Raw genomic sequence first — 115,343 nt, forward strand, 5'->3', positions numbered from 1 at the left:
CAAGCTGCGCGTCGAGCGCGTCGGCGAGCAGTTGCCGCCAGCGCGCGTCGACGGAGCCGCCGCCCGCCAGCTTGAGCCTCGGCACGGCCTGCGCAGCGCCCGTGCTCTCGCCGCCGGTTTGCGCCATACCGCGCACGGCGTCCAGGCCCGCGCGCAACGCGAACGCCACGCCCTCGAACGCCGCGCGCATGAGCGTGCCGCGCGTATCGCCGAGCGACGCGCCGAGCCAGCCGCCGCGCGCCGCCGGGTCGAGCCATGGCGAGCGCTCGCCGCTCAGGTAGGGCAAAAATGCGAGCGTCTCCGAAGGCGGCGCGGCGAACGCGTCCACATACGCGCAGGCCCAATCGTAAGACAGCCAGCCGCGCGCGGCTTCGAGCGCCACGCCCACATTCTGCATGGCGGCCATGGTGTACCAGCCGCCGGTGGCCGAGCGGTAGCGATGCAGCCCGCGCCGCGCGGGGGGAATGCTGCGCGCGGTCACGATGATCTGGCCGCCGGTGCCCGTGGTGAGGAGCGCATCGCCGTCGTCGGCCAGGCCGCTGCCGAGCGCGGCGCAAGGCGTGTCGCCGGCGCCCGTTGCGAGCACGATGCCCGCAGGCATGCCGAGCGCCTGGGCGGCCGCGCCGCTCAGCGTGCCGCTCGCTTCACTCGAACCGGCCAGCGGCGCGAACCAGCGCACGGGCAAGCCAAGGCGTTCGATCAGCGCGAAATCCCACGCGCCATCGGGCGCGGCGAGCGCGGTCGCGCACGCATCCGAGGGATCGGCGACGAACGCGCCGCCCAGCGCCACGCGCAGCCAGTCCTTCGGTTGCAGCGCCCAACGCGCGGCCTGCGCGATCGGCGGCTCGTTTTGCAGCACCCAGCGCAGCAGCGGGCCGGCCATGCCGGGCGCAGCGGGGTTGGGCTGGGCATGTTCGGCGTCGTCGGGCCACGCATCGAGCAGCGCATGCGCGCGCGTGTCGGGCCACAGCATCGCGGGGCGCAATGCGCGGCCGGCTTCGTCGGTGAGCACGACGCCATGCATCTGCCCGGAAAAGCCGATGGCGCGCACTGCCGCGCGCTCGCTTTCGGGCAGCCGCGAGCACGCCTCGACCAGTGCCTCCCACCAGCGATCGACGGCGATCTCGGCCCAGCCGGGCTGCGGCGTTTCGAGCGCATAGGCAACACTCGCCGAAGCGCGCTCGACGCCCTCGCCATCGACGATGCCAAGCTTGAGCGAACCGGTGCCGAGGTCGATGCCGAGAAAACGCGTTTGCGATGAGCTCATGGGAGGCCGTGCGAGAGATGTGAGGCAGCGGAAAAAAAGCCATGATACCGGCGCGCAGCGCGCGCCGATGAGCGACCCGAAAAGCGCGTGGCGAGCCGGTCACGAACATGCCGCGAACCCGCTCGCAACGCAGCCGATTTCGCTTCGAAAAATGCCCATTCACGGGTTAACCCGGTGGCTGTCCAAGCGATGCCAAATGGCTCACATTCGGCATCCGAAATAGAGATCATAAGGGCGCGGCCATATGTGACATTGCCCGTCCCCTATTGACGAGCCACCGCAACGGCAACGTGCGCACGTCAACGATTGCCACGCCGCAGCGAGACGCCCACCGCCGGACACGCGCCGCACAGGCCGTCGACTCCCTGAAACAGGGCCCTTCCCGCGTTGCGCCGCCGCATTCGCGCACGCGCGCAGCGCGCCTCGCAGCCCCAAACAGGCGCTCACACGCGGCGCGCCGACGCCGATCGCACCCTTATGTCGGCCATCCGTCGGCCTGCGCGCATATCGCCCCCGGAAAGCACGGAATAGTCCCCAGCGGTCTTGTTGCATATTTTCGTACCGCATACCTTGGAGGCCATATCCTTAAACAAACAGACGGAGACAGACGACATGCAAGCCAAGGGTCTTCAGGACCGGTCCGGCCAGGTCCACCCCTGCGACGAGCGCCTGCCGTTCGGCCAGTTGCTTACGCTCGGCATCCAGCACGTGCTCGTGATGTACGCAGGCGCGGTCGCCGTGCCGCTCATCGTCGGCGGGGCGATCGGGCTGCCCAAGGACCAGGTCGCCTTCCTCATCAGCGCCGACCTGTTCGCCTGCGGCATCGCCACGCTGATCCAGACACTCGGCCTGTGGATCTTCGGCATCCGCCTGCCCGTCATCATGGGCTGCACCTTCGCCTCGGTCGGCCCGATGATCGCCATCGGCACGAATCCGTCGCTCGGCATTCTCGACATCTTCGGCTCGACCATCGCCGCAGGCGCCATCGGCATCGTCATCGCCCCGATGATCGGCAAGCTGCTGCGCTTCTTCCCGCCCGTGGTGGTCGGCACCGTGATCGCGGTGATCGGCCTCTCGCTCATGGAAGTGGGCATCAACTGGGCCGCCGGCGGCGTGGGCAACCCCGAGTACGGCAGCCCCGTCTACCTCGGCCTCTCGCTGCTCGTGCTGATGCTGATCCTGCTCATCAACAAGTTCGGGCGCGGCTTCGTCGCCAATATCTCGGTGCTGCTCGGCATCGTCGCGGGCTTCGCCATTGCGCTGGCACTCGGCCGCGTGAATCTCGCGGGCATGGCGAGCGCGCCGTGGGTGGGCATCGTCATGCCGTTCCATTTCGGCATGCCGAAATTCCATATTCTGCCGATCGCGACGATGGTGATCGTGATGTTCGTGACCTTCATCGAATCGACGGGCATGTTCCTCGCCGTGGGCGACATGGTCGAGCGCCCGGTGGATCAGGCCACGCTCGTGCGCGGTCTGCGCGTGGACGGTCTGGGCACGCTGATCGGCGGCATCTTCAACTCGTTCCCGCATACGTCGTTTTCGCAGAACGTGGGCCTGATCGGCGTGACCGGCGTGAAGAGCCGCTATGTGTGCGCGATGGGCGGCGTGATTCTCGTGCTGCTCGGCCTCTTCCCGAAGATGGCGCAGATGGTCGCCTCGGTGCCCGCCTTCGTGCTGGGCGGCGCGGGCATCGTGATGTTCGGCATGGTGGCCGCGAACGGCATCAAGGTGCTCTCGCGCGTGGACTTCGTGAAGAACCAGCACAACCTCTTCATCGTGGCCGTGAGCGTGGGCTTCGGTCTCGTGCCGGTGGTGTCGCCGCACTTCTTCGCGAAGCTGCCGCCGGCGCTCTCGCCGCTGCTCCATAGCGGCATCCTGCTCGCTTCGGTGTCGGCCGTGGTGCTGAACCTGATCTTCAACGGCGCGAAGAGCGAGAAGGCCGCCGAGCGCGCCATCCGTCGCGCCGGGCACGATCTGGAAGGGCGCCCCGACGCGGACCAGGCGCCCGACGCGGGCCACGAAATGCCCCGCTCGGCAGCGCACTGAATATGAACGGTTTGAGTTGACGCGAGAGGTTCCCCGCTCGCCGGTGTCCATCTACACACACATGCGGGCGGGGTCTTTTGCTGGTTTGGCGCCATGGGAAACCGTGGCGCCTTTTTTTTGCCCCGCTTTTGCCCTCTTCTTTTTCGTTTTGGCACGCGCATAAAAAAACGCCACGGTCTCCCGTGGCGTTTTCGCTTCCTGCTGGCCAAGCCCTGACGGCGCGTTACCCCGCCGTAGCCGCCGAAGCCGCTGCCGGCGCGCTCGCCGCGCCGTAGTCGGCCGGCGCATCGGCCGGACGCGGCGTTTCGCCCGCGTTCGCGATCCAGCCGCCGCCCAGCGCACGATACAGATCGACGAGGTTGGTCAGCCGCGCAAGACGCGCCGTGACGAGCGACTGCTGTGCGGTGTAGAGGCTCGTCTGCGCGGCCAGCACCGGCAGATAGCTGTCCACGCCGTTCTTGTAGCGCAGCTCCGAAAGCGTGAGCGAGCGCTGGTTCGCAAACGTGCTGCGTTCGAGCGCTGCGATCTGCTCGTCGTAGGTACCGCGTGCAGCCAAACCGTCAGCCACTTCGCGGAACGCCGACTGGATCGACTTCTCGTAGTTGGCGATCTCGATGCGCTTCTCGACATTCGCGAGTTGCAGGTTCGCGATGTTCGAACCGCCTTCGAAGATCGGCAGCGTGATCTGCGGCACGAAACTCCACGCCGCCGTGCCCGCCTTGAAGAGGCCGCCGAGCGACAGGCTTTCGGAGCCGAACGCCGCCGTGAGCGAGATCTTCGGGAAGAAGGCCGCACGCGCCGCGCCGATATTGGCATTCGCCGCGAGCAGCGTTTCCTCGGCCTGCATGATGTCCGGACGCCGCGTGAGCAGATCCGAAGGCAGTCCCGCCGGGATGTCGTTGAGCAGGGCCTGGCCGTCGAGCGGCAGGCCTTGCGGCAAGTCCGCCGGCAGCGGCTCGCCAATCAGCAGCACGAGCGCGTTTTCGGCCTGGGCCCGCGCGCGCAGTTGCGCCTGCATGTTGGCCTGCGCGTTCTCGACCACGGTCTGCGCCTGGCGCAGATCGAGCTCGGTGCCGGTGCCCGTTTCGAACTGCGCCTTCGCGATGTTGTACGAGTCCTGCGCCGTCTTGAGCGTTTCCTGCGTGACCTTGAGCAGGTCGTCGTCGGAGAGCATGACCAGGTACTGGTCCGCGACTTCCGAAACCAGCGTGATCTCCGCCGCCTTGCGCGCATACGCCGTGGACAGGTACTGCGCCAGCGCCTGGTCCTTCAGGCTGCGGATACGCCCCCAGAAGTCGAGCTCCCACGACGCCTGCACGCCCACGTTGTAGACGCTGTACGGATTCGGACTGTTCGGATTGGTCAGCAGATCCTTCGGCGTGCGCGTGCGCGTGTCCGTGCCCACGCCGTTGATGGCGGGGAACAGATCGGCGCGCGCGATCTGATACTGCGCGCGCGCCGCTTCGACGTTGAGCACCGAAACGCGCAGGTCGCGGTTGTTCTTCAGCGCGATATCGACGAGCTGTTGCAGACGCGGATCGACGAAGAACTCGCGCCAGCCGATGTCGGTCGCCGCGGCGCCGTTGGCGCTCTTGGCGGGCTGGCCGTTCTCGCTCGCCGCGACGGGCTGCGTCGCGTAGACGCCGCCCTGCGGGAAGCTCTGCGACACCGGCGCCTCGGGACGGTGGTACCACGGCTCCATCGTGCAACCCGCGAGTAGCGCGGCGGCCACTGCAATTACGGATAGTTTATGCATCTCAATGTCCTTCCTTGCCCGGGCCGTTGCCGTTGCTTCCGCCGCCGCTGCCGCCGCTTCCGCCACCGTTGCCGCCCTGACCGCCGGCGCCATCACCATTCGCGCCGTTCTCGTCGTCGTGGTCGTGCGCGTGGTGCTCTTCGTAGTGCTGGAGCGCGACATCGGCGTCTTCCTTCTCGCCGGCAAACTTCGCGCGGATCACGACGAAGAACATCGGGATCATGAAGATCGCGAGGAACGTGGCCGTCAACATGCCGCCGATCACGCCCGTGCCGATCGCGTGCTGCGAAGCCGAACCCGCGCCGTTACTGATCGCGAGCGGCATCACGCCGAGAATGAACGCGAGCGACGTCATGAGAATCGGGCGCAAACGCAGTCGCGAAGCTTCGAGCGCGGCTTCGATCGGTCCCATCTTGCCTTCGGCTTGCAGGTCTCGCGCGAACTCCACGATCAGAATCGCGTTCTTCGCAGACAGACCCACGGTGGTCAACAGACCCACCTGGAAGAACACGTCGTTCTCGAGGCCGCGCAAGGTCACGGCGAGCAGCGCGCCGAGCACGCCGAGCGGCACCACCATGATGACCGCGAACGGAATCGACCAGCTTTCATACAGCGCCGCAAGACACAGGAACACGACGAGGATCGAGATGCCGTACAGAATCGGCGCCTGCGAACCCGACTGGCGTTCCTGATACGACAGACCCGTCCACTCGTAGCCGATGCCCGCGGGCAGCTTCGCCGCGATCTGCTCCATGGCCGTCATGGCCTGGCCCGTCGACTTGCCCTGACCCGCCTGACCCTGGATTTCCATCGCCGAGATACCGTTGTAGCGCTCGAGCTTGGGCGATCCGTAGGTCCAGTGGCCGGCCGCGAACGAGGTGAACGGCACCATCCCGCCCGAACTGTTGCGCACGTACCAGAGACCCATGTCTTCCGGCGTCATGCGGAACGGCGCGTCGGACATCGCGTACACCTTCTTGATACGGCCGTCGGTGTCGAGGAAGTTGTTCACGTACGACGATGCCCAGGCGATCGAGAACGTCTGGTCCACCGCCGCCGACGTGACGCCAAGCGCATTGGCCTTCTCGCGATCGATATCGATCTTGAACTGCGGCGTGTCGTTCAGGCCGTTCGGGCGCACGAGTGCGAGCGTCGGGTCCTTCGCGGCCATGCCGAGCAGCATGTTGCGCGCTTCCATCAGCTTGTCGTGACCGACGCCGCCGCGATCCTGCAATTCGAAGTCGAAGCCCGACGCCGTGCCGAGTTCGGGAATCGAAGGCGGATTCACCGGAATCACCATCGCGTCCTTGTAGCTCGCGTAGTGACCGAACATGCGGCGCACCAGCGCCTGGACCTTCTGGTCCGCGTGCTGACGCTCCTTGTAGTCCTTCAGGCGCACGAACACGAGACCCGAGTTCTGGCCACGGCCCGCGAAGCTGAAGCCGTTCACCGTGAACACCGACTCGACGATCGACTTCTCGTCCGTGAGCAGCCAGTTCTGGATGTTGGCGAGCGTGCGTGCCGTGGTTTCCTGGGTCGAGCCCGACGGCGTTTGCACGATCACGAACATCGTGCCCTGGTCCTCATCGGGCAGGAACGACTTCGGCAGGCGCACGAACAGCAGGCCAACCGCGACGATCACCGCGAGATAGATAATGAGCCAGCGGCCCGAACGCTTGATCACGTGGTAGACGCCGCTGTGATACTTGTCGCGGCTCTTCTCGAACGTGCGGTTGAACCAGCCGAAGAAGCCCTTCTTCTCTTCGTGATGGCCCTTCGGAATCGGCTTGAGGATGGTCGCGCACAGCGCCGGCGTGAGAATCAGCGCGACGAGCACGGACAGCACCATCGCCGCCACGATCGTGAGCGAGAACTGCCGGTAGATGGCGCCGACCGAGCCGCCCGAGAACGCCACCGGCACGAACACCGCGGAGAGCACGAGCGCCACGCCCACCAGCGCGCCGGTGATCTGGCCCATCGCCTTGCGGGTGGCTTCCTTCGGTCCTAAACCCTCCTCCACCATCACCCGCTCGACGTTCTCCACGACCACGATCGCGTCGTCCACCAGCAGGCCGATGGCGAGCACGAGGCCGAACATGGAGAGCGTGTTGATGGAGAAGCCCACCATCGCCATGATCGCGAACGTGCCCAGCAGCACCACCGGCACCGCGATCGTCGGAATCAACGTCGCGCGCAGGTTTTGCAGGAACAGGTACATCACGAGGAACACCAGCACGATGCCTTCCAGCAGCGTCTTGATCACTTCCTCGATCGACAGGCGCACGAACGGCGTCGTGTCGTACGGGTACTTCACGACGAGACCGTGCGGGAAGTACTTCGAGAGGTCGTCGATCTTCTGGCGCACCAGCTTCGCCGTTTGCAGCGCGTTGGCGCCCGTGGCGAGCTGGATACCGAGGCCTGCCGTCGGCGAACCGTTGTACTTCGTGTCGAAGTTGTAGTTTTCGCCGCCAAGACCAATGCGCGCCACGTCCTTCAGACGCACCTGCGAGCCGTCCTGGTTGACCTTCAGCAGAATGTTGCCGAACTGCTCAGGCGTCTGAAGCAGCGTCGATTCCGTGATGGTCGCCTGGAACGACTGCCCCGCCACCGATGGCGTGCCGCCAAGCTGGCCGCCCGCGATCTGCACGTTCTGCGCGGTGATCGCCGCTGTGACGTCGGTTGGCGTGAGCTGGAAGTTCGTGAGCTTGTTGGGATCGAGCCACACGCGCATCGCGTACTGCGAGCCGAACAGCGTGACCGTACCCACGCCGTCGATACGGCTGACCGGGTCCTTCACGTTCGACGCCACGTAGTTCGCGAGGTCGTACTTGGTCATGCTGCCGTCTTCGGACACGAACGCGAGCACCAGCAAGAAGCTGCTGCTCGACTTCGTCACGCTGATACCGAGCTGCTGCACCACCTGCGGCAGGATCGGCGTGGCGAGTTGCAGCTTGTTCTGCACCTGCACCTGCGCGATGTCCGGGTTGGTGCCCGCGGCGAAGGTCAGCGTAATGGTGGCCGTGCCCGAGTCATCGGACGTCGACGAGATGTACAGCAGATGGTCGAGACCGCTCATCTGCTGCTCGATCACCTGGGTGACCGTGTTTTCCACCGTCTTGGCCGACGCGCCCGGATAGTTGGCGCTGATCTGGATGGACGGCGGCGCGATGGTCGGATACTGCGCGACCGGCAGCGTGAACACCGACGCCACACCCGCCAGCATCAGGATGATGGCGATCACCCATGCAAAGATAGGGCGATCAATAAAGAACTTTGCCATGAAGCAGGCTCCCGGTTATTGCGCTGCGGAGGCGGCAGGCGCGGCCGAGGCGCTGTTTGCGCCACTTGCACCATTCGCACCCGAGGCCGCCGATGCCGCGCTCGCGCCGTTCGCATTGCCCGAAGCCGTCGCCATGTCGGCCGAAGGCGCGCCGGGCGCCGGCGGCGGCGGCAGTTGCGCGGGCACAGGCTTCACCTGCGCACCCGGCTTGACCTTGTCGGTGCCCTGCACGACCACGCGGTCGCCCGCGTTCAGGCCGGCCTGGACGACCCAGTCCTGGCCTTGCGTGCCCGACGTGGTAATCGGCTGGATCTTGACCTTGTCGTCCTGGCCCACGAGGTACACGGTCGCTTGCCCCTTCTGGTCATGCAGCACGCCAATCTGCGGCACGAGGAACGCGTTGTTGTTGATGCCTTCCTCGATGCGCGCGCGCACGAACATGCCCGGCAGCAGCACGCGGTCGGCGTTCGGGAAGAGCGCGCGAATCGTGACCGAGCCCGTGGTCTGGTCGACCGTGATGTCGGTGAACTGGAGCTTGCCCTTTTCCGAATAGACGCGGCCGTCTTCGAGGACCAGCGACACCTTCGCGGCGTTCGGGCCGGTCGTCTTCAGGCGCCCTTCCTGGATGTCGCGGCGCAGCTTCAGGCCTTCGAGGCTCGACTGCGTGACGTCGACGTACATCGGGTCGAACTGCTGGACCGTGGACATGAGCGTGGCCGCGCTCGCCTGGACGTAGGCGCCCGGCGTCACCTGCGAGATGCCCACCTGGCCCGTGACCGGCGAAACGACGTCGGTGTAGCCCAGGTTGATCTGCGCGGTGTCCACGGCGGCCTTGCCCGCGGCGACGTCAGCCGCCGCCTGGCCCTGCGCCGAGACCGCGTTGTCGTAGTCCTGCTTGCTCACCGCGTTGGCCTGCACCAGCACCTTGTAGCGCGCAACCAGCGCGTTCTGCGTGACGAGGTTGGCCTGCGCCTTGGCGAGCGTGGCCTTGGCGTTGTTGAGCGCGGCGATATAGGGCGCCGGATCGATCTTGTAGAGCCGCTGGCCGGCCTTCACGACGGCGCCTTCGGTGAACTCGCGGCGCAGCACGATGCCGTCCACCCGTGCGCGCACCTGCGCGACGAGGAAGGCACTGGTACGGCCGGGAAGCTCGGAGACGACCGGCACGGCGGTCGGCTGGACGGTGACGATACCCACTTCGGGAGTTTGCGGCGGCGGCGCCGACTGCTTTTGCCCGCAGGCTGCAAGCACGATGGCAGCCGTCGCGACACTGATTAGGCGGAATGGAACCCGTTCGACGCGCATGGAGCGACCTCTGTCTATAACTGACAATAAAAGCGTGCGGCGTCCTGCAACGAGGAGGACGACCACGCACGCCAGCATCTGGCAAATACCTGACGGACTAGCCCGGTACTTCTCTTAGATAGGCGCGATTCCGGTCAGCCCATCCGTCCTGGCGATACTGCTGCGCGCCACCGCGAAGGCGTCGCGCATTGGGGTTTCTACGACCACTTGGCCAGTGACGGATATTAACCGGACATCACCACTTGAGGCACCCAGGTGGTGGGGTGCTATTATAGATACATTCGCGAACGAATGTAAAAGGACGTTACGTAACCGTTGAGGGGTACTTCTGGAGTGATTTACGCGTCATTTCAATATTACAAATCAATACATTACCGTTCGCGCCCCAAAAAATAATTCCAGCCCATTAACTCGCAGCAATTATTTATTTCAACATGGCACGCCGTACGAAAGAGGAAGCGCTGGAGACGCGCAACCGGATCCTCGACGCCGCCGAACACGTCTTTTACGAGAAAGGCGTGTCGCGCACTTCGCTGGCGGATATCGCCCAGGCCGCGGGCGTCACGCGCGGCGCAATTTATTGGCATTTCGAAAACAAGGGCGACCTGTTCACGGCGATGTTCGACCGCGTGGTGCTGCCGCTCGACGAGCTGAAAGTGGCGTCGACGGACCCGGGCGAGCCCGACCCGCTCGCGCGCATGCGCGACCTCTGCGTGCTCTGCCTGCGCAACACGGCGACCGACGAGCGCCGCCGCCGCGTGTTCGAGATCCTGTTTCTGAAGTGTGAGTTCGTCGAGGAGATGGGGCCGGTGATGGCGCGCCATCAGACGAACATGTGCGAGGGCCTCGCGAGCATCGAGCAGGGCTTGCGCAATGCGATGTCGAAAGGCCAGCTACCCGCCGATCTCGACGCCACGCGCGCCTCGCGCGTGCTCCATTCGTTCATCAGCGGCGCGCTGCGCGACATGGCGATCCTGCCCGATGTCTTCGACGTGGCCAGCAACGCCGAGCGCCATGTCGAGGCGATGCTCGACGCGCTGCGCTACAGCCCGTCGCTGCGCACCGGCGCGGGCGAGCAGAAAGACGCCTGAGCGCGTCGCGCCCGCCCGGCGCGATCAGGCCGGCACGCGGCTCGCGCGGGCTCGCTGATTCGATGCGTAGATATTGTCGCGGGCGAGCGGCGCGCCCGCCTGCACGGCGGCGAGCCACGCGTCGGTGCTCACCACCGCCGCGAAACGCGTGTGCATCACCACGCTGAACGCGCGGTGGATCTCCTCCGCGCTCGCCGAACCCGCCTCGTTGGCGTACGGCACCGCGCCCGTCGCGTCAGCGAGAAACTCCACCGCCAGACCCGCATGGGTCGCCTCGAACACCGTCGAGGCGTCGCAGTTGTGCGTCATGTAGCCCGCCACCGCGATCGTGTCGATGCCGCGCTGCGCGAGCCATGCCTTGAGATCGTTGCCCGCGAAGGCGCTCGGCAGCGACTTCTCCACGTAGTGATCGTGCTCGCGCGAGGCGACCACGGGATGCAATTCGGCGGCCACGCTGCCGCGCGCGAACAGCGGCGAGTCCGCCGGCGCGAAGTTCTGCACGACCACGACCGGCACGCCCGCCGCGCGCGCGGCGTCCATGGCGCGGCCGATATTGGCGAGCGAGGTTTCGACGGGGGGAAATTCGATCGGCAGATCGCCGCTGACATATTCGTTCTGCACGTCGATGACGACGAGCGCGCGGCGCGGATTCGCGGACATGGCAATGCCTCCTGGTTTGGGTTCTCGGGCTGGAAACGTTCGACGGGCCGGTACGCCGTACAGCGGCGGGTCGATGGCGGGATTGTGGCGCGCCGCCCGCGCGCATGACAGTGGCCCGAACGACAACTTTCGCTAGAATCGGGCCATTCATTCCGGGAACGGCGCACGGCCCTTCCCGTCTGCGAGAACCGTCATGACCGCTTGCGCCCGCTCACCGCTCAAGTCGCGCGCCGCCGCGCCCGATACGCGCCCCGCCCCGGCGGCACCGGCCGCGCCGCTGCGCGTGGCCGTGATCGCCTTCGACCGCATGAGCCCGTTCCATCTTTCCGTACCCTGTGTCGTATTCGGCGAGGACCGCGGCGAAGGCGGCGTGCCGCCGTTCGAGCTCGTCGTGTGCTCCGCCCAGGACGGCGCGCTCGCGACCACGGCGGGCTTCACGATCGGCGCGCCGCATGGCCTCGAAGGGCTGCGGGGCGCCGACGTGGTCGTCGTGCCGAGTTGGCGCGACATGCACGAAGCGCCACCCGTCGCGCTTTGCGAGGCGCTGCGGCAAGCGCATGCAAGCGGCGCGATTCTCGTGGGGCTGTGCCTCGGCGCTTATGTGCTCGCGCACGCGGGCCTGCTCGACGGCCGTCCGGCCACCACGCACTGGGCCGCCGCCGACGATTTCGCGCAGCGCTTCCCGGCCGTGCGCTTCGATCCGGACGTGCTCTATATCGACGACGGCGACCTGCTCACCTCGGCCGGCACGGCGGCGGGGCTCGACTGCTGCCTGCATCTCATGCGCCGCCTGTGCGGCTCGAACGCCGCGAACTACGTGGCGCGCCGGCTCGTCGTGCCGCCGCATCGCCAGGGCAACCAGGCGCAGTTCGTGAAGCAGCCGCTCGCCGGGCCGGGGCGCGGCGACCGGCTCTCGGGCCTGCTCGACTGGATCCGGGCGCATCTCGACGCGCCGCATACGCTCGATTCGCTCGCCGGGCGCGCGCTCATGAGCCGGCGCACCTTCACGCGTCAGTTCCGCCTCACGACGGGGTCGACCGTGAGCGCCTGGCTGTTGGGCGAGCGCCTCGCCCGCGCGCAGCAATTGCTGGAGAGCAGCGATCAGCCGATCGACGCGATTGCCCAGCGCGCCGGCTTCGGCTCGGCGGCGTCGCTGCGGCAGCATTTCGTGGAGGCGTTCAGGACTTCGCCGTCGGCGTGGCGACGGGAATTCCGGGGATCGTGAGGAAAACCGGCGGCGGGCGCGTGTGCTGCCCGCCCTCGCTCAGTTCGCCGTGAACCAGCGCGCGGCGTACAACAGCAGCGCGACGAAGAAAATCATCGCGGCCCATGCCCAGTGCGGCATGGCGTGCGGCGCCGGCTCATGGTGCAGCGTGCTGGCCGCCCGGCCCGAGAGCGTGCCGCCCCCGTGCTGCGGCAGGATATGCGCGCGGCGCGCGAGGCCTGCGAGGTTGATCGGCCGCAGGAACACATGCTGGCGGCGCGGGTGCTCACCCGCCACGCGGTTCGGGGCCTGCCCGTGCTTGACGGCAACCACGGCGCAAAACTCCGTGAAGAAGTCGTCGGCCAGTTCGTGCAGCGCGTTCTCGATCTGGCGCGAGGGCAACTCGGAGAGCGGCCCGGTGAGCGTGGCCCACACCGAGTAATCGATGCGCGTGCTCACCCCGCCCACGCCCTTATCCGCGCCGTCGTCCTCCTTCGCCATGCCGCCGCGCTCTTCCTGGCGCAACGCCACGTCGATCTGCCCGCGCAGCGAGCCAATGCCGTCCGCTCGCGCGCGAAAGCTCAAGACGCGGCGCGGCGTGAGTGGCACCTGGGCGGCGTCACTCGCGATGTGAGCACGCACTTCGTAGCGCGCGCGCAGCGGCCCGAGCGGCACCGTGAGCGTGATTGCATACTCGCCGGGGCCGAGGCGCCGGAACGACTCGCAATGCTCCATGCTCGCGCGCACGAGCGTCACGTCCTGCAACGCCGTCCAGACAGCGGACGGTTCGAGCGGAATTCTCAGCGCATCGTTCAGTTCCATAGCGGCTCCCCGTTTGCACTCTATCGGGTGAATTCAGGAGGTCTGATCGATCCGGTCCACGCGGGTCGCGTAGAAAGCCAGATAGCCCTTGATGCCGTGCACGCCTTCGAGCGGCGCCTCGTAACTCCAGGCCGCCTCTTCGATGCGCCCGTCTTCAGTACGCAAATGGAAGTACGTCGCCTCGCCCTTGTGCGGGCAATGCGAGGTGCGCCCGGCGCGCTCGAGCCGCGCCATGTTCACGTCGGCGCGCGGGAAATACAGGACGTCGGGGTAGCCGGTCTCGCAGAGGGTGAGCGCGGCCAGCGTGTCGGCAATGGTGATGCCGCCGTGGATCACGCGCACACGGTGACGGTTCGCGACGATGTCGATGCGATGCGTCGCATCCGGTTCGACCGCCATGTTCGGCTCCCTGGTGGTGGGCAGCGCCTGTGACGCCCTGCCCCGGCCGGGCGGCGGCACGCCGCGCCGGTTCGCGTGGCGCGCAGCCGCAAGGCGCGCGTCCCGTGCAATTTGCGCGGGGTGGCCGCTTGTCGACGACAGCGAACACGATCGATCGCGGCCGACGTGGCGATCGCAGCCTCCCCTTCGGCTTCATTATCGGCCAAACTCCGCCGCCTTGCGCGGATCTTATGCGGGCCGCGTGTGCGGCGGCGCGCTCATGCTCACCGGTTCTCCGGCGCGGCCTACCAGATGAACGACGCGCGCGCGCTGCCGTTCGAGCCCACCGTCACGGCGCTGGTCTTGTCCACGCCCGCGTGGCTCACGTGCACGTTGTAGCGCCCCGGGCGCACCTTGACGAGCATGTAAGGTCCGCGCGAGGTCGTGTCCAGCACGCTCGCGCCATGCGAGTCGGTGATCTGCACGCGCACGTCGGCCACGTACTCGCCGCTGCGCTGGGTGAAACGCAGCGAAAGCGGCCAGTCGTGCTGCGCGCCCAATAGCGCCTTCGACTCGTCGAGGCCCACGCCGCCCGAGACGAACGACACGTCGCCCTGCTGCTGGACTTGCGGCATGCCGCCGCCGTTGGTGTTGCCGGCGCTCGTGTCGTCGGTGGTCGAGCCGCCGACGACGCCCGACGCATTGGCTTGCTGCGCCGCCGCGCCGCCCGTGTAGCCGAGCGCCAGCGCGGCCGCGAATATCGCCGCCCAGGCGGCGGAAGGGATGGGGCGCGAGTTATGGAACTTCTTCATCAATCGCTCCTTGCAGGTTGACTCCGACGCTACGGGTCCGCAAGGCGCATGCCTGATTCCTCCGATGAAGCATCGGCATTCAAGGAGGACAGGCGATCGGGAAGCGGGACGGCGTTTGCGTGCCCGAAAGCGGCCGCACGGGCCGGCAAGGCCCCGAAACGCCGCTGCCGCCGGGCGCGAGGCCAACGGCGGCAGCAAAAGAGACATCAGGACAACAGGAGAAACAACCTGCTCTGGCCGCGAGTCCGGCGCACGGAGCCGGACCCGCGGCAGCAGGGATCAGCCGAGATCGACGGGCACGAAAATCTGTGCGTCGTCTCGCTGGATCAGGAGCGCGATGCTGTTGCCAGCCTTCGAGATCATCTGTTTGAGCTGATCGGCGTTGGCCACCGCGCGGCCGTTCACGGCGAGGATCACGTCGCCGGGCTGCACGCCCGCGTTCGCGGCCGCCCCGCCCGCCTGCTCGACGAGCAAGCCGTGGTCGAGCGAGTCGTTGCTCTTTTCTTCGGGCGTGAGCGGACGCACCGCCACGCCGAGACGCCCTTGCATCTGCGATTGCGGCGCTTCGTCCGAGGCCACCTTCGCGTCACCGAGCGCGCCGATGGTCGCCGTGAGGCTCTTGGTGCCCTTGTCGCGCCACACCTGGATGTCCGCCTTCGTGCCCGGCTTCATGCCCGCGATGAGCGAAGGCAGATCGGACGAGTCGTCCACCGCCTCGCCGTTCACCGAAAGGATCACGTCGCCGGCCTTCAGGCCCGCCTTCGCTGCCGGCCCGCTCGCGTCCACCGAGCTCACCAGCGCACCGTGCGGCTTGTCCATGCCGAACGAGTTGGCGAGCGTCTGGTTCATCGACTGCACCGCGACGCCCAGGCGTCCGCGGCTCACGTGGCCGGTCTTGACGAGATCGTCCTTGACCTTGATCGCCTCATTGATCGGGATTGCGAACGAAAGGCCCTGGAAGCCGCCCGTCTGCGAATAGATCATCGAGTTGATGCCGATGACTTCGCCCTGCAAATTAAAGAGCGGGCCGCCCGAATTGCCGGGGTTGACCGGCACGTCGGTCTGGATGAACGGCGTGTAGTTTTCGTCAGGCAGCGAGCGCGACTTCGCGCTGATGATGCCCGAGGTCACCGTGTTGTCGAAGCCGTACGGCGAGCCGATCGCGACCACCCACTGGCCGACCTTGCTCTGGCGCGGGTCGCCGATCTTCACGGTCGGCAGATCCTTCGCGTCGATCTTGAGCACCGCAACGTCGGACTGCTTGTCCGCGCCCACGACCTTCGCCTTGAATTCGCGCTTGTCGGTGAGCTTCACCGTCACGACATTGGCGCCGTCCACGACGTGTGCGTTCGTGAGAATGTAGCCGTCCGCGCTGATGATGAAGCCCGAGCCCAGGCTCGCGCTGGGCGTGTCGGGCTGCATGCCGCCGCCGCTGCCGCCGTCGCCACCCATGCCGGGCGCGCCGCCGTAGAAGTGCTTGAAGAACTGGTAGAACGGATCGCTCGGGTCGATCGGCAGTTGCTGCGGACCGCTGCCGCCGCTGCGCATCGCCGTTTGCTTCACAACGTGCTTGGCGCTGATGTTGACCACGGCGGGCCCGTAGGTTTCAACGAGACCCGAGAAGTCGGGAATGCCGGTTTTGGCCGCGGCTTCGGCGGGCATCATCGCGGCTTGCGCCTGCGTGATCACCTGCGGGGGCGAAACGTCGCGGTGCCCGGCTACGTAGCCCGCCGACAATGCGACGACCACGGCGGCTGCCACGGCACTGCGGGAAAGAACTTTTGTATTCATTGCGGACTCCTTGCGCGGGATACTCATCACGACGTACCGAAGAGTAAGCCGTGTCGCTTAAAGGAATCTTAATTGCGCGTAAATCGCACAAATCGCGCAAACGCCCGCCCGGCGGGCGTTTGCAGGCATTTTTCAGATGCTTGCTCGCGCACCTGCGTCAGAAGCGCAGGTCCACGAGCAGGCCCCCGGCGGGCGAATCGCCGAGCGTGATGGTCGCGTCGTGCTGATCCGCAATGCGCCGCACGATCGCAAGTCCGAGCCCCGTGCCCGCGATATCGGTGCGCGCGCGGCTCACGCCCGCGCCCACGCGATAAAAGCGATCGAACACCCGCGCGCGCTCGTCCTTCGGGATGCCCGGCCCGCTGTCCGCGATGCGCACGCGCGGGTGGCCGTCCTCGACCACGAGGCTCACGTCCACACGGCCGCCCGCGGGCGTGTATTTCGTTGCGTTGTCGAGCAGGTTGTTGAACATCACGCGCAACGCGTCGGCGTCGCCGTGCACGCTCGCCGCCGTGCTTTCCTCGATGCCGAGATCGACGCCGCGCTGCTGGGCGAGCGGCGCATAGTTGAGCACGCAATCATCGAGCAGTGCGTGCAAGTCGACGGTTTGCTCGCGCGCGTGACCGTCGGGCTCCGAGCGCGCGAGCGCGAGCAGTTGCTCGGCCAGACGCGTGGCGCGCGTGACGCCCGCTTGCAGATCGTCGAGCGCTTCGCGGCGCGTTTCGTCATCCCTTGCGCGCGCAACGAGTTGCGCCTGGATCTGCACGGCCGCGAGCGGCGTGCGCAGTTCGTGCGCCGCGTCGGCAACGAAGGCCTTTTGCGTGTCGAGCGCCTGCGCGAGCCGTTCGAGCAGCGCGTTCAACGCATGCACGAGCGGCGTGACCTCGCGCGGCAAGCGTTCCTCGGGCAACGGATCGAGCGCTTCGGGATGGCGCGTGTCGAGCGCGCGCGCCACGCGCGAGAGCGGCTTGAGCCCGCGCCCCACCACCATCCACACGGCCAGCCCGAGAAACGGCAGCAGCACGATGAGCGGCCAGAGCGTGCGCAACGCGACATTGGCGGCAAGCCGGTTGCGCACGGAAACGGGCTGCGCGAGCTGCACGACGTTGTCGCCGACGATCGCGCCATACACGCGCCAGTCGCCGCGCTCGGTACGCTCCGTGGAAAAGCCGAGCTCCGCGCGCGGCGCGAGCGGCGCACGCGGATGCGAGTAGTACATGAGCACGCCGTTGCGATTCCAGATTTGCAGCACGATGCCTTCGTCGCCGGTATCGCGCGAACTGAGGATCTCGTTGAACGGCTCGGAGGGCAATGCCTCGGCGATTTCCTGCAACTGGTAGTCGAACAGCTCGTTGGCTTCGGCGAGCGCCTGGCGATAGATCAGCCAGCCCGCCAGCCCCACCCCCGCGACCACGATCGCGAGCAGCCAGAACAGCAGTTGTCGTCGGATGGAACTCATCGGCTGCGGGACTCTCCTGGGCGCGTCATGCGTCTTTGGCGATCATGTAGCCGAGGCCGCGCACGTTGCGGATCAGGTCGGCGCCGAGCTTCTTGCGCAGCGCGTGGATATAGACCTCGACGGTATTGCTGCCGATCTCCTCGCCCCAGCCGTACATCTTCTCTTCGAGCTGGGTTTTCGAGAGCACCGCGCCCGGCCGCGCGAGCAGCGCTTCGAGCAGGGCGAATTCGCGCGCCGAAAGCGCGACGGGCGAGCCGTCCTGCGTGACCTGGTGCGAGGCGGGATCGAGCGTGATCGAGCCGTGCCGGATGGTCGAGTCGCTGCGGCCCGACTGGCGGCGGATCAGCGCGCGCATGCGGGCGCCCAGTTCGTCGAGATCGAAGGGCTTGATGAGATAGTCGTCGGCGCCGGCGTCGAGTCCCTTCACGCGATCGGCCACCGCGTCGCGCGCGGTGAGGATCAGCACGGGCAAAGCCGCGCCGCGCGCGCGCAGCGTGCGCAGCACATCGAGGCCGTCGCGGCGCGGCAAACCGAGATCGAGCAGCATGAGATCGTAGGAATCGGCGCTCGCGGCAGAGAGGGCGGCGTCGCCGTCCTCGACCCAGTCGACCGCAAAGCCTTCGCCGCGCAGCGCCTTGCGCACGCCTTCGGCGATCATGCGGTCATCTTCGACTAGCAGTATGCGCATCGTAATGTTGGGCGGCGACATCGCGCCGCACTGCGTGAAATAGTGCGATGCGTGCATTCTAGCGCCTGAACAGGGGCGCCGCGCCGCAGGGGGTGCACGGCCGGTCGCGACGCGCGCCCCACATCCGAGGCAACCGGCACAACCCGCCGCAAGCCGGCGCAATCTCTGCTCACCGTTTTCTCACCGCTTTCTCACGGTTTTCTCGCACACGATGCGCGCGCGCCGCGCGAGGTCTTTACAATGTGCGCTTTTGCGGCGCGCAACGCCGCGATGCAAGCGCGCCACGTGCACGGCGAGCGCATCGCGCGCGAGACGCGCCGCCTGAATTTACGCGTCCGCGCGCAGCCCCGGCGAGTGTCCCGCCCGTGCGCCGCGCCCGGCCCCCAATGTCGAGCGCAGCCCGTGCCGAGCACGGGCTGCGCTCCCATCCTGCACTCGCCCGAACGCTTTTCATGCTGCCCGCTTCGCTGTCCCGCCTACGCTCCCTGTCCAGACTGCCCGCCGCGCGCGCCGACCGCGCTCACGCCGCCACCGCTCATCGCGCCCCCACTTCGCCTGGCCGCGCCCTGACCCTCGCACTCGCCTGCGCCGCGCTCGCCGCGAGCTTCGTGGCCGCGCCGGCGGCGTACGCACAGCCCGAAGGCGCGCGCATACCCACGGTCAACGTGACGACGGTGCTGCCGCCCACCGTGATGGCCGGTCTCGAGCGCGCACACGTGCCGCTTTCGTCGGTCAGCGTGGTGATCGAAAAGGTGGGCGACCGCCAGCCGAGCGTCGCGGTCAACGCCGGCCAGCCGATGATGCCCGCCTCGACGATGAAGCTCGTCACAACGTGGAGCGGCCTCGCGATGCTCGGCCCCGACTATCGATGGAAGACGAGCGCCTATACCGATGGCGAAGTCGATGCGAGCGGCACGCTGCACGGCAATCTCTATATCAAGGGCACAGGCGACCCGAAGCTCGTGCCTGAGGAACTGATCGATCTCGTGCAGAAGATTCGCGCGGCGGGCATCGCGCGCATCGACGGCGCGCTCGTGCTCGACAAGAGCGAGTTCGACGCGTCCACGCGCGACCTGCCCTCGTTCGACGGCGACGACAGCGCGCCCTACAACGTCGGCCCCGATCCGCTGATGTACGCGTACAAGTCGGTCTCGTTCACGTTCTCGCCCTCGCGCGAAGGTGTGTCGATCGACGTGGTGCCGCCCGTTGCGCAATGGCAGATCGACAACCAGATCCGCGAGCGCGCCGGCGCATGCGGCGGCATGCTGCCAAGCCCGCAAGTCACGCCGACCGGCAACGGCCTCGTGACCGCGAGCTTCGCGGGCAGCTACGCCATGCGCTGCGGCGATCGCACGCTGAACATGGCCGCGCCCGTGGATCACAGCACCTTCTTCGCCGACGGCTTTCTCGCCCTGTGGCAGCAAACGGGCGGGAGCCTCTTCGCGACGCCCGGTGGCGCGGTGCGCGAAGGCGTCGTGCCGCCGCGCGCGCGCCTGCTGGCCGTCCATCAGAGTCCGCCGCTCTCGGACGTCGTGCACGACATCAACAAGTTCAGCAACAACGTGATGGCGCGCAATCTGTTCCTCACGCTCGGCGCCGTCGAAGGCAAGCCGCCCGCGACCACGGCGAAGGCCGCCACGGCCGTCACCACGTTCCTGCGCCGCAGCGGCCTGAACATGCCCGAACTCGTGCTCGACAACGGCTGCGGTCTTTCGCGCGAAGAACACATCAGCGCGCTCTCGCTCGCGAATCTGCTGCAAAACGCGAACGCAAGCCCGGTCGCGCAGGTGTTCATCGACTCGCTGCCGGTGGCCGGCGTGGACGGCACGATGCGCAACCGCCTCACCAATGCGGGCGTGGGCGGCAACGCGCACATCAAGACCGGCACGCTGCGCGACGTGCGCGCCATCGCCGGCTACGTGGCGGCGGAAAACGGCGAAAGCTGGATCGTGGTGAGCCTCATCAATGATCCGCGCGCCGAAGCCGCGCGCGCCGCGCACGACGCGCTGCTTGAGTGGGTCTACAAGGGCATGCCCGAAGAAAAGCCGGTGTATGTCGAGCCGCATCCGAAGCGTGCAGCGAAGGTTGCGAAAGCTACGAAGGCCGAAAAGACTCCGCACAAGGCCGTCGTCAAGCGACGCGGCGCGCATTGAGCATGCGCTGATCCGCCCGCCCGGAAGCCCGCCGCCACGCGGCGGGCTCGAAGTTTTCCTCTAGCAAAGCCGCGCCCGACTTGCGTGCGAGGCGTGTACTCTGGCGGGCACAGGCTACAAACGCGTCAAATAAATCTGTCATACGCGCATGGCCTTCGCGCCGCGCGCAATGAAACCGCGCACCCACGCGGCCAATACGAGACGAAACAACGAGACAACAATCGGCGTGCTGCCCGCCAGCGCCGCCCACGGGACAAGGAGGACGACGTTCGTGCAGTTCGACGCGCAATGGCTGTTGCTCGCCCTCGCTCCCGTGTTTCTCGCCTGCATCGGCTGGGAGGCGTGGCACCTGTCCCGCACGCGCGGACACATCGCAGCAAACGGCGCTCCCGATAACGCACGCTACGCGTGGCCCGATACGCTGTGCAACACCGCGCTCGCGCTCATGCACCAGGGCGCCGACAAGCTCGCATGGCTCGTCGCCGTGCCCATCTATGCATACGTCTACCAGCACTTTCGGCTCACCTCGTGGCAACCGGGCTGGGCCGCATGGCTCGTGCTTTTCGTCGCGCAAGACCTGCTCTACTACGTTTTTCATCGCGCGAGCCACCGCGTGCGCTGGCTCTGGGCCGCGCATGTCGTTCATCATTCGTCGGAGCGCCTGAACTTCTCCACGGCGTTTCGCCAGAGCCTCATGTATCCCGTCGCGGGCATGTGGATGTTCTGGATTCCGCTCGCCATGCTGGGCTTCACGCCCACGCAGATCGTCTCGATCGTGCTCGTCAATCTCGCGTTCCAGTTCTTCGTGCATACCCAGGCCATCGGCAAGAAGCCAGGCTGGCTCGACTACGTGCTCAACACGCCGTCGATGCATCGCGTCCATCACGCACGCAACGCGCGCTACATCGATCGCAACTACGCGGGCGTGCTCGCGATCTGGGACCACCTGTTCGGCAGCTACGTCGCAGAAGATGCGCGCGAGCAGCCCGATTACGGCATCGTCAAGCCGCTCGGCTCGTGCAATCCGCTCAAGGCGACGTTTCACGAATGGTTCGCCATGGCGCGGGACTTCGCGCGCATGCCCGACTGGCGCTCGCGGCTCGCCGCGCTCTTCGCGCCGCCGGACTGGTGCGAGCGCCACGACGCAGTGCGCTTCGCACCCGCCATGGCGGGCACGCCGCACAGCGTGCCGGAAAACAACACCGAGGGTGAGTTCGGGTCGCGCAATCCCTGAGAGATTGCGTAGTCTGTCGGCCGTGGCCCCGGCCCGGGGGCCGCGTTGCATGCGGGGGAGATCACGCGCGGCCGACGAGCAGCATCGGAAACGACATCGATAACAGAACAGCAGTTCGCGGCACGAGCACCCGTAGCAGAGCATCAAGGCAAGGCATCACAGGCCACACACAGAGGAGATGAAGTGAACATGAAGCATCAAGGACCGAGACACCGTACGCTGTTGCGCGCCTCCCAGATCGCAGTCGCGAGCGCGGCTTTCGCGCTGCTCGCCGCGTGCGGCGGCGGCAGCAGCGGGAACAACAACGCCAGCACGCCGCCGCCGTCGGGCGTGAATTTGCAGGTGGTGGCGTTCGGCACGAGCCTCACCGACGCGGGCACGTATTCGGAGCAGATTCTGCCGGGCTTCGGTGGCGGCCGCTTCACGACCAACCCGGGCGAAGTGTGGGCGCAAAAGGTGTCCGAGTACTTCGGCAATACGCTTACGCCGGCCTTTGAAGGCGGTTTCGGTCTGCCGCTCACGGCAACCGGCGGCTTCGACTACGCGCAGGGCGGCGCGATGGTCTCCACGGGCGGCGTGGCCAATACGAGCGCCGTGATTCCGGCCGCGAGCCAGCAACCCATTACGTGGCAGTTGAGCCAGTACATCGCGCAGCACGGCAGCTTCAATGCGAACCAGCTCGTGCTCGTGGAAGGCGGCGCGAACGAAATCCTGGCGCTCCTGAGCAATAGCGGCGCGGGCCTGGCGGCGTTCGCCACGGCGCTCGCCAAAGCCAATTTCACGGCGCTCGCGAGCGACCCTGCAACCCAGCAAGCCACGGCTCAGGCCCTGGTTGCGAAGGGCTTCACAGCCGCACAGGCGCAGGCGCTCGTGCCCGCCGCCATCGCGCTCCAGATCGTCACGACGGATGCCAACGCGGCCACCGACTTCGCGTCGGTCTTGCCGATCATCACCGCCGCCGGCACGCTGGCCAACCTCGTGAACACGCAGATCGCCGGCACGGCCAAGGTCGCGGTCGTCACGGTGCCCGATATCGGCAAGACGCCGGCGGCGCAGGCCGCCGACAAGAGCGCGGGCGCGACGCCCGGCGCTGCGAACGCGCCCGACCAGGCGCTCACGCTGGTCTCGGCCATGTACAACCTCGCGCTGCTCGAAGGCTTGCAGCCCTCGCTGGCGGCCAAGAAGGTCGTGCCGGTCGACGTGTTCTCCTGGCTCGACCAGACGGTGCAGAACGCGGCGAGCCTCGGCTTCACGGTGACGAACACGGACACCGCCTGCAACCTCACGCAGATGGAAACCGACGCCACCAACTACGCGCTGGCCAATCCGAAGGCGACCTTGGGGCTGGACCCGGCGACGACGCCGCAGGCCACCCTCAACGCCTATGCGCAGGCGTACGGCCAGAGCTTCGGCAGCTCGCTGTTCTGCTCGCCGCAAACGCTGAAGGCGGCGAATGCGCCCACGACCTACATGTTCGCGGATCTCGTGCACCCGAGCACGGCGCTGCACGGGCAGTTCGCGACGTTCGTCGAAACGCAGCTGGCTGCGGCCGGCATCGGCAAGGCACCGCAGTAAGAGTCGCGCACCGGGTTTTCCGGTGTAAAAAAACACCCCACGAACCTTTCGGGTCGTGGGGTGTTTTTGCGTTCGCGGCCTGACTTGTCGATCAGGTTCCCGCCGATTCCGCCTCCGGCCATAACCGGGGAAAGAGCCAACGAAAGAGCGCAATCGGCAAAGCCAGTTCGATGGGGCCGCGCGGACTCGGAGAGCAGAGAATCCCGATCTTGAAGAGATCCGCGAGCAAGCGGTCTGCGGTGCGTGCCGCGAGTCCGGTCATCGCCTTGAAGCGCGCACGATCCATGGATTCGACGGTGCCGAGCATGGCGAGGGGCAACGCCGCCTCTGCGCGCAGATACCGCGTCTCCGGCGTCTGGGCGAGTGCCGCCAGCATTTGCGCCAGCCGGCTTTCGAATGCGCTCAGGTCGAGCATGCCTTGCATAAAGCCGATCTGATCGAGACAAACTTCGAGAAAGTACTCAATAAAACTCACGAGGCCGGCTTCCGTCAGGTTGCCTCGCCCGTCGAGATCGCCCTTGCGAGGCTGATCGGCTTCGGCAAGCGAGGCGTAGTACCGCGGCTGCGAGCGGGCAAACCCGCGCATGGGTGACCACAGTCCGTGCGTCAACCCGAGCGCGGCAAGTCCGATATGGGTATGGAGTCGCGCCACTCGCCCGTTGCCATCGAGAAATGGATGAATCCATGCAAGCCGGTGATGTGCGGCGGCCAGTGCGATCACCGCCGTCTCTCCGGCCCGCGCGTGGCGATAGCCCGTCTGCCAGGCGTCCATGAACGCGGGAATCGCGGCGGGATCGGGCGGGACATGGTGCCCAACCTGTACACCCTGCGCACGCCATTCACCGGCAAGCACGTTGGCAAGCTTGCCGTCGTCGTCCTCTTGCCGCAGATCATCGGGGCGCAGTTGTTCGTGCAGATGTCGATGAATGTCCCGCACGGCCGGCGCACCGAAGTGCACCTCGGAATCGAACGACGGCCATGCCGCCTCGCTCCAGCGCTCCGTTTCGATATGCGCAATCGCGATGCGCTGGCGGCGCGCTTCGTCCGGCTTGCTTGAGAAGTCGCGCTGCAAGGCCTGCTCGATCAGCAGCGGCTCGGTATGCTGTCCCTCGATTTTGTTCGTGTAGTAAGAGTTCATCGGCCGCAAGGCTTCGCGTAACGCGGCGCGAAGCCTTGGCATCCCATGCGCCGCCAGCGCGGCGGATTGCGCAATGAGCCGCGCCGCGAGCGGACGCAGCGACTCCAGCCGATGCTCTCCCGGCATGAGCGGCTGCATTTGATGAGGATGTTCGTAAGGGTAGCGGCGTGCGAGCGGCATCATGGATCTGGCGATCGAAATGCAAACCAGGTGGCGCGTTTCGCGGCGACTAATCTGGCGACTGTCCACCTCGCATTCTATCTATCATTATTCTTTATTTACAATAAGATAGATCAATAATATCGCAGGTCATGGCGATTGCCATGGCGACTGATCCGGCGACAGCGCCGGATCAATTCCATCTATTGCTGCGCCTCAAACGCCGCAGCCGCCCGCCCCAACCGGTCATTCACCGCAATCCACTCGATCGTCTCCGGCAGCTTCTCGATGAGAATGCGCGAGACATTCGCGCGATCGAGCGCACGCAGCAAGCCGTACAGTTCGCGCGCGTATTCCTGCGGCTCTTCCGGCGCGCCGACGAAATGCACGCCCTCGGCCTGCGCCCAGGCGCCCGCACGCGAGGCGCGCGCCACCAGCGCCACCGTTTCGCCCGCATCGCGGGCCGCCGCGAGCAAGGGCTCCAGCGCTTCGAACGGCAGCAGCGCGAGCGGCGTGCGCGGCGCGTAGTGCGCCTTGAGCGTGCCCGAGGCGCGTGGCGCCGTGGCGTCGGAACCGTCGGGCAAGCGAGGCGCCTCGCCCAGCACCCGCGCAATGTCGTGCGGCGTCACGTGGCCAGGCCGAAGCAAAGCCGGAAAGCCGCGCGACAAATCGAGAATCGTCGATTCGATTCCCACATCGCATGCGCCGCCGTCGAGCACATGCACGGCCGCGCCGAATTCGTCGCGCACGTGCTGCGCCGTGGTCGGGCTCACGTGGCCGAAGCGGTTCGCCGAAGGCGCCGCCACGCCGCCATGCCCGCCGCGACGCGCGGAAAACGCCGCCAGCAGTTGCTGCGCGACCGGATGCGAGGGGCAGCGCAGCCCCACCGAATCCTGACCGCCGCTCACGGCGTCGGGGATGCGCTCATGGCGCTTGACGATCAGCGTGAGCGGGCCGGGCCAGAACGCCTCGACGAGCTTTTGCGCAGCTTCCGGCCACTCGGCCGCCCAGTACGTCGGGTCGCCGTCCGGCGGCAGGTGCACGATCACCGGATGGTTCGCGGGCCGCCCCTTGGCCGCGTAGATGCGCGCGACGGCTTCCGGGCTCGCCGCATCGCCGCCGAGGCCGTAGACGGTCTCGGTCGGGAACGCGACCAGTTCGCCTGCGTCGAGCAGCGCGGCGGCCTGTTCGATGTCGGCGGCGGTCAAATGCGGCGCGTTCTGCTGATCGGACATGGTGCGGTCCAACCTCAGCTCGTCGCGATGTGCAGCAGGCGCGCGCAGTCGCGTGCGGCCGTGCGCGCTTCGTCGAGCGTCGGCGCGGTGAAATTCACGTGGCCCATCTTGCGGCCCGGACGCGCTTCTTCCTTGCCGTACAGATGCAGGCGCGCGGCGGGCATCGCCGCGACCTGGTCCCAAGGCGGCGTGACGGGCGCGGCGCCCTTCTGCGGCTTGGCCTCCCCTACGGCGCAGGGGAACCACACGTCGCCGAGGATGTTGAGCATCACGGCTGGCGAGTGCTGGCGCGTGTCGCCGAGCGGCATGCCCGTCATCGCGCGCACTTGCTGCTCGAACTGGCTCGTGGCGCACGCATCGGTCGTGTAGTGGCCCGAATTGTGCGGACGCGGCGCCATTTCATTGGCGACGAGCGTGCCGTCTTCGAGGATGAAGAATTCCACGCACAGCACGCCGACATAACCGAGCTTCGCCGCGATCTGGATCGCCGCCTGCTGGGCCTGTTGCACGAGCGTCGGGCTCGCATCGGGCGCGGGCACAATGGTGTGCGAAAGCACGCCGTTGCGGTGCGTATTTTGCGCGAGCGGATAGACCACGGCCGCACCGCTCGTGCCGCGCGCGATCAGCGCGCTCACCTCGAACTTGAGCGGCAGGCGCTTTTCCAGCACGCAGGGCACGCCGCCGAGCGACGCATGCGCCTCGCGCACTTCTTCGGCATTGCCCACGCGAATCTGGCCCTTGCCGTCGTAGCCCATGCGCGCCGTCTTGAGAATGCCGGGCAGCACGGCCGCAAGCGCCTGGTCGTCGATGGCGGCAAGCGCCGCGGACGACTCGATCACCACGTGCGGCGCGACCGGCACGCCGGCGGCCGCGATAAAGCGCTTCTCGGCGATGCGGTCCTGCGCCACCGCCACGCAGCGCCCGGCCGGGCTCACGAAGGTCGATTTCGCGAGCGCGTCGAGGCTTGCAGCGGGCACGTTCTCGAACTCGGTCGAGATGGCCGCACACAGGCGCGCGAGTTCGGTGAGCGCGGCCTCGTCGTCGTAGGCGGCGCAGATATGGCGGTCGGCCACGGTGCCCGCGGGGCTCGTCGCGTCGGGATCGAGCACGGCGACGCGGTAGCCCATCGCCTGTGCGGCAAAGCAGAACATGCGGCCGAGCTGGCCGCCACCCACCATGCCCAGCCAGGCGCCGGGCAGGATCGGTGAAACCGGTGAATTGTCAGGAGTCATCTTCGTGGTCGGCCGCGGCGAGGCGCGGCGCGTGGGGGACAATCAGGGCAAATCAGAGCGGAGGCAGCACCATGGCGTGCGCCGCTTCGTTCTGGCGCACGCGGAACGCCGCGAGCTTGTTCGCATATTCGGTGTCGGTCACGCTCAGGATCGACACGGCGAAGAGCGCCGCATTGGCCGCGCCCGCCTCGCCGATGGCGAAGGTCGCGACCGGCACGCCCTTGGGCATCTGCACGATCGAATGGAGCGAATCCACGCCCTTCAGGTATTTGCTGACTGCCGGCACGCCCAGCACGGGCACCGTGGTCTTGGCCGCCAGCATGCCCGGCAGATGCGCCGCGCCGCCCGCGCCCGCGATGATCGCGCGCAAGCCGCGCTCGCGCGCTTTTTCCGCGTACTCGAACATCTCGTCGGGCATGCGGTGCGCCGAAACGACCTTGGCCTCGTACGCGACGCCGAACTCCTGGAGGATCGCGACCGCGTGCTTCATCGTGTCCCAGTCGGAGCTGGAGCCCATCAACACGCCGACGAGCGGCGCCGCATGCTGGTGAGCCGTCTGAACTTCGCTCATTGTGCTTCCTTCTTCCCTCTTCACGCTCGCTTAGGCGAGCTTTTGACCCGTAAGACGCTCAAGCGCCTCCTGATACTTCGCCGACGTCTTCGCGACCACGTCGTCGGGCAGCTTCGGCGCCGGCGGCTCCTTCTTCCAGTCCTGGGTTTCGAGCCAGTCGCGCACGAACTGCTTGTCGAACGACGGCGGGTTCGAGCCCACCTGGTACTGGTCGGCCGGCCAGAAGCGCGACGAATCGGCAGTGAGCGCCTCGTCCATCAGATACAGCTGGCCGTGGTTGTCGAGACCGAACTCGAACTTCGTGTCGGCGATGATGATGCCGCGCGTGGCCGCGTAGTCGGCGGCTTCCTTGTACAGCTTGATCGAAATCTCTTTGATGGTGCGCGACAGCTCGGTGCCGATGCGGCGCTCCATCTCGTCGTACGTGATGTTCTCGTCGTGATGGCCCATTTCGGCCTTCGCAGCCGGCGTGAAGATCGGCTCGGGCAGCTTCTGCGCGTTTTGCAGGCCCGGCGGCAGTTCGACGCCGCACACGGCGCCCGTTGCCTGATAGTCCTTCCAGCCGCTGCCGGCCAGATAGCCGCGCACCACGGCTTCGACGAGGATCGGCTCGAGGCGCTTCACCACCACGGCGCGGCCCTTGACCTGTTCGACTTCGTCGGCGGCCACGACCGTTTCCGGGGCGACGCCCGTGAGGTGGTTCGGCACGACGTGCTTGAGCTTCTCGAACCAGAAGTCGGCCATCTGGTTGAGCACCTCGCCCTTGCGCGGAATCGGCTCGCCCATGATGACGTCGAACGCCGACAGACGGTCGGTGGTGACGATCAGCAGCTTGTCGGTGCCCACGGCATAGTTGTCGCGGACCTTGCCGCGGCCGAGGAGCGGCAGCGAGCGGAGCGTGGATTCGTAGAGGGTAGACATCGTCGTGATTCGCTAAAAGAACAATCGAAACGGAAGCGGGTTCGGCCCAAAAACGCTGCGGGAAACCGCGGCGCAAGACCGGAATCCTGAAGGTATTGCGAGGGTAAACCAAAAATCCCAAAAAAGCCCAACGCCGTTCCCCCAAAACAGGCGGAAACGGCGATGTTTTTTACGGCTTCAGGCGGCCGGACCGGCCGAAGCCGGTGCACCTGGCGCGCCTGGCGTGAAAGCCCGCTTTAGCGAACGATCTGCGCGAGTTCGCCCGACTTGTACTTCTCGGCGATCTTGTCGAGCGAAACCGGCTTGATCTTGCCGGCCTGGCCTTCGCAGCCGAACGCGAGGAAGCGGTCCACGCACACCTTCTTCGCGGCTTCGCGAGCCGGCTTCAGGTAGTCGCGCGGGTCGAACTTCGACGGGTTTTCGTACATATAGCGACGGATCGCGCCCGTAATGGCCAGACGCAGGTCGGTGTCGATATTGATCTTGCGCACGCCGTGACGGATGCCTTCCTGGATCTCTTCGACCGGCACGCCGTACGTTTCCTTCATGTCGCCGCCGAATTCGCGGATCTCGGCCAGCAGTTCCTGCGGCACCGACGACGAACCGTGCATCACGAGGTGCGTGTTCGGAATGCGCGCGTGGATTTCCTTGATGCGCTGGATCGACAGAATGTCGCCCGTGGGCTTCTTGGAGAACTTGTACGCGCCGTGCGAGGTGCCGATGGCGATGGCCAGCGCGTCGCACTGCGTGAGCTTCACGAAGTCGGCGGCCTGCTCCGGGTCCGTCAGGAGCTGCTCGCGCGTCATGGTGCCTTCGGCGCCGTGACCGTCTTCCTTGTCGCCCTTCATCGTTTCCAGCGAACCGAGCACGCCCAGTTCCGCTTCGACCGTCACGCCGATCGAGTGCGCCATTTCGACGACCTTGCGCGACACATCGACGTTGTACTCGTACGATGCGACCGTCTTGCCGTCGGCTTCGAGCGAACCGTCCATCATCACGCTGGTGAAGCCGCTGCGGATGGCGGCCATGCAGACTGCCGGCGACTGGCCGTGGTCCTGGTGCATCACGACCGGAATATGCGGATACGACTCGACTGCCGCTTCGATCAGGTGGCGCAGGAAGGGCTCGCCCGCATACTTACGCGCGCCTGCCGACGCCTGCATGATCACCGGCGAGCCGACCTGGCTCGCCGCTTCCATGATCGCCTGGACCTGTTCCAGGTTGTTCACGTTGAATGCCGGCAAGCCATAGCCGTTCTCGGCCGCGTGGTCGAGCAGTTGACGCATTGAAACGAGAGGCATTGTTGCTACTCCTTTGATTTGAAACGAATTCCTTCTGCCGCCGACTGTCTTGCGCAGCCGGTCGAGGGCGGCCTGGCAGCCGCCGCCCGCGTGACACGCAGCGGGCTCAATGGCGTGATTTTATCGCGAAGCGGGTCCGTTCCCTGCGCCAGGCACGTAACTGGCATGAAATTGGCGTGTCGGAGCGTCAAATCCGCGAAAAGATGCAAAAAGGATTGACAGCCCGGCCGCCGCTTCTACGGCGTACGGGCTGCAATTGCAGGGAAAAGACACCTAAGTGGCACCGATCTGACGCCTGTCCGATACCAGTTTGATACCAGTGCGCATCAGCGGCATTTATTTTCGGGAGTCTCGAAAATAAAGCGAAAAAAATCGCCGACCACTTACAACATCATTACAGAACGTCGCCCACACGCACGATCTTCAGCGTGTTCGTGCCGCCAGGCTGCCCCATCGGCTCGCCCACGGTCAGCACGACCATGTCGCCGCGCGCCGCGTAGCCCTTGCTCACCACCACTTCGATGGCTTGCTGGAGCGCCGTGTCGCGGTCGCTGCTCGTGTCGAGATGCAGCGGCGTGACATTGCGGTAGAGCGACATCGCGCGCTCGCTGCCCACGCGCGGCGTGAGCGCGAAGATCGGCACGTGGGTCCAGTGGCGCGACATCCAGAGCGCGGTCGAGCCCGAATCCGTGAGTGCGACGATCGCCTTCGCGCCCAGGTGGTAAGCGGTGAAGAGCGCGCCCATGGCGATCGACTGGTCGATGCGCGTGAAGGTGCGGTCGAGGAAGTCCTTGTCGAGTTCGGAGTGCTCCGACTTCTCGGCTTCCAGACAGATCGCGGCCATCGCCTCGATGGTTTCCACCGGGTACTTGCCCGCTGCCGATTCGGCCGAGAGCATCACCGCGTCGGTGCCGTCGAGCACGGCGTTGGCGACGTCCGAGACTTCGGCGCGGGTGGGCACCGGCGCGTGGATCATCGACTCCATCATCTGCGTGGCCGTGATGACGAGCTTGTTCGAGTCGCGCGCCATGCGGATCATGCGCTTTTGCAGCGCCGGCACGGCCGCGTTGCCCACTTCCACGGCCAGGTCGCCGCGCGCGACCATGATGCCGTCCGACGAATCGAGAATCTCTTGCAGCGCCGGAATCGCTTCGGCGCGCTCGATCTTCGCGATCATCTTAGGCTTGATGCCGTAGGGCGCGCCCGCGATGTTGGCGAGCTGGCGCGCCATTTCCATGTCGGTGGCGTTCTTCGGGAACGACACGGCGACGAAGTCCACGCCGAGCGACAGCGCCGTGCGGATGTCCTCCATGTCCTTCGCGGTGAGCGCGGGCGCGGTCAGGCCGCCGCCCTGGCGGTTGATGCCCTTGTTGTTCGACAGGTCGCCGCCCACGCGCACGACCGTGTGAATCTCGCTGCCGATCACGCGCGAAACGTCGAGCACGATCAGGCCGTCGTTGAGCAGCAGCACGTCGCCCGGCTTCAGGTCGCGCGGCAGGTCCTTGTAGTCGAGGCCGACGCGCTCGTCATTGCCGAGTTCGCACTCGGCGTCGAGGATGAAGGGGTGGCCCGGCTCGAGCGTGGTCTTGCCGTTCTCGAATTTGCCGACGCGAATCTTCGGGCCTTGCAGATCGGCCATGATCGCGACTTCGCGGCCGGCCTGGCGGGCGCACTCCCGCACCATTTCAGCGCGCTGACGGTGATCGTCGGCGGTGCCGTGAGAGAAGTTGAGGCGCACCACGTCCAGTCCTGCGCGGATCATTTTCAGCAGGATGTCCGGCGTGCTGGAAGCCGGACCGATGGTGGCGACAATCTTGGTGGCGCGATGCATGAGTCTCCTCGTCTGGAAAGGATCGCTGGGAAAACCGTTGTTGCGAGAAGTGCTGGCCGGTTGCGCCGCGGGTGCGGACGCGCCGGAACGCGCACCGGTTGTGCCCGGCGTCGCTTTCTTGGAGGGCGCAGCAGGGCTCACGTGAGCCGCTGCGGCGTTGCTTGTATTCGCTTCGGGCGCGGCTGTGCGCCCGACTGGATTCTGTGCGGCTGTCGATTCAGCGGTCGACTGGGTTGCCGCTTCCTGGGCAATCTCTGCGGCCACGGCCGCGGGCGTCGCGCCCGCCCGCGCCGTGCCTGCAAGGGGCGTCGCCCGCCCCTTCTGTTTGCCTGCGGCCCCGGTTGTGCTGCGCGACTTCTGTGCAGCAGCACGAGGAAGTTTGTTCATGGCGGTGGCCTTCGCCAACTTCGCGGCCGGGGCGCGCGGCGCCACTTAGCCAGCCGCCCGGGTTTCGAGCACTTCGACCGCCGGCAGCTTCTTGCCTTCGAGGAACTCGAGGAAAGCGCCGCCGCCGGTGGAGATATAGCTGACCTTGTCGGCGATGTTGTACTTCGCGATGGCCGCGAGCGTGTCGCCGCCGCCTGCGATCGAGAACGCGCCCGAACTGGCGATGGCGTCCGCGAGCGTCTTCGTGCCGTTGCCGAACTGGTCGAACTCGAACACGCCGACCGGGCCGTTCCACACGATCGTGCCGGCCTGCGCGAGCTGCGCGGCGAGCGCGTTGGCGGTGACGGGGCCAATGTCGAGGATCATGTCGTCGTCGGCGACATCCGCCACGTTCTTCGTCTCGGCCTTGGCCGTCGGCGAGAATTCCTTGGCCGTCACGACGTCGGTCGGGATCGGCACCGACGCGCCGCGTGCGCGCGCCGCGTCGATGATGGCCTTCGCATCGTCAATGAGATCGACCTCGGCAAGCGACTTGCCGATCTTCAGGCCGGCGGCCAGCATGAACGTGTTGGCAATGCCGCCGCCCACGATCAGCTGGTCGACCTTCTCAGCCAGCGACTTGAGGATGGTGAGCTTGGTCGACACCTTCGAGCCGGCGACGATCGCGACGAGCGGGCGCTTCGGTGCGCCGAGCGCCTTGCCGAGCGCGTCGAGTTCGGCCGCCAGCAGCGGGCCCGCGCAGGCGATGCCCGCGTACTTCGCGATGCCGTAGGTCGTGGCTTCGGCGCGGTGCGCGGTGCCGAACGCGTCGTTCACGTAGATATCGCAGAGCTTCGCCATCTTTTGCGCGAGCTCGTCCGAATTCTTCTTCTCGCCCTTGTTGACGCGGCAGTTTTCGAGCAGCACCACGTTGCCCGGCTCGACGTTCACGCCGTTCTCAACCCAGTTCGCGACCAGCGGCACGTCGCGGCCGAGCAGTTCGGCCAGACGCTTCGCGACCGGCGCGAGCGAGTCTTCGGGCTTGAACTCGCCTTCGGTCGGGCGGCCCAGGTGGGAGGTGACCATGACGGCCGCACCGGCGTCGAGTGCGGCCTTGATGGCCGGCACGGAGGCGCGCACGCGGGTGTCTTCGGTGATGTTGCCGTTGTCGTCCTGCGGCACGTTCAGGTCGGCGCGGATGAATACGCGCTTGCCCTTCAATTTGCCTTCGGAGATCAGATCGGAAAGACGCAGAACCTTGTTCATGGGCATGTCATCTTGATGGTGGGAAGGCGGTGGCAAGGCGATGCGCCTGGCCGCTGGCCAGTCTCTATGGCGGGCGGCAAGTCGTGCTCAGCAGCACGGCGCGGGATCCGGTCTGACAGTCTTCCGGTCACGGCTCCGGGTCGCTGCTCGTCGCTGGCACGAGCCGGCATCGAATTGCGAGATCGGTATTTTAGCTGATAGCCAGAACGATCTGAGACGTGTCCTGGCGAATCTCCCGTATTTGGGAGAACGCTCCACGCCCGGCGGGCGTTCGCGGGATTTGCTGCGTCGCAGCATGTTTTTGGCGCGCCACATGGCTTGCGCCACGAGGCCGCGAATGCGGCGAAACGACCCTAAAATCGCCCGAAAACCCCGCCGCACGCGCCCGTGAGCGCGCTGGGGAGCGTCAAATGACGCTAAAATGTTTGTCTTTGCCAAATGCCAGCCACGCTGCGTTTGGCGAAACCCAGCTTCATGGCCCGCTTCACGGCCCGATACTTACCGCACTTGTCTGGAGAATCGTATGTCAATGGCCGACCGCGACGGCAAGATCTGGATGGACGGCAAACTGATTGATTGGCGCGACGCCAACATTCATGTGCTGACCCACACGCTGCACTACGGCATGGGTGTTTTCGAAGGCGTACGCGCCTACAAGACCGCCGACGGCAGCACCGCCATCTTCCGCCTCGCCGAGCACACCAAGCGCCTGCTCAACTCGGCCAAGATCTTCCAGATGGACGTGCCGTTCGACGCCAAAACGCTTGCCGACGCACAGCTCGAAGTCGTGCGCGAGAACAAGCTGGAGTCGTGCTATATCCGCCCGATCATCTGGGTCGGCTCGGAAAAGCTCGGCGTGTCGGCCAAGGGCAACACCATTCACGTGGCCATCGCCGCGTGGCCGTGGGGCGCCTATCTCGGCGAAGACGGCCTCGCCAAGGGCATCCGCGTGAAGACGTCGTCGTTTACGCGCCATCACGTCAACGTGTCGATGGTGCGCGCGAAGGCCTCGGGCTGGTACGTGAACTCGATCCTCGCCAACCAGGAAGCCACCGCCGACGGCTACGACGAAGCGCTGCTGCTCGACGTGGACGGCTATGTCTCGGAAGGCTCGGGCGAGAACTTCTTCCTCGTGAACAACGGCAAGCTGTACACGCCGGACCTCGCGTCGTGCCTCGACGGCATCACGCGCGACACGGTCATCACGCTTGCGCGCGACATGGGCATTCCCGTGATCGAAAAGCGCATCACGCGTGACGAGGTGTACACCTGCGACGAAGCGTTCTTCACCGGCACCGCCGCCGAAGTCACGCCGATCCGCGAGCTCGACAACCGCACCATTGGCAGCGGCTCGCGCGGCCCGATCACGGAGAAGCTGCAATCGGCGTTCTTCGACGTGGTCTCGGGCAAGAGCGAGAAGTACGCGCACTGGCTCGCTAAGGTCTAAGAAAGAAAGGTCCGGGCGCGCTTCGCCCGGCCCCCACAGCTACACAGAGAAAGTCCTCATGAGCGAAATCAAGGAAATGCCGCTGGTCGAACTGTCGGCCAAGGATCTGCCCGCTTACTGTCCGAATCCGTCGATGCCGCGCTGGAGCAACCATCCGCGCGTGTTCCTCGACGTGACGCACGGCGAAGCGAAGTGCCCGTATTGCAGCACGCGTTACAAGCTGCGCGCGGGCGAGGTCGTCCACGGTCACTGACGCGAAGCGCGGCCGCACCGGGTTGCACACGGCCGCATTCGCACTTTTTCCGTTCGCGCTTTCTCGTTTGTGATGGCATGGCCGCCGGGTGGGAACGCCTCGTTCATCCGGCATTGTCCGTGCCCCATCGCCCGTCACGCGTCGCCACGTACAAGGCGCCGCGCTGCGGGCTTTACGCACACAGGACGCACATCGCCACGAAGCGCCGCGCCCGGCGCGTCTCGCCCGCCGGCACGCCGGCAGGACGGCGCGCTCGCCGCTTCGTTGATTCAACCGTGTTTCGCACGCCGCCCCACCCGCCCGAACGGCCAGGCGGCGCGCGCAACCTTTACCCTCTCCGGACCCTGACTCCCGATGCGCCGCGCGCTGGTAATCGCACCGAACTGGATCGGTGACGCACTGATGGCGCAGCCGCTTTTTTCGCGGCTCGTGAAACTGCACCCACGCATTCAGATCGATGCGCTCGCGCCGACCTGGGTTGCGCCCGTGCTCGAGCGCATGCCCGAGATTCGCGACGTCTACGCCACCGACCTCGGCCACGGCAAGCTGCAACTGCTGCGCCGCTGGCAACTGGCCGGCGACTTGCGCGCCGAACGCTACGACGCCGCCTATGTGCTGCCCAATTCGCTCAAGTCCGCGCTGATCCCGTGGCTCGCCAACATCGGCCTGCGCATCGGCTACACGGGCGAGAACCGCTACGGCCTCTTGAACGTGCGCCACGCGAATCCGCCGAAGGACGAGCGTCCGCCCATGGTCAGGCACTACGCCGCGCTTGCCTACGCGCCCGGCGCGACCGTGCCCGAGGACCTGCCGATGCCGCGTCTCGAATCGGACCCGAACGAGGCCTCGCGCGTGTCGGCGCGCTTCAATCTCGATACGCGCGTGCCGCTGCTGGTGTTCTGCCCCGGCGCCGAGTACGGCCCCGCCAAGCGCTGGCCGCCCGAGCATTTCGCGGCGCTCGCGAAGATGGTGGGCCAGTCGTTCCCGTACACGCAGATCGTCGCGCTCGGCTCGCCGAAGGACGCCCCGCTCGCCCAGGCCATCGCCGATCGCGCGCCGAACGTGCGCAACCTGTGCGGACAGACCGCGCTCGGCGAAGCGTGCGCGCTGATCTCGCGCGCGAGCGCCGTGGTGACGAACGATTCGGGCTTGATGCACGTGGCCGCCGCGCTGCGCCGCCCGCTCGTCGCGCTGTACGGATCGACGGATCCGCGCCACACGCCGCCCTTGTCCGAGCTTGCAAAGGTACAATGGCTTCATCTCGAATGTAGTCCCTGCTTTGCGCGCGAGTGTCCGCTCGGGCATCTGAACTGCCTGCGCGAACTGAGCCCGGAGCAGGTTTTCGGCGATTTGCGCGGCATGCTGCTAGGGCAGCGCTAAGCGACGTATCCCGCACGCGCCACGCGAAAAGCCGCGCAAGCGCCACGGATGTGCGGCACGTAACGGACGCCATGCCCGTTGCGCGCGCCCAATGGGGATACGCGAGGCGCGGGCTCGAAACGCGGCATCGGGGCACGTCACAGGCCCGTCTCGCGAAGGCGGCATGCTCGCGGCGGCCGCGGCTCGCCAGAACGCAGCGCGCACGCCCGGCAACGCGCGACGCGCCGCCACCGACGACGCAGAAGAATCGCGAACCCGCGCGAATCCGCGCCAACCCGCGCCCATCTGCATGCCGAATGCAACGCTGAGCGCACAAGACCAACGAGCCATGCCACGTTTTGCCCACATCTTCGAAGCCGCCGCGGACACCCTCAACGCGTACTATCAGGCCGTCGCGGAAGCCAACATCGACAGCTTGATGGGTCTGTGGATCGATGAAGAGTTCGTGAGCTGCATCACGGCCGAAGGCGCGCATCTGCACGGCCTGTCGAATATCCGCGCGGGTCTCGCCGCGCAGCTCGAAGCGGCGCCGGTGTCGATCGAGCCGCTCGACATTCGCGTGTACGACAGCCTCGGCACCGTGGTCTACGCGATCGTGGAGGCGCACCGCCCGGTCGATCCGGCCGCGATTCCCGCCATGGTGTTTACGACCTATGTGATGGTTCACGAGCGCGGCGAGTGGCGCATCGCGCACATTCACGCGAGCCGCATGCCCGACGATGCGGCCACCCAGTTCTCCGCCAAGCTGCGCCACGGCCAGGGCGCGCTGCACTGAAAACGAGGCGGCCGGGAACAGTCATGAGCACCACCGACGACACCACCAGGCCCAACGAGACCGACCGCGTCGCGGCAGCGCTGCGAGCCCAGGCCGCCGCACTGGAGACGAACTATCGCGCACCGTTCTGGCTGCCCGGCGCGCATGTCCAGACCATCGTGCCGGCGCTCTTCGCGCGCCTGCCGCTGCCCGCCTACCGGCGCGAGCGCTGGGACACGCCCGACGGCGATTTCATCGAAGTGGACTGGGTGGACGGCAAGAACCCCCGCCCCAACGCGCCGCTCTTCGTGCTGTTCCACGGCCTGGAAGGCGGCTCGGGCTCGCACTATGCACGCTCGCTCGCAGCCGCGGCGCACGCGCGCGGCTGGCACGCCGCGATCCCGCACTTTCGCAGTTGCAGCGGCCCGCTGAACCTGCTGCCGCGCTTCTACCATCTCGCCGATTCCGCTGAAGTCGACTGGGTGCTCAGGCGCCTTGCCGCGCGTCATGCGGGACCGATCGTCGTCGCGGGCGTGTCGCTCGGCGGCAACGTGCTGCTGCACTGGCTCGCGCAGCGCCGCGAGGACGCCTCGGTCGTCGCCGCCGCGGCCGCGATATCGGCGCCGCTCGACGTGCATGCGGGCAGCGAGATGCTCACTCACGGCTTCGGCATGGTCTATACGCGCAGCTTCCTGAAGACGCTCAAGGTCAAGGCGCTGGAGAAGCTCGCGCAGTACCCGGGCCTCTTCGATGCCGACGCGGTGCTCGCGAGCCGCACGATGTACGAATTCGACAACGTCGTGACCGCGCCGCTGCACGGCTTTCGCAACACCCACGACTACTACACTCAGGCGACGATCCTGCCGATGCTCGGCGAAATCGTCGTGCCCACACTCGTTCTGAACGCGCGCAACGATCCGTTCCTGCCCGGCCACGCGCTGCCCGCGCGCCACGAAGTGGGCGCCGCAGTGGAGCTCGACCAGCCCGAGCATGGCGGCCACGTCGGCTTCATGACGGGACCGTTCCCCGGCCGCAGCGACTGGCTCTCGCAACGCGTGTTCGCTTATTTCTCGCCTTTCGTTTCCCATGGATGACATCGTCAAACAAGCGCTCGCGCGCTGGCCCAACGTCCCGCATTGCACGGGCTGGCTCATGCTCGACGCACGCGGCAACTGGCGCATGCGCGACGAGGCCGCGCAGGCCGGGAATACGCCCGGCACGGCGATCCGCCACGACGCGCTGCTCGGCTTCATCAACCGCAACTACGAACGCGACGCAAACGGCCAGTGGTATTTCCAGAACGGCCCGCAGCGCGTGTATGTCGAACTCGAATACACACCGTGGATCGTGCGTCTCGCAAGCGATGCGAGCGGTGCGCTGACGCTCACCGACCAGGCCGGCCAGCCGTTCGAACCCGCGGCCGCCTGGCTCGACGAAGCGGGCAGCGTGATCTTCGCCGATGCGGGCACGCCGCCGCGCGCGGCCCTGCTGCACGATCACGATCTCGACCTTTTCAGCGATCACGCCACACTCGCCGACGACGCCCGCAGCGGCACCTTCCACTGGCGCGCCGATCGCGCGTTGCCGCTGCAAGCGGTCAAACGCGCCGACGTGCCCGCGAGTTTCGCCTTCGTGCAAAGCCCGGCGCGCGCCGAGCGCGAAGCACAAGGCGACGCGCACGAGCACTGAGCCAGGGGGCGCGCTTCTCACTCAACCGCGCCCTTCGTCCTTCTCGTCCTCGCGCTCCTGCTTGTAGCGCGCCTCGAAGTCATGCAGGCGCGCTTCGATCGTCGAAAGATCGTAGTAGCTGACCGATTTCATGTCGCGCGCCTCCTTGAGCTGCCGGATGGCCGAAGGCCACGCGCCGTCGAGCGCGAGCTTCTCCGCCATCGCGCGATGCTGCGTGAGCGCGTCGCCCATGCCGACGCTCGCCTGCGCCAGATACAGCCACCATGAGGCTTCCTTCGGCTCGGCCTCGGTCTCGCCGCGCGCGAGCGCCTGCGCCTCGGCGTAGCGCCGCGCCGCGAGCAACGCCTGCAAGAGCGTGTCGACGGCCGCGTGCGATGCGGGCCATGCCTTGTGCGCCGCCTGCGCGAGCCGCACGGCTTCGTCGGTGCGGCCCGAGCGGCGCGCGATGTCCGCCGTGAGCACGTCGAGGCTCGGCGAACTGCGCGCTTTGCCCCCCCCGCTCCCGCCTTCCGCCGCCTCGAAGCGCACGAACGCCGCGCGCGCATTCGCGAGCGACGCCGTCGCGTCGTCGTAGCGCTCGAGCAGCGTCTGCGCGTAGGCAATGCCGTACCAGTTCGCCGCGACGTTCAGCGCTGTGCGATCCTCCAGTTCCGAGCGCAGGCGCGTGATCTCCTCGATATAGTCGCTCCTCGTGCGGTTCTGGAGCACGCGCACCCGCGCGCGCACGAAGCCGTATTCGGTCGCCTGGCGCGGCTGCCGGTAGGCGGCGCGGCGCGCGCGGTCCTGCATGTCGGCGATGCGCTCGCCCGTGAGCGGGTGGGTGCGCGCATAGGCCGGCACGCCCGCGTCGCCCATCGAGGCGCGCTCCAGACGCTCGAAGAACGCCACCATGCCCCACGGGTCGTAGCCCGCGCCCGCGAGCAGCTTGAAGCCCACGCGGTCGGCCTCGTGCTCGGCGGCGCGCGAAAAACGCAGCTGGCTGTCCACGGCATAGGCCTGACTGCCGAGCGCAATCGCGCTGCCCAGGTCGCCGCTATGCGCGAGCACACCCGCGAGAATGCCGAACAGCACGCCCGCCAGCGCGGCGAGACCCGTGCGCTCGCTTTGCGAAAGCATGCGCGCGATGTGCCGCTGCAAGACGTGGCCCATCTCGTGCCCGAGCACGGAGGCGAGTTCGGACTCCGTTTGGGTGGCGACGATGAGACCCGAGTTCACGCCGATGAAGCCACCCGGCAGCGAGAACGCGTTGATCTGGCCGTCGCGGATCGCGAAGATATCGAAGTCGGGACGATAGCCGCCGATGTACTGCGCGCTTGCCGCCGCTGCGAGGCGCGCGGCGACCGTGTTGAGGTAATCGAGAACGAGCCAGTCGCCGATATAGTCCGGATCGCGCCGGATCTCGCGCATCACGCGCTCGCCCAGGCGGCGCTCCGCCTGCGGCGTGAGCGCGCCGCCCGAGCCGTCGCCGAGATCGGGCAGTTGCGGCACCCAGGCGGGGGCGCGCACACTGGCGTTGCCGCCCGGTGCCAGCGCGCCGGACTGCCCGCCCTGGCCGGAAAAGCGGCTCTGCGCGCCGCCGTAGGTGCCGAACACGCCCTGCGCGATCGAAGCGGGGATGACGGGGTCCGCCGCGTCATCCAACGGGCCGCTGACGAGCGCGGGCGCGTCGGATGCGAGGCTCGACGGGTTGGCGCCGCGCGTGAGCGGTGCTGGGGGCGTTGAAGGTGACGATGGTGCCGGTGGTGCCGAAGGCGTCTGGCCCGGCGTCGCGCCGAGGTTCAGCACGACGTCCTGGGCCCCCGCCGCGCTGCGCGCACTCGGGCTCGACGCCTGCGCGTACGCTTGCGGCGGGACCGCGAGCGAGGCGCACAACCATGCAGCAAGCAGCCGTTTCAGACGCATTGATGACAGGATCGGGAATGCAGGACGCTGGCGCGACGGCGCGAGCACGTTGCGCGCCGCCTGCGCTGACCGGTCGATTGTAGCCCGCCTGACAAGCCCTGCGGCCTGATGGCGACCCGCATGGCGACCCGGTGGATGCGCCGCCGGCGCAGCGGCCGCCGCGTGGCGCGCTGTTAAGATAGGCACCCTTCACGAAAGAGCCCACCATGCCCGAACTCACGCATTTTGACGCAGCCGGCGACGCCCACATGGTCGATGTCGGCGGCAAGGCCGAGACGAAGCGCATCGCACTCGCGCGCGGCACGATCCGCATGCTGCCGGAGACCTTCGCGCTGATTCGCGACGGTCACGCGAAAAAAGGCGACGTGATCGGCGTCGCGCGCATCGCCGCGATCCAGGGCGCGAAGCGCACGTCGGATCTGATTCCGCTGTGCCACCCGCTCGCGATCACGCGCGTGAAGGTCGACTTCACGCTCGACGAAGCGCTGCCGGGCGTGCATTGCACGGCGCAGGTGGAAACGCTCGGCCGCACGGGCGTGGAGATGGAAGCGCTGACGGCCGTGCAGGTGGGGCTCTTGACGGTCTACGACATGTGCAAGGCGGTGGACCGCGGCATGACGATCACCGATGTGAAGGTGCTGGAGAAGCACGGCGGGAAGTCGGGGGATTGGGTGGCGCAGGGCTGAGACAGAACTCAGGCAATGCATGGGCACTGCCGCCCCAGCGCTTCACCGAACCACGATCAGGACAAGGATAAGGCCATGACCATCGACGAACTGCTCAAGCAGGTGCTGGACTTCCGCGATGCCCGCGACTGGAAGCAATTTCACACGCTGCGCAACCTGATCGCCTCTACCAGCATCGAAGCCGGCGAGTTGCTGGAGACGGTTCAGTGGAAAACCGATGGCGAGATCGACGCCCTGCTCCACGATCCCGAGCAAATCCGCAATCTCAGGCACGAGTGCGCGGACGTGTTCATCTACCTCATGCTGGTCGCGCACACCGCCGGATTCGACCTCGTCGATGCGGCCGCGGAAAAGCTCAAGCTGAACGAAACGCGCTACCCCGTGGAGAAGGCAAAAGGAAGCGCCGCGAAGTACTCCGAGCTTTGATTGCCGGATGCGCGGCGCCCGGGGCTTGCCTTAGCCCCGTTTGAGACTCAATCGTCCGAATCGTCCTCGTCGTCCTGTTCGATCGACTTCGCCGGCATGCCGTACTTCTTCACCAGTTGCGCCTTGAAATCCGCAAGCGTGTCCTGCCCTTCGAGCAGGCCATAGACCGAGGCGAGCTGGGTCGGCCAGTCATGCAACTCCGTCGCGAAGATGCGCAGGCGCTCCATCGTGTCGAGCGCGCCCGCCGTGTCGCCGTTCAGCGCCTGCAAGACCGCATAGCGGCGCAGCACCGTTTCGCCCGGCAAGAGCGCAATGGCGCGCTGGTGCGCATAGAGCTTGCTGGACAGGCTCGCGGCGTTCATCGGCAGGAGCGTGGCCATGCCGTAGTCGCCCCACGCGCCGAACAGGCGCGAAGGATCGTCGGCGTAGTCGCGCGCAGGATGCTGGCCGTAGTACAGCACCTCGGCGCGGTTGTAGTCGCGCAGCACCGGGTACAGCGCCGCAATGCCGCCGAACGCCACAACCGCATACACGCCGAGCGACACGCGCGAGCCTACGGCGCGCAGTGGCTTCGTTTCGAGCAGACCGAACACGAACATCGCGGGCAGCAGGAAGAACATGTACTGCTGCGGATATTCGACGAGCGCATGCATGACGAGCACGCCGATCAGCATGAAGCCGAACACGCGCTCGGCGGTGTGCGGCGCGCGCAGCGCGCGCACGAACCACGCGACGAGCCCGAGCACGACGATCACGATGCCAGCGAGGCCGGTCTTGGCAAGCAGGTCGAGGAAGATGTCGTGCGCGTTGTTGGCGATCTCGACGCCGCCCAGCGTGCGCACGAGTTCGAACTGATGGATCGGAAAATCGCCCCAGCCCACCCCGAGCACCGGATGCGACTTGAACATGGTCCAGCCATAACGCCATAGCGCGAGGCGAGGCGCGATCTGGCTGGCGTCCTTCATGCGGTCGGCGGCCGACTGCGCGAGGTCCAGGTTGTAGTGGACGTTGGCCCAGCGCACGTACGCGTTCATGGCGAAAAAGATCGCCACGAGTGCCACGGGAATGATCCAGGCGCGCAGGCCGCCCGACTTGCGATCCGTGGCCGCCGCCGAGGCCAGGCCTTGAGCGTTCGAGCCGCGCCCGTCACCCGCCTCGGTGCGGCAACCGGTGAGCGCGATCCACAGACCCGCAACGAAGATCACGCCCATCTGCAACCACGGGCCACGCGACACCGTGAGCGCGAGGCCACCCGAATAGACCGCGGTGAGCACAGCCCACAGCACGGGATTCAGGCGGCGCGTTTGCACGAGATACATCGCGCCGGCCATGGCGAACGCGATATAGGAGGCGAGGTGATTGGCCTGCGCCATATTGCCGAAGGGCCGCCGGTCGACGGTAATGTTGTACGCGACCACGAACGGCGTGACTTTCGTTTCCAGGTGAAACAACTGGATCAGCTGGCAGAACACGGCGAAGAGGCCGCCGACCTGCAACGCAAACGCCCCCCATACGAGCGCGGCCTGCATGAGACGCGCGCGTGAAATGGTGTACCCCGCATGCGTGGCCACGAAAGCGGCGAGCAGGTAGCCCGCGCCGAGCCAGTTCATCGAGGGCTCGGCGAGCGGCAGCGCAAACGTCTGCACGACCAGCAAGAGGCCGAACAGCAGCGGCACCAGCGCGACCGTGGGCGAGGCGAAGCCCTCGCCCGTACGCGCCGGACGCACGAGCATCAGCGTCGAGGCGCCCACCAGCAGATAGAGCGTCAGCGCAACGAATTCCGCGTAGAACGTGGGAATCGGATAGGTGTGGTTGGCGACGGCATAAGGCAACGTCAGCGCAAGAGCCAGCAGGACGAACGTAAGGTAACGCGCAAAATTGGAAGGCATGTGTTAGGCGGGGGCGACGGCAACCGGCGCACTATACAAAACTTTTCCGCCGCTGTGCGGGAACGTCCGTTCGGACCGTGCCCGCACGCACTGCGCGGCGGTGCGAACAGGCGCTCGCGCCAGCGGCGTGCCCGCCGGTCGAGCGGGCGCGAACGGGTTCACCGTTGCGCCCGCAGCGGCCGCATTTGCGGCGTTGGCCGCGTTGGCCCGCGTTGGCCCTCGTTACGCGCGGCACTCCGGCGGCGCGAGATTGCCGGCGAGCGTTGCTGCGTCCACGGGCGCTGGGCCCGAGCCCGGCGCACCGAGCGACGAAGCCGTCTTGCCGGCTGCGAAGCACTCCCACGTGAGCGTGCCGCCCTGCACGCCGCCCTGCGCGAGCGCGACGCGCGCGGTGGGCGCATCGGCATTGTCGGGCACCGACGGCACGAGCACGATCGTGTTGCTGCCCTCGGGCGCCACGCGCGAAGTGAAGGCAACGGTGATCTGGCCAGTCGCGTCGTCGATGTGCATCGACTCCACGTTGCGCGTGGCCGGCGGCGCCGTGTAGCCGGCGCCGAACGCATTGCCGCTCGCAGCGTTCTCCGCCACGGCAAGGCGCGCCGCTGCTGCGAGCGAGAGGCCCTCGCCTACCCGGCTGCGGGCAAGGTAGTCCTGGTACGCGGGAATCGCGTAGGCGGCGATCACGCCGACGATCGCGAGCACGATCATCAGTTCGATCAGCGTGAAGCCGCGCGCCGCCCACCGGCAGGCGAGGTTCGCGAAGCGCGATAGCCGGGCCAGGCCCGAACGTGAAGCATGCGAGCCGACGCACGCCGGCGGGCTCAGGTCGAGTACAGATACGATCATCTTCAGGGCTCCTGAAACAAGAAACGCCCGCTCACACGCGTGAACAGGCGTCTTGATCGTATCGGCGGCGGTGCGCGCGCTACAGTCGGCCAAATGGCTTAGGCACAACGGCAGCGCATGCCGCCCGGCGCCCGATGCTCAGTGGGATTGCGGCCCCTGCGCCGCGCTGCGCCGCGCGTTGCGGCGCCTGAGCCAGGACCCCAGCGCGACGACGAACACCGCCCCCACCACGCACATGCCGTACTCGGCCACGGGCGTGTCGAGCAGCGGCCAGCGGTCGCCCGCGGGATCGTTGATGATGAGGCCGCCCGCGATCCAGCCCAGCAACGCCGCGCCGAGCGTCACGATCACCGGATAGCGGTCGAGCAGCTTCAGCACGAGCTGGCTGCCCCACACGATGAGCGGAATGCTGACCATCAGCCCGAAGATCACAAGCGCGATGCGATGGCGCGGATCGGCGGCTTCGGCCGCACCGGCAATCGCCACCACGTTGTCGAGGCTCATCACCGCGTCGGCCACGATGATCGTCTTGATCGCACCGATCAGCTTGTCGGCGGGCTTCACATTGGCGTGTTCGAGATGCGAAGGCGCGAGCAGCCGCACGCCGATCCACAGCAGCAGCAGGCCGCCCGCGAACTTCAGGAACGGCACGTTGAGCAGCACCACGGCGAAGGCGATCAGCACCACGCGCAGCGCGATCGCGCCGGCGGTGCCCCACAGGATGCCGCGCAGGCGCTGCTGCGCAGGCAGGTCGCGGCAGGCGAGCGCGATCACCACGGCATTGTCGCCGCCGAGCAGGATGTCGATGACGATGATCTGGATGACAGCGCCCCAGTGGAGCGACGCGAAAAACTCGAGCATGGAAGCGGAAACCCAGCGGAAACTCAGGATCGGTGGCTCAAGCGGCGAGCCAAATAAAAAAGCGAGGAGGCCATGACTGGCTCCCTCGCTTTTTGTTCGGAAACCTCGTGAAAGGATTCCGCAAGCATATCAAAAAACGCTGACCGCTCGCGCATGCGTGATGCACGAGTGGCAGCATCTTTCGAAATTACAGCACCGACTTCAGCAGGCGGGCCATTTCCGACGGGTTGCGCGTGACCTTGATGCCGCACGCGTCCATGATTTCCAGCTTCGCGTCGGCCGTATCCGCACCACCCGAGATCAGCGCGCCAGCGTGGCCCATGCGCTTGCCCGGAGGCGCCGTGACGCCTGCGATGAAGCCAACCACCGGCTTCTTCATGTTGTCCTTGATCCACTCAGCAGCATTGGCTTCGTCCGGACCGCCGATTTCGCCGATCATGATCACGGCGTCCGTATCCGGATCGTCGTTGAACATCTGCATGACGTCGATGTGCTTCAGACCGTTGATCGGGTCGCCGCCGATACCGACTGCCGACGACTGGCCGAGGCCGATCGCGGTCAGCTGGGCAACCGCTTCATACGTCAGCGTGCCCGAACGCGACACGACGCCGATGCGGCCCTTGCGGTGGATGTGACCCGGCATGATGCCGATCTTCAGCTCGTCCGGCGTGATCGTGCCGGGGCAGTTCGGGCCGAGGAGCAGCGTCTTGCGGCCTTCGCGGCGCATACGGTCCTTGACTTCGATCATGTCGCGGACGGGAATGCCTTCCGTGATACAGATCGCGAGATCGAGGTCGGCCTCGACGGCTTCCCAGATCGCGGCAGCAGCGCCTGCCGGCGGCACGTAGATGACCGAAACGGTCGCGCCGGTGGCGTCCTTGGCTTCACGCACGTTGGCGTAAATAGGAATGCCTTCGAAGTCTTCGCCGGCCTTCTTCGGGTTCACGCCAGCGACGAACGCTTCACGGCCGTTCGCGTACTCACGGCAAGCGCGGGTGTGGAACTGACCGGTCTTGCCGGTAATGCCCTGCGTGATGACCTTGGTGTCTTTGTTGATCAGAATCGACATGTATTGTCCTCTGTTCGTTTGGCGTCATGCGTCGCGCCAGACCGCTTCTTGCGTTGCGGTGTTCGCGCCGTCACCACGCCATTCGTGTCCGGTGAAAATTACTTGCCTTCGGCAGCCGCGACAACCTTCTGCGCAGCTTCTTCCATGCTGTCTGCCGAGATGATCGGCAGGCCCGATTCGGCCAGCATCTTCTTGCCGAGGTCCTCGTTCGTGCCCTTCATGCGCACGACGAGCGGCACGTTCAGGTTCACGGCCTTCGAACCGGCGATCACGCCTTCCGCGATCACGTCGCAGCGCATGATGCCGCCGAAGATGTTCACGAGGATCGCCTTCAGGCCCGGGTTCTTGAGCATGAGCTTGAACGCTTCGGTGACCTTCTCGGTCGTGGCGCCACCGCCCACGTCCAGGAAGTTCGCCGGCTCGCCGCCGAACAGCTTGATGGTGTCCATCGTGGCCATCGCGAGGCCTGCGCCGTTCACCAGACAGCCGATGTTGCCGTCGAGCGAGATGTACGCGAGGTCGAATTTCGAGGCTTCGACTTCAGCCGGATCTTCTTCGTCCAGGTCGCGGTAAGCGACGATTTCCGGATGACGGGCCAGCGCGTTGGAGTCGAAGTTGAACTTCGCGTCGAGCGCGATCACCTTGCCGTCGCCGGAGACGTTCAGCGGGTTGATTTCAGCCAGCGATGCGTCCGTTTCCCAGAATGCCTTGTACAGGCCTTGCAGGATCGTGCGGGCTTGCGGAATCGAAGCAGCGGGCACGCCGATCTTCGCGGCGAGGTCGTCGGCCTGGGCGTCGAGCAGACCCGTCGACGGCTCAACGATGACCTTGTGGATCAGTTCCGGGTGCTTTTCGGCCACTTCTTCGATGTCCATGCCGCCTTCGCTCGAACCCATCAGAACGATCTTTTGCGACACGCGATCAACGACGAGGCTGACATACAGCTCTTGCTTGATGTCAGCGCCTTCTTCGATCAGCAGACGGTTGACCTTCTGGCCTTCCGGACCGGTCTGGTGCGTGACGAGCTGCATGCCGAGGATCTGGTTCGCGTATTCGCGGACCTGCTCCAGCGTCTTGGCAACCTTCACGCCGCCGCCCTTACCGCGGCCACCCGCGTGGATCTGCGCCTTGACAACCCAAACCGGGCCGCCGAGCTCTTCAGCGGCCTTGACCGCGTCATCCACCGAAAACACCGGGATGCCGCGCGGGACGGCGACTCCGAATTTCCGCAGGATTTCCTTACCCTGGTACTCGTGAATCTTCATGCGTGATTCCTTCAGTCTGAGAGTTGGAGTGAACTTCGATTCCGCTGTTCTTATTCATGCGCGGTGGCGTCGGCCCTGCCCTCTTGGCCCGGGTTCCTGCCCTCGCGCACGCTGGCGACTTCAGCACCGCGCTCTATTGAACGCGGCACATGGCCATACCAGCGCGGATAAAACTGCTTCACCGCCTCCCCGTCGAACCGCAGCGCATGGCAGCGGCCAAGCTGGAAGGGCGGCTTTTCACCGGCGGCCTCATTGCCTCCGGCGGTCTTGCCGTGTTCCGGTCCGGGCTCTTCGCCCGGCGAGCCATTCGATGTATCCCACACCTCTCCGACGAACGCCTGGATTGCAGTGGTCGGCAATACGCCCAACATTTCTGTGAGATGCGTGCAGCCGACCGTGCCGGCGAGGAGCCGGCCCGCTTCGCGGCGGAAGTTCTGGAGGAGATTGAGCCCGATAAGGGCCCGATAGGCAGGATGAGCGTTCTGGCACTGACCGTCATAAGGCACCCAGTCGGACGACGCTTCTGCGTCGACGACGTTGAGCTTGCGATCGATCGTAATGCGCAGCCAGAGTTCATGGATCGGCAGACCATTGGGCCGGACACCGGCGGCGAGCGGCACGTCGCGTGGCTTGTGGTCGGTCAGGCACGCGTCGATGTCCCACAGGCCGTCTTCGCGCTCATACGCAACCGCCCGGATGGCGCGCTGGTGGCGCAACTGGCGGGGCACGGGCGGAGGAAGCGGCATGCTAAAGGTAAGACCGGATTGGAAAACCCCGTGATTTTAACATACCGGGTATTTGAGACAGCCGGGAACACACAGGCTGCTCATGGTCAAGCGCGCACGGCTTTTCGAGACGGTTGACTCAATTATCGGACCAGTCGTCCTCAATCCCCTTGAGGATCTTGCCGATGATCGACATCGAGAATCCGCGCGCCGCGAGAAAGCGCGCCTGGCGCGCGCGCTCGGCGGGCGTTTCGGGCAACTGGCCGTACTTCTTTTGCCAGACGGCGCGGGCGCGCACGAGTTCGGTCTCGCGCAGTTGCGTGCTGACCTCTTCGATGAGCGTCTCACCCACGGCGTGGCGCTTGAGTTCGCTCACGATACGCCCTGCCCCCACGCGCGCGGCGCGACGGTGCACGACGCTTTCGGCAAAGCGGGCGTCGGAGAGCCAGCCTTCGCGTTCGAGCGAATCGAGCAGCACTTCGAGTCCGTCGGCGTCTTCGGTGTACGGCATGAGCTTGCGCGAAAGTTCCGCGCGGCTGTATTCGCGGCGCGAGAGATAGCCAAGCGCGCGACCTTTGAGCGAGCGCTCGGGGCGCTGTCTGGCTGCCGATGATTTTTCGCGCGCGCTTTGCCGGGCAGCGCGCGTGACGGTGCTGCGCTCGTAGCGGTCGCCTTGGGGTTCGGCAGCCTCGTCCGGCTCGGCGGTCGGTGCATACAGCCGCTTTTTCAGCGATGTCTGCGAGGAAGAATCGAATGGCGGGCTCGACGAGGCTTCGTCGCCCGCGCCAAAGAAGGCTTCGAACGGCACTTCGAAGACTGCGCCGCCATCGTCGCTGAGATCGGCGGGCGAAGAGTCGGCCGCGCCAGAATGCGCAAAGCCGCGATCGCCCGCATGGGCGTCGCGGCTTGAACCGGCCGTTCGCGACATCGTAGACATCGTAGACATCGGCGACGATGCCGACGAAGGCGAAATTCGTGATTCGGCACGCAAGTTCGCCTGCTCGCCAGACTGCGAGGACGTGGAGGACGTCGAAGACGCCGCCGGGGACGGCGGCGCCGAAGCAGACCCGCCCTTGCGCATCAGCTTGCCTTGTCTACGAGAGCCTGGAGAACTTACTCTTCGTCAGCGATCTCGACTTCGCCGGAGTCTTTGACGCCGTCGGGCATCGCACTCACGCCGAGCGATTCGCGAATACGGTTTTCGATCTCACGGGCGATGTCCGGATTCTCACGCAGGAATTCGCGTGCGTTGTCCTTGCCCTGGCCAATGCGCTCGCCGTTATAGCTGTACCACGCACCCGCCTTGTCGACGATCTTGGCCTGCACGCCGAGGTCGATGACTTCGCCCTGACGCGAAATGCCTTCGCCGTAAAGAATGTCGAACACGGCTTCGCGGAACGGCGGCGCAACCTTGTTCTTCACGACCTTCACGCGCGTTTCGCTGCCGATGACTTCGTCGTTCTTCTTGATCGAGCCGATACGGCGAATGTCCAGACGCACCGATGCGTAGAACTTGAGCGCGTTGCCACCCGTGGTGGTTTCCGGGTTGCCGAACATCACGCCGATCTTCATGCGAATCTGGTTGATGAAGATCACCATGCAGTTCGTCTTCTTGATCGTGCCGGTGAGCTTGCGCAGCGCCTGCGACATCAGACGCGCTTGCAGACCCGGCAGCGAGTCGCCCATTTCGCCTTCGATTTCGGCCTTCGGCACGAGCGCCGCGACCGAGTCGATCACGATCATGTCGATCGAGCCCGAGCGCACGAGTGCGTCGGCGATTTCGAGCGCCTGCTCGCCCGTGTCCGGCTGCGAGATGAGCAGTTCAGGCACGTTCACGCCGAGCTTGGAAGCGTATTGCACGTCGAGCGCGTGTTCCGCGTCGATGAACGCCGCCGTGCCGCCGATCTTCTGCAATTCGGCGATCACTTGCAGCGTGAGCGTGGTCTTGCCCGACGATTCCGGACCGTAGATCTCGACCACGCGGCCGCGCGGCAGACCGCCCACGCCGAGTGCGATGTCGAGACCGAGCGAACCGGTGGAGACCACCTGGATGTCCTCGACCGCGTCGCCGTCGCCGAGTCGCATGATCGACCCTTTGCCGAACTGCTTTTCGATCTGCGCGAGCGCGGCGGCCAGCGCCTTGCTCTTTTCAGCAGTCAGCCCAGCCGAGCCTTTCTTGCTATCTTCCATGAATCGTCCTTTGCTATGATGAACGGCGTCTCGTGACCATGCGCACGCCTTATTCGGGCTAATGCACACGAACGCAGACACTGTATAAAAAAACAGTGGTTTTGGCAAGCCCTTCCGGCTAACCAGAACCGTGAATTTCGGGAGACCGCCCCGCGTCGGCTGGCCGCGCCTTCAAAGGTACGGTGCGGCGCGGGCGCTACGAGGCTCACCAGAGCTCGAAGGCGACGCTGGCGCAACATGCGAATCCTCATTGCCGAAGACGACAGCATACTCGCGGACGGGCTCGTCCGATCACTCCGCCAATCGGGCTATGCCGTTGATCACGTGCGTAGCGGCGTGGATGCCGATACGGCCTTGTCGATGCAGTCGTTCGACCTTTTAATCCTCGATCTGGGCCTGCCGAAAATGCCGGGCCTCGAAGTGCTGCGCCGTTTGCGCGCGCGCAATTCCAACCTGCCCGTGCTGATCCTCACCGCCGCCGACAGCGTGGACGAGCGCGTGAAAGGCCTCGACCTCGGCGCCGACGACTACATGGCCAAGCCCTTCGCGCTCAACGAGCTCGAAGCGCGCGTGCGCGCCCTCACGCGGCGCGGCGCGGGCGGCGGGCCGACCATGGTGCACCATGGGGCGCTGTCGTTCGACCAGGTGGGTCGCATCGCGCGCATCCACGACCAGGTGCTCGATCTTTCGGCGCGCGAACTCGGCGTGCTCGAAGTGCTGCTCCAGCGCATCGGGCGGCTCGTTTCGAAGGAACAGCTCGTCGATCACCTGTGCGAATGGGGCGAGGAAGTCAGCAACAACGCGATCGAAGTCTACGTGCACCGGCTGCGCAAAAAACTCGAAGCGGGCGGCGTGCGCATCGTGACCGTGCGCGGGCTCGGCTACTGCCTCGAAAAAGAAGCGAAGGAAGCGCAGACCGGCGCAGCCTCGTCGCGCGCCGCGGCCGCCGCGCCCGAGGCTGCGCCGGCCATGCCCGCCAGCCACTACTTCAAGTAAGAGGGAGCGACGATGGCCGGGCGTCCTGCCGCCGCGCGCTCCGCGCCGCCCCACGGCGCTGCGGGCGCTGCCGGTGAAGACGCGTCGGGCGCCTCGGCATCCGGCGCCGACGCCCTCGACGACGAAGCGCGCGACGCCCGCTACGCCAACCCGTTCGCCCCGCCCGACGAAACCGAAGCCGTTGCCGAGGCGCGCCCGCGCTCGCTCTTCGGCGAAATTCTCGACTGGATGCTCGCGCCGCTGCTGCTGCTCTGGCCGATGAGCATCGCGGTCACCTATCTCGTGGCGAAGTCCATCGCCAACGGCCCCTTCGACCGCGCACTCGAAACCGACGCCTACGTGCTCGCGCGCCAGATCCATCCGGTCAACGGCGTGGCCGAGCTGACGCTGCCCGCCTCCACGCGCGACTTCCTGCGCGCCGACAATGTGGACAGCGTGTACTACCAGGTGCTGGGCAGCCGCGGCGAGCTGGTGGGCGGCGACCGCGACATGCCGCTGCCGCACGACGACGACCGCCCGCCGCCGGGCGTCGTGGAGTTTCGCGACGACACGCTGCACGGCATCGACATCCGCGTCGCCTATACGACGGTGGAGCCGACGCATGCGGGCGCCGCCGACCGGCAAGGTCAACCCGTGCTCGTACAGGTGGCCGAAACGCTCGACAAGCGCCGCCAGCTCGCCAACGACATCATCAAGGGGGTGATCCTGCCGCAGTTCGTGATCCTGCCGCTCGCCATCCTGCTCGTGTGGTTCGGACTCTCGCGCGGCCTTGCGCCCCTGCACGCGCTGCAATCGAATATCCGCATGCGCCGCCCCGACGACCTCTCGCCGCTCGAAGCGCGCCGCGCGCCGCCCGAGATCGAGCCGCTCGTCACCTCGTTCAACGACCTGCTCACGCGGCTCGAACAGAACATGGAGCTGCAAAAGCGCTTCATCGCCGACGCCGCGCATCAGATGAAAACCCCGCTCGCGGGCCTGCGCACCCAGGCCGAGCTGGCGCTGCGCCAGGACGCACCCGCCGAGGTGCACCGCTCGCTCGAGCAGATCGCAACGAGTTCCGAGCACGCCGCGCGGCTCGTCACGCAGTTGCTCGCGCTCGCGCGGGCGGAAAACCGCATGACCGGCCAGATCTTCACGCCGGTGGACGTCGCGGACGTGGCGCGCCACGCGGTGCGCGACTGGGTGCAGCCGGCGCTCGCCAAGCAGATGGACCTGGGCTACGAAGGCCCGGAAACGGCGTATGGCGGCGAGGAAAGCGGCGAAGAAGAAAACGCGCGCATCGAAGTGGACGGCAACCCCGTGATGCTGCGCGAGATGCTCTCGAACCTCATCGACAACGCGATCCGCTACACGCCCGCGGGCGGGCGCATCACCGTGCGCGTGCGGCCCGAGCCCACGGCCGGCGTGGTCCACCTCGAAGTGGAGGACACCGGCATCGGCATTCCGGCGGCCGAGCGCGAGCGCGTGATCGAGCGCTTCTACCGCATTCTCGGGCGCGACGGCGAAGGCAGCGGGCTGGGTCTCGCGATCGTGCGCGAAATCGCCACGATGCACGGCGGCACGCTCGCCATCGAAGACCACGTCTACCAGGAAACGCCGCGCCTGACGGGCACGCTCGTGCGCGTGACATTGCGCCTGCGCGCACGCGCCTGAACCGCGCGAGCGCTGCGCAAGCGGTGAATCCGCCGCGAAACTGACGGATCGGGTCAGAAAACGGGATGGGACTTACCCTTAGCCAGTCTGCGTCACACACCAGCAGATAATGACGTTGGAAGACGTTATTGCATAAATAAACGAATCTATGTGATATTGACCGACAATAGACGATCGAACCCCCTACCTACAGCCTGATCAGAAACTCGCACTCGCGTCAGAAGCCCGTAAGTTTCCATTCCAATAATGCTTCGCAGGACCGCCGGTCGAAGCGTCGCCCGCCGGACCACACGCATATCAATATTGGAGACACATATGGCAACCGTTGGCGGACAAGTCTCGCACGCGCCGATGACCAGCGACGAAAAACGCGTGATCTTCGCGTCGTCGCTCGGCACCGTGTTCGAGTGGTACGACTTTTACCTGGCAGGCTCACTCGCGGCCTTCATCAGCAAGAGCTTCTTTTCCGGCGTCAATCCCACAGCCGGCTTCATCTTCACGCTGCTCGGCTTCGCCGCGGGCTTCGCGGTGCGCCCGTTCGGCGCGATCGTCTTCGGGCGCCTCGGCGACCTCGTGGGCCGCAAGCATACGTTCCTCGTCACGATCGTCATCATGGGTGTGTCGACCTTCGTGGTCGGCTTCCTGCCAGGCTATGCGTCGATCGGCATTGCCTCGCCGGTGATCTTCATCGGCATGCGTCTCTTGCAGGGCCTCGCGCTCGGCGGCGAGTACGGCGGCGCCGCGACCTACGTCGCGGAACACGCACCGGCCGGACGCCGCGGCTTCTACACCGCCTGGATCCAGACGACCGCCACGCTCGGCCTGTTCCTGTCGCTGCTCGTGATCCTCGGCGTGCGCACCTTCGTGGGCGAAGAGCAGTTCGGCGCATGGGCATGGCGCATTCCGTTCATCGCCTCAATCCTGCTGCTGGCGATTTCGGTGTGGATCCGCCTGCAACTCGACGAATCGCCGGCATTCAAGCGCATCAAGGCGGAAGGCAAGATCTCGAAGGCGCCGATCAAGGAAGCCTTCGGCCAGTGGAAGAACCTCAAGGTCGTGCTGCTCGCCCTCTTCGGCGTGACCGCCGGCCAGGCCGTGGTCTGGTACACGGGCCAGTTCTACGCACTCTTCTTCCTCACGCAAACCCTCAAGGTGGACGGCGCGAGCGCCAACATCCTGATCGCGGTGGCGCTCCTGATCGGCACGCCGTTCTTCCTGTTCTTCGGCGCGCTCTCGGACAAGATCGGCCGCAAGCCCATCATCATGGCCGGCTGCCTGATCGCGGCGCTCACCTACTTCCCGATCTTCAAGGCGATTACGCACTACGCGAACCCGGCGCTCGAAGCGGCGACCGCACGCGCACCGATCGTCGTGATCGCGAATCCGGACGAGTGTTCGTTCCAGTTCAACCCGGTGGGCACCTCGAAGTTCACGAGCTCGTGCGACATTGCGAAGAGTGCGCTCTCGAAGGCCGGCCTGAACTACGAGAACGTGGCGGCCCCGGCTGGCACGCTCGCGCAGATCAAGGTGGGCGACACGACCATCGACACGTTTGATGGCCGGGCAGCCGGCGCCAAGGAAGCGGGCGCGACGTTCGAGAAGACGCTCGCGGCAACGCTCAAGGCGGCGGGCTATCCGCTCAAGGCCGACCCGGCGCAGCTCAACTGGCCGATGACGGTGGTGATGCTGACGATCCTCGTGATCTTCGTGACCATGGTGTACGGCCCGATCGCGGCGATGCTGGTGGAGATGTTCCCGACGCGCATCCGCTACACGTCGATGTCGCTGCCGTATCACATCGGCAACGGCTGGTTCGGCGGCTTCCTGCCGGCAACGGCCTTCGCCATCGTGGCGGCGCGAGGCGACATCTATTCGGGCCTCTGGTATCCGATCATCATCGCGCTGGTGACCTTCGTGATCGGCATGCTGTTCGTGAAGGAAACCAAGGACTCGGATATTTATGCGCAGGATTGAGCCGCGGTTTGAAAAAAGATGAAGAAGGGGGTTGACGGCCCTAGGGTGGGCAGGCATAATTCTCTTCTTCGGCGAATTAGCTCAGCCGGTTAGAGCGACGGAATCATAATCCGCAGGTCCGGGGTTCGAATCCCTGATTCGCCACCAGCATCAAAAAAGGCTTTGTAATCAATCGATTACAGAGCCTTTTCTCTTTTCGGTGGGTCACTTGGTGGGTCATTCCCATGAACAAGTTACCCCGTCTGTACCAGTCACGTCACGGCGTGTACTATTTGAGAATAATTCTCAATAAGAAAAAGTACCGCTGGTCGCTCGGAACGAAAGACTTCCATCGGGCTAGAATTCATGCTCTGGACTTGAACATGAAACTGGCGATGAATGACTTCGACCTGAGCAAAATCAAAAAGCTGGACGTTGAGGTAGCACCTAATGGTGCCGTCAGTTTCAGGGACGTGAAACCTGCTGACGTTGATATTGTCTCCCAGATTATTGAAAAACTGGGGCTGACACCTGCCCAGTTTAGCCAACTCAGCCGTGCTGAATTGGCGGAAAAGTTAGCAGGAAAACCCAAAACCGCTTTTGGGAATGTGCCTAACGGCATTGTCCAAGGACAAAGTGCTACGCAAAAAAGTCAGTTGTTCAGTGAGGTTGTGCGTCTATATCTCACTGAAAAGAAAATGGACAATGTAGCAAAAACAATCTATGACAAAGAACGCACCTACGACGAATTTAAGGCGTTCTTTGGCGACCTTGATGTTAATCAATACAGCCCAGATCAGGCAGTTGCCTACAAGAACCGCCTACTGGCTTTAGGTGGTTCTGCCAGTGCCATCAATGCCAAGACTTCATTCCTGCGGTCGCTGTTCGAATACGCCATTAACAATAATCTGTTTTTTGCTGGCAATCCGTTTGAACGGGTTAAGATTTCCACCAAAGCAAAATTAAAAAAACAGGTGCGCTCTTACAAGCCGTTTGAAGATGAGGACCTGAAAATAATTTTCGAGGAACTGAAGTACAGGGATTTTCTCAAAAAAGCCGACTATCATTGGTTGCCATTTTTGAGCCTTTACACGGGCGCACGTGTTGAGGAACTGGCAAGCCTGAGGCTTGAGCAGATTACAAAAATCGATGGTATTTTGGTGTTCGATATCCAGCATGACGCCGCCAAAAATTCGAACTCAGTTCGTAAAATTCCATTGCCTGACGTTATCCTGAAATCGAAGTTTCTGGACTACGTTGAACAAGTCAAGACAACAAAAGCAACCCATCTTTTTCCCCACCTGAAAGATGGAAAAAATGGTTTTTCGAAAAATATGTCTCGGCGTTTTGGTGAATATCTGGACAAGCTCGAAATCAAAGACGACCGGAAAGTGTTCCATTCCTTCCGAACTACGTTCATTAATTCGATGACCAACCTGAACGTTCATCCTGCCATTCTCATGGCAATTGTTGGACATTATGAGCAGGGAAAAGTAGATTTTTCATCGCCCCACTTCGCAAATTACCAGCAAGACAAACCGATGAAAATTCTCAAAGAGGCAATGGATAAATTGACCTACCCCATCAAAGTTTTCCACTGAAACAGCGCGAAAATATACGCACCGATTGTCAAAAAAAACCTGCCAACGAGCAGGTTTTTTTGGGCAACCGGAACGGGATAGTAAGGGTTCGGCCCTTACGGTTTGGCTTTTGATTTTGGCTTTTAGGGTCAAGGGATACTCCCTTGCGAGCACCAACCCCGAAGTGGGTTGGTATAGTGAGTGACGCTAACTGAAAGTTAGTGGCATTGACTACCGCCAAATTAACGCTACGCTTATTAGTAGGAGATCGCAAAAATTACAAGAACAGCGTATGCCAATCTACAATATATTAAGAACCAAAAAAGTTAAATCTCGTTCAAAAATAACGCAAGTAGCCAGACACAATTTTCGCCTGCGTCATCAGCAAAACATCGACGCAAACAGAACACACTTAAACCGCGTCTATGTCAATACGTTGGAGGTTGACACAACGAACGCAAGCTCTCTGCAAGAGGAGCTAACTGCTCACTACAAAAAATTGGACGTGAAGGAAAAAGACGGTAACGTCTTCATGATGGAATTCGTCATTTCTGCGTCGCCTGAATTTTTCAAAAGTAAATCAAAAAAGCAGGTTGATGACTGGGCAAGTCATCAGGTCGAGTTCATGAAAAAAGAATTTGGTGAGCAACTAAAGGTCGCCATATTACATATGGATGAAAGAACACCACATTTTCATTTTCTCGTCAGCACTGAAATGAAGTCGATCAAGAAGTACAAAAACCAGAAAGGCGAGTTTCACAAAGAAAGCTGGTCACTGAATGCCAAACGTTACGACCCAAAATTTTTAAGAGAATTACATGATCGTCATGCGATCTGTAACAAAAGATTTGGGCTGGTTCGTGGCGTGAGGAATTCAAAGAAAAAGCACAAGGAACTTAAAGAGTTCTACAAAATGATTGATGAGGCCTTGAACACGAATTTTGACAAAACCATTGAAAGGACAATCAATGATTTGGAGGCAGGCTGGTTCTCTGGCAAGGTATCCATCGCTGAAATCAGAGAAAAATTCAAGCCAATGATGAACACACTACTTAAGTCGAATGAAATACTTCGCAAAAAATTCCTGTTTGACATTAAGCAATGGGCTGAAAATCTTTACAAGCAGAAGGAAGAGCAGGAGGCGAAACAGTTGGAGCTTGACAAGCAGGAGAGAGAATTGTGCGCTCGTCGTGAACTATACGCTGATGCGCTAAATTCCAAGAATAGCGACATTTCGGTGTTGAGTGATCTAAGGGAAAGGATTGAAGAGTTGGAGGCTGAAAATGTGCGTTTAAACGCTGAAAATGAGGCTTTTAAGGCGTTAGTAGATCCCAGACCCACCCCAGACAGCGCAAACCATCAAAAATCGCTCAAAGCGCTTAAAATTTGATTTCTGCCCCCGCCGTCCATTTTTAATTCACTATCGTGAATTTTTACCCTTCGGGTAACTGTGCTTTGCCAGATCTTAATTATCCATCTGTACTGTACTTTTACTCTGGCTTTGCCAGTATGTGTACTACTAATTCCTGTAAAGCTCAAACCCTACCAAACCGAAAAAGGCGATTTGTTAGTTAGCTTTACAGGAATTGGTAGTTTCGACGATTTTCAGTATCCGTTAAATGATACTGCTACACATCCTGGCAGACTTAGTTAAGTATTCTGCTTTGCGAGTTCAAGGTTCTTTAACACCCTCCTAAGCGTGGTCTCGCAATTGCGCTCATCACTGTGGCTATGCTTAGACTTCCCATTTTCACCACTTCCACTATATTGACCAGCAGGCTATTCAGTCTTTTTAGTCACCTGCTTATAGCGTCGCTCGTTCGCCTTTTCCAGTTATCGGGTGCTACTGTTTTGGTCGCAATCCCGACTATTTTTACCTGCGCTACCAGTAGAGCGTTAGCAATTTTTCAAATCGTGAAACTTAATTGACGCATAAAAAAATTGCCCTGCCTATTTCCCAGCAGAGCAATTTAATTTGAATTCGGTATTGACAAAATTTTCGAAGTCGTTATCTTTAAATTGCGAACCGTGAGAAAGTAAGCACCATTACCTTATGACAATTCTCGAAATTGTCAAGAGGGAAATAAAAACCATCTTTTTAGATGGTTTTTTTGTTTGGCGCTGTCATCTTTTTGAGTTCCGAACTTACTAATTCGATTTTTTTGGTATGTAGATCGGCTTGAAAGCCTTTTTGGGTAAGGCTTTGAGGGTCACTTTTTAGGCGAAAACCGAGGGGATACAGTTAACTGCGTTAGGTTCTTATGTAGTGATTAAACGCGCGAAGCGAAGTAATACTACTCAATTCCCCTACACCCTTCTTTCATCTACTTTGTTTCTACCATTTTACTACTCCACACTTCGCATTACTACGCCATACCTCCCTCGTTCTCATTTAATATTACTTCATTCTTACTCCGCCTTTTCCAAATCTTCACGGTCGAGGTCATCAAAAACATCATCAACGTTACGAAATTCACCGTCATTAATCTGTTTTTGACCATGACCGAGAATTTCCAGCAGTGTTCTCGTCTGTTCTTCCTGTGTGCTCATTGCTAACCTCCGTCCTACCTGTAAATTTTTACAGGTTGTTGTTCATTGGTGGCGAATGTGGGACACTTGGTGCGTCCGTTTTTTTCCTAAACGACCCACTTTTTTGAGGTAAGGTGTTGATGGAAAAGGGGATTTTTTCAGATCAGAAAAAATCCCTGATTCGCCACCAGTTGCAAGAAAAAGCCGCTGTCCCACAAGGACAGCGGCTTTTTTGTTTTGAAACGCCGGGCGCGCCCTTCCCGGCGCACGCCGCCCTTCCCTACCCCCGCGAAGGCAGCGTAGAGAGCATCCGCACCAGATCCTGCAAACGCCGTTCCCCCGTTTTCGCGAGGATCGAGCGCAACTGCGTGCGCGCCGTGGCCACGCTGATCGCCGCGGCGGCCGAGTACTCGTCCACGCTCACGCCCTTCGCCAGTTCATGCGCGAGGCGCGCTTCCGCCGGCGTGAGTCCGAACACCGCCTTGAGCGAGCCTGCGGAAATGGTCGATTTGCGCCGTTGCGGCGTGATCAGCACGACCAGCTCCGCGCCGCCCAGCACGAACGGAAAACTCGCGGGGTCGCCGCCAGCGTCGGGCCTGGCATCGTCGAACAGGCTGCCCGTCACGCTCGACACCGGGCGCACGAGCTGCTCCGGCGCCACCGGCAACACCGTCACGAGCTGGGTCGATTCGGGCGCGCGCTGCACATCGCTGCCGCCATGCAACGCGAGCGTTTCCGGCTGGCGCGAAAGGCGCACGCGCGCGAATACCGCCGAGAGCTTCGCGGCGTCGCCGAACGCGCACGCCACGAGTTGCCGCCCACGCGCCTTCACCCACGTCTGCCCCTTGAGGAGCGCCTGCGCCGAACGGTTCAGGAAGATGATCCCGTCGTTCGCATCGACCGTGAAAACGGCCTGTTCGAGCGCGTCGAGCCCGGCTTCACCGGCAAAGAGGCCCGCACGAAAGCGCTCGTTGCGCATGGCGATGCGCAGCGTGCGCTGCATGTGCGGCACGAGACGCGTCACCGCCTGCTTCTGCTCCGCGGAAAAATGGCCGTGGCCGCTCGTGTGGTTGAACGCGATATACGCGGAGATACCGCTCTCGCGCAGGATGCACGCGTTCAGGATGTAGCGCGCGCCCATCGGAATGATCAGGTCCTGGTAGAACTCGTCGCGGCTCACGAACGAGTCGTCGAAGTGATCGTGGCACGCGAACACGGTGCCCGGCGGCTGGTGCGTGCTGTACTGGCGGCGCGGGTCGATGCTGCCGTAATACTGCTCGTATTTGGCGGCTTCGCCGAGAAACGAGTGATCGGTGAGGATCGAGAAGTGGTGACGGTCGTTGCGATCGTCCCAGGCCATCAAATGACAAAAGCTCGAACCGATCCAGCGGTCGATGCGCTTGACGGTGTCTTGCAGACCGCCCGGATTGAGGACGGACTCGTACAGCTCACCCACGAGCTCATCCCACAGGCCGAGATCCCCGACCGCGCCTTTTTGCTGAACCATCACCCCGACCTCTTACACGGCTGCTTTTTATGGGAAGCGTATCCGCGATCCCCGGCGAACGAATCATCACTTTTGATGAGCCGCTCTCAGCGCTTTTGACGATGCCATTCGATGGCCGACGCGACACACTGGCACGACGAACGCAGCTTCGCCAGTCACTTCGCCCTGATAGCCGGAACGATCGCCATGCATAAACGCTACCTCGCCACAATTTCCGTCGCCGCCTTGCTTCTCGCCGCATGCGGCAAGCAGGACGACACGGCCGCAAAATCCACGAGCACCAGCAGCAACAGCGCCGCGCCCCAGGCGCAAGCGGCAGCACAGCCAGCGTCGGCTGCGGATGCCAACGCCGCGCCCGTCATCGACAGGAGCGCGTACACGCGCACCGTCTTCATGCAGTTGACCGACTTCACGGCCGACGACTGGAAAGACTTCGAAAAGACGACCATCGACGCTGTCGAGAATTCGAGCACCACGACCCCGGATCAACTGGCGGCCATCAAGTTTCCCGGTTACGCCAGCATCACGAATCCGTTCGACAAGGACACCTTCCAGAAAGCGCACGCCCAGGACCTGACAATCACGGCCACGGCGCCCGCGAAGATCCGCATCGTCCAGACGGTGCCCTCGCGCGACTTGTTGCCCGGCAATCCGCTCAAGGGCGAATACGTGATTCAGGCGCTCTTTCACGACGGCGACATGCTGGGCTACTCGTTCACGGACAGCGCGACGAGCGTCACGCCCGACGGCAAGATCGTCGAAAAAAGGCTCGATCGCACGATCCGCTACAACCTCAAGTTCAACCGGAACATCAATCAGGCGTTCCACAAGACCGTTTCCGTGGACGCGGCAAAGACCGTGGAATCGCGCATCCAGCGCGAAAACGGCGGCGCTGCATCCGTGCCCGTGATCCTCTACGGCACCGTGCAGTCAGTGGCCACGCAGACCTGGCCCACGAGCAGCAGCCTCGACGTCAACGTGCAGGTCGATGCCTATGAAGTCGGCTACGGCAAGGGCAAGGCGATCAAACCGCTGTTCGACTAATCGCGCGGTCGCGCGGCGTCGCACGCTGGCGCACAACACAACGACATCTATCATTCGGGGAACAACGTGAAGGCCAATCTCTTCGCCTCGCAACGCGTGGCTTCCACCGTGTTGCTGAGTCTTCTTGCGGCTTGCGGTGGCGGCAGTGGCAGCAGCGGCGGTTCCTCGTCATCGAACGCGTCGACGCCCTCTTCGAGCCCAGCCATTGCGCTCGTGCCATCCACCTCGGCAACGATCGCGGCATACGCCGAAACGGGCAACCCGATTGCCGACAGCTTCGGATACCTGAACATGATCCGCGAGACCATGGGCCTGCGCGTGCTGGCGCAGGACGCCAACGTGGCGACGGCCTCGCAGCATCACGCGAACTACCTCGTGGCGAACGACGCGCAAGGGCACGACGAGGTGGCGGGTCAGCCCGGCTTCACGGGCGTCGATCCGCAAACGCGCATCGCGGCGCTGCATCCCACGGCATATACCGGCGAGGTCACCATCACCGTGCAGTCGAACCAGCTGCCGGACAGCCTGTACGACATCGAAACGCTCTTCAACGCGCCGTTTCACCGCATCGTCATGCTTTCGGACTTCGCGCTGGCCGGCGTGGGCTACGGCACAAGCGATCAGGCCGGCGCGGCGAACCTGTATAGCGCGCTCAACGTCGATTTCGCCGATAGCGCGAACAGTCTCGCGAGCAATCAACTCGTAGCGTACCCATACAGCGGCCAGACGGGCGCGCCTTACCAGTGGATCGCGAGCGAGAGCCCGAATCCGATGAACGATGTGCCCAGCTACATTGGCAACACGGTTGGCTATCCGGTCACGATCCAGGGCGCGACCGGCGACGCGCTCGTCATCTCTTCGTTCAGGATCGCCTCGAATGGCGCGGACGTGCCCTGCCAGGAAGTCGATCCGCAAACGGCGAGCATTGGCGGCGACCTGCACGGCGCGGCAATGTGCACGCCCTTCCAGCCACTCACGCCCAATACGCCCTATACGGCCACGGTCGCGGGAACGAAGAACGGTCAGGCGTTCAATGTGAGCTGGAACTGGACGACGGCGACAGCCGCCGCCGTGCAAAAGCAGGCGGTCGGCGGCGCGCAGGGTATGAAGGTGACGATTGAGTAATCGTGGTCGCGCCGGTTAGCGCATACGCTTGCGCTCGCGCTTGATTTCGTACATCGAACGATCGGCGTATTCGATCAGCGTCGTCATCTCGACGCCGTCTTCCGGCAGGATCGCCACGCCCACGCTCACACCGAGATCGATGCGCTTGCCTTCGAATTCGAATGGCTCGCCCACCGTTTCCACGAGCCGGCGACTGTACGCTTCGGCGTCCTTGCGCCCCGCGATGCCTGGCAGGATCATCGCGAATTCGTCGCCGCCCACGCGCGCGGCCGTGTCGACACGGCGGCTGTTGCGCGCGATGCGTGAGGCGGTCTCGCGGATCGCAGCGTCCCCGGCGCGATGGCCATGGAGGTCGTTGATGGGCTTCAGGCCATCCATGTCGAGGTTGAGCACGCCGAGTCCGCCCGCCGAGCGAACGGCGAGATCCACCGACTGGCGCAGGCGATCGTAAAAGAGCGCGCGATTGGGCAAACCCGTGAGCGCGTCGTGCGTCGCACGCAGATAAAGCTCGCTCGTTTCGTGCTGCGCGGCATGGAACATGGCCGCCGCGATCAGCTCGGACATCAGGGAGAGAACGCGGATGTCCTCGTCGCCGAATGCGTTGACTTCGGCATTCATGACCTTGAGCACGCCGACGGTCGTCTCGAGATGCTTGAGCGGCATGACGATCATCGAGCGCAGCCCGGCCCGGCGGCAGGCTTCGCGATCCACGCGTGCGTCGGTTTCGGAGTCGTCGCAGCGCAGGATTTCACCCGTGCGCACGCACTGGCCGGAGAGGCTCGTTTCGCGCGCAAGCCGCATGCCAAGGAGATTCGCGACACTGCCCGAGGCCGCGCGATACACCATGTCCGAGCCTTCGGCCAGCTCGACCACGGCGCCTTGCGCGCGCGTGAGCCGCTCGGTGCGCTCGGCCACGTAGGCCATCACGCCGCCGAGATCGAGGCCCAGTTTCGCGATATCCGACTGCGCCTTGATGATTTCCAGCAGGGTTGCGTTGTTCAGTTGCGTGTCTTGCGCTTCGTTTTTCTTCATCGCTTCAACCGTTTGCCTCGCCTTCGCCATCCTGTCGGCGCTGTAAGCCCAGGTGCCGTCAGATCGGCTTAAAGCATAGCAAACATTGCGAATCAGCTTCACGCAAACGTTTCAATCGCCCTGTTTGCGGTAGGCATTTTGGCTCGTTGCGGCGGCAACCATCGCCGGTTGCGCTCAACCCTCCGCTCAACCCTCGATACGCTCGCGCGTCACGCGCAACAGCGCGGCCATCGCGCGGCTCGCGGCGTGGGCGTCGCGGCGCGCAATCGCATCGAACACGGCGGTGTGGTCGGGCAGCGCCGCGTTGAACACCTCGGCGCGCTTCGCGTTCACGCGCAACTGCCCTTCGAGCGTGCGCTCGATCAGCGTGCCGAGCGGCACCAGCAACTCGTTGCGACAGGCGCCCAGCACGGCGAGATGGAAGCGCAGGTCGGCGCGCACCCATTCGTCCACGTTGCGCGCCCGCTCCATCGCCGCGTGCGCGCCGGCGAGCGACGCGAGCGCATCGGCGTCGTGCGCGCTCGCGGCGAGCCCCGCCGCAAACGGCTCGATCATCTCGCGCATTTCCTGGAGCTTGAGCGCGAAGGCGAGCGGCGGCGCGACGCGCGCGTACCAGTCGAGCACGTCGGCATCGAGCAGATTCCACGCCTCGCGGGCGCGCACCCGCGTACCCACGCGCGGTCGCGATTCCACAAGCCCTTTCGAGGTGAGCGTGCGCAGCGCCTCGCGCAGCACCGTGCGGCTCACGTCGAACGCCTCCATGAGTTCGGCCTCGCGCGGCAGCACGCACGCGGGCGGGTAGTCGCCGCGCAGGATCGCGCTGCCAAGTTCGTAGGCCACCGTGCCGTGCAGGTCGCGTTGGATCGCCGTTCTCCTGGATATTGGGAAGTGATGCGAAATAATACTATTAATAGCACTTAAAGGCGATTTTTGCAGTAGCATGGCGCTCAAGACGCGCGGCATCCGCCCTGCATGCGATGCGTGCGCCCTGTTCCCTCGGAGACACCGCATGAAAATCACCAAGCTCGAAACCTTCGTCGTCCCGCCCCGCTGGCTCTTTCTCAAGATCGAAACCGACGAGGGCATCGTCGGCTGGGGCGAGCCGATCGTCGAAGGCCGCGCGCATACGGTGGCCGCCGCCGTCGACGAACTCGCCGACTACCTGATCGGCAAAGACCCGCTCCTGATCGAAGACCACTGGCAGGTGATGTACCGCGCGGGTTTCTATCGCGGCGGCCCGATCACGATGAGCGCGATTGCGGGCGTCGATCAGGCGCTCTGGGACATCAAGGGCAAGCATCATGGCGTGCCGGTGCATGCGCTGCTCGGCGGCCAGGTGCGCGACAAGATCAAGGTGTATTCGTGGATTGGCGGCGACCGTCCGAGCGATGTCGCCAACAATGCGCGCGCCGTGGTCGAGCGCGGCTTCAAGGCCGTGAAGATGAACGGCTCGGAAGAGTTGCAGATCATCGATACCTTCGACAAGGTGCAAGGCGTCATCAACAACGTCGCGGCCGTGCGCGAGGCCGTGGGCCCGAATGTCGGCATCGGCGTGGACTTCCATGGCCGCGTGCACAAGCCGATGGCCAAGGTGCTCGCCAAAGAGCTCGATCCGTTCAAGCTGATGTTCATCGAGGAGCCCGTGCTCTCCGAGAACGTCGAGGCGCTGCGCGACATCGTCAACCAGACCAGCACGCCGATCGCGCTGGGCGAGCGGCTGTATTCGCGCTGGGACTTCAAGCACATTCTCGCGGGCGGCTACGTGGACATCATCCAGCCCGACGCCTCGCACGCGGGCGGCATCACCGAGTGCCGCAAGATCGCCGCGATGGCCGAGGCCTATGACGTCGCGCTCGCGCTGCACTGCCCGCTCGGGCCCATCGCGCTCGCCACCTGCTTGCAGATCGACGCGGTGAGCTACAACGCGTTCATCCAGGAGCAGAGCCTCGGCATTCACTACAACAAGGGCAACGATCTGCTCGACTACATCAGGAATCCGGAGGTCTTCAAGTACGAAGACGGTTTTGTGTCGATTCCGCAGGGCCCGGGCCTTGGCGTCGACGTGAACGAAGAGAAGGTGCGCGAGATGGCGAAGATCGGGCACCGCTGGCGCAATCCGGTGTGGCGTCACGAGGACGGCAGCGTCGCCGAATGGTGATGCCGGGATGATGCAGGAACGCGGCGGCGACGACGTCACGCGTTACGCGATGCCTTGCGCGCCGCGCATGATGCCGGCGTAACGTTTGGCGAGATTTTTTCGCTGCCCGCGCATGCCGCCGCGGGCCTGGCGAGCGACGTAAGCCGGTTGCGCACACAGCCGGTTCACGCACAGCCGCGCCAGCGGCACGGCTGCGCGTAAGCGCCGGCAGCCGCGCCTCAGCCCTGCAACACGTAGCCCGGCACGCTGTGCGCGAGCGCGGCCGCCGCCACCAGCACGCCGATCATCACGATCGCTTCGAGATGGATCACGTTGACGAAGCGGCGCGCCGCCGCCGTCGACGCCGCGCGGCGCAACTCCGGCATCGCCACGAGCCGGTTGAAACCGCCCAGCACGAGCGCGAGCACGACGAGCGCGCACTTGAGCAGGAGCACGCGGCCCCAGGCGCTGTCCACCAGCGCCTCGACCGAGCCGCCGGTGCCGCGCAAGGCGTTGAACACGCCCGTCGCGATCACGAAGCCCACCGCGAACATCGCCACGTTCGACACCTGTCCCGCCGTGCGGATCAGCACGCCGCGCGCGGTCGATGCGCCAAGCGCGGGCAGCACGGCGAGACCGCCCGCCATGACGATGCCGCTCCACGCGCTCGCGCTCAGCACATGCAGGGTATGCAGGCCGAGCGCCGCCGAGGCGAAGCCCGCGTCGGCAGCATGACCGAGGCCCGCGCGTCCCCCTGCGATGGCGATGAGCGCCAGCCACAGCACGCCGTCGCGCGCCACGCTCGACGCCGCGAACGCGCAGCCGAGCAGCACGAGCGCGCCCAGGAACGCGACAGACCACGCGTGCCCGACATGGGTTTGCGCAAGCACGGTGCCGACCACGCCGAACGCGCCGGGCAGCGGCTCGCCGCTGATCGACGCGCTTTCGTAGAGCATCCACATGAGGAGCGCTGCCACGAGCACGAACGCCGACGCGCGCAACGAACGCTGCGCGCGCAGCCACGCGAGGCGCGCGGGCGCGACCGCCGTGCGGCCGTCCTTGTCGAGCCACGCGCCAAAGAACGCCGAGCCGAGCGCGAACGCATACGCAATGTTGACGAGGGTCGCCATGGCGACCTGCCCGATCCAGAGCCAGTCAGCTTTCATCGGACCGCGCCCTCCCGCAGGTTGCCGGTGCCGCGGGCTTCGCGGGGCGAGGAAGGAGGCGAACAGTGCGCTTGCTGCAACGGTAAGGAAAGTGCAATTGGAGTCATCGAGACAAGTGGCAAGGAAACAACATGAAACACAAGGCCGAAGCGGCGGCCACGAGGCGCACGCAAACGGAAACACGTCGGAATCACAGCGCAAACCCGGCGGACACACACTCCGCGCGGGTGCCTGCTTCGATAGGCGCCGCGCCTGTCGGTTCAATGCGCGCGGCATGAACCCTCGCGAGGAGTGTGGCGCGGGTGCGGGACAACCCCGTGTCACCGTTTGGCGAACAGGTGCAGAATCATAACCGGCGACGATGCGACGTTCCGCCGCAAGACCGCCTCGGCGGCGCATGCGGCAAATGGTCACTACCGGTGCCGAATGCTAGAATCTGCTGCGTCGCCGCAGCGCGCACGGTCTTCGGCTTTCATCGCGCGCAGCCTACAAGCCGGGCCGTTCGAAGCCTGGTCAGGTCCACGATAAAGATGGAGTTACGCGTGTCCCCAAGACGTATCTTCCGACCGCTCATTCCGCTCGTCGCGCCTCTGGGAGCAGCACTTTTGCTCGGGACGACCGGCGTTCTCAACGCTGCGCATGCCCAAACCCCGCAGCCCAAAGCCCCCGACACGATCGAATCGCGCGTGCAGGGCTGCACCGCGTGCCACGGCTCGCACGGTCAGGGCACCGACAACGATTACTTCCCGCGTCTCGCCGGCAAGCCGGCCGAGTACCTGTACAACCAGCTAATGAACTTCCGCGAGGGTCGCCGCAAGTACCCTCCGATGAATTATCTGGTCACCTATCTCTCCGACGACTACCTGCACGAGATCGCAACGTTCTTCTCGCAGCAGCGGCCGCCCTACCCGCCGCCCGCCAAGCCGTCGGTGAGCGACACCACGCTCGCGCGCGGCCGCGACATCGTGCTGCACGGCGTGCCGTCCAAGCAGGTGCCCGCCTGCGCGGCCTGCCACGGCGCGAAGCTCACCGGCATGGAGCCTGCCATCCCGGGTCTCGTCGGCCTGCACGCGGACTACATCAGCGCGCAGATCGGCGCATGGCGCTCGGGCTCGCGTCACGCGAAGGCGCCGGACTGCATGCATGAGGTCGCCACGCGCCTCAGCGACGACGACGTCAACGCGGTCGCGGCCTGGCTCTCCACGCAGAGCGCGCCGCAAAACCCCGTGCCGGCAGCCGCCGGCTCCTTGAAGACGCCGCTTGCCTGCGGCAGCGAACCGCAATAAGGCGCCGGGGGAGACAGCCAATATGAACCGCAAGTCCCTGTTCGCACTTTCCGCCGTGATCGTGGCCGCCGCCGCGGCACTCGTGCCCGTGCTCTGGTCGGGCACCGACTACCTGCGCAACGGCGCCGCACAAGCCGCAACGCCCGCCGACCAGGCCGATCTCATCAAGAAGGGCGAGTATCTCGCGCGCGCCGGCGACTGTATCGCCTGCCACACGGTGCGCGGCGGCCAGATGTTCGCGGGCGGCCTGCCGATGGCGACGCCCTTCGGCACGCTCTACACGCCCAACATCACGCCCGACGACCAGTACGGCATCGGCAAATGGAGCGCCGACGACTTCTATCGCGCCATGCACACGGGCCGCTCGAAGGACGGCAGCCTGCTCTATCCGGCGTTCCCGTTCGCGAGCTACACCAAGGTCACGCGCGCCGACTCGGACGCGATCTACGCCTTCCTGCGCTCGGTGCCGCCGGCGAACATTCCGAGCCGCCCGCACGAGCTCAAGTTCCCGTTCAACAACCGCAACCTGCTGATCGGCTGGCGCACGCTGTTCTTCCGTGAAGGCGAATTCAAGCCCGATCCGACCAAGTCGGTCGAGTGGAACCGCGGCGCGTATCTCGTGGAAGGCCTCGGCCACTGCGGCATGTGCCATACGTCCATCAACGCGGTGGGCGGCCCGGTCAACTCGGCGGCCTTCGCGGGCGGTCTGATCCCGCTCCAGAACTGGTACGCGCCGTCGCTCACGGGCAGCGAAGGCGGCCTCGGCGACTGGGACATCAAGGACATTTCGAGCCTCCTGAAAACCGGCGTTTCGGAGCGCGGCGCGGTGTTCGGCCCGATGGCGGACGTGATCCACAACAGTCTGCAATATCTTTCGGACGACGACATCCACGCGATGGCCTCGTACCTGAAGACCATCCCGCAGAAGAAGGAAGCGCCCGAAACGATGCAGATGGAGACGTCGGAAGCGTTCGGTGGCGAACTCTTGCAGCAAGGTCAGAAGATCTACCATGACCAGTGTGCAAAGTGCCACGCGGAGAACGGTCTCGGCATGCCGCCGAACTTCCCGCCGCTTGCGAACAACCAGTCGATCCAGATGCATTCGGCCGTGAACCCGATCCGCATGGTGCTCAACGGCGGCTATCCGCCGAGCACGGGAGGCAACCCGCGCCCGTACGGCATGCCGCCGTTTGCGCAGTCGCTCTCGAACCAGGAAGTCGCGGCGGTCGTGACGTTCATCCGCATGTCCTGGGGCAACAAGGGCACGCCGGTGTCTCCGCAGCAGGTCGCGGATTTGCGCTCGTCGCCGCTGGACTGACGCACCGCCCGGTCGACCCGAGTTCGCGCTTTGGCGCTGATTCGGGTCCCCTGCGGTCCCATGTGGTCCGGTCGGCCGCCGTTGGGGCCTTAGCCCTCACTGCGGTCCCAGGCAGGTCGTTGCTGCTATAGTGGCGTTTGCCTGATAAGGGCGCAGTCCGCGAAAACGCGGGCTGCGCCCTTCGCTATTTGGCGCCGGGCCGCGCGGTAGAGGCGGTTCCGTGGCCCGTCGGGCGCAATCTTGAACAAGGCGGTCGAGCACCGTGCGTCGCATGACCTGGAACGATGTTCCGCAAGCGTGCCACGGGCAAGAAGAAGAAGGAGTGGTGGTCATGCACGCCGGTGAGCGTCTGAACAGCATTACTCACCTCGTGGGCGCGATGTTGTCGATAGCGGGGCTTGTCTCGCTCGTGACGCTCGGGGCGCTGGATCACGACGCGTACAAGGTCGTGAGCTTCGCTGTCTACGGCGCGATGTTGTGCGCGCTGTACACGATCTCGACGCTGTATCACGGCGTGCGCGGCGTGCGGCTGAAGTCGGTGCTGCAAAAGTGCGACCATGCCGCAATCTATCTGCTGATCGCGGGAAGCTATACTCCGTTCACGCTCGTGACGCTGCGCGGTCCCTGGGGCTGGTCGCTCTTCGGCGTGAGCTGGGGGCTCGCGGTCCTCGGCATCGTGCAGGAGCTCACGCTCGGGCGGCGCACGAGAGCGCTCTCCATGGTGCTCTATGTGGTCATGGGCTGGCTCGCGGTGGTCGCGGTCCGCCCGCTCGTCGAGGCATTGCCGGCGGCGGGCACGGCGTGGCTGCTGGCAGGCGGCCTCATTTACAGCGCCGGCATTTATTTTTTCGTCAATGACGAACGCATCCGGCACGGACATGGGATCTGGCATCTGTTCGTGCTCGCCGGGAGCGTCTGTCAGTTCGTGAGCGTCGCGCGCTACGTCGCGTGACGCGTCAATGTGAAGGCTTCGCATGGTCGCCGCAGTGTCCGCGACCGCGCGATGCAACTTAACGCCAGACGACGAGTCTTGATAGACCGTCCGCTCAAGAAAAAACGCGGCGCGCGCACTGGCGCGCCGTCCGAACAACGCGAGGGGAGCGCGAGGCGCCGGGCGGATCATTTCGCCGGGCGGCGCTCCACGTTTCGCAGCGCGCCTTCGGGCTGCGCCAAGCTGCTCGCGCCACTGCAATACAACAGGTCTTTATGTCTTTCGATTCTCTCGGCTTGTCCGAACCGCTGGTCCGCGCAGTCAACGAACTTGGGTACACCACGCCCACGCCGATCCAGGCGCAAGCGATTCCCGCCGTGCTCGGCGGCGGCGACCTGCTCGCCGGCGCGCAAACCGGCACCGGCAAGACCGCAGGCTTCACGCTGCCGATCCTGCAACGCCTCTCGCAAATGCCGCCCGCCGCGGGCGCCAAACGCGTGGTGCGCGCGCTGATCCTCACGCCTACGCGCGAGCTCGCCGCCCAGGTCGAAGAAAGCGTGCGCGCCTACGGCAAGTATCTGAAGCTCAAGTCCACCGTCATGTTCGGCGGCGTGGGCATCAATCCGCAGATCGACGCGTTGCGGCGCGGCGTGGACATCGTGGTCGCGACGCCCGGTCGTCTGCTCGATCACATGCAGCAGAAGACCATCGACCTCTCGCAGCTCGAGATCCTCGTGCTCGACGAAGCCGACCGCATGCTCGACATGGGCTTCATCCACGATATCAAGCGCGTGCTCGCGAAGCTGCCGCCCAAGCGCCAGAACCTGCTCTTTTCGGCCACCTTCGCCGACGAGATCAAGGCGCTCGCCGACAGCCTGCTCGACTCGCCCGCGCTCATCGAAGTCGCGCGCCGCAACACCACGGCCGAAACGGTTGCGCAGAAGATCTATCCCGTCGACCGCGACCGCAAGCGCGACCTGCTCACGCACCTGATCCGCCAGCACAACTGGTTCCAGGTGCTGGTGTTCACGCGCACGAAGCACGGCGCGAACCGCCTCGCCGAGCAGCTCACGAAGGACGGCATCAGCGCGCTCGCGATTCACGGTAACAAGAGCCAGTCGGCACGCACGCGCGCGCTCGCCGAGTTCAAGGACGGCACGCTGCAAGTGCTCGTGGCCACCGACATCGCGGCGCGTGGCATCGATATCGACCAACTCCCGCACGTGGTCAACTACGACCTGCCGAACGTGCCCGAGGACTACGTGCACCGCATCGGCCGCACCGGCCGCGCGGGCGCAACGGGCGAAGCGGTTTCGCTCGTGTGCGTGGACGAGCATCAACTGCTCAAGGACATCGAGAAGCTGATCAAGCGCGCGGTGCCGCAAGAGGTCATCGCGGGCTTCGAGCCGGACCCGAACGCCAAGCCCGAGCCGATCCAGCGCCGCAGCCAGCAAGGCCGCTCGCCGCGTCAGGGACAAGGGCAAGGCCAGGCCCAAGGCCGCGGTGCGTCGTCGAACGGCGCGAACGGCGGCCGGCCGGCGCAGGCGCGTGAAGCACGCGAGCCGCGCGAATCGCGTGACTCGCGTGACTCGCGCGGCGGCAATCGCGAAGGTGGCCGTGACAGTGGTCGCGAAGGCAACCGCGCGCATGCAGCCACTGGCGGCGGCAACGCCGGCAACGGCGGTCAGCGCCAGGCCAAGCCGGCCTCGAACGGCGTGCGCACCGCCAAGCCGGTGAAGCAGCAGCAAGGCGCCAATCACGGCGCGCAAGGCGGACGCGCGGACCATACGCGCCGCGAAAGCCAGCGCGGCGTCTCGCACGAGAGCGCGCTGGGCCGCCCGCAACGCAAGCAGCAAGGCGGCAACCCGGGCGCGCTGCTCGGCGGCCGCCCCGGCGGCAATTCCCGCCGTGACGGCAACGGTCAGCGCGATCGCTGATCCCGCGTGATGCCGAGCCGGTCCACCCTGCGTTGACCGGCCTGCGCCACGAAACGACAAAGCCCGCCTTGCAGCGGGTTTTGTCGTTTTCGCGCTCGCCGAAGCGTGAGCGGAATAGCGGAACTAGCGGAAGAATACGTGCTGCGTGATCTTGGCGAGCGGGTAATGCACGCCCGGCTGGATCTTCGCGGGCAGGTTGAGCGGCTTGAGCAGCATCTTCACGCACATGTCGGCGGAAAGGTTGTGGCGCACGAGTTTGTTCACGCGCGCAGTGAGCTCGCGATTGTAGGCGTCGTCGCGCACGCGGTCGGGATAGCGGCCCGCGAACACATGGCGCAGCGCGATCTCGGAATCTTCGTTCTTGATCTCCATCACGCGGCGCATGAGCGCACCGAGCACGGCGAGGCGGCCGTGACCTTCTATCTGGTTGTACTTCTTGAAATAGCGGAAAAAGTGCTTGTAGTGACGCACTTCGTCGCTGCGGATGTTGTCGGTGATTTCCTTGAGCACCGGCTCGTTCGAGCATTCGCCGATGGCGCGGTAAAGCGTGGCGGTGCCCGTTTCAACCACGCAGCGCGCGACCATCTCGAGCGCGCGCGTTCGTTCGAACTCCTCGAACGAGCAGGTCTTCGAATACTCGTCGATGAAGCTCTGAAACGCCGCGTCCCAGTCGAACTCAGGCCAGACGTACTGAATGTAGGTCTTCAGCGCGCGTCCATGCTGAAGCTCCTCGGGTTCCCATTCACGGTTGAGCCACTCGGAGACCTCGGGGTCGCCGTTGAAGAACACGCTCAGGTTGCTGGTGTAAAGATCGGAGCCGCTTTCAATGAATGAAGAGGCGCACAGCAGGAGCATCAGGTCTTCATTGGCGGCGGCGCGTTGACGGTCGATGCGGGTGAGATCGATGTCTTCGATGCGCCAGGGCATCACATGGCGAGGCTCGTTTTCATTGCGCATTGTGTCGTACTCCCGAAGCGGTAGCTACGCTCACGCCGCCTCGCGCATGACCGGAGGCCCCCCGAGGCCCCGCATGCCGCGCGTGGTGCGTGTGGCGAAAGTTACCAGCCATCCTTATTGCATCTTAGCTGTTGTTTAGCGTGGTTGCAGTCACAGAGCACAGACCGGGCCTGCTCGACACAGTTCCGGAAACAAACAATTTCGGTGCCCGGCGTCATGCGTCGCGGCGGCGGAATTGATGCGCGCAACCGGCTGCCGCCATCGCCCGCCATCGCCCACAAGCGCGCACGGCAAAGCAAAGCCCGCGATGCATTCCGGATAGGGCACGGCTCGCCGCGGCGCGACACGAACTTCAAGTGAAATCGCGAATCCCGACGGCTTGCGACACCGCCGATGGCTCGCACGAATGTCAAAGGGAATATTTTCGGGACGTGGTTTGTACAACGCTGCGCCGTTGACTACACTCCAGTTCCCCGTGGCAGATCCCGGGCTGGATGCCGTTTTGGCCGCGCACAAGCGGCCCGGACGGCCGGTCCCTCCGGCCAGACGATCTGCTCGGTCGCAGGCTTTCGCTCACACCACCGCATTCCTGTCGCCTTGCCGCCCTGCGGGCCGCAACCGGCGACCTCTGATGCGGCAACACGGAGAGAACGATGCTGAGTCCGCATGAATTCGCCACCCTGCTGCTAGTGCAGGACGCCCCCAACCAGCTCGACATGGAACGAGAAGAACTGGACGCCCTGCTCGAACGACAGCTCGTCCAACTGGAGCGCCTCGCCTCCGGCCTCCAGCAATGGCGATTAACCGAAATCGGCGACTCCGCGTTGCGCGCCATCAAACGGTGTTCGTAGCCTGAGCCAGCGGGCCGCGCGCCCGCCCAGCCACAGGCTCCATAGCCCCCTATCGATTTGCGCGGACGCGAGGGTCGTCCGCAAGCCCGCCCGGTCGGGCACATCCCCGATGCAGGCGCACGGCAGTAGACGTACGCGCCTGCAGTGCATGGTCACGCGGACCCGCGCGCTTCATGCCCGCGTGACCATTTTTTTGCGCATTCGCGCCAAGGTTCCTCGCGTGCCGTGCCCAGCCGCGCGCGTGTCGGCACGCACCCCGCCGCGCCCATATCCACGCTACGCGCAATGCCCGCGACAGCCTCGTTGCCCGATCAGCCCGCCCGCAGCGTGGGGTCGGCTGCGGCACGCCAGCTCAACGCCTGCGCGCGCTGGTCGTTGAGGAAGGTGATCCACTGGTTGCGCGCCGCCTGATCGCTGCTCTTGCCAAGCGTGGCGTACTGCTTCGCGAGTTCGGCCTGGAAGCCGCAGAACTGGGCCTGGGGCAGGCGGCCACGGCGCTGGGCCACCCAGGCGTCGAGAATGGCCGAATAGGCGCCCGGCGCGTAGGCGCCAAAGTCCACGGCCTCGCCGCCGCACATCTGCTGCAACGCGGCGAGCGACGGCGCGCGCCCCCCGCCCTGCGGCCCCGGCGGCGCGCCCACGCACCCCGCGAGCAATACGGCCGCGCCGATCCACGCAAATCCACGCATGATTGCCTCGTTTTCGTTTTCGACTGGTTAGAACGGTTGCATCCTGACGCGGCTATTGTCGCACCGAGCCGCGCACCCGGCAGCCTGGCCGCGCGGCCTGGGCGAACGCGCCGCGCGGTGCCCAAACCCCCGCGCAAAAGCACGTATCATTGGGGGTTTCCACCCTCCCGCCGCTCAGGCGCGAGGCGTCGCGCCGGGTCGATTGCCGCGCGTCGCCCCGCCTCTCGCCCTACGTATCACGCATGATCGACCATCTCATCTGCGACTGTGACGGCGTGCTCGTCGACAGCGAAGTCATCGCCGACCGCGTTCTGTTCGAAACGCTCAGCAGCACCTTTCCGGGCATCGATTTCCACGCCGCCGTGAATGCGGCGTTCGGGCAGCAGACCTCGCGCTTTCTCGCCGACGTCGCAGCGCGCTTCAATCTCACGATGCCCGAGGACTTTCTCGAAACGATCGAGCATCGCTGCGAAGCCGCCATCGCCGAATCGGTGAGCCCGATCAACGGCGTGCGCGACGCGTTGCGCCAGGTCACGCTGCCCGCCGCCGTCGTCTCGAACAGCCGCCTCACGCGCGTGCACGCTTCGGTGCGCCGCGCCGGGCTCGACACGATCTTCGGCGAGCGCATTTTCAGCGCGGAACAGGTCGCGCGGCCCAAGCCTTACCCGGACGTGTACCTGCACGCGGCGAAGCAGCTCGGCGTGGAGCCGGCGCGCTGCGTCGTTGTCGAGGACAGCATTTCGGGATTGAACGCCGCGCGCGCGGCGGGCATGAAGACGATCGCGTTCGTGGGCGCGAGCCATATCCCGTCGGGCTATGCCGACGTGCTGCGCGAGATGGGCATCACGCGCATCATGGCGCGCATGGAGGAGCTGCCGGCGCTCGTCGAGGCCGGCGTGCGCGGCGAATTCGGCGACGTGCAGTCGTGAGGCAACGCTGTGTGCGAAGCAGGCGCACAGCTTCGATGAAAACGCGACGCGGCGCCAGGCGGCGCCGCGTCCGTCAAACCGCTACTTGAGCGTCAATCAAGCAGGCTCGGCGCAGCGCTCGCGCGCGGCCGCGATCGACTCGCGGAACGCCACCAGCTCGGCAATCGAGAGCACCGGCAGGTTGTGCAGCTTCGCGAAGTCGTCGACCTGCTTGCCGCGCGCCATCGTGCCGTCCGGATTCATCAGCTCGCACAGCACGCCGGCGGGCGCCAGGCCCGCGAGCACCGCCAGATCGACCGTGCCTTCGGTGTGGCCGCGGCGCGCCAGCACGCCGCCCTTCTGCGCGCGCAGCGGGAACACGTGGCCGGGGCGCACGATGTCGGCGGGCCTGGCGTTCGGGGCGATCGCGGCGCGTATCGTCGTCACGCGGTCAACGGCCGAAACGCCCGTGCTCACGCCGTCGCGCGCTTCGATCGACACCGTGAACGCGGTGCGGTTGCGGCTTTCGTTGTGCGCCACCATGGGCGGGAGTTCGAGCGCGCGCACCTTCTCGTCCGAGAGGCACAGGCAGACGATGCCGCTGCATTCGCGGATAAAGAGCGCCATCGTTTCAGGCGTGAGGCGCTCGGCGGCGACGATCAGGTCGGCTTCGTCCTCGCGGTCGTGGTCGTCTTGCAGCACGACCGGACGGCCCTCGCGCATGGCGTCGAGCGCGGCGGCGATGCGCGGGGGCACCGGCTCGGCATCGAGGTACGGGAGGTCGGCGGCGGCGTCGGGCAGCGCACCGGAAGTCGAAGCGAAAGTGGAACTGGCAGTAAGGGACATGTGAAACGCTCCTCGCAAGAGTTAGGCGAAAAACGTTTCAGGGCATTGCAAACAGACAGGAATCCCCGGCGCGCGTCGTCCGGCGGACACGCCGCGCTCCCCGATGGAACGGGGACGCACAGGCATGGGCCGAAACGCCGCGGCGCATGGGCAAACATGACCATCTGCACATCTTCTTTCATCCGGACTCTGACCGTCGGCTCTGGCATCGCACCAGATCTGCTGACCCTGCGCATCACATCATGAGGCTCGCGCAGGCGCTCGCGGGCTCGCTGGCCTTGCCTTGCGGCGCGGCCGGCATACCGCCGGTGGGGAATTTCGCCCCGCCCTGAAGACGCACTGATTACCGGATCAACCGGCGGGCAAAGGATACAACGCGCTGCGATTGCGTGCAGCGGGAAAAAGTACGACTAGACAATTTTCTCGAAACCGGTTTTGTGCGACGCATCATGGCTACGAACGGGTTCATACGGGCTTCATGCGGGCTGCGCCGCCACCGCCGTCACGGCGCTCACCTCGGCCGGCTCGCTTTCGGCGACCGCCGGCGCGGCGGGCACGTCCCAGCGCGGCGGCGTCTCGGCGTTGAGCGTCACGCGAAACACGCGCGCCTCGGTGTCGCCGGGGTTGCGCAGGCTGTGCGGCTGGTCGGCGTCGAACACGATCGCGTCGCCGGTCGCGAGCAACTGGCGGCGGTTGTGCACGCTCACTTCGAGCGTGCCCTCGCTCACCACGAGGTTCACGGTCGTGCCCGGCGAGCGGCGCACGCCGGGCTCCGTATGCAAAGGCGCAATGCGCAGTTCGTGGAACTCCGCGGTGGCGGGTTCGCCCTCGGGGTAAAGCGCGCGCGCCGAATAACGGCCGTCGGCGCTCACGAGGCGCGACGCGCGCTCCGCAGGCAGATGCTCGAAACCGTTCACGGCATGCCGCCGCAGGAACGCCGACACCGACACTTTGAGCGCCGCCGCCACCTTGCACAGCACCTTGATGGACGGCACGCTGCGCGCCGACTCCACCTGGGCGAGCATGGCGCGCGAGACACCCGAGGCGCGGGCGAGCGCATCGAGCGAAAGCTGGCGCTCGGCGCGCAGCCGCGCGAGGTTCACGCCCACGAGATGCTCGAGCGTCTCGAAAGTGTCGTTAGGTCCTTCGGTGTGCGCAACATGGTTGAGCTGCGCGTCGCGCACGAGCGCGAGGGGTGAATGCATGGCTGCCTCCGGGCTAGCCGCGTGAGAAGCGGCGCAAGAGCGTGAATGGAGGCAAGACTAGCATTGCGATTTGCCGCGCCCAACGAAGTTATCTTCACACTGTTATCAGCATTGCAGAGCGCGATTCCGGGATTGCTTTCGCGTTGTGCGCATAAGCCGGATCGGCGCGTCATGCAGCGTGATCCAGCATCACGCGTCCTGCCCCACTGCCACGTTCGCCCCGCGCACCGACGCGCCGCGCGTGTCGAGCCGCGCCGCCGCCCACGTGAGCACGAGCGCCGCGAGCGAGACGACCGCCGCCACCCACGGCAGCGAGTCGAGCGCCACGCCGTGTGCGATGGCGAGACCGCCCATCCACGCGCCCATCGCGTTGCCCACGTTGAACGCACCAATGTTGAGCGTCGATGCGAGATTCGGCGCCGCGGCGGCTTTCGCCACCACGCGCATCTGGAGCGGCGGCACGGTCGCGAACGCGGCGATGCCCCACACGAACACGGTAATGGCGGCCGGCCACATCGCATGGCTCGTCTTCGTGAAGATGGCCATCACCACGGCGAGCACCACCAGAATGCCCATGAGCGAGGGCATCAGCGCGCGGTCCGCGAGCTTGCCGCCCAGCGTGTTGCCGAGCGTGAGCCCCACGCCGAACAGCACGAGCATGAGCGTCACGCCGCGCGGCGAGAAGCCGCTCACCTGCTCGAGAATCGGCGCGATATAGGTGAACACGACGAACACGCCGCCAAAGCCGAGCACGGTCATGCCGAGCGCGAGCCACACTTGCGGGTCGCGCAGCACGCGCACTTCGTGGCCGAGGCCGATCGGGCCGCTGTCGTGCTGATTCGGCACGAGCGCGCTCACGCCGATCAGCGAGATCACGCCAAGGCCGCTCACGATCCAGAACGCCACGCGCCAGCCGAACTGCTGGCCAATGGCCGTGCCGAACGGCACGCCCAGCACCGTGGCGAGCGTGAGGCCGGTGAACATGAGCGCGATAGCGCTCGCGCGCTTTTCCTGCGGCACGAGCGAGGCGGCCACCACGGCGCCGATGCCGAAGAACGAACCATGCGCGAACGAGGCCACGACGCGCGCGACCATCAGCAGCGAATAGTCCGACGCGACCGCGCACATCACATTGCCGACGATGAACACGCCCATCAGCAGTTGCAGCGCGAGCTTGCGCGGCATGCGGCTCGTGAGCGCGGCGAGCAGCGGCGCGCCGGCCGCCACGCCGAGCGCATAACCGGTCACGAGCAGGCCCGCGGCGGGAATCGTCACGTGCAGATCGCGCGCGACGTCGGGCAACAGGCCCATGATGAGAAACTCAGTGGTGCCGATGGCAAACGCGCTGATCGCCAGCGCAAGCAAGGGGATAGGCATGGAAATCTCCGAAAATCGGCCTTGGATTCAGTGGATATCAGTGGGATTCAGGTGCACCCGGTTGCACGCCGGCAGGCGCGCCGACCGGCGACGACGTCACGAACTCGACGACGACGCCCGGCGCGAGCGCCACGAAAAGCTGCACCTCGGCGCTCGCGGGCACTTCGGCGACCTGGTACGGCACGCGGTGCGCGGCGAGCCGCTGCAACAGCGCGCGCCACGCCTCGCCGGGCGCGACGCGAAACGCCACGTGGTCGATGCGCGGCGCGACGAGCGCGGGCGGTTGCGCGGGCACGGTCGCATCGACGAGATGCACGAGCGGCACGCGCGCGCTGCCCTTCGCGTAGAGCCAGTGACCGTCCACGCGAAATGGCGGACGCGGGCCGTCGTCGAGACCGACGATGTCGCAAAAGAAGCGGCGCGTCCCTTCGAGGTCGGGCGTAACGAGCGTGACGTGATCGAGTTGCATGGCGTGTGGGGCGCGCCCGGCGGAAGGCCCGGCGCGGCAGTTGTCCTGAAAACACGCGCATTGTCGGGCTTACGCGCAATTTTGATAATTGGCGTAGCATTTGAAGCATTTTCAATCATTTTCTAATAATCGCGCGATGGACAATCTCGGCGACGTGCGCCTTTTCGTGGAGGCGACACGCCTCGGCAGCCTTTCCGCGGCGGGCCGCAAGCTAGGCCTCACGCCCGCGGCGGCAAGCGCGCGGCTCGCGCGGCTGGAGGCGGAGCTGCACGCGCGCCTGTTCGACCGCACCACCCGCCAGCTTCGCCTCACCGACGAAGGCCGCGTCTACCTCACCTGTAGCGAGCACGCGCTGCGCTCGCTCGACGACGCCAAGGCGGCCTTGCAGGAGGGCCAGAACGCGGTGCGCGGCAAGGTGCGCATTTCCGCGACCTCGGACTTCGGCCGCAACCTGCTGATGACCTGGCTCGACGAGTTTCGCGACCGCTACCCCGACGTACGTTTCTCGCTGATGCTGACCGACTCGATCTCGAACCTCGTGCTCGAAGACATCGATCTCGCGATCCGTTTCGGCACGCCGCAGGACAGCTCGCTCGTCGCGCGCTGGCTCGCGCCGAACCGCCGCGTGCTGTGCGCTTCGCCCAAGTACCTCGCGCGCCACGGCGAGCCGCGCGAACCGAACGATCTGGCCCGCTTCGACTGCATCGTGATCGGCTCGGCGGCGGGGCCGGTGAACGAATGGCGCTTCACGCGCGGCGACGAAACGCAGACTTACACCGTGCCGCTCGACGGCGCGCTCGAATCCACGGATGGCGAAGTCGTGCGCCAGTGGGCGCTGTGCGGCTATGGCCTCGCGGTGAAGTCGATCTGGGACGTGGCCGACGACCTGCGCGCCGGGCGTCTCACGACCGTGATGCCCGAGTGGCGCTACCCCGACGCGCCGCTGCACGCGCTCTATCACCGCAACCGCTTTCTCGCGCCGCGCGTGCGGGTGCTGCTCGATTTCCTGACCGAGCGTTTCGCGCAGACTTCGGGGGAGCTGGAGGCGCTCGTGCCCTGCCCGGATCCCGCCGAGGCGACGCAAAGCCGAAGGCGCAAACGGCTATAATGTCCGATTGCGCGCAAAGCGATCCGCAGACGCATCCGTCGTGTCGAATGCCCTTCGGCCCTGGAAAATACCTCGGCAAATGCGTCGGCAAAAAGAGGCGAAAAGAGGCGAAAGGCAGAAGCGAAAAGCAAGGCGGAACGCCCCAGATCGCGAGGCGCGCATGGCCAGAAAGAGGATGCCAACGCCGGTCTCGTAACCGGTCTTCCGCGCCCCGATTCGACCCCCATAAAACACCGTAGTCCTGACGTGCAGACCGCGCATCACGCGCGCGCATCAAGCGGACGACGCCCCCAGGTCAACCACTGCGAACGGCGAAACCCGATGACCAAGAAAGTTTATGTAAAGACCTTTGGCTGCCAGATGAACGAGTACGACTCCGACAAGATGGTCGACGTACTCGGCGTTGCCGAAGGTCTCGTGAAGACGGACACCCCCGAAGACGCGGACGTCATTCTCTTCAACACCTGCTCGGTGCGCGAAAAGGCGCAGGAAAAGGTCTTTTCCGACCTCGGCCGCGTGCGCGAGCTCAAGGAAGCGAACCCGAACCTGCTGATCGGCGTGGGTGGCTGCGTGGCAAGCCAGGAAGGCGCGGCGATCGTCCAGCGCGCGCCGTATGTGGACCTCGTGTTCGGCCCGCAAACGCTGCACCGCCTGCCGCAGATGATCGACGCGCGCCGCGCCTCGGGCCGCGCGCAGGTGGACATCAGCTTCCCCGAAATCGAGAAGTTCGACCATCTGCCGCCCGCGCGCGTGGAAGGCCCGAGCGCGTTCGTCTCGATCATGGAAGGCTGCTCGAAGTATTGCAGCTACTGCGTCGTGCCGTACACGCGCGGCGAGGAAGTCTCGCGCCCGCTCGACGACGTGCTCACCGAAATCGCCGGCCTCGCCGACCAGGGCGTGCGTGAAGTCACGCTGCTCGGCCAGAACGTGAACGCCTATCGTGGCGCGTTGACCAACGGCGCGCACGACGTCGCCGACTTCGCGACGTTGATCGAGTACGTCGCGGAAATCCCCGGCATCGAGCGTATCCGCTACACGACTTCGCACCCGAAGGAATTCACGCAGCGCCTGATCGACACGTACGCGAAGGTGCCCAAGCTCGTGAGCCACCTGCACCTGCCGGTGCAGCACGGCTCCGACCGCGTGCTCATGGCGATGAAGCGCGGCTACACCGTGCTCGAATACAAGTCGATCATCCGCAAGCTGCGCGCGATCCGCCCGGACCTGTCGCTCTCCACGGACTTCATCGTGGGCTTCCCCGGCGAGACCGAAGAGGACTTCGAGAAGATGATGGCGCTCGTCGAGGAGATGAGCTACGACACGAGCTTCTCGTTCATCTACAGCCCGCGTCCGGGCACGCCCGCCGCGAACCTCTCCGACGACACGCCGCGCGAAGTGAAGCTCAAGCGCCTGCAACATCTCCAGGCCACGATCGAAGAAAACGTGGCGCGCATCAGCCATTCGATGGTCGGCCGAGTCGAGCGCATTCTCGTCGAAGGCCCTTCGCGCAAGGACCCGAGCGAACTGTCGGGCCGCACGCAGAACAACCGTGTGGTGAACTTCCCGGCGCCGCTCGCCTCGCACGCGCGCCTGATCGGCCAGATGATCGACGTGAAGATCAACCACGCGTATCCGCACTCGCTGCGCGGCGAACTCGTGCTCACGCACGAAGACGCTTCGACGCTCGCGCATTAATCTCCGTTAATCGCCTACCCAGTATCGGAATTCAGGAGTTCAGAGACACCTTGAAGCCCAATCAGCAGCATCTGGAATTCAACGCGCCGCGCGACGACAACGCGCGGCTTGCCAACCTCTGCGGCCCGCTCGACGAAAACCTGCGGCAGATCGAGCAAGCGCTCGACGTCACGCTCGCGCGGCGCGGCCATCGCATCAGCATTCGCGGGCGCGGCGCCAGGCTCGCGCTCGCGGCGCTCGAAAACTTCTACAACCGGGCGCGCGACCCGCTGTCGGTCGACGACATTCAGCTCGCGCTCGTCGAAGCACGCCACGCGGCGAACGACCCGCGCGGCAACGGCAACGGCGGCCTGCGCGGCAACGCGAATGGCGGCAACGGCGGCAACGACGCCACGGAAATCGACCCGCGTTTTCGCGGCGACCCCGACCATCCGTTCGACGAGCCCGCGCGCGAAGGCGTGGACGTCGAGGAACTCGGCCCGAAGCTCTACACGCGCCGCGCCGACCTGCGCGGGCGCACGCCTGCGCAGCGCGAGTACCTCAAGCAGATCATTTCGCACGACGTGACGTTCGGCATCGGCCCGGCCGGCACCGGCAAGACCTATCTCGCCGTGGCCTGCGCCGTGGACGCGCTGGAACGCGACCAGGTCAAGCGCATCGTGCTCACGCGTCCGGCCGTGGAAGCGGGCGAGCGTCTGGGCTTCCTGCCGGGCGACCTCGCGCAGAAGGTCGATCCGTATCTGCGCCCGCTCTATGACGCGCTCTACGACCTGCTCGGTTTCGACAAGACCGCGAAGATGTTCGAGCGCCAGATGATCGAAATCGCGCCGCTCGCGTACATGCGCGGGCGCACGCTCAATCACGCGTTCATCATCCTCGACGAGGCGCAGAACACCACGCCCGAGCAGATGAAGATGTTCCTCACGCGTATCGGCTTCGGCTCGAAGGCCGTCGTGACCGGCGACACCACCCAGGTGGACCTGCCGCGCGGCCACAAGAGCGGCCTGATCGAGGCGCAGCATGTGCTGGCGAACGTGCGCGGCATCGCCGTCACGCACTTCACGAGTGCGGACGTGGTGCGCCATCCGCTCGTCGCGCGCATCGTCGAGGCTTACGACGCGCACTCGAAAAGAGACGAAAACGTTGGCGACGCGCGCTGACGCCGTGGTCTGTCCCGCTTCGCTGATCTAGCCCATGGCCCGTGCACCCAAACTCAAACTGACCGTGCAGTTCCCCGCCGCGAAGGCGTTTCCCGAGCACAAGGCCGCGCTGCCGCGCGCCACGGTGGCGGCGTGGCTCAAGGCCGCCCTCTTCGCGGACGCGGAACTGGCCGTGCGCTTTGTCGACGCCGAGGAAGGCCGCACGCTCAACCGCACCTATCGCGGCAAGGACTACGCGACCAATGTGCTCACCTTCGCCTACGCGGAGAGCGAGGACGACCCGGTCACGGGCGATCTCATCCTGTGCTGCCCGGTGGTGGAAAAGGAAGCCGCCGAGCAGGGCAAGCCGCTCGCCGCGCACTACGCGCATTTGCTCGTGCACGGCGCGCTGCACGCGCAGGGTTACGATCACGAGGACGAGGACGAGGCCGAGGAGATGGAAGGCATCGAGACCGAGGTGCTCAACTCGCTCGGCTTTCCCGATCCGTACAAGTAACGCTCCCCCGCAATGAACGACAAGCGCACGCCCGACTTCGCTCCGCCCTCAGCCCTGCCCGAGGCGGGCGACGCGAGCGTGCCCTGCCCCGGCTACCCGCCGGCGCTCGGCGAGTCGAAGCTCCTGAGCGACGACGAACTGCGCGACTCGCTTGCCTGCACGCTCAAGGACTGGGACGGCGCGAGCGACCTCTGGCTGTTCGGCTATGGCTCGCTGATCTGGAACCCAGGACTGCCGACCGTAGAGAATGTGCGTTCGCGCGTGCACGGCTACCATCGCGGCCTCTACCTGTGGTCGCGCGTGAACCGCGGCACGCCCGAGCAACCGGGCCTCGTGCTCGCGCTCGACCGCGGCGGCGCGTGCGCGGGCGTGGCGTTCCGGCTCGCGGCCGAAGGCGTGATGCCGCACCTCGAAGCGCTCTGGCGCCGCGAAATGCCGATGGGCTCCTACCGCCCCGCGTGGCTGCCCTGCGTGCTCGCCGACGGCCGGCGCGTCGCCGCGCTCGCCTTCGTCATGCGACGCGACGTCGCATCCTACACAGGCAAGCTTTCCGAAGCGACCGTGCGCGCCGTGTTCGGCTGCGCGTCGGGCCGCTACGGCACGACACTCGATTACGTCCGCCGCACCGTGGACGCACTGCGCGAGAGCGGCATGCGCGACCGGGCGCTTGAGCGGCTGCTCGCGCGCTGCGCGTAAAGTCGCGTGGCGGCCTGCCCCTTTTTCGTCCACCGCGCGGCAACGCCCCATCTGCGTTAGGATTGATCTGCCGGTGTGCGCCGAGCGTGTGTCATTACACGGTCGCGCCACAGGCATGTTGTATCCTTAACCCTCCGTAACAGCGCGCCCCGCCCCAAAGCGGCAAGGGGCGCACCACCATGAACGACTCCTATCCCAGTCGACGCCAGACCGACAAACCGCAGGAAAAGCGCTCTCTGCTCGAGCGGCTAACCGACTTCATCTCGCCCGAGCCCGACTCGCGCAGCGAGCTTCTCGAAATCCTCCAGGACGCGCACGCGCGCAACTTGATCGACGCCGATTCGCTTTCGATGATCGAAGGCGTGTTCCAGGTGTCCGAGCTTTGCGCGCGCGACATCATGATCCCGCGCGCCCAGATGGACGCGATCAACATCGCCGAAAGGCCTGACGAATTCATTCCGTTCGTGCTGGAGAAGGCGCACTCGCGCTACCCCGTGTACGACGGCAACCGCGACAACGTGATCGGCGTGCTGCTCGCGAAGGACCTGCTGCGCTACTACGCCGAAGAGGAGTTCGACGTGCGCGGCATGCTGCGCCCGGCCGTGTTCATCCCCGAGTCCAAGCGCCTGAACGTGCTGCTGCACGACTTTCGCCAGAACCGCAATCACATCGCCATCGTCGTGGACGAATACGGCGGCGTGGCCGGCCTCATCACGATCGAGGACGTGCTGGAGCAGATCGTGGGCGACATCGAGGACGAGTACGACTTCGACGAGGAAAGCGGCAACATCATCGCCTCGCCCGACGGGCGCTTTCGCGTGCGCGCGCTCACCGAGATCGTGCAGTTCAACGAGGCGTTCGGCACCCATTATTCCGACGAGGAAGTCGACACGATCGGGGGCTTCGTCACGAATCACTTCGGCCACGTGCCGCATCGCGGAGAAAAGGTGCGCATCGACGACCTGATCTTCGAGGTGCTGCGCGCCGACGCCCGCCAGGTCCACATGCTGCTCGTGCGCCGCGACCCGATGGCCGGACAGCGCGAATCCGCGTTGCTGCCGCCGGGCACCTGAGCCCGCCGCGAGCGCGAAACGGCGACGCCAGCCTTCGGGCTGGCGTTTTGCCTTGAAGGGCGCGACCGCGTATCGACCCGGTATCGACGCACGAAAGTGCTATCGTTGCGCTCGTCCCACATTCCGCGCCTGTGGTTTTCACCGCCGCGCTTTTTACGTCGCACCTCACCGCATCGCATGGCAGAACCGATCGATTCCCGCGCGCGCCGCAAAGCGCACGCGCCCGAAGCCGCAGAGACCGCCGGCAGCGCCACGAACGGCGCGGTGCGCCGCGCGCTGCCCTTCTGGCACTATCTCGCCGCCGCCGCGCTCGGCGCGCTCAATACGCTTTCGTTCGCGCCCACGCCGCATGGCGGCTGGCTCGCCATCGCGATCTTCGCCGGTTTCTATTTCTGGCTCACGCGCACCACCGGCTGGAAAAGCGCACTCTTCACAGGCTGGGCCTTCGGTTTCGGCAACTTCGTGAGCGGCGTGTGGTGGCTGTACGTGAGCATGCACTTCTACGGCGGCATGCCCGCGGTGCTCGCGGGTGCGGCACTCGTGCTGTTCTCGCTCTATCTCGGCGTGTATCCGGCGCTGGCCGCGCTCATCTGGTCGTTCTGCGCGGGCCACGCGAAAAGCGGCCGCAGCGGCGACCTGCCGTTCTCGCCCACGTGGCACGGCGCGTTCGCTTTCGCGAGCGCCTGGGCGCTCGGCGAATGGGCACGCGGCTACGTCTTCACCGGCTTCCCGTGGCTTTCGAGCGGCTACGCCCAGGTGGACGGCCCGCTCGCGGGCTTCGCGCCGGTCGTGGGCGTCTATGGCGTGGGCTGGGTGCTCGCGCTCGTGGCCGCGCTCATCGTGCAGGCGCTCCTGCGCGCGCGCCGGGCGAATGCACGCTCCTCGGGGGACGACTCCGGCGTGCCGTCGCGCGGTGCGGTCGCCACGCCCGCGCTCGTCGCCGTGGCCGTGATCGCCGCCGGCCTGCTGCTTCCGCTCGTCTCGTGGACGCAACCCTCCGGCACGCCGCTGAACGTGCGGCTGCTGCAAGGCAACGTCAAGCAGGAGATGAAGTTCTCCGAGTCGGGCATGACCGACGCGCTCAACGAGTTCCAGAAGCTCATCACCGAAAAGCCCGCTGATCTCATCGTCACGCCCGAAACCGCGGTTCCGGTGCTGGTGCAGGAGATTCCCGAGAAGTTCGGGCGCGACATCCGCGCCTTCGCCGACGGCACCCACACGGCCATCCTGTTTGGCGCCGTGGGCGGCACGATCACGCCCGAAGGCCGCGTGGTCGATTACACCAACAGCCTCTTCGGCATCACGCCGGGCCAGAACGGCCTCTACCGCTACGACAAGCACCATCTCGTGCCCTTCGGCGAATTCGTACCCTGGGGCTTCCGCTGGTTCGTGAACCTCATGAACATCCCGCTCGGCGACTTCGCGCGCGGCGCGCCCGTGCAACCGCCCTTCTTCGTGCGCGGCCAGCCCGTGGCCGTGGACATCTGCTACGAGGACATCTTCGGCGAGGAAATCGCTCGGACCGTGCGCGAGAATCCGACTTCGCCGGGCATCCTCATCAACTCGACGAACCTCGCGTGGTTCGGCGACACCATCGCGCTCGACCAGCACTTGCAGATCGCGCGCATGCGCTCGCTCGAAACCGGCCGCCCGATGCTGCGCGCGACCAACACGGGCGCCACCGCCGCCATCGACGCGAAAGGCCGCGTGATCGCGCGCCTGCCCACTTTCACCGCAGGCTCGCTCGACGTGAAGGTGGAAGGCACGACCGGCTTCACGCCCTACGTGACGAGCGGCAATAACACCGTGGTCGCCGTTTCGCTCCTGCTGCTGGCGTTCGGCTTCGCGTTCGGACCGGCTTTCAAGCGGGCGAATGCGCGCACGCAGGCGATGGCGGAATAAGGCGCGCGCAACGCCCCACCGGCGAAGCCAAACGCGAGGCTTCTGGCGACCCAAAGCCGACGCAAAAGCGGCCCGAACCCCGCCCAGGCCTCAACGCTCCGGCAATCCGGTAAAATTCAAGGTTTTAGCACCTGGCCGCCTCCCGGCCCGGGCCACGCAAAGAAAAGGGGCGAGGCGCACAACGCCGCCCCGCCCGCGCGCGCGCCTGGCGGGGCCGCCGCATTCCGCCCCCGAAAGTCCGAAAGACACTAGGCACACATGCTCACGTTTCAGCAAATCATCCTGACGCTCCAGTCTTACTGGGACAAGCAGGGCTGCGCGCTGCTCCAGCCGATCGATATGGAAGTCGGCGCCGGCACCTCGCACGTCCACACCTTCCTGCGCGCAATCGGCCCCGAGCCGTGGCGCGCGGCCTACGTGCAGCCCTCGCGCCGCCCGAAAGACGGCCGCTACGGCGAGAACCCGAACCGCTTGCAGCATTACTACCAGTACCAGGTGGTGCTCAAGCCCGCGCCGGAGAACATTCTCGACCTGTACCTCGGCTCGCTCGAAGCGCTCGGCTTCGACCTGAAGCAGAACGACGTGCGCTTCGTCGAGGACGACTGGGAGAACCCCACGCTCGGCGCCTGGGGTCTGGGCTGGGAAGTGTGGCTCAACGGCATGGAAGTCACGCAGTTCACCTACTTCCAGCAAGTGGGCGGCCTTGACTGCAAGCCGGTGCTCGGCGAAATCACCTACGGGCTCGAGCGCCTCGCCATGTATCTGCAAAAGGTCGAGAACATTTACGACCTCGTCTGGACCGAGTGGGAAGAGCAAGGCCCGAACGGCCCCGAGACCCGCCGCCTCACTTACGGCGACGTCTACCACCAGAACGAAGTCGAGCAATCGAAGTACAACTTCGAGCACGCGAACGTCGACCTGCTGTTCACGTTCTTCAATGCGTACGAGAGCGAAGCGAAGCGCATGATGGAGCAGCAACTCGCGCTGCCCGCCTACGAGCTCGTGCTCAAGGCCGCGCACACCTTCAACCTGCTCGACGCACGCGGCGCGATTTCCGTGACGGAGCGCGCGGCGTATATCGGCCGCATCCGCGCGCTTTCGCGCAGTGTGGCGCAGTCGTACTACGAGTCGCGCGAGAAGCTCGGCTTCCCGATGCTCGGCAACCCGGTGCATGGCGTACCCGGCCTCACCACCGACGAACAGGACGCCGCGATGCCCGCCTGGGCGCCGCCGCTGAAAGTCGAACGCAAGTTCGGCGAGGAATGACCGGATCTCCGACAACAATGACCCAAGCTCATCACGCCACTCTCCTCGTCGAACTGCTGACCGAGGAACTGCCGCCCAAGGCCCTAGCGCGCCTGGGCGACGCGTTCGCCGAAGGCATCGCGCAGCGCCTCGCCGCGCGCGACCTGATCGAAGGCGATCTGTCGTTCGAACGTTACGCCACGCCGCGCCGCCTCGCCGTCACGATCAAGAACGTGCGCAGCGTCGCACCCGAAAAGCAGGTGCGCGAAAAAGTGCTGCCCGTTTCGGTCGCGCTCGACGCGGGCGGCCAGCCCACCGCGCCGCTCGCGAAGAAGCTCGCCGCGCTCGGCTTCCCCGACTTCCCGGTGAACGACCTCGAACGCGCGAGCGACGGCAAGAACGAAGCGTTCTTCCTGCGCTACTCCGCGCCGGGCGCCACGCTCGCCGACGGCCTGCAAGCCGTGCTCGACGAAGCGCTCGGCAAGCTGCCGATTCCGAAGGTCATGAAGTATCAACGCCCGGACGGCAGCGACGTGCAGTTCGTGCGCCCCGTGCATCGCCTCACCGTGCTGCACGGCGACCAGATCGTGCCGGTCACGGCATTCGGCATCGACGCCGACGACACCACGCGCGGCCACCGCTTCCTCTCCGAAGGCCTGATCGCCATCCAGCACGCCGACGACTACGCGCACACGCTCCAGCACAAGGGCTTCGTGATCGCCAGCTACGCCGACCGCCGTGAATCGATCCGCGCGCAACTCATCGAACAGGCGGGCAGCGACAAGGTCGTGATGCCCGAATCGCTGCTCGACGAAGTGAATTCGCTCGTCGAATGGCCGGTTGTGTACGCCTGCAAGTTCGAGGACGAGTTCCTGCAAGTGCCGCAGGAATGCCTGATCCTCACGATGCAGACGAACCAGAAGTACTTCGCGCTCACCGATGACCAGGGCCGCCTGCGCTCGCGCTTCCTGATCGCCTCGAACATCGCGACGCAAACGCCCGACGAGATCATCGAAGGCAACGAGCGCGTGGTGCGCCCGCGACTCGCCGACGCCAAGTTCTTCTTCGAGCAGGACAAGAAGAAGCCGCTGGCCGATCGCGTGCCGCTGCTCGCGAACGTGGTCTATCACAACAAGCTCGGCTCGCAGTTGCAGCGCGTGGAGCGCCTCGAAGCGCTGGCCGGCCAGATCGCCGAACTTTCAGGCGCGGACGCTGCGCTCGCCAGGCGTGGCGCACGCCTCGCGAAGGCCGACCTGCTGACCGACATGGTGGGCGAGTTCCCCGAGCTGCAAGGCACGATGGGCACCTACTACGCACGCCACGACGGTGAACCCGATGAAGTGGCGATTGCGTGCTCCGAGCACTACCAGCCGCGCTTCTCCGGCGACGCGCTGCCCGCCACCACGACGGGCACGATCGTCGCGCTCGCGGACAAGCTCGAAACGCTCGTCGGCATCTGGGGCATCGGCCTCGCGCCGACCGGCGAGAAAGACCCGTTCGCACTGCGCCGCCATGCGCTGGGCGTGCTGCGCATTCTCGTCGAGAAGCAGTTGCCGCTCGACCTCGTCGAACTGCTGCGCGCGACCTACGCGCAATTCGCCGGCAACGCCGCCGTGACGGAATCGACCCAGGCGATCTACGAGTTCTGCATGGACCGCCTGCGCGGCATGCTGCGTGAACGCGGCTTCGCTGCGACCGAAGTCGACGCCGTGCTCGCGCTGAATCCCACGCGCCTGAACGACGTCGTCGCGCGCCTCGACGCCGTGCGCGAATTCGCGGCGCTCGCGGAAGCGGCATCGCTTGCGGCGGCCAACAAGCGCATCTCGAACATCATCAAGAAGTCCGAAGGTGCCGAAGATGCGGGCGTGCAGATCGCGCTCTTCGTCGAAGCCGCCGAAAAAGCGCTCTACGCACAGCTCGAACAGGTCGCGCCGCGCGTGGAAACGCAGCTCGCCGCACGCGAGTACACGGGCGCGCTCACCGCGCTCGCGGCACTGCGCGAAACCGTGGACACCTTCTTCAACGACGTCATGGTCAATGCGGAAGACCCGGCGCTGCGAGCGAACCGCCTCGCGCTGCTCAAGGCGCTCCATCGCCAGATGAACAGCGTCGCGGACATCTCGCGGCTCGCCGCCTAAGCGGGACTGAGCGAGAGACGCCATGCCGACCAGCACCACCAGAAAACTCGTGATCCTCGACCGCGACGGCGTGATCAACGCCGACTCCGACGCGTTCATCAAGTCGCCGGACGAATGGATCGCGATACCCGGCAGCCTCGAAGCGATCGCGCGCCTGAACCAGGCGGGCTATCGCGTCGCGGTGGCGTCGAACCAGTCGGGCATCGGGCGCGGACTGTTCGACATGGCCGCGCTCAACGCCATGCACACGAAGATGCACCGCCAGGCCGCGGCCGTGGGCGGACGCATCGACGCCGTGTTCTTCTGCCCGCACACGGCGCAGGACCACTGCGAATGCCGCAAGCCGCAGCCCGGCATGCTCAAGATGATCGCGGAGCGCTTCGAGATCGCCCCGGCGGATACACCCGTGGTGGGCGACTCGTTGCGCGACCTGCAAGCGGGCGCGGCGCTCGGCTTTCACACGCACCTCGTCCGCTCGGGCAAGGGCGAGAAAACGCTCGCTGCGGGCGGCCTGCCCGAAGGCACGCAGATCCACGATGACCTGCGCGCGTTCGCACTCGACTTTCTCGCGAGCGAACCCGCGTAGACACAACCGCCGTGCACGCAAGCTCGCACGCGAAACTGCCCGCATCGTCGCCGGCCCCTGGCCGACGACGGTGCTAACCCGGCGGCACGGCGCCGCGCCGGACGAGAAACCGGCCCACGCCGCGCACGCCCCAGACCGGCTCGACCGATGCGCTTTATCCGCTCCCTGCTGCTGTTCGTCTACTTGATCGTCTACACGATTCCGTACGCGACGGCCTGTTTCATCGCCTTCCCGTTCCTCAACGCGACGCGCCGCTACTGGATGGCCGTGGGCTGGTGCCGCTCGACGCTCTTCGTGGCGCGCTGGCTCAATGGCATCAGCTACCGCATGGAAGGCATGGAGAACCTGCCGAACGGACCGGCCGTGCTGCTCTCGAAGCATCAGTCGGCCTGGGAGACGCTGGCATTCCCGGCGCTCATGCCGCGCCCGCTGTGCTACGTATTCAAGCGCGAACTGCTGTTCGTGCCGTTCTTCGGCTGGGCGCTCGGCATGCTGAAGATGGTTCACATCAACCGCAAGGAAGGCAAGAACGCGTTCACCTCGGTGATCCGCCAGGGCAAACTGCGGATGGCCGAAGGCGCATGGGTGATCATGTTCCCCGAAGGCACGCGCATACCGGTGGGCAAGGTGGGCAAGTACAAGACGGGCGGCCCGCGCTTCGCCATCGAAACGGGCGCGCCCGTGGTGCCGATCGCGCACAACGCAGGCCACGTCTGGCCCCGAAACTCGTTCACCAAATATCCGGGTATAGTCACGGTGTCGATCGGCAAACCGATCGAAACGACCGGACTCACGCCCGACCAAGTGAACACACGCGTGGAAAAGTGGATTGAAGCGGAAATGCGGCGCATCGATCCCGAGGCGTATCGCGAAACGGATGGCGCAGCAACGAAAGCGGCGCGGATCTGACGCGCGGGGATGGCCGGCGCGTGCCGCGTGGATTGTCGCGCGGTTGCGCGCGCTGCTTGCCGCTCTCGCGCGCCAATGTAAAGGCCACGCTTCACCGCCAGATGAAACGCGCAAACGCCCCGCGAGCCAGGGCAAACGCCCACGCCCTCCACGCGCATCCGCACCAGGCCTGACGATGCAGAAGTCCCCCTCGCCGCGCCCGACCGCGGCACTCGACAACCGGCAACTCGATTTGCCGCTTTTCGCCGAACCGGCGCCGGCTGCGGCGCCCGCCTCTCCCTCTCCTTCCCCTTTCCTCACGCCGACGCCGACACCTGCGCCCTCGCCTGGCAAGCCCGGCAAAGCGCCGCTCGCCCCCGATGGCACGCGGCTGCGCAGCATCGCGCTCGGCACGCACACGCTGCATTACCGGCTCAAGCGCTCGTCGCGTAAATCGATCGGGTTTGTGATCGATGGCACCGGGCTCAGTATCACCGCGCCCAGGTGGGTCACGATCGCCGATATCGAAACCGCTATCGCGGAGAAGCAGCGGTGGATTTTTGCCAAGCTCACCGAGTGGCAAACGCGCACCGAGCAACGGGCGTTGCCTCGCGTGGATTGGGGCGATGGTGCGGAGTTGCCGTATCTTGGCAAGCCGATCACTCTGAAGCTCGGGGCTTCGGGGCTCGCGTTCGATGAGGAGACTCGCGTGCTGGCGCTGCCGCTGCCACCGCATGCGGATTCGCAGCAGATCAAGGATCGTGTGACCGGGTGGCTTCAGGGTGAGGCGAAGCGGATTTTTGGCGAGCGCCTTGCGGTTTATGCCGCGAAGCTGGGGGTTACGTTTCGTTCTTATGCGCTTTCTTCGGCTGCTACGCGCTGGGGGAGTTGTTCAAGCGAAGGGAGGATTCGCTTGAACTGGCGGTTGATTCATTTTCCTATGTCCGTGGTGGACTATGTTGTGGCGCATGAATTATCGCATTTGCGTGAGATGAATCATGGACCGAGATTTTGGGAAACGGTAGAGTCGATCTTTCCGGAATATCAAGCCGCTCGGAAGGCGCTCAAACTACATCCGCCCGAGATGCTGCCCGGAATGTGATTTGCCGCTGTCCGGCGATCTATGTCTTTGATACAAAACAGCACGCGTAAGCTTGCAGTGTTAAAACACGTCTCAGTTTTCCGCTCAAATGAAGATTGTTCACATCATCTCCGGCCTTGGTGTTGGGGGTGCAGAGACAACGCTGCTCAGCCTGGTTAGGCATACACAAAACACCGACGTCATCCATACTGTAATTTGCCTTTCGGCGCTTGCCCCGCTTGCAAGCGATTTCATAGACGCTGGCGCAAAAGTTCGCATACTCGGAATGCATCATTCGCGTCCAAATCCTGGCGCCTTTGTACGTCTCACAAAGTGGATTTTGGAAGAGGAACCCAGTGCGGTACAAACATGGATGTACCATGCGGACTTAATCGGTGGAATTGCCACCAAGATTGCTAACGTCATTAAGCGTATTCGCCGCACACATCCGCTCCCGAAACTTGTCTGGGGAATTCACCGGAGTGAAGTGCCTACGAGGCATAGCGCAATCACTCGATATACTGCCCGCCTTTGCTCAATTCTCTCCAGATATATTCCAGATCAAATTGTGTGTTGCGCAGAGGCCGCCCGGCTGTCTCATATTCAATTTGGGTACGACAGCGAAAAAATGACCGTTATACACAACGGCTTTGACACGGCAAAATTCTCACCGAATCCCGAGATGCGGTTAGCAATGCTCACCGCCTGTCATCTTCCGAATGACTCGCTATTGATCGGAATTGTCGGCCGCTTCAATCCGGCAAAGGATTATGATAATTTTTTGCGCGCCGCAGCCATTGCAGCAACACGTCTTCCGCACGCACGATTTCTGATGGTCGGCAAGGATGTCGATAACTCGAATCACACCCTTTGCGAGCGCATCGAGGAACTCGGCTTGACTGACAAAGTCACGCTTTTGGGCCCTCGTCGCGATGTCGTACAGTTGATGCCGGCGTTCGATTTCTTGTGCCTTTCATCCAGAACAGAGGGATTTCCCACCGTTGTGGGCGAAGCGATGGCCTCTGGTACACCCTGCGTTGCCACCAACGTGGGGGACACTGCGCTATTGGTCGGCGAGACCGGCATAATCGTCCCTCCCGCCGATTCCACCGCTCTCGGACTCGCCCTCGAAAAAATGGGCCTCGCTACATACGAAAAACGCGCGGAGTATTCAATGCACGCCCGGCGCAGAATCATCGAAAATTTTTCTATTAGATCGTGCTGGGACCGTTATTTTAGAATTTACTCGGAGAATAAATCCAGAATTAGATGACGACATCAGATGGCGGATGCAGTTCGGACCTCATAATTCTAATCAATTGATCCTCTTGACGATCAAACCTTGTGGAATGAATCCGTCCACCGATGAATTAATTTTTCCTGCCGAGTGCCAATTCGATCCGTTTACGACAATGTCCCCCGAAATATTTCTACACGTTGACGGAAGTCCGTGCACACGATAGGCCATATCTCTACTACCGAAATCCGCATGGTTTGATATTTCTATATCAATCTTGACTGGTAACTTCCCGGATAACGCCCACAACCAGATCTGAATACCGACCTTACACCTCCTCGACAACGGATTATTGATTCGTATGTCTTCGAGGACATCATTGTTACTATTCGGCTCAATATCGAGCCCGGCAGACGGTAGCGTCCCTTCGATATCCTCCCAGATAGGGTCATCGAACCGGATATGTCGTCCGCTGACTATCGAAACGCCCTGCCTGCGACAATTCATTGCGTGGTGGGATACAACGTGAATTTCCTGGCTCTTTTTCGATGGCGTTGAATAACTGTTCGCCACGTATATACCGTCGCCCCAACACCCCCGCGTTACGGGATTCAGAATCTTTACATTTGACGCTCCTGCAATGGAAATTCCCATTCCATAACCTTGCGCCCGCTTGTTGTCGTCGGCAGTTGACAATTCACGACTGCCGTCAAGCACTGCATTTTCAATCAAAACATTACTGATATCCCAAACCCTCAATATCTGGTGATTTGGCTCTGAATACGGCAATAGCTTCAGCGATGCACCTGGCGCGAATCGAATATGACTACCGTTGCGCAATGAAAGACCGGCCGCATCAATGCGGCTATTTCCAGTTATTATCAGTGTTCTTCCGGCAGCTGCATCAATTGCTTTTTGCAGTGCAAGCCGATCATTCGCGACCCCGTTCCCAGCGACATTAAAGACCTTATCAATAAGCGGAGCTTCATCGCCGTACGATAATTGAGCGTGCTTTGCGAGCGAGCCTATGCCAATAGTAGTCAAGCTCTGTAGAAATACCCGACGCTTCAATTAAATCACCTCCCAATTTCGTGAAAATTAATAACTATTCTCGTTATATTCACAACTCAATCAACTCCCGATAAACAGAAATCGTCTTATCGATAACAATGCGCTCATCGAACTCCTCCAAAGCTCGTTCACGTGCCCGCGCACCCAATTTCAAACGCAAATTGCTGTCATCATCAAGAGACCGAATCGCTGCGGCCAATGCTCTGTAATCGCGAACTGGAACCTTGAAGCCATCGACGCCGTTGTGCGTCACAACCTCCCGGCACCCCGGCACATCGGTGGTGACTAGAGGCAGTCCACACGCTCCGGCCTCGATAAGCGTCTTCGGCAGCCCCTCTCGATAACTAGGCAAAACCATGGCGTCGACTTGCGCAAATAATTTCGGCATATCGTCTACATGTCCCACCCATTCAACGATGCCCTCATCAACCCAGCGCTCTAGTGCATCCATACCAACGGCAGCTGGGTTGCCAGAATCTGGCTCGCCGGCAATCAGAAAGCGAATTTCCCTATTTTCATCGCGTAGAAGTCGAGCTGCATCCACATATTCTTTAATGCCCTTATCCCAAAGCAATCTCGCAGCAAAGAGCACCACCATGGGTTGATGCAACTCATCATCGGCTGTTCTACCAAGAGGTTGAAATCGCTCACAATCGACCCCTGAACCTTTGATCAGCCGAATTCTCTCCTTTTCGACCAATCTGGCTTCAACAAACATTTCAAGATCATCTGGATTCTGCAGGATCAGGCGCGTGCGGTTCCCATTCAGCACCCCTCGCAGCAATGCCCTAACCACAGGACGAAGCAAGCGTGCCTTGATATCCCGACTAGTAAATACATAGCCCAAACCGGCTACGGCACCAACTATCGCCTTCACACCGCTCAGTGACGCGCACAGTGCGCCGTAGACCGCACATTTGATCGTGAATCCGTGAACAATATCTGGTTTCTCACTGCAAAATAGTACGATAAGTTGCCTGATCACACTTAGTTCATCTAATGGATTCAGACTGCGCCGATCCATGTCTATCGAATACCACCTGAACCCCTCTTTCTCCAGCAGCTTTCCGTACTGACCAGGTGGCGAGACAAGTAGCACCTCGCATCCCTTGTCACGTAACGCGCGCGCCAGCGACAATCGAAAATTATAAATATACCAATCCGTATTTGCGAACAGTATTATCTTCTTCATTTTTTATATTAGTATAATTACGCGCACCTCAAATTATTGATGTGCATCTCGGCCATACTTTCGTGATTCAATTGCAACTTTAAAGACACGATCCCAGATCTTCATCACTGCATCGATCGAGTAGCGTCGTCGAATTGAATCTGCTCCGCGTCGCCCCAATTCTTCTCTCAATGCCCCCGCCCTCATCAGATCAGCTAACGCCTGCGCATATGCGTCTTCATCGCTGTGCCCGACCAGAGACCCAACCACACCACCCTCCGTCAATTCCCGAGGTCCGCTCGGGCAGTCTACGGCTACAACTGGAACGCCCAAAGCCATCGCTTCCATCATCGCCATCGGCAAGCCTTCATATTTTGATGTGAGCGCAAATAAACTCGCCCGTCGCATAGAAGACCACGGGTCCGTTGTTTTTCCCGGGAGAAATATGCGCTCAGTCAGACCAAGTTCCGCAATTTGGCACTCCAATCTCTTTCGGTCCGGCCCTTCACCGATAATAACTAGTTTCCACTCCGGGAATTCACTTACGATCTTCGCAAACGAGCGAATTAGCATATCAAAACGCTTGAGAGGCTGAAGACGACCAACCCCAATCACATGTGAATCAACCTTCTCCTTGTCAGTGTGCACGCTATCCCGCTCTAATCCAGCTGGAAGCGGATTCGGGACAACCATGATATTTTTTGCCCCACCCAGAATTGTGCGAAATTGCTCAACAACGCCTTCGGTCAAAACCGTGACCACTGACGCCTTTGGATAAAAAAAACGCCCCATCCAGTTCCAGAATGGCCGCCTTCCATCAGCGATGGGATTACTATGCTCACACGCGATTATTGGCACCCCCGTGCCCTGAAGTGCGGCAATTACCACCATATTCACATTCGTAAGTAGCGAAACGACTATGTCAACATTGCGTTCCCGGATCAACTTCCGGATTGAGAGAATACGTTTGACATACGAGACCGGACCGCGAGCAGTACTCTCTATTACATCGGCAAGGTATATAAATTCAATTTTATCGGAGAGTGAATAGAAACATGAGCCTCGACCGGTAAATGTTGCAATCAGCGTTACATCATGGCCCCTTTCCGACCACGCGTTAGCCAGTGTCGCTGCAACTCTCTCTGCCCCACCACTTCCCATCGAATTGACAAAGACGGTGATTTTCAATTTATACCTCGACCTTGCACGGTTGCTTGAGTTGATGAGTAGACTCTCTCTCACCAAAAGCGGAAATCCAGAATGCAATGAAAAAAAGCAGCCCTCCCGGCTGCGCATCTGCCGATCCAACTAGAGTTTGCAAAACAAAGAAGGCAATTGCAAACGCCCTCAGCAATCCTTTATCTCCCGGATTGGTAAATTTTATCCATTCCCTAAAAAAAATTATCCATGCAATTGAATAAAGAGCAACAGAGAAAATACCGCCACCTAACATCAATGTCGCGAAGGTAGAATCCGTAAAATATTTGTTTTCGAACCCGATTCCAAATATATTCCCATTGAAAAACACCTCCTTCAGCGCCAGAGAATTCGTCGATGAGCGACTCCCGACACTAGAATCATTAACGAATCTCGACAAAATTATTGAAGAAATTTCGTCACCGAACATTGCATATACGATAGCGACGAAGATCGATGCAATCGCTATGCCTTTTGACCGTACCCGAGAAATCAGCACAATAATCGAAGCAATCATAAAAGAGCGACTTATCGAAAGCATTGAAATTATCAGCGATACTTTCCCACCCTTCTCCTTCCAGCGTGATATGTAGAGTGCTGCCGCACTAAAATAAATGAAAGAAAAGAAGAATGGATTTGGCGTTAAACCAACGGCCCGCACAATTTTTGCGCAAAATCCGGCAGAATTCAGACAGTCGCCGCCGACTTTCACCGGCAGGCTATGCAGAACGAATGGAGCGACAGGGTAAATGAACTGAGCCAAGCCCCAGATAAAATGAATGGTCAAGGAAAAAAATACTGCAATCCGCATTCCTCGCCCCCAATATCTTGCGAACACCGGTGCACAAAATAGAAACATCGTTGCTTGAAGTATAAAGGGCCGAAATCCGAGCATATTGTCAGCGACAGAATCGTCGATAACGTGATTTCGCCAATCAATCAATTCTGGGCTGCTTGCTGCATGACCGATAAGCCCGGGAACAGGCGTTAGAATTAGAAGTGCACAAAAGGCGATTTCGCCTCGGTTAAGCCCAATTTTCCCCTGGCAGGTCAGCACCAATCCGTAAGCGACAGAAATTCCTATAACGAGATAAGAGAGATAGCCAGGAACCGCTAAGCCGTCGAAACTCTCTGGTTTTTTAGATGGCCAATATAAAACAAGGAACAGAAAGAGTAATGGGGAGAATAAACATACGCAAACAATATTATTTCGAGATCGAGCTAATGCTGTCGTCATGTTTCCACTCCTTGGCCGTTCTGCGCGTCAGATTCCAGTAACTTCAAGAACAAGTCGAGCCAGGTTTGAACTATCCCCTCTTCCGAATATTGACTGCGGACCTCGACCGCGCGAGCCGCGATCTGGCTGCGAATCATCTCGTTGTTGATTAGCTCCTCGAGTGAATTCGCCAGAGCCTCAACGTCGCCAACCGGCCGGACGAGCCGTCCGTTTTCGCCGTCCTTGATGATGTCTCGCGGGCCCGTATCACAGTCATAGCTCACCACTGGGACACCCATGGACATCGCCTCAATCAACGTCATGGGAAACCCCTCAAACCTCGAACTCAAAGCGTAGATATCAGACCTTGAGTACCAATCAGATACATTTCCACAGTTACCGGGAAGGAAGACTCTGCCCTCAAGTCCGCGCTCGCCAATCATCTTCTCCAAATCCAACCGACGATTTCCCTCACCTAATATCACCAGGTCCCAAGACTCAGCTCTGCACCGAATAATATCGAATGCTTCAATTAGATAGTCGAAACCTTTTTGATTGACGAGTCGACCAACGCCCAAGATTAATTTTCTTCCCTCGCTAACAAAGGAATCTGGATGCACGGTTGGTTCGCCGTTTCTTATCGGCCACGTTACAGGATTCGGTATTACTGAAATATTCTGACATCCACATTCTTTTGCCAACCAGTCTCCGCTCTCTCCGGTCAATGCAATAACGCGGCTAGCACGTCTATATGTTACATAGCGTAAAAAACTCCAAAATTTCCCCGGCAACAATTTTGGCGGATGATTATGCTCGGTAACAATGACATGGCATCGCATTCCCGCTGAAGCAATCATTGAGATCACAGATGCACGCGTCATTATCCCTAGAAGAATATCCGGCTTCTCTTGTTGCACTACCTCCCTAAGAGATTTCAGTCGCTTCCAGTTTGTTCGAATCGTTTCGCATATACCTTTACTTGCCCCAAAATTCCCAATAACCAAGCGCTTTACCGCAGGTGACGGACGGTAGAAGTCCTTTTCCTCAGTTTCGAGCGTCACTATAGTTACTTCATGCCCCAACCTGCTCCAGGCATTCGCTAAATTGACCGTCACACGCTCTGCTCCGCCCGCAAATAGTGAATTCAAAAAGACAACGATCTTCAAGGCACACCTCCGTTTTTCGATTTCCCCTTGCTTACATGCTCAAAGAGTAGATAACAAGCCAGAGACGAGGCATGCATCATTGCGGTCGCCAGTTGAATTCCTGCCAAGCCAAGCCAATTAATCAGACATAAATCTGCAATCACTTTCACGAAGAAATTGATTGAAGCGATTATTGTCATCGCCTTAAATCTCCCCTGACTCGCAAATAACTGAACCATCACGAGAACAGGGAAATAGAATGGAATTTGGACGAGCCCCCATCGCAAGAGGTTAGCCACCACTGCCGTGTCGGTTGACGTGAACGCACCACGTTGATATAGCATCGCGACGGCCAGCTTTGAAAACAGGGAAGCAAACAACGCGACGCAAATCGCGCCGATGAATGTCACCACCGTCCACCGCCACGCAATGCGCCCTGCCCGAGGTCCGTCTCCCGCACGCTGAAGCTCGGAGAACACCGGTAGCACAGCCCTGCTGATCGCTAGCGCGCCCATCCCCATCACCAAGGCAAGCAACCTGTTTGCGTAACCAAGCGAGCCAATTGCGCCGTCACCAAGATGCGCGACGAAATATTGGTCCACGGGAGTGACACAACTCATTAGTAACTGACCAGCCGAAAAAATCCCAACTGACATGCATAGTTTTGGCCACTCGCGCGAGCACAACGTAAATTTAGGTAGCACCATTGTCTGATCGGCTTTTCCAGATAGAACCGTAAGCCACGTCAGTTGAAGTGCGTAGCCTATCGTGGTCCCCAGCATTAGCGCGTGAATTGCCTGCGAAGGTGGCGTAAGCAAAATCGTCGCAAGTAATGTGAGCGCGGGAACACACTCCAATAAGGTATTAATGTGGCGTTCCCGTGCTTGAAGTCGTGCTGACTGAATGCTGATGAGCACGGTCAATATGCCGATCGGCATTATTCCCCTAGCCAATTCCTTGACAATGTCCTGCGTCTGCGTTGAAAGCTTCCCGCTCACGATACTCAGCGCGGGTTGCCAGAACACAAACAACAGTAATGTGATGACACTACTGACCATCAACCCGCATCCCTGCAATTCGGCAATGAATTCACGTCTCTCTGGAGGGGGAGCGTGTCTAAGCCGAACCAAGGTTGGGATAAGAACGGTACTCAGTATCGTTACTAATGTACCGGGTATCCATGTTACAAGAGTGAGCGTAAGCTGATAGGCGTCAACGATCGAACTCACGCCATATCGATACGCGATTGCCATCTCTTTGAAGGCGCCCGCGAATTTTCCAATGAATACAAAGAAAGATACCCACGCGGCACCTTGAATAATTCTCCGGTGCATCGCGTGCGAATCTTGAAAACGAAAAGAGTGGCGCGCCCTAAGGCGCGCCATTATTGAAGCAATCATTTCTTAAGTTAAAGCGACTTCATTTCCGACCAACCAATTTCACGCTCAAAACGATCGACATACCAATTCATGGCGATCGCCAATCCCTCCTGAATATGGATAGGGTCACTGTATCCGAGTAATCTGCAAATTTTCTCGATACTAGCCTGCGAATGGAGAACATCTCCCCCTCGGAATTCACCGTAACGTATCGGGCTGCTATTCGCTATTTTCCGGTTACGCAATTGCTCGGCAAGAATCTCCAGCAGTTGGTTCAACGTTGTCCTCCCGCCAACTGCAACGTTATAGACTTCGTTTTTCGCATTGTTTGCCGCCGTAGCCGCAAGAATATTTGCCTGAACAACGTTTTCGACGTAGCAAAAATCTCGACTAGTCTTGCCATTGCCGTTAATCTGGATTCCCTCTCCTCGAATCAGCGCGGCTATCCATCTCGGAATGACAGCAGCGTACGCACCATTCGGATCCTGACGTTTCCCAAATACGTTAAAGTAGCGCAGGCCGACGGTGTTGAAATCGTAGCTTCGCGCGAAAACATCTGCGTAAAGCTCGTTCACATACTTTGTTACTGCGTACGGTGACAGAGGCTTACCGATGAGATTCTCCACCTTGGGTAGGCCAGGATGATCCCCGTAAGTTGAGCTTGACGCAGCGTACGTGAAACTCTTTACCTCCTCATCGCGCGCCGCAACCAGCACGTTGAGAAAGCCACCAATGTTGACGTCGTTCGTTACGACAGGGTCCAGCAACGATCTTGGGACCGATCCCAATGCGGCTTGGTGCGACACGTGATCAATACCCTGGGTTGCCCGGGCGCAGTCCGAAGCATTGCGGATGTCACCTTCGATCAGCTTGAATCTTGCCCATCGCTCCGAACCGACGGAGGAACTTACCTCCTCCAGATTGCTGTGGCTTCCCGTCGAGAAGTTGTCCAGACCGACTACCTGCTGATCCAACTTGAGAAGAGCCTCAAGAAGATTTGAGCCAATGAACCCAGCCACGCCGGTTATTAACCAGCGTTGCGGACAGCGTGCCAAATCCTCACAGGCAATCGTATAGCGATTTTTCATTTCGGCGCGTTCTAGCTGGATGTGGTTACAGGCGAAGATCGGATGAACCGGCCGGAAAGACATACTTGAGGTCGTAGAGTACGTGTTCGAGCTTTCCGAATCTCCGAATGGCTTCTACACCCATATCGGCAAATTCCTTGTGTGCCACCGCAAGGACGACTGCGTCGTAGCTTTGCAAGGACGGCTGCGCCACGAGTTCAATGCCGTATTCGTGACGAGCTTCCTCGGCAGAGACCCAAGGATCGAACACGTCGACATTCATTTCGTATTGCTTGAGCTCGTTGATAATGTCAACGACTCGCGTGTTGCGGAGGTCGGGGCAGTTCTCCTTGAACGCAAAGCCCAACATGAGCACGCGCACATTATTCATCGTGATTCCGCGCCGTGTGAGCGCCTTCACGAGTTGCGAAGCGACATAGACCCCCATGTTGTCATTGACTCGCCGTCCGGCGAGAATAATCTCGGGGTGGTAGCCAATCGCCTGTGCCTTGTGCGTCAAGTAATACGGATCTACGCCAATGCAATGGCCGCCCACGAGACCCGGCCGAAACGGCAGGAAATTCCATTTCGTCCCTGCGGCTTCAAGTACCGATTCGGTGTCGATATCCATCCGATTGAAGATGATCGACAATTCGTTGATAAGAGCAATGTTTACGTCGCGCTGCGTGTTCTCAATCACCTTCGCCGCCTCGGCAACGCGGATACTGCTAGCTTTATGCGTACCCGCCGTGATGATCTCGCCATAGAGTGCGTCAACTACGTCGGCGACTTCAGCCGTGGACCCTGAGGTAACCTTCCGGATAGTGGATACCCGGTGTGATTTATCACCCGGGTTGATTCGTTCCGGGCTGTACCCCACGAAGAAGTCAACGTTGAATTTCAGCCCGGAAACTCGCTCAAGTACCGGCACGCATTCTTCTTCGGTGGCACCCGGATAGACCGTGGACTCGTAAATGACAATATCGCCCTTCCTCAACACCCGGCCGATCGTCTCACTTGCTCCATAAAGCGCGGACAGATCCGGACGCTTATATTGGTCGATTGGCGTCGGCACCGTGGCAATGAATATGCTGCATTCACGCAGATCTTCGATCGTGTGGCTGAATTTCAGGCGCCGCGCCTCAGCAAGCTCCGCCTCGCTGACTTCAAGCGTGGCATCCCGCCCTTCCTTTAGCGAGTCAATGCGAGGCCGGTTGATGTCGAAGCCTACGACATCCCGTCGCTTTCCAAACTCCACCGCTAACGGTAGCCCAACGTAGCCCAAGCCGATGATGCCAATTTTGGTTTCACTGGTTAACTTCATGAACATTTCCCTGGTAGCCTAAACCTTGTCCCGCTTCTCGTAGCCGTACGAAACGTAGCGATAGCTCGCATATTTCCCACCGTATGAGAACTTTCCGCGCGGCTTCATACCATTGACCAACAACCCGGCGACCTGCGTACCCACTTGGTCCAGGCGCTTGACTGATTCATCAACTTCGCCAACCCGCGTCTTTCCAGACCTGGCCACAAGGAATACGCGCGCGGCGTGCGGAGCCATAATTTCTGCATCAGAAACAGCAAGTACAGGTGGGGCATCGACAAGGACAATGTCGTACTGGGCCGTCGCTTCTTCGAGAAGAGACGACCAACGACCATTTTCCAGAAGGTCAGACGGATTGGACTGGAACTCGCCGGTAGCAAGGAAATCGAGCTTCGGCCTCACTGAGCGCATGGTCGCGGCCGCCAGCGTCATCTTCCCCAGCAATACGTCAGCCAGCCCACGCTCTCTTTCGACCCCCAAGTACTGGTTTAGATAGCCACGTCGCAGATCGGCGTCGATTAGCAGAACGCGCTTTCCGGAAGCTGCGAACAAATCGGCGAGGTTTGCTGATATAAACGATTTACCGATGCCAGGCGTAGCGCCACTTATCATCACAACGTTATTTATCGCTTCGAGTAGCGAGAATTGAAGAGCGGTTCGCAGACTGCGAAGACTTTCCACAGCGGGATCTCCGGGTGCTACCGACGCTAGCACAGCGGATTTGGCATCCAGCCCGTCAATCTTGCGAGCGAGCGCAGCCTGCGCGTCGCTATACGGAATAGTCGCAATAACATTGAGGCCGGTATATGTCTCAAACGTATGCGGATCGCTGACCCCGTGGAATAGCGCGTCACGCAACCAGGCCAAGCCAACGCCGCAGGCCAGGCCTAACAGTGTCGCGGCGGCAATGACTAGAAGCTTCTTGGGCTTGACGGGCATTTCGGGCACGTATGCACTGTCAACGATTCGAACGTTTCCAATCTTGCCGGCCTTTATGAGGCGCAGTTGCTCCATGTTGTTGCGCAACGCGATATAGAGATCCGTATTCACGCGCACATCGCGCTCAAGTCGTACCGCACCTTGTTCGTCCAACGGCAATGCTTTGATGCGCTCAGATACCCGGCCGACCTGCGTTTGCGTCGAGTTGACTTGCTCGTCAATTGCCTTGACTGCGGGGTGTTCGTCACCAAAGCGGGTCAGCAACTCCTGCCGCTTTTGACGCAGCGTGAATAATTGATTCTCGAGGTCAGCGGATTGCTGCAGTACGACTTTCGCCTCCTGACCGATGTCGATGATCCCGTGCTCATTGCGATACTGGTTGAACCGGTCCTCGGCTTGCTCCAGTTCGCGCTTCATATCGGGCTCTTGCTCGGACAGGAACTGTAGGGACTGCTCCGCCTGCGCTGCTTTCCTATCAGCGTTCTGCTTCAGATACTGCCCCCCGATCTCATTCAGCGTTGCGGCAATGAGCTGAGGATCGCGACCTTGGAGTGAGGCTGTAATGACGTCAGAGTCTTTCCCCGCCGATGCAATCTTCAAACGCTTCTGCACATCATCAATGGTTTGCAAGCGCGAATGCCGCTCGAGCACGAAGGCGGCGCCTGCTTCGGCGAACAATTTCCGGACGACGAGGCGCCCCGGCCCGGCGGACGTAGAAATGGTCAGCGGCGTTCCGACGTTGCCTCTGGCGATCTGGGTCAAGCTATCGCCTTCCAATGTGTAGCCGCCGTTGCCGGTCGCCGTGAGCTTGAGCTGATGATCGTAGAGATCGGAAGGCAAATCGAAGTCTGCGACCTCGATGCGCTCGGTTCCCCACGTGTATCCGCCAACGCCAAGGAAACCCGGACTAGAGAGCGACTTGGCCCGGCGTGAAATCCACTCGCCGATGAATGGAAATCTGACGGTTCTGGCTGTGATGTAGAGTCCCAATTCGTCCACGGCACGTGAAACAACGAGCCGCGAACCGAGAATCTGTATTTCGGAGTCTGAAGTCGATTTGACGTCGAACATCGAAGACAAATTGCCGATCAGGCTTTTCGCGGCGCTGTCTGCACTATCCTCGACCTGAACAACGATATTCGTCTCGTACACGGGAGTCGCTAGATATGCGTATAGCGCCCCCAGCAGCATAAACACCGCTGTGACGACTGCGATCAACAGTTTGTGTTCGACCAGTACATCCAGTAGGGCTGTGAGGTCGATTTCATCGGACTCGATCTTCGCGTCGGCAGAGGATTGTTTCAAGGGAGACATGGTTGCTACAGACCTGCTGGTTCAAGACTTCCGGGGTTGCCGAACTTCAATCGGATGGTTGGGGGTGACAAACGTGTCAACGGGGCTAAATGGCCGCTATTCGGCCTACCCAGTCGGAAATCCCCTGTTCAATCAAATCGGCACAATCGGAGAACTGTTCGCGGCCACGCTGATACGGATCAGGCACATCGAAGCGGCTGAACTGACCAATCTGGAAAACGCGTCCGCAGGTGAATGTGTAGTTTTGTTCGACGGCATATTTCTGCTCCGCATCCATAACCAGAATAAGTTCCGCGTTCCGGCAAATCGCAGCGGAAACCTGCCGCGCGCGATGCGACGAGATGTCAATGCCGCGGTCTCTCATCACGGAGACCGCGTGAGCCTCTGCCCCAGAGTCGACAAGGGCTCCAATGCCCGCTGACTCCACGCGGCAACCCGGCAAGCGCTTGCGCATCATCGCTTCGGACATCGGGCTGCGACACACGTTGCCGACACAGACCATAAGAATCGACGAGATCATCAATACCCTCCCCAAGCCTGACGGCCCACATTGATGCCCTGCGCACTCGGCAGGAGCAGGTTCATCACGCGGCTCCATCGTGCGAGCCCCGTCGAATCGACGTACACGACGTCCTTGGCTTGCAGCTCAAAGTGCTCGGCGAGTGCGAGACCAACCGGCGAAGCGCTATCCAGACGGAAGACGTCGGGCTTGGACGGATCCTCGGTTGCGCGCACCACATAGATCGCCGCCGGCTCTGCGCTCGTCGGATTCACGCCAAGCGCGGCTCCCAACGCCTCGTTGAGCGTCAAGCGGCCATCGTGCATGGGCAATGCAACTGGACGCGTGACCTCCCCAGTCACCAGCACCTGGTTATAGGTTTGCGGTAGAACTCGCACGACATCACGATCCTGCAGAAAAATCTTCGATGCATCGATCTGACGATCAGCCAGCGCTGGTAGATTGATATGGATCATCTTCCCGTCGCGAATGATCTGAATCTGGCTCGTATCGCCTACGCCGGGCGTCACGCCATTTGCCTCGCTCAATGCCTCGGCAAGCGACATTGGGATATTCGTGATCGGCTTTACGCCAGGTTGCGTCACTTGTCCCTCGACGAAGATCCGCTGACTGCGATAGGCCACCACGCTAACCGTCATCTGCGGATTACGCAGATAAGCTGCGAGCGACTGCTTGAGTTTCACCTGCAACTGAGGAACCGTGAGACCGACCGCTTTAACACTTCCTATGTAGGGGTATTGAATCGTTCCGTCATCTCCGACAACAAAGCCGGGAATGGCCTGAGTGCTCAGACCCGGCCCACTTGGTAGTTGCCCGGCAGTGTCGCCAATTGTGTAAGTCAAGTTGGGAACGACCAGTTCCGGGTGGTCCCACGTAATGATGGAAAGAACGTCCCCCGCCCCAATCCGATATGCACGAGGGCTGCCGACCAGTGCTGCGACGTCAGAGCCAAACGCATCGCGTGCGGCTTTCTGATCTCGAACCAGCTCTGGCGTGATTCGCTTCACGAGAGGCACCGAATTCGGGTCGAGCGGATCGACCGGCGCGTGTGCGTCGAAGCGCATGCCCGGAGCCATTGCACATGCGCCAAGCGTTGCAACCAGCGTAGCTGCGGTCAGTGCAGATCTAAGGTGACGAAATAGCGACATTTACGAGTAGATCAACGGAACTTCACACAGCGAAGACGCACAGCGTCCTGCTGCCCATACCAAAACACAACCTCCGCTCGCTATCGGGATTTCAACCACGACGGCGTTTTGAAGCGTGCGATCGAGAAGTACAGCCAGACATAGGTCATGCAAAAGAGGACCGAAAAGAAGACCAGCGCTAAAGGCTCGTTCCAAAAGAGCGTTGCCGGCACCACCGCTGCAAATGTCAAAATCCACAAACGTGGCGTCGTACGAGAATTGCGGTTGTTCCAGACGTTATCGGCCGAGTCTGCTTTCACGGCACGCCGGAACAACAGTGCATGCAAGTGCCCTCTGTCCGGCGCACCTACGGGCACGCCCCGGAGGAACATGCGTCGGTACATGGAGAAGAGTGTTTCGAACACCGGATAGATGGTGACGAGCAACGCGTAGAACGGCGAGACTTCCTTGTGCCGGGTAATCAGCAGGATGAGGAGTTCCGCCGTAAAAAAGCCCGTGAAATACGCGCCGCCATCGCCGAGAAAAACCTTTGCGACTGGATAGTTCCACTGCACGAAACCGAGGATCGCGCCAATGAGCGCGAGCGCCATCGACACAATCAGGCTGTCCCCAACTGCGTGCGCCACGTAAGCCAGTGAGGCGAGAATGATCATCGTCACTACGGACGCAAGCCCGTTGAGCCCGTCGATGAGATTGATCGAATGAACCACGCCTGCGACGCCCAAAATCGTGAAAGCCGTCGCGGCGATTGGCACGAGCAGTACGAGATCGAGCCCCGGCACGTTAGTATGCCTAACAATCGCCTGCAATGCCCAGCAGGCGAGCGCGGCTGCGCCCGCAGCGCAAACAAGCCGCAGACTCGCACTGATCTGTTTGGTCAGATCTTCGGCGAATCCGGAAAGGAACACGGGCGCCGAGCAGATCAGGAGTTCCCAATGTTCATGCGCGCTCAGACGCCCGTTGTATTCCTCAAATGCAAACGCGAGGGCAAATCCCGCAAAAATTCCCAAGCCACCAATTCGGGGCACGGCAACACTATGGATTTTTTGAATGCCTTCAAGGTCGTGATCCATGGAGAACACGCCGTGGAAATGCGTCCACCGCACGATCATCGTGACGACCATGGACGACACGAGAAAAGCTATCAGTAAGATAGACATCGAGCATTCCCATCAGATGACGTGAAGGATCCGCCGACGCAGCTCAAAACAAGGCGGATCATTGGCAAGTCCAGAATTTCGATAAATCGCCTGATTTCGCTCAACGCTTTCAGCGGATTCGAAGGCGGCACTCACGCATGCGACGGATGACCTTGAGATTGAAGTGGGCAATCTCGAACGCTACTTTTCACGCGCAAGCTTTTTTTGCTGAACCGTTATATGTGTCATGACGAAGGGTGGAAGTCTCTTCCGCCTGCACTTTCGCGTATATAGGAGCAGTCTTAAATACCGTGTGAGTACGCAACATGCCTCTGGCATGTCATCCAAAAACTCGCCGCCTCAATGCTTGACTATTCTTCGATTCACCAGCCAATAAATATGGAGTGCGAATCATTTACTCCGGCGTGTCTCATGCGAAATAAAACAAGGGAATTTGATCACCGTAGCACTCGGATGCACAGGCCACAAACGGCCACACTCATAACCCGAACGAGATAAATCGAGGGAAAAATTAAATTCCTACAAATTTCCTGTTATTTTATTTCCAATTACCGAAGTATCGTCAATTTCACTTAAAACTCAATGAAATTTAAAAAAGGCGATGTCGACATATTCCGACACCGCCTCAGAAACCACCCTACTTCTTCTGAATAAATTCGATCTTGTACCCATCCGGGTCGGTCACGAACGCGATCACCGTGCTCCCGTGCTTCATCGGACCGGCTTCGCGCACCACCGTGCCGCCCTGCTCCTTGATCTTCGCGCAGGCGGCGTAAGCATCTTCCACTTGCACGGCCAGGTGACCGAACCCCGTGCCGAGGTCATAGGAAGCCGTGTCCCAGTTGTGCGTCAGTTCGATCACGGTTCCGTCGCGCTCGTCCGTGTACCCGACGAAGGCCAGCGTGAACTTGCCATCGGGGTAGTCTTCGCGGCGCAGCAGTTTCATGCCGAGCAGTTCGGTGTAGAACTTGATCGAGCGATCCAGGTCGCCGACCCGGATCATCGTGTGCAGCAGGCGCATCGTGTACTCCGTTTTGCCGTCGTCAAAACCCGGACTCTACCAAAAACGCGCCGGCCCTGCCCGCCCCGGCAAGATGTGCCGTTTTGCTCTAGCATGGACGCCATCCTGAGATTGCCGCGGCAATTTCACTGTATGAATGTCAGCAACGTGCGTAAGGAATGAGGAGTGGACATGCGAATTCTGGTTGTCGGTGCCGGTGCAACAGGTGGCTATTTCGGCGGGCGGCTCGCCGCCGCGGGGCGCGACGTGACGTTTCTGGTGCGTGAAGCGCGCGCCGCGCAACTGCGCGAAGACGGCCTCGTGATCCGCAGTCCCGCGGGCGATCTCACGCTGCGCGACGTCAAGTCGGTCACGCGCGAGACGCTTGAGGCGCAAGGCGGCCAACCCTTCGATCTCGTTCTCCTGAGCTGCAAGGCCTACGACCTCGACAACGCCATCGATTCGTTCGCGGCCGCCGTCGGCCCGAATACGCTGATCCTGCCGCTCCTGAACGGCATGCGCCACCTGGAGGTCCTGCAAGCTCGCTTCGGCACGCAGGCCGTGCTGGGCGGCGTGTGCCTGATCGCCTCCACGCTCAACGAGAAGCGCGAAATCGTGCATCTGAACGACGCGCACGCCATCACGTTCGGCGAGCTTGGCGGCGGCGTGTCGCCGCGCGCGCAAGCCGTGGCGGAACAGTTCTCCAACGCCGGCTTCAACGTGAAAGCGAGCGATCACATCCTCCAGGAGATGTGGGAGAAGTGGGTGTTCCTCGCGTCGCTCGCGGGCAGCACGTGCCTTTTCCGCGCGCCCGTCGGCGTGATCCTCGCGACGCCCGACGGTGCCGCGACCGTCGAGCGTCTCTTTGCCGAATGCCGCGCGATCGCCGCCGAGCACGGCCATGCCGTGCGCGACAGCTTCCTCGAGCGTTCGCGCGCGATGCTGTTCGCCACGGGTTCGACGCTCACGGCATCGATGCTGCGCGATGTGCAGAACGGTTCGCGCATCGAGGCCGATCATGTGCTTGGCGACCTGATCCGGCGCGGCGGCGCGGCGCAGCGCGCGTCGAGCGAGCTTTCGGTGCTGCGTATCGTCTATAGCCAGCTCAAGGCCTACGAAGCGCAGCGAAAATAAGCGGGTTGAAAAGCGGCCCGAGTGCCGCGCGTTCGCCTTCCATTGCCCCGGTAGGGCCATCGTCGGTTAGTCGTAAGCTTTTTTGCTATCGTAACGCTCCGCCCTTTCCCGCCGAGCGTGATTCGATGAGCACCGTCGCTTTGCCCGCGCGCCGCGCGCCCGACTTCCAGGCCGTCCTCCTGATGGTCGTGATTTGTGCGATCTGGGGCTTTCAGCAGGTCGCGATCAAGACCGCCAATGCGTCGGTGCCGCCCGTTTTCCAGGCGGGCCTGCGTTCGGCCATCGCCGCGTTGCTCGTGTGGGGCTGGGCGCGCGCCCGCGGCATGCCGCTCTTTCGCGCGGACGGCACGCTCGCCGCGGGGCTGCTCGCGGGCGGGCTGTTCGCGGCGGAGTTCGTCTGCATCTTCGTCGGCCTCACGATGACGAGCGCCACGCGCATGGCCGTCTTTCTCTACACCGCGCCGTGTTTCACCGCGCTCGGGCTGCACTGGTTCACGCCCGGCGAGCGCATGCGCCGCGCGCAGTGGATCGGCGTGACGGTGGCGTTTCTCGGCATTGCCCTCGCTTTCGCCGACGGTTTCACACGCAAGGGTTCGTCCGGCGACACGCACGCAATGCTGATCGGCCTCGTGGGCGACGGGCTCGGCGTGCTCGGCGGCCTGGTCTGGGCGGCGACCACGGTGATCGTGCGCTCCACCCCGCTTGCGCATGTGAGCGCGAGCAAGGTGCTCTTTTATCAGCTTGCGGTTTCGGGGGTGGCGCTGCTCGCGCTCGCGGCGGGCATCGGCCAGATGGAAATGCACGCGGTCACGCCGCTCGCCATCTTGAGCCTCGGCTATCAGGCCGTAGTGGTGGCGTTCGTGAGCTATCTGACGTGGTTCTGGCTGCTCACGCGCTATATGGCGTCGCGGCTTTCCGTTTTCTCATTTCTCACGCCGCTCTTTGGCGTCACGTTCGGCGTGGCGTTGCTGGGCGAGTCGTTCAGCAGCCGCTTCCTCGCGGCCGCCTTGCTCGTGCTCGCCGGCATCGCGCTCGTGAACGCGCCAGCGAAGGTACCAGCGAAGGTACCAGCAAAGGTACCAGCGAAGCGACGCACCTGACGCCGCCTCACCCGCGCTCTCAAGCGCCGCTCGCGCCTTCCAGCGCCTGCGCGAGACTCACGTATTCCTCAACCGGCACTTCCTCGGCGCGGCGCGCCAGGTCGAAGCCGAGCGCGTCGAAGTCGAGACGATCGCGATACTCGCCCAGCGTGTTGCGCAGCATCTTGCGGCGCTGCGAGAACGCGGCCGTCACGAGTTCGCCGAGCACGGCCTGATTCACCTTCGGCAGTTCGTGCGGCGCGAACGGAATCATGCGCACGATAGCTGAGTCCACCTTGGGCGGCGGCTGGAACGATTCGGGCGGCACGTCGAGCATCTTGTCCATCACATAGCGATACTGAAGCATCACCGTGAGGCGGCTAAAGTCCTTGCTGCCCGGCTCCGCCACCATGCGTTCGACCACTTCGTTCTGCAACATGAAGTGCTGGTCGATCACACGGTCGGCGAACGTGGCGAGATGAAACAGCAGCGGGCTCGAAATGTTGTACGGCAGGTTGCCGACAATGCGTAGCGTGGGCTTTTCGCCGGGCGCCGCAAGCGAGCCGAAGTCGAACTTGAGCGCGTCGCCCGCATGGAGTTCGAGCAACGGGCCAAACTTCTTCGTGAGACGCGCGATCAGGTCGCGGTCCAGTTCGACCGCGTGCAGCGGCGACTCGGGCGTGGCGAGGCGCTCGATGAGCGGTCCGGTGAGCGCGCCGAGACCCGGCCCGATTTCGACCATGCGCTCGCCGCGCTGCGGACGAATGACGTCGACGATCGAATCGATCACGCCCGTGTCGACGAGGAAGTTCTGGCCGAAGCGCTTGCGCGCGAAGTGGCCCTGGTGCTGTCTGCTGCTATTGGACATCTTGTCTGGAATCAATCAGATAGCGCGCCGGTGGCGCGCCATCGAAACGGCGGTGTCGAGGGCGGCGATCAGGCTGCCCGCGTCGGCGCGGCCGGTGCCGGCGAGGTCGAGTGCGGTGCCATGATCGACCGAGGTGCGCACGATCGGCAAGCCGAGCGTCACGTTGATGCCTTCGCCGAACGTCGCGTATTTCAGGACCGGCAGGCCCTGGTCGTGGAACATCGCCAGCACGCAGTCCGCGTCCTTGAGGTAGCGAGGCTGGAACAGCGTGTCGGCGGGATACGGGCCGCGCGCGTCGATGCCTTGCGCGGCGGCGGCGGCCAGCGCCGGGGAAATCACGTCGATTTCCTCGCGGCCCAGGTAACCGTTCTCGCCCGCGTGCGGGTTGAGGCCGGTCACGAGAATACGCGGCAGCGGCACGCCGAAATGATGACGCAAGTCGTGGTCGATGATGCGCAGGGTTTCGACAAGACTTTCGACCGTGAGCGCCGCCGAAACGTCCTTGAGCGGCAGATGCGTGGTGGCGAGCGCCACGCGCAGCGGCCGCGCGCCGGTGCCCGCCAGCATCATGACCACGCGCGGCGTATGCGTGCGTTCGGCGAGGTATTCGGTGTGGCCGGTGAAGGGCACGCCGGCGTCGTTGATGGTGCTCTTTTGCAGCGGCGCGGTGACGATCGCGTCGAACTCGCCTGCCAGTGCGCCGTCGATGGCGCGGTCGAGCAGCGCAAGCACGTAGCGGCCGTTCGCGGCGTCGAGCTTGCCCGGCTTCGCGGGCGTCGCGAGCGCGACATGTTCGACCTGCACGGGCTGGTTCGCCAGCACGGCGCTCCAGTCGACGTGCGCGGCTTGCGCGCGGGCTTCGATCAGCGCGCTGTCACCGAGCA

General features: G+C 63.4%; 97 protein-coding genes, 1 tRNA gene and 1 riboswitch (2 of these 99 only partly in view). Of the genes, 44 read left to right on the forward strand and 54 right to left on the reverse strand.

Annotation, left to right across the window (positions count from 1 at the left end; genetic code table 11):
* A protein-coding gene (locus C7402_RS27620) for a xylulokinase (RefSeq protein WP_116612883.1) crosses the window boundary here: on the reverse strand, positions 1–1,267 show its 5' portion. 212 nt of this gene lie to the left of the window's left edge; only the first 1,267 of its 1,479 coding nucleotides appear in the window; it begins with the start codon at positions 1,265–1,267; its stop codon lies beyond the left edge, outside the window.
* 612 nt (positions 1,268–1,879) lie between these two features.
* On the opposite strand from C7402_RS27620, the gene C7402_RS27625 reads away from it, so the two are divergent.
* Positions 1,880–3,316, forward strand: a complete 1,437-nt coding sequence (locus tag C7402_RS27625; RefSeq protein WP_112173306.1) for a nucleobase:cation symporter-2 family protein — start codon at positions 1,880–1,882, stop codon at positions 3,314–3,316.
* A 223-nt stretch (positions 3,317–3,539) separates the two neighbouring features.
* Here the strand turns inward: C7402_RS27625 and C7402_RS27630 are convergent, their stop codons facing one another.
* The 3 genes from C7402_RS27630 to C7402_RS27640 are packed head-to-tail and all read right to left on the reverse strand — an operon-like array spanning position 3,540 to position 9,657.
* Positions 3,540–5,072, reverse strand: coding sequence for an efflux transporter outer membrane subunit (locus C7402_RS27630; protein WP_112173307.1), 1,533 nt, complete (start codon positions 5,070–5,072; stop codon positions 3,540–3,542).
* A gap of 1 nt (position 5,073) precedes the next feature.
* Positions 5,074–8,352, reverse strand: coding sequence for an efflux RND transporter permease subunit (locus C7402_RS27635; protein WP_116612884.1), 3,279 nt, complete (start codon positions 8,350–8,352; stop codon positions 5,074–5,076).
* A 15-nt stretch (positions 8,353–8,367) separates the two neighbouring features.
* Positions 8,368–9,657, reverse strand: a complete 1,290-nt coding sequence (locus C7402_RS27640; protein WP_116612885.1) for an efflux RND transporter periplasmic adaptor subunit — start codon at positions 9,655–9,657, stop codon at positions 8,368–8,370.
* Between the two features lie 434 nt (positions 9,658–10,091).
* Here C7402_RS27640 and C7402_RS27645 point away from each other — a divergent pair, with 434 nt between their 5' ends.
* Positions 10,092–10,748, forward strand: coding sequence for a TetR family transcriptional regulator (locus C7402_RS27645; protein WP_112173310.1), 657 nt, complete (start codon positions 10,092–10,094; stop codon positions 10,746–10,748).
* 24 nt (positions 10,749–10,772) lie between these two features.
* On the opposite strand, the gene C7402_RS27650 is transcribed toward C7402_RS27645, so the two are convergent.
* A complete protein-coding gene (locus C7402_RS27650; RefSeq protein WP_116612886.1) occupies positions 10,773–11,408 on the reverse strand; it encodes a cysteine hydrolase family protein in 636 nt (211 codons plus the stop codon).
* A 193-nt stretch (positions 11,409–11,601) separates the two neighbouring features.
* Between C7402_RS27650 and C7402_RS27655 the strand changes: the two genes are divergently transcribed.
* Positions 11,602–12,633, forward strand: a complete 1,032-nt coding sequence (locus C7402_RS27655) for a helix-turn-helix domain-containing protein (protein WP_116612887.1) — start codon at positions 11,602–11,604, stop codon at positions 12,631–12,633.
* Between the two features lie 39 nt (positions 12,634–12,672).
* On the opposite strand, the gene C7402_RS27660 is transcribed toward C7402_RS27655, so the two are convergent.
* The 6 genes from C7402_RS27660 to C7402_RS27685 form a co-directional block, all read right to left on the reverse strand.
* A complete protein-coding gene (locus C7402_RS27660) occupies positions 12,673–13,434 on the reverse strand; it encodes an SRPBCC family protein (protein WP_112173313.1) in 762 nt (253 codons plus the stop codon).
* Positions 13,435–13,467: 33 nt separating this feature from the next.
* Positions 13,468–13,833 carry a DUF427 domain-containing protein gene (locus C7402_RS27665; RefSeq protein ID WP_112173314.1) on the reverse strand — a complete coding sequence of 122 codons (366 nt, stop codon included), beginning with the start codon at positions 13,831–13,833 and terminating at the stop codon, positions 13,468–13,470.
* Positions 13,834–14,117: 284 nt separating this feature from the next.
* A complete protein-coding gene (locus tag C7402_RS27670) occupies positions 14,118–14,624 on the reverse strand; it encodes a carboxypeptidase-like regulatory domain-containing protein (protein WP_165842010.1) in 507 nt (168 codons plus the stop codon).
* A gap of 279 nt (positions 14,625–14,903) precedes the next feature.
* Entirely contained in the window at positions 14,904–16,415 is a 1,512-nt protein-coding gene (locus C7402_RS27675) for a DegQ family serine endoprotease (RefSeq protein ID WP_116612888.1), read from the reverse strand.
* A 157-nt stretch (positions 16,416–16,572) separates the two neighbouring features.
* A complete protein-coding gene (locus C7402_RS27680; protein ID WP_116612889.1) occupies positions 16,573–17,874 on the reverse strand; it encodes an ATP-binding protein in 1,302 nt (433 codons plus the stop codon).
* A 25-nt stretch (positions 17,875–17,899) separates the two neighbouring features.
* Entirely contained in the window at positions 17,900–18,562 is a 663-nt protein-coding gene (locus C7402_RS27685) for a response regulator (protein WP_112173421.1), read from the reverse strand.
* Between the two features lie 452 nt (positions 18,563–19,014).
* On the opposite strand from C7402_RS27685, the gene dacB reads away from it, so the two are divergent.
* The 3 genes from dacB to C7402_RS27700 all read left to right on the forward strand — a co-directional run bounded on the left by dacB (position 19,015) and on the right by C7402_RS27700 (position 23,524).
* Positions 19,015–20,715: a D-alanyl-D-alanine carboxypeptidase/D-alanyl-D-alanine endopeptidase gene (dacB, locus tag C7402_RS27690; RefSeq protein WP_116612890.1), complete on the forward strand. Its 1,701-nt coding sequence runs from the start codon at positions 19,015–19,017 to the stop codon at positions 20,713–20,715.
* Between the two features lie 271 nt (positions 20,716–20,986).
* Positions 20,987–21,949 carry a sterol desaturase family protein gene (locus tag C7402_RS27695; RefSeq protein ID WP_116612891.1) on the forward strand — a complete coding sequence of 321 codons (963 nt, stop codon included), beginning with the start codon at positions 20,987–20,989 and terminating at the stop codon, positions 21,947–21,949.
* A 189-nt stretch (positions 21,950–22,138) separates the two neighbouring features.
* Complete coding sequence (locus C7402_RS27700; protein ID WP_116612892.1) at positions 22,139–23,524, forward strand: SGNH/GDSL hydrolase family protein; 1,386 nt, start codon at positions 22,139–22,141, stop codon at positions 23,522–23,524.
* A gap of 91 nt (positions 23,525–23,615) precedes the next feature.
* On the opposite strand, the gene C7402_RS27705 is transcribed toward C7402_RS27700, so the two are convergent.
* From C7402_RS27705 to C7402_RS27740, 8 genes are all read right to left on the reverse strand, one after another.
* Entirely contained in the window at positions 23,616–24,845 is a 1,230-nt protein-coding gene (locus C7402_RS27705; RefSeq protein ID WP_116612893.1) for a Fic family protein, read from the reverse strand.
* Positions 24,846–25,024: 179 nt separating this feature from the next.
* Positions 25,025–26,056 carry an L-threonylcarbamoyladenylate synthase gene (locus tag C7402_RS27710; protein WP_112173422.1) on the reverse strand — a complete coding sequence of 344 codons (1,032 nt, stop codon included), beginning with the start codon at positions 26,054–26,056 and terminating at the stop codon, positions 25,025–25,027.
* A 14-nt stretch (positions 26,057–26,070) separates the two neighbouring features.
* On the reverse strand, positions 26,071–27,288 hold the full coding sequence (locus C7402_RS27715; RefSeq protein WP_116612894.1) for a 5-(carboxyamino)imidazole ribonucleotide synthase: 1,218 nt from the start codon (positions 27,286–27,288) through the stop codon (positions 26,071–26,073).
* Between the two features lie 52 nt (positions 27,289–27,340).
* Positions 27,341–27,859, reverse strand: a complete 519-nt coding sequence (gene purE / locus C7402_RS27720) for a 5-(carboxyamino)imidazole ribonucleotide mutase (protein ID WP_091996291.1) — start codon at positions 27,857–27,859, stop codon at positions 27,341–27,343.
* A gap of 30 nt (positions 27,860–27,889) precedes the next feature.
* Positions 27,890–28,780, reverse strand: coding sequence for a phosphoribosylaminoimidazolesuccinocarboxamide synthase (locus C7402_RS27725; protein WP_112173323.1), 891 nt, complete (start codon positions 28,778–28,780; stop codon positions 27,890–27,892).
* A gap of 236 nt (positions 28,781–29,016) precedes the next feature.
* Positions 29,017–30,081, reverse strand: a complete 1,065-nt coding sequence (fba, locus tag C7402_RS27730) for a class II fructose-bisphosphate aldolase (RefSeq protein ID WP_103706355.1) — start codon at positions 30,079–30,081, stop codon at positions 29,017–29,019.
* A 394-nt stretch (positions 30,082–30,475) separates the two neighbouring features.
* On the reverse strand, positions 30,476–31,912 hold the full coding sequence (gene pyk, locus C7402_RS27735) for a pyruvate kinase (RefSeq protein ID WP_112173324.1): 1,437 nt from the start codon (positions 31,910–31,912) through the stop codon (positions 30,476–30,478).
* Between the two features lie 432 nt (positions 31,913–32,344).
* Positions 32,345–33,544 (reverse strand): phosphoglycerate kinase, encoded by a 1,200-nt coding sequence (locus tag C7402_RS27740; RefSeq protein ID WP_112173325.1) that lies wholly within the window; start codon positions 33,542–33,544, stop codon positions 32,345–32,347.
* Between the two features lie 523 nt (positions 33,545–34,067).
* On the opposite strand from C7402_RS27740, the gene C7402_RS27745 reads away from it, so the two are divergent.
* The 6 genes from C7402_RS27745 (at position 34,068) to C7402_RS27770 (ending at position 39,067) form a co-directional block, all read left to right on the forward strand.
* The gene (locus tag C7402_RS27745) at positions 34,068–34,991 is read left to right on the forward strand and encodes a branched-chain amino acid transaminase (RefSeq protein ID WP_116612895.1); all 924 of its coding nucleotides are present in this window, start codon (positions 34,068–34,070) and stop codon (positions 34,989–34,991) included.
* A 58-nt stretch (positions 34,992–35,049) separates the two neighbouring features.
* On the forward strand, positions 35,050–35,244 hold the full coding sequence (locus tag C7402_RS27750; RefSeq protein ID WP_028205950.1) for a zinc-finger domain-containing protein: 195 nt from the start codon (positions 35,050–35,052) through the stop codon (positions 35,242–35,244).
* 354 nt (positions 35,245–35,598) lie between these two features.
* Entirely contained in the window at positions 35,599–36,624 is a 1,026-nt protein-coding gene (gene waaF / locus C7402_RS27755) for a lipopolysaccharide heptosyltransferase II (RefSeq protein ID WP_116612896.1), read from the forward strand.
* A gap of 328 nt (positions 36,625–36,952) precedes the next feature.
* Complete coding sequence (locus C7402_RS27760) at positions 36,953–37,399, forward strand: nuclear transport factor 2 family protein (protein ID WP_116612947.1); 447 nt, start codon at positions 36,953–36,955, stop codon at positions 37,397–37,399.
* A gap of 23 nt (positions 37,400–37,422) precedes the next feature.
* Positions 37,423–38,472 carry a hydrolase gene (locus tag C7402_RS27765; RefSeq protein WP_116612897.1) on the forward strand — a complete coding sequence of 350 codons (1,050 nt, stop codon included), beginning with the start codon at positions 37,423–37,425 and terminating at the stop codon, positions 38,470–38,472.
* Positions 38,465–39,067, forward strand: a complete 603-nt coding sequence (locus tag C7402_RS27770; protein WP_116612898.1) for a DUF2946 family protein — start codon at positions 38,465–38,467, stop codon at positions 39,065–39,067. The genes C7402_RS27765 and C7402_RS27770 overlap by 8 nt, the downstream gene beginning before the upstream one ends.
* A gap of 21 nt (positions 39,068–39,088) precedes the next feature.
* Here C7402_RS27770 and C7402_RS27775 read toward each other — a convergent pair whose 3' ends face one another.
* Positions 39,089–40,969 carry a M48 family metalloprotease gene (locus tag C7402_RS27775; RefSeq protein ID WP_116612899.1) on the reverse strand — a complete coding sequence of 627 codons (1,881 nt, stop codon included), beginning with the start codon at positions 40,967–40,969 and terminating at the stop codon, positions 39,089–39,091.
* 206 nt (positions 40,970–41,175) lie between these two features.
* On the opposite strand from C7402_RS27775, the gene moaC reads away from it, so the two are divergent.
* Together moaC and C7402_RS27785 are read left to right on the forward strand one after the other, a co-directional pair.
* Positions 41,176–41,655 (forward strand): cyclic pyranopterin monophosphate synthase MoaC, encoded by a 480-nt coding sequence (moaC, locus tag C7402_RS27780; RefSeq protein ID WP_116612900.1) that lies wholly within the window; start codon positions 41,176–41,178, stop codon positions 41,653–41,655.
* 75 nt (positions 41,656–41,730) lie between these two features.
* Positions 41,731–42,081, forward strand: coding sequence for a nucleotide pyrophosphohydrolase (locus C7402_RS27785; RefSeq protein WP_112173332.1), 351 nt, complete (start codon positions 41,731–41,733; stop codon positions 42,079–42,081).
* Positions 42,082–42,128: 47 nt separating this feature from the next.
* Here C7402_RS27785 and C7402_RS27790 read toward each other — a convergent pair whose 3' ends face one another.
* The 8 genes from C7402_RS27790 to recA all read right to left on the reverse strand — a co-directional run bounded on the left by C7402_RS27790 (position 42,129) and on the right by recA (position 50,926).
* Positions 42,129–43,970 carry a PglL family O-oligosaccharyltransferase gene (locus C7402_RS27790; protein WP_116612901.1) on the reverse strand — a complete coding sequence of 614 codons (1,842 nt, stop codon included), beginning with the start codon at positions 43,968–43,970 and terminating at the stop codon, positions 42,129–42,131.
* A gap of 222 nt (positions 43,971–44,192) precedes the next feature.
* Entirely contained in the window at positions 44,193–44,816 is a 624-nt protein-coding gene (locus tag C7402_RS27795) for a pilin (protein WP_116612902.1), read from the reverse strand.
* 138 nt (positions 44,817–44,954) lie between these two features.
* Positions 44,955–45,677 carry a TerC family protein gene (locus C7402_RS27800; RefSeq protein ID WP_116612903.1) on the reverse strand — a complete coding sequence of 241 codons (723 nt, stop codon included), beginning with the start codon at positions 45,675–45,677 and terminating at the stop codon, positions 44,955–44,957.
* Positions 45,678–45,864: 187 nt separating this feature from the next.
* The gene (gene sucD, locus C7402_RS27805) at positions 45,865–46,746 is read right to left on the reverse strand and encodes a succinate--CoA ligase subunit alpha (protein WP_112173336.1); all 882 of its coding nucleotides are present in this window, start codon (positions 46,744–46,746) and stop codon (positions 45,865–45,867) included.
* A gap of 98 nt (positions 46,747–46,844) precedes the next feature.
* Positions 46,845–48,011: an ADP-forming succinate--CoA ligase subunit beta gene (gene sucC / locus C7402_RS27810; RefSeq protein ID WP_112173337.1), complete on the reverse strand. Its 1,167-nt coding sequence runs from the start codon at positions 48,009–48,011 to the stop codon at positions 46,845–46,847.
* 50 nt (positions 48,012–48,061) lie between these two features.
* Positions 48,062–48,757 (reverse strand): DUF2889 domain-containing protein, encoded by a 696-nt coding sequence (locus C7402_RS27815; protein WP_112173338.1) that lies wholly within the window; start codon positions 48,755–48,757, stop codon positions 48,062–48,064.
* Between the two features lie 118 nt (positions 48,758–48,875).
* Positions 48,876–49,664 carry a recombination regulator RecX gene (gene recX / locus C7402_RS27820; RefSeq protein WP_116612904.1) on the reverse strand — a complete coding sequence of 263 codons (789 nt, stop codon included), beginning with the start codon at positions 49,662–49,664 and terminating at the stop codon, positions 48,876–48,878.
* Between the two features lie 185 nt (positions 49,665–49,849).
* Positions 49,850–50,926 (reverse strand): recombinase RecA, encoded by a 1,077-nt coding sequence (recA, locus tag C7402_RS27825; protein WP_112173339.1) that lies wholly within the window; start codon positions 50,924–50,926, stop codon positions 49,850–49,852.
* A 237-nt stretch (positions 50,927–51,163) separates the two neighbouring features.
* On the opposite strand from recA, the gene C7402_RS27830 reads away from it, so the two are divergent.
* From C7402_RS27830 to C7402_RS27855, 6 genes are all read left to right on the forward strand, one after another.
* Positions 51,164–51,922: a response regulator transcription factor gene (locus C7402_RS27830; protein ID WP_116612905.1), complete on the forward strand. Its 759-nt coding sequence runs from the start codon at positions 51,164–51,166 to the stop codon at positions 51,920–51,922.
* A gap of 12 nt (positions 51,923–51,934) precedes the next feature.
* Positions 51,935–53,575 carry a sensor histidine kinase gene (locus tag C7402_RS27835; RefSeq protein ID WP_116612906.1) on the forward strand — a complete coding sequence of 547 codons (1,641 nt, stop codon included), beginning with the start codon at positions 51,935–51,937 and terminating at the stop codon, positions 53,573–53,575.
* 315 nt (positions 53,576–53,890) lie between these two features.
* The gene (locus C7402_RS27840) at positions 53,891–55,549 is read left to right on the forward strand and encodes an MFS transporter (protein ID WP_112173342.1); all 1,659 of its coding nucleotides are present in this window, start codon (positions 53,891–53,893) and stop codon (positions 55,547–55,549) included.
* Between the two features lie 70 nt (positions 55,550–55,619).
* Positions 55,620–55,696, forward strand: a tRNA-Met gene (locus C7402_RS27845).
* A 77-nt stretch (positions 55,697–55,773) separates the two neighbouring features.
* On the forward strand, positions 55,774–57,129 hold the full coding sequence (locus C7402_RS27850) for a site-specific integrase (RefSeq protein WP_116612907.1): 1,356 nt from the start codon (positions 55,774–55,776) through the stop codon (positions 57,127–57,129).
* A 271-nt stretch (positions 57,130–57,400) separates the two neighbouring features.
* Positions 57,401–58,498, forward strand: a complete 1,098-nt coding sequence (locus C7402_RS27855) for a plasmid recombination protein (protein ID WP_116612908.1) — start codon at positions 57,401–57,403, stop codon at positions 58,496–58,498.
* A 1,019-nt stretch (positions 58,499–59,517) separates the two neighbouring features.
* On the opposite strand, the gene C7402_RS47095 is transcribed toward C7402_RS27855, so the two are convergent.
* Together C7402_RS47095 and C7402_RS27860 are read right to left on the reverse strand one after the other, a co-directional pair.
* Complete coding sequence (locus tag C7402_RS47095) at positions 59,518–59,658, reverse strand: hypothetical protein (protein ID WP_165842011.1); 141 nt, start codon at positions 59,656–59,658, stop codon at positions 59,518–59,520.
* A 259-nt stretch (positions 59,659–59,917) separates the two neighbouring features.
* Complete coding sequence (locus tag C7402_RS27860) at positions 59,918–61,144, reverse strand: hypothetical protein (RefSeq protein WP_112173343.1); 1,227 nt, start codon at positions 61,142–61,144, stop codon at positions 59,918–59,920.
* A 186-nt stretch (positions 61,145–61,330) separates the two neighbouring features.
* Here C7402_RS27860 and C7402_RS27865 point away from each other — a divergent pair, with 186 nt between their 5' ends.
* Together C7402_RS27865 and C7402_RS27875 are read left to right on the forward strand one after the other, a co-directional pair.
* Entirely contained in the window at positions 61,331–62,188 is an 858-nt protein-coding gene (locus tag C7402_RS27865; RefSeq protein ID WP_133254564.1) for a hypothetical protein, read from the forward strand.
* A gap of 66 nt (positions 62,189–62,254) precedes the next feature.
* Complete coding sequence (locus C7402_RS27875; protein ID WP_133254565.1) at positions 62,255–63,313, forward strand: CAP domain-containing protein; 1,059 nt, start codon at positions 62,255–62,257, stop codon at positions 63,311–63,313.
* Between the two features lie 15 nt (positions 63,314–63,328).
* Here C7402_RS27875 and C7402_RS27880 read toward each other — a convergent pair whose 3' ends face one another.
* Positions 63,329–64,345: a sensor domain-containing diguanylate cyclase gene (locus C7402_RS27880; protein WP_244314954.1), complete on the reverse strand. Its 1,017-nt coding sequence runs from the start codon at positions 64,343–64,345 to the stop codon at positions 63,329–63,331.
* Between the two features lie 186 nt (positions 64,346–64,531).
* A complete protein-coding gene (locus C7402_RS27885) occupies positions 64,532–65,245 on the reverse strand; it encodes a FadR/GntR family transcriptional regulator (protein WP_244314959.1) in 714 nt (237 codons plus the stop codon).
* 109 nt (positions 65,246–65,354) lie between these two features.
* Here C7402_RS27885 and dgoD point away from each other — a divergent pair, with 109 nt between their 5' ends.
* Positions 65,355–66,503, forward strand: coding sequence for a galactonate dehydratase (dgoD, locus tag C7402_RS27890; protein ID WP_112173348.1), 1,149 nt, complete (start codon positions 65,355–65,357; stop codon positions 66,501–66,503).
* A gap of 218 nt (positions 66,504–66,721) precedes the next feature.
* Here dgoD and C7402_RS27895 read toward each other — a convergent pair whose 3' ends face one another.
* On the reverse strand, positions 66,722–67,648 hold the full coding sequence (locus C7402_RS27895) for a CopD family protein (RefSeq protein ID WP_112173349.1): 927 nt from the start codon (positions 67,646–67,648) through the stop codon (positions 66,722–66,724).
* A gap of 530 nt (positions 67,649–68,178) precedes the next feature.
* Between C7402_RS27895 and C7402_RS27900 the strand changes: the two genes are divergently transcribed.
* The 4 genes from C7402_RS27900 to C7402_RS27915 all read left to right on the forward strand — a co-directional run bounded on the left by C7402_RS27900 (position 68,179) and on the right by C7402_RS27915 (position 73,120).
* Positions 68,179–68,934, forward strand: coding sequence for a c-type cytochrome (locus C7402_RS27900; protein WP_116612911.1), 756 nt, complete (start codon positions 68,179–68,181; stop codon positions 68,932–68,934).
* Between the two features lie 22 nt (positions 68,935–68,956).
* Entirely contained in the window at positions 68,957–70,252 is a 1,296-nt protein-coding gene (locus C7402_RS27905; protein ID WP_112173351.1) for a c-type cytochrome, read from the forward strand.
* 331 nt (positions 70,253–70,583) lie between these two features.
* Complete coding sequence (gene trhA / locus C7402_RS27910) at positions 70,584–71,204, forward strand: PAQR family membrane homeostasis protein TrhA (protein WP_112173426.1); 621 nt, start codon at positions 70,584–70,586, stop codon at positions 71,202–71,204.
* A gap of 254 nt (positions 71,205–71,458) precedes the next feature.
* A complete protein-coding gene (locus tag C7402_RS27915; RefSeq protein WP_116612912.1) occupies positions 71,459–73,120 on the forward strand; it encodes a DEAD/DEAH box helicase in 1,662 nt (553 codons plus the stop codon).
* Positions 73,121–73,243: 123 nt separating this feature from the next.
* Here the strand turns inward: C7402_RS27915 and C7402_RS27920 are convergent, their stop codons facing one another.
* Positions 73,244–74,077, reverse strand: a complete 834-nt coding sequence (locus C7402_RS27920) for a ferritin-like domain-containing protein (protein ID WP_308012633.1) — start codon at positions 74,075–74,077, stop codon at positions 73,244–73,246.
* Positions 74,078–74,730: 653 nt separating this feature from the next.
* Between C7402_RS27920 and C7402_RS27925 the strand changes: the two genes are divergently transcribed.
* Positions 74,731–74,928, forward strand: a complete 198-nt coding sequence (locus C7402_RS27925; RefSeq protein ID WP_028205977.1) for a hypothetical protein — start codon at positions 74,731–74,733, stop codon at positions 74,926–74,928.
* Positions 74,929–75,239: 311 nt separating this feature from the next.
* Here the strand turns inward: C7402_RS27925 and C7402_RS27930 are convergent, their stop codons facing one another.
* Positions 75,240–75,617, reverse strand: coding sequence for a hypothetical protein (locus tag C7402_RS27930; protein ID WP_112173353.1), 378 nt, complete (start codon positions 75,615–75,617; stop codon positions 75,240–75,242).
* A gap of 242 nt (positions 75,618–75,859) precedes the next feature.
* On the opposite strand from C7402_RS27930, the gene C7402_RS27935 reads away from it, so the two are divergent.
* Complete coding sequence (locus tag C7402_RS27935) at positions 75,860–76,546, forward strand: HAD family hydrolase (RefSeq protein WP_116612913.1); 687 nt, start codon at positions 75,860–75,862, stop codon at positions 76,544–76,546.
* A gap of 96 nt (positions 76,547–76,642) precedes the next feature.
* Here C7402_RS27935 and ribB read toward each other — a convergent pair whose 3' ends face one another.
* The 4 genes from ribB to C7402_RS27955 all read right to left on the reverse strand — a co-directional run bounded on the left by ribB (position 76,643) and on the right by C7402_RS27955 (position 80,422).
* Positions 76,643–77,371 (reverse strand): 3,4-dihydroxy-2-butanone-4-phosphate synthase, encoded by a 729-nt coding sequence (ribB, locus tag C7402_RS27940; RefSeq protein WP_116612914.1) that lies wholly within the window; start codon positions 77,369–77,371, stop codon positions 76,643–76,645.
* Positions 77,372–77,537: 166 nt separating this feature from the next.
* Positions 77,538–77,711: riboswitch (FMN riboswitch) on the reverse strand.
* A gap of 136 nt (positions 77,712–77,847) precedes the next feature.
* Complete coding sequence (locus C7402_RS27945; protein ID WP_116612915.1) at positions 77,848–78,576, reverse strand: helix-turn-helix domain-containing protein; 729 nt, start codon at positions 78,574–78,576, stop codon at positions 77,848–77,850.
* A 189-nt stretch (positions 78,577–78,765) separates the two neighbouring features.
* Positions 78,766–79,953 (reverse strand): MFS transporter, encoded by a 1,188-nt coding sequence (locus tag C7402_RS27950; RefSeq protein ID WP_116612916.1) that lies wholly within the window; start codon positions 79,951–79,953, stop codon positions 78,766–78,768.
* Positions 79,954–79,990: 37 nt separating this feature from the next.
* Positions 79,991–80,422, reverse strand: a complete 432-nt coding sequence (locus tag C7402_RS27955) for a VOC family protein (protein WP_112173358.1) — start codon at positions 80,420–80,422, stop codon at positions 79,991–79,993.
* Positions 80,423–80,558: 136 nt separating this feature from the next.
* Here C7402_RS27955 and C7402_RS27960 point away from each other — a divergent pair, with 136 nt between their 5' ends.
* The 13 genes from C7402_RS27960 (at position 80,559) to C7402_RS28020 (ending at position 95,763) form a co-directional block, all read left to right on the forward strand.
* A complete protein-coding gene (locus C7402_RS27960; RefSeq protein WP_116612917.1) occupies positions 80,559–81,530 on the forward strand; it encodes a LysR family transcriptional regulator in 972 nt (323 codons plus the stop codon).
* A 321-nt stretch (positions 81,531–81,851) separates the two neighbouring features.
* The gene (gene miaB, locus C7402_RS27965; RefSeq protein ID WP_112173360.1) at positions 81,852–83,225 is read left to right on the forward strand and encodes a tRNA (N6-isopentenyl adenosine(37)-C2)-methylthiotransferase MiaB; all 1,374 of its coding nucleotides are present in this window, start codon (positions 81,852–81,854) and stop codon (positions 83,223–83,225) included.
* Between the two features lie 50 nt (positions 83,226–83,275).
* Positions 83,276–84,385, forward strand: a complete 1,110-nt coding sequence (locus C7402_RS27970; protein WP_112173361.1) for a PhoH family protein — start codon at positions 83,276–83,278, stop codon at positions 84,383–84,385.
* Positions 84,386–84,419: 34 nt separating this feature from the next.
* Complete coding sequence (gene ybeY / locus C7402_RS27975; RefSeq protein ID WP_112173362.1) at positions 84,420–84,881, forward strand: rRNA maturation RNase YbeY; 462 nt, start codon at positions 84,420–84,422, stop codon at positions 84,879–84,881.
* 12 nt (positions 84,882–84,893) lie between these two features.
* Positions 84,894–85,577: a gamma-glutamylcyclotransferase gene (locus C7402_RS27980; RefSeq protein ID WP_116612918.1), complete on the forward strand. Its 684-nt coding sequence runs from the start codon at positions 84,894–84,896 to the stop codon at positions 85,575–85,577.
* A gap of 179 nt (positions 85,578–85,756) precedes the next feature.
* Positions 85,757–86,650 carry an HlyC/CorC family transporter gene (locus C7402_RS27985; protein WP_112173364.1) on the forward strand — a complete coding sequence of 298 codons (894 nt, stop codon included), beginning with the start codon at positions 85,757–85,759 and terminating at the stop codon, positions 86,648–86,650.
* A 177-nt stretch (positions 86,651–86,827) separates the two neighbouring features.
* The gene (lnt, locus tag C7402_RS27990) at positions 86,828–88,552 is read left to right on the forward strand and encodes an apolipoprotein N-acyltransferase (RefSeq protein ID WP_116612919.1); all 1,725 of its coding nucleotides are present in this window, start codon (positions 86,828–86,830) and stop codon (positions 88,550–88,552) included.
* A 258-nt stretch (positions 88,553–88,810) separates the two neighbouring features.
* Positions 88,811–89,818: a glycine--tRNA ligase subunit alpha gene (gene glyQ, locus C7402_RS27995; RefSeq protein ID WP_112173366.1), complete on the forward strand. Its 1,008-nt coding sequence runs from the start codon at positions 88,811–88,813 to the stop codon at positions 89,816–89,818.
* 17 nt (positions 89,819–89,835) lie between these two features.
* Complete coding sequence (gene glyS, locus C7402_RS28000; RefSeq protein ID WP_116612920.1) at positions 89,836–91,935, forward strand: glycine--tRNA ligase subunit beta; 2,100 nt, start codon at positions 89,836–89,838, stop codon at positions 91,933–91,935.
* A gap of 22 nt (positions 91,936–91,957) precedes the next feature.
* Positions 91,958–92,521 carry a D-glycero-beta-D-manno-heptose 1,7-bisphosphate 7-phosphatase gene (gene gmhB, locus C7402_RS28005; RefSeq protein ID WP_116612921.1) on the forward strand — a complete coding sequence of 188 codons (564 nt, stop codon included), beginning with the start codon at positions 91,958–91,960 and terminating at the stop codon, positions 92,519–92,521.
* 147 nt (positions 92,522–92,668) lie between these two features.
* Complete coding sequence (locus tag C7402_RS28010; protein ID WP_116612922.1) at positions 92,669–93,430, forward strand: lysophospholipid acyltransferase family protein; 762 nt, start codon at positions 92,669–92,671, stop codon at positions 93,428–93,430.
* A 175-nt stretch (positions 93,431–93,605) separates the two neighbouring features.
* Complete coding sequence (locus C7402_RS28015; RefSeq protein WP_116612923.1) at positions 93,606–94,511, forward strand: M48 family metallopeptidase; 906 nt, start codon at positions 93,606–93,608, stop codon at positions 94,509–94,511.
* Positions 94,512–94,599: 88 nt separating this feature from the next.
* Positions 94,600–95,763, forward strand: coding sequence for a glycosyltransferase family 4 protein (locus C7402_RS28020; RefSeq protein ID WP_116612924.1), 1,164 nt, complete (start codon positions 94,600–94,602; stop codon positions 95,761–95,763).
* A 42-nt stretch (positions 95,764–95,805) separates the two neighbouring features.
* Here the strand turns inward: C7402_RS28020 and C7402_RS46420 are convergent, their stop codons facing one another.
* The 13 genes from C7402_RS46420 to gloA form a co-directional block, all read right to left on the reverse strand.
* On the reverse strand, positions 95,806–96,798 hold the full coding sequence (locus tag C7402_RS46420) for a hypothetical protein (protein ID WP_133254566.1): 993 nt from the start codon (positions 96,796–96,798) through the stop codon (positions 95,806–95,808).
* Between the two features lie 49 nt (positions 96,799–96,847).
* Positions 96,848–97,990, reverse strand: a complete 1,143-nt coding sequence (locus C7402_RS28025; RefSeq protein ID WP_112173372.1) for a glycosyltransferase family 4 protein — start codon at positions 97,988–97,990, stop codon at positions 96,848–96,850.
* A 33-nt stretch (positions 97,991–98,023) separates the two neighbouring features.
* Entirely contained in the window at positions 98,024–99,157 is a 1,134-nt protein-coding gene (locus tag C7402_RS28030; protein WP_112173373.1) for a glycosyltransferase family 4 protein, read from the reverse strand.
* Position 99,158: 1 nt separating this feature from the next.
* Positions 99,159–100,403: a hypothetical protein gene (locus tag C7402_RS46425; protein WP_133254567.1), complete on the reverse strand. Its 1,245-nt coding sequence runs from the start codon at positions 100,401–100,403 to the stop codon at positions 99,159–99,161.
* A complete protein-coding gene (locus C7402_RS28035) occupies positions 100,400–101,548 on the reverse strand; it encodes a glycosyltransferase family 4 protein (protein WP_112173375.1) in 1,149 nt (382 codons plus the stop codon). Before C7402_RS28035 ends, C7402_RS46425 begins: the two co-directional genes overlap by 4 nt.
* Entirely contained in the window at positions 101,545–102,861 is a 1,317-nt protein-coding gene (murJ, locus tag C7402_RS28040) for a murein biosynthesis integral membrane protein MurJ (protein WP_112173428.1), read from the reverse strand. The genes C7402_RS28035 and murJ overlap by 4 nt, the downstream gene beginning before the upstream one ends.
* A 74-nt stretch (positions 102,862–102,935) precedes the next feature.
* A complete protein-coding gene (locus C7402_RS28045; RefSeq protein WP_112173376.1) occupies positions 102,936–103,994 on the reverse strand; it encodes an NAD-dependent epimerase/dehydratase family protein in 1,059 nt (352 codons plus the stop codon).
* 25 nt (positions 103,995–104,019) lie between these two features.
* Positions 104,020–105,297: a Vi polysaccharide biosynthesis UDP-N-acetylglucosamine C-6 dehydrogenase TviB gene (gene tviB, locus C7402_RS28050; protein ID WP_112173429.1), complete on the reverse strand. Its 1,278-nt coding sequence runs from the start codon at positions 105,295–105,297 to the stop codon at positions 104,020–104,022.
* Between the two features lie 18 nt (positions 105,298–105,315).
* Entirely contained in the window at positions 105,316–107,550 is a 2,235-nt protein-coding gene (locus C7402_RS28055) for a polysaccharide biosynthesis tyrosine autokinase (protein ID WP_116612925.1), read from the reverse strand.
* 85 nt (positions 107,551–107,635) lie between these two features.
* Positions 107,636–108,070, reverse strand: coding sequence for a low molecular weight protein-tyrosine-phosphatase (locus C7402_RS28060; RefSeq protein WP_112173378.1), 435 nt, complete (start codon positions 108,068–108,070; stop codon positions 107,636–107,638).
* Complete coding sequence (locus tag C7402_RS28065; protein WP_244314955.1) at positions 108,070–109,134, reverse strand: polysaccharide biosynthesis/export family protein; 1,065 nt, start codon at positions 109,132–109,134, stop codon at positions 108,070–108,072. Before C7402_RS28065 ends, C7402_RS28060 begins: the two co-directional genes overlap by 1 nt.
* 164 nt (positions 109,135–109,298) lie before the next feature.
* Complete coding sequence (locus C7402_RS28070; protein ID WP_116612927.1) at positions 109,299–110,378, reverse strand: glycosyltransferase; 1,080 nt, start codon at positions 110,376–110,378, stop codon at positions 109,299–109,301.
* 637 nt (positions 110,379–111,015) lie between these two features.
* Positions 111,016–111,399: a lactoylglutathione lyase gene (gene gloA, locus C7402_RS28075; protein WP_112173381.1), complete on the reverse strand. Its 384-nt coding sequence runs from the start codon at positions 111,397–111,399 to the stop codon at positions 111,016–111,018.
* Positions 111,400–111,570: 171 nt separating this feature from the next.
* On the opposite strand from gloA, the gene panE reads away from it, so the two are divergent.
* Complete coding sequence (panE, locus tag C7402_RS28080) at positions 111,571–112,512, forward strand: 2-dehydropantoate 2-reductase (protein ID WP_116612949.1); 942 nt, start codon at positions 111,571–111,573, stop codon at positions 112,510–112,512.
* Between the two features lie 125 nt (positions 112,513–112,637).
* Entirely contained in the window at positions 112,638–113,612 is a 975-nt protein-coding gene (locus C7402_RS28085; RefSeq protein WP_116612928.1) for a DMT family transporter, read from the forward strand.
* 19 nt (positions 113,613–113,631) lie between these two features.
* On the opposite strand, the gene rsmA is transcribed toward C7402_RS28085, so the two are convergent.
* Positions 113,632–114,459, reverse strand: coding sequence for a 16S rRNA (adenine(1518)-N(6)/adenine(1519)-N(6))-dimethyltransferase RsmA (gene rsmA, locus C7402_RS28090; protein ID WP_116612929.1), 828 nt, complete (start codon positions 114,457–114,459; stop codon positions 113,632–113,634).
* Positions 114,460–114,474: 15 nt separating this feature from the next.
* On the reverse strand, positions 114,475–115,343 hold the 3' portion of the coding sequence (gene pdxA, locus C7402_RS28095; protein WP_112173384.1) for a 4-hydroxythreonine-4-phosphate dehydrogenase PdxA. 154 nt of this gene lie beyond the right edge of the window; only the last 869 of its 1,023 coding nucleotides appear in the window; the start codon falls outside the window, past its right edge; it ends in the stop codon at positions 114,475–114,477.

The sequence above is a fragment of the Paraburkholderia unamae genome, assembly GCF_003096875.1.
GTDB classification, from domain to species: Bacteria; Pseudomonadota; Gammaproteobacteria; order Burkholderiales; family Burkholderiaceae; genus Paraburkholderia; species Paraburkholderia unamae.

What these genes read in the sequence shown, in the direction of transcription:
- C7402_RS27680 (WP_116612889.1), bottom strand. Translation starts at nt 17,874, where the DNA reads ATGAGTTCCATCCGACGACAACTGCTGTTCTGGCTGCTCGCGATCGTG.
- C7402_RS27900 (WP_116612911.1), top strand. Translation starts at nt 68,179, where the DNA reads ATGGAGTTACGCGTGTCCCCAAGACGTATCTTCCGACCGCTCATTCCG.
- C7402_RS46425 (WP_133254567.1), bottom strand. Translation starts at nt 100,403, where the DNA reads ATGACGACAGCATTAGCTCGATCTCGAAATAATATTGTTTGCGTATGT.
- gmhB (WP_116612921.1), top strand. Translation starts at nt 91,958, where the DNA reads ATGCCGACCAGCACCACCAGAAAACTCGTGATCCTCGACCGCGACGGC.
- murJ (WP_112173428.1), bottom strand. Translation starts at nt 102,861, where the DNA reads ATGCACCGGAGAATTATTCAAGGTGCCGCGTGGGTATCTTTCTTTGTA.
- purE (WP_091996291.1), bottom strand. Translation starts at nt 27,859, where the DNA reads ATGAGCGAAGTTCAGACGGCTCACCAGCATGCGGCGCCGCTCGTCGGC.
- C7402_RS27835 (WP_116612906.1), top strand. Translation starts at nt 51,935, where the DNA reads ATGGCCGGGCGTCCTGCCGCCGCGCGCTCCGCGCCGCCCCACGGCGCT.
- tviB (WP_112173429.1), bottom strand. Translation starts at nt 105,297, where the DNA reads ATGAAGTTAACCAGTGAAACCAAAATTGGCATCATCGGCTTGGGCTAC.
- C7402_RS27980 (WP_116612918.1), top strand. Translation starts at nt 84,894, where the DNA reads ATGAACGACAAGCGCACGCCCGACTTCGCTCCGCCCTCAGCCCTGCCC.
- C7402_RS27740 (WP_112173325.1), bottom strand. Translation starts at nt 33,544, where the DNA reads ATGAACAAGGTTCTGCGTCTTTCCGATCTGATCTCCGAAGGCAAATTG.
- lnt (WP_116612919.1), top strand. Translation starts at nt 86,828, where the DNA reads ATGGCAGAACCGATCGATTCCCGCGCGCGCCGCAAAGCGCACGCGCCC.
- C7402_RS27765 (WP_116612897.1), top strand. Translation starts at nt 37,423, where the DNA reads ATGAGCACCACCGACGACACCACCAGGCCCAACGAGACCGACCGCGTC.
- C7402_RS27905 (WP_112173351.1), top strand. Translation starts at nt 68,957, where the DNA reads ATGAACCGCAAGTCCCTGTTCGCACTTTCCGCCGTGATCGTGGCCGCC.
- glyS (WP_116612920.1), top strand. Translation starts at nt 89,836, where the DNA reads ATGACCCAAGCTCATCACGCCACTCTCCTCGTCGAACTGCTGACCGAG.
- C7402_RS28015 (WP_116612923.1), top strand. Translation starts at nt 93,606, where the DNA reads ATGCAGAAGTCCCCCTCGCCGCGCCCGACCGCGGCACTCGACAACCGG.
- C7402_RS27700 (WP_116612892.1), top strand. Translation starts at nt 22,139, where the DNA reads ATGAAGCATCAAGGACCGAGACACCGTACGCTGTTGCGCGCCTCCCAG.
- C7402_RS27750 (WP_028205950.1), top strand. Translation starts at nt 35,050, where the DNA reads ATGAGCGAAATCAAGGAAATGCCGCTGGTCGAACTGTCGGCCAAGGAT.
- C7402_RS27895 (WP_112173349.1), bottom strand. Translation starts at nt 67,648, where the DNA reads ATGAAAGCTGACTGGCTCTGGATCGGGCAGGTCGCCATGGCGACCCTC.
- dgoD (WP_112173348.1), top strand. Translation starts at nt 65,355, where the DNA reads ATGAAAATCACCAAGCTCGAAACCTTCGTCGTCCCGCCCCGCTGGCTC.
- glyQ (WP_112173366.1), top strand. Translation starts at nt 88,811, where the DNA reads ATGCTCACGTTTCAGCAAATCATCCTGACGCTCCAGTCTTACTGGGAC.
- C7402_RS27710 (WP_112173422.1), bottom strand. Translation starts at nt 26,056, where the DNA reads ATGTCCGATCAGCAGAACGCGCCGCATTTGACCGCCGCCGACATCGAA.
- C7402_RS27625 (WP_112173306.1), top strand. Translation starts at nt 1,880, where the DNA reads ATGCAAGCCAAGGGTCTTCAGGACCGGTCCGGCCAGGTCCACCCCTGC.
- C7402_RS27955 (WP_112173358.1), bottom strand. Translation starts at nt 80,422, where the DNA reads ATGCAACTCGATCACGTCACGCTCGTTACGCCCGACCTCGAAGGGACG.
- C7402_RS27795 (WP_116612902.1), bottom strand. Translation starts at nt 44,816, where the DNA reads ATGATCGTATCTGTACTCGACCTGAGCCCGCCGGCGTGCGTCGGCTCG.
- C7402_RS28085 (WP_116612928.1), top strand. Translation starts at nt 112,638, where the DNA reads ATGAGCACCGTCGCTTTGCCCGCGCGCCGCGCGCCCGACTTCCAGGCC.
- C7402_RS27645 (WP_112173310.1), top strand. Translation starts at nt 10,092, where the DNA reads ATGGCACGCCGTACGAAAGAGGAAGCGCTGGAGACGCGCAACCGGATC.
- C7402_RS27960 (WP_116612917.1), top strand. Translation starts at nt 80,559, where the DNA reads ATGGACAATCTCGGCGACGTGCGCCTTTTCGTGGAGGCGACACGCCTC.
- C7402_RS27815 (WP_112173338.1), bottom strand. Translation starts at nt 48,757, where the DNA reads ATGCCGCTTCCTCCGCCCGTGCCCCGCCAGTTGCGCCACCAGCGCGCC.
- C7402_RS27745 (WP_116612895.1), top strand. Translation starts at nt 34,068, where the DNA reads ATGTCAATGGCCGACCGCGACGGCAAGATCTGGATGGACGGCAAACTG.
- C7402_RS28025 (WP_112173372.1), bottom strand. Translation starts at nt 97,990, where the DNA reads ATGAAGAAGATAATACTGTTCGCAAATACGGATTGGTATATTTATAAT.
- C7402_RS27670 (WP_165842010.1), bottom strand. Translation starts at nt 14,624, where the DNA reads ATGAAGAAGTTCCATAACTCGCGCCCCATCCCTTCCGCCGCCTGGGCG.
- recA (WP_112173339.1), bottom strand. Translation starts at nt 50,926, where the DNA reads ATGGAAGATAGCAAGAAAGGCTCGGCTGGGCTGACTGCTGAAAAGAGC.
- trhA (WP_112173426.1), top strand. Translation starts at nt 70,584, where the DNA reads ATGCACGCCGGTGAGCGTCTGAACAGCATTACTCACCTCGTGGGCGCG.
- recX (WP_116612904.1), bottom strand. Translation starts at nt 49,664, where the DNA reads ATGTCGCGAACGGCCGGTTCAAGCCGCGACGCCCATGCGGGCGATCGC.
- C7402_RS28055 (WP_116612925.1), bottom strand. Translation starts at nt 107,550, where the DNA reads ATGTCTCCCTTGAAACAATCCTCTGCCGACGCGAAGATCGAGTCCGAT.
- C7402_RS27630 (WP_112173307.1), bottom strand. Translation starts at nt 5,072, where the DNA reads ATGCATAAACTATCCGTAATTGCAGTGGCCGCCGCGCTACTCGCGGGT.
- C7402_RS27770 (WP_116612898.1), top strand. Translation starts at nt 38,465, where the DNA reads ATGGATGACATCGTCAAACAAGCGCTCGCGCGCTGGCCCAACGTCCCG.
- rsmA (WP_116612929.1), bottom strand. Translation starts at nt 114,459, where the DNA reads ATGTCCAATAGCAGCAGACAGCACCAGGGCCACTTCGCGCGCAAGCGC.
- C7402_RS28010 (WP_116612922.1), top strand. Translation starts at nt 92,669, where the DNA reads ATGCGCTTTATCCGCTCCCTGCTGCTGTTCGTCTACTTGATCGTCTAC.
- C7402_RS27685 (WP_112173421.1), bottom strand. Translation starts at nt 18,562, where the DNA reads ATGCGCATACTGCTAGTCGAAGATGACCGCATGATCGCCGAAGGCGTG.
- fba (WP_103706355.1), bottom strand. Translation starts at nt 30,081, where the DNA reads ATGCCTCTCGTTTCAATGCGTCAACTGCTCGACCACGCGGCCGAGAAC.
- C7402_RS27715 (WP_116612894.1), bottom strand. Translation starts at nt 27,288, where the DNA reads ATGACTCCTGACAATTCACCGGTTTCACCGATCCTGCCCGGCGCCTGG.
- C7402_RS27840 (WP_112173342.1), top strand. Translation starts at nt 53,891, where the DNA reads ATGGCAACCGTTGGCGGACAAGTCTCGCACGCGCCGATGACCAGCGAC.
- C7402_RS27650 (WP_116612886.1), bottom strand. Translation starts at nt 11,408, where the DNA reads ATGTCCGCGAATCCGCGCCGCGCGCTCGTCGTCATCGACGTGCAGAAC.
- C7402_RS27665 (WP_112173314.1), bottom strand. Translation starts at nt 13,833, where the DNA reads ATGGCGGTCGAACCGGATGCGACGCATCGCATCGACATCGTCGCGAAC.
- C7402_RS27855 (WP_116612908.1), top strand. Translation starts at nt 57,401, where the DNA reads ATGCCAATCTACAATATATTAAGAACCAAAAAAGTTAAATCTCGTTCA.
- C7402_RS27930 (WP_112173353.1), bottom strand. Translation starts at nt 75,617, where the DNA reads ATGCGTGGATTTGCGTGGATCGGCGCGGCCGTATTGCTCGCGGGGTGC.
- C7402_RS28020 (WP_116612924.1), top strand. Translation starts at nt 94,600, where the DNA reads ATGAAGATTGTTCACATCATCTCCGGCCTTGGTGTTGGGGGTGCAGAG.
- C7402_RS27915 (WP_116612912.1), top strand. Translation starts at nt 71,459, where the DNA reads ATGTCTTTCGATTCTCTCGGCTTGTCCGAACCGCTGGTCCGCGCAGTC.
- C7402_RS27850 (WP_116612907.1), top strand. Translation starts at nt 55,774, where the DNA reads ATGAACAAGTTACCCCGTCTGTACCAGTCACGTCACGGCGTGTACTAT.
- ybeY (WP_112173362.1), top strand. Translation starts at nt 84,420, where the DNA reads ATGGCCCGTGCACCCAAACTCAAACTGACCGTGCAGTTCCCCGCCGCG.
- gloA (WP_112173381.1), bottom strand. Translation starts at nt 111,399, where the DNA reads ATGCGCCTGCTGCACACGATGATCCGGGTCGGCGACCTGGATCGCTCG.
- sucD (WP_112173336.1), bottom strand. Translation starts at nt 46,746, where the DNA reads ATGTCGATTCTGATCAACAAAGACACCAAGGTCATCACGCAGGGCATT.
- pyk (WP_112173324.1), bottom strand. Translation starts at nt 31,912, where the DNA reads ATGCATCGCGCCACCAAGATTGTCGCCACCATCGGTCCGGCTTCCAGC.
- C7402_RS27880 (WP_244314954.1), bottom strand. Translation starts at nt 64,345, where the DNA reads ATGAAGAAAAACGAAGCGCAAGACACGCAACTGAACAACGCAACCCTG.
- C7402_RS27655 (WP_116612887.1), top strand. Translation starts at nt 11,602, where the DNA reads ATGACCGCTTGCGCCCGCTCACCGCTCAAGTCGCGCGCCGCCGCGCCC.
- C7402_RS28060 (WP_112173378.1), bottom strand. Translation starts at nt 108,070, where the DNA reads ATGATCTCGTCGATTCTTATGGTCTGTGTCGGCAACGTGTGTCGCAGC.
- panE (WP_116612949.1), top strand. Translation starts at nt 111,571, where the DNA reads ATGCGAATTCTGGTTGTCGGTGCCGGTGCAACAGGTGGCTATTTCGGC.
- C7402_RS27935 (WP_116612913.1), top strand. Translation starts at nt 75,860, where the DNA reads ATGATCGACCATCTCATCTGCGACTGTGACGGCGTGCTCGTCGACAGC.
- moaC (WP_116612900.1), top strand. Translation starts at nt 41,176, where the DNA reads ATGCCCGAACTCACGCATTTTGACGCAGCCGGCGACGCCCACATGGTC.
- C7402_RS27985 (WP_112173364.1), top strand. Translation starts at nt 85,757, where the DNA reads ATGAACGACTCCTATCCCAGTCGACGCCAGACCGACAAACCGCAGGAA.
- C7402_RS27950 (WP_116612916.1), bottom strand. Translation starts at nt 79,953, where the DNA reads ATGCCTATCCCCTTGCTTGCGCTGGCGATCAGCGCGTTTGCCATCGGC.
- C7402_RS27725 (WP_112173323.1), bottom strand. Translation starts at nt 28,780, where the DNA reads ATGTCTACCCTCTACGAATCCACGCTCCGCTCGCTGCCGCTCCTCGGC.
- dacB (WP_116612890.1), top strand. Translation starts at nt 19,015, where the DNA reads ATGCTGCCCGCTTCGCTGTCCCGCCTACGCTCCCTGTCCAGACTGCCC.
- ribB (WP_116612914.1), bottom strand. Translation starts at nt 77,371, where the DNA reads ATGTCCCTTACTGCCAGTTCCACTTTCGCTTCGACTTCCGGTGCGCTG.
- C7402_RS28045 (WP_112173376.1), bottom strand. Translation starts at nt 103,994, where the DNA reads ATGAAAAATCGCTATACGATTGCCTGTGAGGATTTGGCACGCTGTCCG.
- C7402_RS28065 (WP_244314955.1), bottom strand. Translation starts at nt 109,134, where the DNA reads ATGCGCTTCGACGCACACGCGCCGGTCGATCCGCTCGACCCGAATTCG.
- miaB (WP_112173360.1), top strand. Translation starts at nt 81,852, where the DNA reads ATGACCAAGAAAGTTTATGTAAAGACCTTTGGCTGCCAGATGAACGAG.
- waaF (WP_116612896.1), top strand. Translation starts at nt 35,599, where the DNA reads ATGCGCCGCGCGCTGGTAATCGCACCGAACTGGATCGGTGACGCACTG.
- C7402_RS27705 (WP_116612893.1), bottom strand. Translation starts at nt 24,845, where the DNA reads ATGATGCCGCTCGCACGCCGCTACCCTTACGAACATCCTCATCAAATG.
- C7402_RS27660 (WP_112173313.1), bottom strand. Translation starts at nt 13,434, where the DNA reads ATGGAACTGAACGATGCGCTGAGAATTCCGCTCGAACCGTCCGCTGTC.
- C7402_RS28070 (WP_116612927.1), bottom strand. Translation starts at nt 110,378, where the DNA reads ATGTCTATCTTACTGATAGCTTTTCTCGTGTCGTCCATGGTCGTCACG.
- C7402_RS27830 (WP_116612905.1), top strand. Translation starts at nt 51,164, where the DNA reads ATGCGAATCCTCATTGCCGAAGACGACAGCATACTCGCGGACGGGCTC.
- C7402_RS27800 (WP_116612903.1), bottom strand. Translation starts at nt 45,677, where the DNA reads ATGCTCGAGTTTTTCGCGTCGCTCCACTGGGGCGCTGTCATCCAGATC.
- C7402_RS27760 (WP_116612947.1), top strand. Translation starts at nt 36,953, where the DNA reads ATGCCACGTTTTGCCCACATCTTCGAAGCCGCCGCGGACACCCTCAAC.
- C7402_RS27945 (WP_116612915.1), bottom strand. Translation starts at nt 78,576, where the DNA reads ATGCATTCACCCCTCGCGCTCGTGCGCGACGCGCAGCTCAACCATGTT.
- C7402_RS27675 (WP_116612888.1), bottom strand. Translation starts at nt 16,415, where the DNA reads ATGAATACAAAAGTTCTTTCCCGCAGTGCCGTGGCAGCCGCCGTGGTC.
- C7402_RS27790 (WP_116612901.1), bottom strand. Translation starts at nt 43,970, where the DNA reads ATGCCTTCCAATTTTGCGCGTTACCTTACGTTCGTCCTGCTGGCTCTT.
- C7402_RS27635 (WP_116612884.1), bottom strand. Translation starts at nt 8,352, where the DNA reads ATGGCAAAGTTCTTTATTGATCGCCCTATCTTTGCATGGGTGATCGCC.
- C7402_RS27785 (WP_112173332.1), top strand. Translation starts at nt 41,731, where the DNA reads ATGACCATCGACGAACTGCTCAAGCAGGTGCTGGACTTCCGCGATGCC.
- C7402_RS27775 (WP_116612899.1), bottom strand. Translation starts at nt 40,969, where the DNA reads ATGCGTCTGAAACGGCTGCTTGCTGCATGGTTGTGCGCCTCGCTCGCG.
- C7402_RS27920 (WP_308012633.1), bottom strand. Translation starts at nt 74,077, where the DNA reads ATGCGCAATGAAAACGAGCCTCGCCATGTGATGCCCTGGCGCATCGAA.
- C7402_RS27865 (WP_133254564.1), top strand. Translation starts at nt 61,331, where the DNA reads ATGCATAAACGCTACCTCGCCACAATTTCCGTCGCCGCCTTGCTTCTC.
- C7402_RS27925 (WP_028205977.1), top strand. Translation starts at nt 74,731, where the DNA reads ATGCTGAGTCCGCATGAATTCGCCACCCTGCTGCTAGTGCAGGACGCC.
- C7402_RS47095 (WP_165842011.1), bottom strand. Translation starts at nt 59,658, where the DNA reads ATGAGCACACAGGAAGAACAGACGAGAACACTGCTGGAAATTCTCGGT.
- C7402_RS27860 (WP_112173343.1), bottom strand. Translation starts at nt 61,144, where the DNA reads ATGGTTCAGCAAAAAGGCGCGGTCGGGGATCTCGGCCTGTGGGATGAG.
- sucC (WP_112173337.1), bottom strand. Translation starts at nt 48,011, where the DNA reads ATGAAGATTCACGAGTACCAGGGTAAGGAAATCCTGCGGAAATTCGGA.
- C7402_RS27640 (WP_116612885.1), bottom strand. Translation starts at nt 9,657, where the DNA reads ATGCGCGTCGAACGGGTTCCATTCCGCCTAATCAGTGTCGCGACGGCT.